This window comes from Streptomyces sp. NPDC048191 (assembly GCF_040652655.1).
Classification (GTDB): Bacteria; Actinomycetota; Actinomycetes; order Streptomycetales; family Streptomycetaceae; genus Streptomyces.
In genome coordinates this window covers 114,701-229,508 of record NZ_JBEZMO010000009.1, presented here as the reverse complement: position 1 = coordinate 229,508, position 114,808 = coordinate 114,701, and the positions used below count along the sequence as shown (strand labels likewise).

Annotated in this window: 96 protein-coding genes and 4 pseudogenes (2 of these 100 cut by a window edge); 48 read left to right on the top strand and 52 right to left on the bottom strand. The window is 72.6% G+C overall.

Annotation, left to right across the window (positions count from 1 at the left end; genetic code table 11):
* Together AB0D93_RS17945 and AB0D93_RS17940 are read left to right on the top strand one after the other, a co-directional pair.
* Positions 1-578: the 3' portion of an aminopeptidase P family protein gene (locus tag AB0D93_RS17945; RefSeq protein ID WP_362120258.1), read on the top strand. Its footprint begins 550 nt before the window's first position; the window shows 578 of its 1,128 coding nt (coding positions 551-1,128); the start codon falls outside the window, past its left edge; the stop codon is at positions 576-578.
* A 66-nt stretch (positions 579-644) separates the two neighbouring features.
* Positions 645-1,583: an aminoglycoside phosphotransferase family protein gene (locus AB0D93_RS17940; RefSeq protein WP_362120256.1), complete on the top strand. Its 939-nt coding sequence runs from the start codon at positions 645-647 to the stop codon at positions 1,581-1,583.
* Between the two features lie 562 nt (positions 1,584-2,145).
* On the opposite strand, the gene treZ is transcribed toward AB0D93_RS17940, so the two are convergent.
* Complete coding sequence (gene treZ, locus AB0D93_RS17935) at positions 2,146-3,891, bottom strand: malto-oligosyltrehalose trehalohydrolase (RefSeq protein WP_362120254.1); 1,746 nt, start codon at positions 3,889-3,891, stop codon at positions 2,146-2,148.
* 190 nt (positions 3,892-4,081) lie between these two features.
* Between treZ and AB0D93_RS17930 the strand changes: the two genes are divergently transcribed.
* Complete coding sequence (locus AB0D93_RS17930) at positions 4,082-4,633, top strand: DUF1707 and FHA domain-containing protein (RefSeq protein WP_362120252.1); 552 nt, start codon at positions 4,082-4,084, stop codon at positions 4,631-4,633.
* Positions 4,634-4,741: 108 nt separating this feature from the next.
* Positions 4,742-5,167, top strand: coding sequence for a subtilase-type protease inhibitor (locus tag AB0D93_RS17925; protein ID WP_362120250.1), 426 nt, complete (start codon positions 4,742-4,744; stop codon positions 5,165-5,167).
* 40 nt (positions 5,168-5,207) lie between these two features.
* Here AB0D93_RS17925 and AB0D93_RS17920 read toward each other — a convergent pair whose 3' ends face one another.
* Positions 5,208-6,458 carry a M14 family zinc carboxypeptidase gene (locus AB0D93_RS17920; RefSeq protein WP_362120248.1) on the bottom strand — a complete coding sequence of 417 codons (1,251 nt, stop codon included), beginning with the start codon at positions 6,456-6,458 and terminating at the stop codon, positions 5,208-5,210.
* 138 nt (positions 6,459-6,596) lie between these two features.
* Positions 6,597-8,087, bottom strand: a complete 1,491-nt coding sequence (gene lpdA / locus AB0D93_RS17915; RefSeq protein WP_362120246.1) for a dihydrolipoyl dehydrogenase — start codon at positions 8,085-8,087, stop codon at positions 6,597-6,599.
* A gap of 96 nt (positions 8,088-8,183) precedes the next feature.
* On the opposite strand from lpdA, the gene AB0D93_RS17910 reads away from it, so the two are divergent.
* Both AB0D93_RS17910 and AB0D93_RS17905 read left to right on the top strand, forming a co-directional pair.
* On the top strand, positions 8,184-9,068 hold the full coding sequence (locus tag AB0D93_RS17910; RefSeq protein ID WP_362120244.1) for a LysR family transcriptional regulator: 885 nt from the start codon (positions 8,184-8,186) through the stop codon (positions 9,066-9,068).
* A 173-nt stretch (positions 9,069-9,241) separates the two neighbouring features.
* Positions 9,242-9,400, top strand: a pseudogene (locus AB0D93_RS17905) (LysR family transcriptional regulator); the annotation flags it as partial.
* Positions 9,401-9,502: 102 nt separating this feature from the next.
* On the opposite strand, the gene treY reads toward AB0D93_RS17905, so the two are convergent.
* A complete protein-coding gene (gene treY / locus AB0D93_RS17900) occupies positions 9,503-11,872 on the bottom strand; it encodes a malto-oligosyltrehalose synthase (protein ID WP_362120242.1) in 2,370 nt (789 codons plus the stop codon).
* 81 nt (positions 11,873-11,953) lie between these two features.
* Here treY and AB0D93_RS17895 point away from each other — a divergent pair, with 81 nt between their 5' ends.
* On the top strand, positions 11,954-13,522 hold the full coding sequence (locus AB0D93_RS17895; RefSeq protein ID WP_362120240.1) for an MFS transporter: 1,569 nt from the start codon (positions 11,954-11,956) through the stop codon (positions 13,520-13,522).
* Here the strand turns inward: AB0D93_RS17895 and glgX are convergent.
* Positions 13,476-15,593, bottom strand: coding sequence for a glycogen debranching protein GlgX (gene glgX / locus AB0D93_RS17890; RefSeq protein WP_362120238.1), 2,118 nt, complete (start codon positions 15,591-15,593; stop codon positions 13,476-13,478). The two genes, AB0D93_RS17895 and glgX, sit on opposite strands and share 47 nt — an antisense overlap.
* 206 nt (positions 15,594-15,799) lie before the next feature.
* Between glgX and AB0D93_RS17885 the strand changes: the two genes are divergently transcribed.
* From AB0D93_RS17885 to AB0D93_RS17875, 3 genes are all read left to right on the top strand, one after another.
* Positions 15,800-16,021, top strand: a complete 222-nt coding sequence (locus AB0D93_RS17885) for a hypothetical protein (protein ID WP_362120236.1) — start codon at positions 15,800-15,802, stop codon at positions 16,019-16,021.
* A 395-nt stretch (positions 16,022-16,416) separates the two neighbouring features.
* A complete protein-coding gene (locus AB0D93_RS17880; RefSeq protein WP_362120234.1) occupies positions 16,417-17,655 on the top strand; it encodes an SAV2148 family HEPN domain-containing protein in 1,239 nt (412 codons plus the stop codon).
* Positions 17,656-17,757: 102 nt separating this feature from the next.
* The gene (locus AB0D93_RS17875; protein ID WP_362120232.1) at positions 17,758-18,483 is read left to right on the top strand and encodes a 3'-5' exonuclease; all 726 of its coding nucleotides are present in this window, start codon (positions 17,758-17,760) and stop codon (positions 18,481-18,483) included.
* A 28-nt stretch (positions 18,484-18,511) separates the two neighbouring features.
* Here the strand turns inward: AB0D93_RS17875 and AB0D93_RS17870 are convergent, their stop codons facing one another.
* Positions 18,512-19,375 (bottom strand): aminoglycoside phosphotransferase family protein, encoded by an 864-nt coding sequence (locus tag AB0D93_RS17870; RefSeq protein WP_362120229.1) that lies wholly within the window; start codon positions 19,373-19,375, stop codon positions 18,512-18,514.
* Positions 19,376-19,503: 128 nt separating this feature from the next.
* Here AB0D93_RS17870 and AB0D93_RS17865 point away from each other — a divergent pair.
* Both AB0D93_RS17865 and mgt read left to right on the top strand, forming a co-directional pair.
* Positions 19,504-19,858, top strand: a pseudogene (locus AB0D93_RS17865) (sugar ABC transporter substrate-binding protein); the annotation flags it as partial.
* Positions 19,835-21,134, top strand: a pseudogene (gene mgt / locus AB0D93_RS17860) (macrolide-inactivating glycosyltransferase). The pseudogenes AB0D93_RS17865 and mgt, both read left to right, overlap by 24 nt.
* An 86-nt stretch (positions 21,135-21,220) precedes the next feature.
* On the opposite strand, the gene AB0D93_RS17855 reads toward mgt, so the two are convergent.
* Entirely contained in the window at positions 21,221-23,473 is a 2,253-nt protein-coding gene (locus tag AB0D93_RS17855; RefSeq protein WP_362120227.1) for an MMPL family transporter, read from the bottom strand.
* A 397-nt stretch (positions 23,474-23,870) separates the two neighbouring features.
* On the opposite strand from AB0D93_RS17855, the gene AB0D93_RS17850 reads away from it, so the two are divergent.
* The gene (locus AB0D93_RS17850; protein ID WP_362120225.1) at positions 23,871-24,425 is read left to right on the top strand and encodes a DUF1697 domain-containing protein; all 555 of its coding nucleotides are present in this window, start codon (positions 23,871-23,873) and stop codon (positions 24,423-24,425) included.
* Here the strand turns inward: AB0D93_RS17850 and AB0D93_RS17845 are convergent.
* Positions 24,391-25,260 (bottom strand): transglutaminase-like domain-containing protein, encoded by an 870-nt coding sequence (locus AB0D93_RS17845; protein WP_362120223.1) that lies wholly within the window; start codon positions 25,258-25,260, stop codon positions 24,391-24,393. The genes AB0D93_RS17850 and AB0D93_RS17845 overlap by 35 nt on opposite strands.
* A 62-nt stretch (positions 25,261-25,322) precedes the next feature.
* Here AB0D93_RS17845 and AB0D93_RS17840 point away from each other — a divergent pair, with 62 nt between their 5' ends.
* From AB0D93_RS17840 to AB0D93_RS17825, 4 genes are all read left to right on the top strand, one after another.
* Entirely contained in the window at positions 25,323-26,339 is a 1,017-nt protein-coding gene (locus AB0D93_RS17840; protein ID WP_362120221.1) for a 2-dehydropantoate 2-reductase N-terminal domain-containing protein, read from the top strand.
* Between the two features lie 118 nt (positions 26,340-26,457).
* On the top strand, positions 26,458-27,402 hold the full coding sequence (locus AB0D93_RS17835; RefSeq protein WP_362120219.1) for a sigma-70 family RNA polymerase sigma factor: 945 nt from the start codon (positions 26,458-26,460) through the stop codon (positions 27,400-27,402).
* Positions 27,403-27,457: 55 nt separating this feature from the next.
* Entirely contained in the window at positions 27,458-28,093 is a 636-nt protein-coding gene (locus tag AB0D93_RS17830; RefSeq protein WP_362120217.1) for a DsbA family protein, read from the top strand.
* Between the two features lie 1,125 nt (positions 28,094-29,218).
* Positions 29,219-29,527 carry a hypothetical protein gene (locus AB0D93_RS17825; protein WP_362120215.1) on the top strand — a complete coding sequence of 103 codons (309 nt, stop codon included), beginning with the start codon at positions 29,219-29,221 and terminating at the stop codon, positions 29,525-29,527.
* Positions 29,528-29,573: 46 nt separating this feature from the next.
* Here AB0D93_RS17825 and AB0D93_RS17820 read toward each other — a convergent pair whose 3' ends face one another.
* The 15 genes from AB0D93_RS17820 to AB0D93_RS17750 form a co-directional block, all read right to left on the bottom strand.
* Positions 29,574-30,311 (bottom strand): sirohydrochlorin chelatase, encoded by a 738-nt coding sequence (locus AB0D93_RS17820; protein ID WP_362120213.1) that lies wholly within the window; start codon positions 30,309-30,311, stop codon positions 29,574-29,576.
* A 1-nt stretch (position 30,312) separates the two neighbouring features.
* Positions 30,313-31,197, bottom strand: coding sequence for an ABC transporter permease (locus tag AB0D93_RS17815; protein WP_362120211.1), 885 nt, complete (start codon positions 31,195-31,197; stop codon positions 30,313-30,315).
* Positions 31,184-31,987 (bottom strand): ABC transporter ATP-binding protein, encoded by an 804-nt coding sequence (locus tag AB0D93_RS17810; RefSeq protein ID WP_362120209.1) that lies wholly within the window; start codon positions 31,985-31,987, stop codon positions 31,184-31,186. The genes AB0D93_RS17815 and AB0D93_RS17810 overlap by 14 nt, the downstream gene beginning before the upstream one ends.
* A 12-nt stretch (positions 31,988-31,999) precedes the next feature.
* The gene (locus tag AB0D93_RS17805; RefSeq protein ID WP_362120207.1) at positions 32,000-33,103 is read right to left on the bottom strand and encodes an ABC transporter substrate-binding protein; all 1,104 of its coding nucleotides are present in this window, start codon (positions 33,101-33,103) and stop codon (positions 32,000-32,002) included.
* Between the two features lie 238 nt (positions 33,104-33,341).
* Entirely contained in the window at positions 33,342-34,676 is a 1,335-nt protein-coding gene (locus AB0D93_RS17800; protein ID WP_362120205.1) for a GTP-binding protein, read from the bottom strand.
* A gap of 2 nt (positions 34,677-34,678) precedes the next feature.
* On the bottom strand, positions 34,679-35,614 hold the full coding sequence (gene cysD / locus AB0D93_RS17795; RefSeq protein WP_362120203.1) for a sulfate adenylyltransferase subunit CysD: 936 nt from the start codon (positions 35,612-35,614) through the stop codon (positions 34,679-34,681).
* The gene (gene cysC, locus AB0D93_RS17790) at positions 35,611-36,174 is read right to left on the bottom strand and encodes an adenylyl-sulfate kinase (protein WP_362120201.1); all 564 of its coding nucleotides are present in this window, start codon (positions 36,172-36,174) and stop codon (positions 35,611-35,613) included. Before cysC ends, cysD begins: the two co-directional genes overlap by 4 nt.
* Before the next feature lie 59 nt (positions 36,175-36,233).
* Positions 36,234-36,944, bottom strand: a complete 711-nt coding sequence (locus AB0D93_RS17785; RefSeq protein WP_362120198.1) for a phosphoadenylyl-sulfate reductase — start codon at positions 36,942-36,944, stop codon at positions 36,234-36,236.
* A complete protein-coding gene (locus tag AB0D93_RS17780) occupies positions 36,941-37,123 on the bottom strand; it encodes a hypothetical protein (RefSeq protein WP_362120196.1) in 183 nt (60 codons plus the stop codon). Before AB0D93_RS17780 ends, AB0D93_RS17785 begins: the two co-directional genes overlap by 4 nt.
* Positions 37,120-38,817: a nitrite/sulfite reductase gene (locus AB0D93_RS17775; RefSeq protein WP_362120194.1), complete on the bottom strand. Its 1,698-nt coding sequence runs from the start codon at positions 38,815-38,817 to the stop codon at positions 37,120-37,122. Before AB0D93_RS17775 ends, AB0D93_RS17780 begins: the two co-directional genes overlap by 4 nt.
* Positions 38,818-38,944: 127 nt before the next feature.
* Positions 38,945-39,028: a putative leader peptide gene (locus tag AB0D93_RS17770; RefSeq protein ID WP_309486338.1), complete on the bottom strand. Its 84-nt coding sequence runs from the start codon at positions 39,026-39,028 to the stop codon at positions 38,945-38,947.
* 127 nt (positions 39,029-39,155) lie between these two features.
* Positions 39,156-39,728: a GNAT family N-acetyltransferase gene (locus AB0D93_RS17765; RefSeq protein WP_362120192.1), complete on the bottom strand. Its 573-nt coding sequence runs from the start codon at positions 39,726-39,728 to the stop codon at positions 39,156-39,158.
* A 151-nt stretch (positions 39,729-39,879) separates the two neighbouring features.
* A complete protein-coding gene (locus AB0D93_RS17760) occupies positions 39,880-41,211 on the bottom strand; it encodes a hypothetical protein (protein ID WP_362120190.1) in 1,332 nt (443 codons plus the stop codon).
* A 175-nt stretch (positions 41,212-41,386) separates the two neighbouring features.
* Positions 41,387-42,673 (bottom strand): GAF domain-containing protein, encoded by a 1,287-nt coding sequence (locus AB0D93_RS17755; protein ID WP_362120388.1) that lies wholly within the window; start codon positions 42,671-42,673, stop codon positions 41,387-41,389.
* Between the two features lie 402 nt (positions 42,674-43,075).
* Complete coding sequence (locus tag AB0D93_RS17750; RefSeq protein WP_362120188.1) at positions 43,076-44,713, bottom strand: acyl-CoA dehydrogenase family protein; 1,638 nt, start codon at positions 44,711-44,713, stop codon at positions 43,076-43,078.
* A 130-nt stretch (positions 44,714-44,843) separates the two neighbouring features.
* Between AB0D93_RS17750 and AB0D93_RS17745 the strand changes: the two genes are divergently transcribed.
* Positions 44,844-46,049: a YihY/virulence factor BrkB family protein gene (locus tag AB0D93_RS17745; RefSeq protein ID WP_362120186.1), complete on the top strand. Its 1,206-nt coding sequence runs from the start codon at positions 44,844-44,846 to the stop codon at positions 46,047-46,049.
* 51 nt (positions 46,050-46,100) lie between these two features.
* Here AB0D93_RS17745 and AB0D93_RS17740 read toward each other — a convergent pair whose 3' ends face one another.
* Positions 46,101-47,033 carry an NmrA family transcriptional regulator gene (locus AB0D93_RS17740; RefSeq protein ID WP_362120184.1) on the bottom strand — a complete coding sequence of 311 codons (933 nt, stop codon included), beginning with the start codon at positions 47,031-47,033 and terminating at the stop codon, positions 46,101-46,103.
* An 81-nt stretch (positions 47,034-47,114) separates the two neighbouring features.
* Between AB0D93_RS17740 and AB0D93_RS17735 the strand changes: the two genes are divergently transcribed.
* The 3 genes from AB0D93_RS17735 (at position 47,115) to AB0D93_RS17725 (ending at position 49,856) form a co-directional block, all read left to right on the top strand.
* A complete protein-coding gene (locus AB0D93_RS17735) occupies positions 47,115-48,098 on the top strand; it encodes an AraC family transcriptional regulator (RefSeq protein ID WP_362120182.1) in 984 nt (327 codons plus the stop codon).
* A 184-nt stretch (positions 48,099-48,282) separates the two neighbouring features.
* Positions 48,283-49,086, top strand: a complete 804-nt coding sequence (locus AB0D93_RS17730) for a VC0807 family protein (RefSeq protein ID WP_362120180.1) — start codon at positions 48,283-48,285, stop codon at positions 49,084-49,086.
* Positions 49,087-49,169: 83 nt separating this feature from the next.
* Positions 49,170-49,856: a helix-turn-helix transcriptional regulator gene (locus AB0D93_RS17725; RefSeq protein WP_362120178.1), complete on the top strand. Its 687-nt coding sequence runs from the start codon at positions 49,170-49,172 to the stop codon at positions 49,854-49,856.
* Here the strand turns inward: AB0D93_RS17725 and AB0D93_RS17720 are convergent.
* Positions 49,839-50,240, bottom strand: a complete 402-nt coding sequence (locus AB0D93_RS17720) for a VOC family protein (protein ID WP_362120176.1) — start codon at positions 50,238-50,240, stop codon at positions 49,839-49,841. The two genes, AB0D93_RS17725 and AB0D93_RS17720, sit on opposite strands and share 18 nt — an antisense overlap.
* 215 nt (positions 50,241-50,455) lie before the next feature.
* A complete protein-coding gene (locus AB0D93_RS17715; RefSeq protein ID WP_362120174.1) occupies positions 50,456-51,103 on the bottom strand; it encodes a VOC family protein in 648 nt (215 codons plus the stop codon).
* Positions 51,104-51,184: 81 nt separating this feature from the next.
* Here AB0D93_RS17715 and AB0D93_RS17710 point away from each other — a divergent pair, with 81 nt between their 5' ends.
* The 3 genes from AB0D93_RS17710 to AB0D93_RS17700 all read left to right on the top strand — a co-directional run bounded on the left by AB0D93_RS17710 (position 51,185) and on the right by AB0D93_RS17700 (position 53,114).
* The gene (locus AB0D93_RS17710; protein ID WP_362120172.1) at positions 51,185-51,841 is read left to right on the top strand and encodes a ThuA domain-containing protein; all 657 of its coding nucleotides are present in this window, start codon (positions 51,185-51,187) and stop codon (positions 51,839-51,841) included.
* A gap of 158 nt (positions 51,842-51,999) precedes the next feature.
* Positions 52,000-52,863, top strand: a complete 864-nt coding sequence (locus tag AB0D93_RS17705; RefSeq protein ID WP_362120170.1) for an isocitrate lyase/PEP mutase family protein — start codon at positions 52,000-52,002, stop codon at positions 52,861-52,863.
* The gene (locus AB0D93_RS17700; protein WP_362120168.1) at positions 52,860-53,114 is read left to right on the top strand and encodes a hypothetical protein; all 255 of its coding nucleotides are present in this window, start codon (positions 52,860-52,862) and stop codon (positions 53,112-53,114) included. The genes AB0D93_RS17705 and AB0D93_RS17700 overlap by 4 nt, the downstream gene beginning before the upstream one ends.
* 147 nt (positions 53,115-53,261) lie before the next feature.
* On the opposite strand, the gene AB0D93_RS17695 is transcribed toward AB0D93_RS17700, so the two are convergent.
* The 3 genes and pseudogenes from AB0D93_RS17695 to AB0D93_RS17685 all read right to left on the bottom strand — a co-directional run bounded on the left by AB0D93_RS17695 (position 53,262) and on the right by AB0D93_RS17685 (position 54,868).
* Entirely contained in the window at positions 53,262-53,465 is a 204-nt protein-coding gene (locus tag AB0D93_RS17695) for a hypothetical protein (RefSeq protein ID WP_362120166.1), read from the bottom strand.
* A gap of 166 nt (positions 53,466-53,631) precedes the next feature.
* Positions 53,632-53,769, bottom strand: a pseudogene (locus AB0D93_RS17690) (LacI family DNA-binding transcriptional regulator); the annotation flags it as partial.
* Between the two features lie 85 nt (positions 53,770-53,854).
* Entirely contained in the window at positions 53,855-54,868 is a 1,014-nt protein-coding gene (locus AB0D93_RS17685; protein ID WP_362120164.1) for a hydroxyacid dehydrogenase, read from the bottom strand.
* Between the two features lie 586 nt (positions 54,869-55,454).
* Here AB0D93_RS17685 and AB0D93_RS17680 point away from each other — a divergent pair.
* Positions 55,455-57,023: a carboxylesterase family protein gene (locus tag AB0D93_RS17680; RefSeq protein WP_362120162.1), complete on the top strand. Its 1,569-nt coding sequence runs from the start codon at positions 55,455-55,457 to the stop codon at positions 57,021-57,023.
* 102 nt (positions 57,024-57,125) lie between these two features.
* Here the strand turns inward: AB0D93_RS17680 and mmuM are convergent, their stop codons facing one another.
* The gene (mmuM, locus tag AB0D93_RS17675; RefSeq protein WP_362120160.1) at positions 57,126-58,046 is read right to left on the bottom strand and encodes a homocysteine S-methyltransferase; all 921 of its coding nucleotides are present in this window, start codon (positions 58,044-58,046) and stop codon (positions 57,126-57,128) included.
* 660 nt (positions 58,047-58,706) lie between these two features.
* Here mmuM and AB0D93_RS17670 point away from each other — a divergent pair.
* Positions 58,707-60,431, top strand: coding sequence for a DUF2264 domain-containing protein (locus AB0D93_RS17670; RefSeq protein WP_362120386.1), 1,725 nt, complete (start codon positions 58,707-58,709; stop codon positions 60,429-60,431).
* A gap of 155 nt (positions 60,432-60,586) precedes the next feature.
* The gene (locus AB0D93_RS17665) at positions 60,587-61,396 is read left to right on the top strand and encodes an isocitrate lyase/phosphoenolpyruvate mutase family protein (RefSeq protein ID WP_362120158.1); all 810 of its coding nucleotides are present in this window, start codon (positions 60,587-60,589) and stop codon (positions 61,394-61,396) included.
* On the opposite strand, the gene AB0D93_RS17660 is transcribed toward AB0D93_RS17665, so the two are convergent.
* From AB0D93_RS17660 to AB0D93_RS17650, 3 genes are all read right to left on the bottom strand, one after another.
* Positions 61,330-62,004 (bottom strand): alpha/beta hydrolase, encoded by a 675-nt coding sequence (locus AB0D93_RS17660; RefSeq protein ID WP_362120156.1) that lies wholly within the window; start codon positions 62,002-62,004, stop codon positions 61,330-61,332. The two genes, AB0D93_RS17665 and AB0D93_RS17660, sit on opposite strands and share 67 nt — an antisense overlap.
* 142 nt (positions 62,005-62,146) lie before the next feature.
* Positions 62,147-62,740 carry a WHG domain-containing protein gene (locus AB0D93_RS17655; RefSeq protein WP_362120154.1) on the bottom strand — a complete coding sequence of 198 codons (594 nt, stop codon included), beginning with the start codon at positions 62,738-62,740 and terminating at the stop codon, positions 62,147-62,149.
* Between the two features lie 130 nt (positions 62,741-62,870).
* Entirely contained in the window at positions 62,871-64,187 is a 1,317-nt protein-coding gene (locus tag AB0D93_RS17650; protein ID WP_362120152.1) for a jacalin-like lectin, read from the bottom strand.
* 70 nt (positions 64,188-64,257) lie between these two features.
* Here AB0D93_RS17650 and AB0D93_RS17645 point away from each other — a divergent pair, with 70 nt between their 5' ends.
* Together AB0D93_RS17645 and AB0D93_RS17640 are read left to right on the top strand one after the other, a co-directional pair.
* Positions 64,258-64,911: a hypothetical protein gene (locus tag AB0D93_RS17645; protein WP_362120150.1), complete on the top strand. Its 654-nt coding sequence runs from the start codon at positions 64,258-64,260 to the stop codon at positions 64,909-64,911.
* A gap of 277 nt (positions 64,912-65,188) precedes the next feature.
* Complete coding sequence (locus AB0D93_RS17640; RefSeq protein WP_362120148.1) at positions 65,189-65,632, top strand: universal stress protein; 444 nt, start codon at positions 65,189-65,191, stop codon at positions 65,630-65,632.
* A 309-nt stretch (positions 65,633-65,941) separates the two neighbouring features.
* Here AB0D93_RS17640 and AB0D93_RS17635 read toward each other — a convergent pair whose 3' ends face one another.
* Complete coding sequence (locus tag AB0D93_RS17635; RefSeq protein ID WP_362120146.1) at positions 65,942-66,649, bottom strand: response regulator transcription factor; 708 nt, start codon at positions 66,647-66,649, stop codon at positions 65,942-65,944.
* Positions 66,650-67,528: 879 nt separating this feature from the next.
* Between AB0D93_RS17635 and AB0D93_RS17630 the strand changes: the two genes are divergently transcribed.
* From AB0D93_RS17630 to AB0D93_RS17610, 5 genes are all read left to right on the top strand, one after another.
* Positions 67,529-68,599, top strand: a complete 1,071-nt coding sequence (locus AB0D93_RS17630) for a zinc-dependent alcohol dehydrogenase family protein (RefSeq protein ID WP_362120144.1) — start codon at positions 67,529-67,531, stop codon at positions 68,597-68,599.
* Positions 68,600-68,642: 43 nt separating this feature from the next.
* Positions 68,643-69,317, top strand: coding sequence for a pyridoxamine 5'-phosphate oxidase family protein (locus AB0D93_RS17625; RefSeq protein WP_362120142.1), 675 nt, complete (start codon positions 68,643-68,645; stop codon positions 69,315-69,317).
* A 485-nt stretch (positions 69,318-69,802) separates the two neighbouring features.
* Entirely contained in the window at positions 69,803-71,524 is a 1,722-nt protein-coding gene (locus AB0D93_RS17620) for a GAF domain-containing protein (protein ID WP_362120140.1), read from the top strand.
* A 144-nt stretch (positions 71,525-71,668) separates the two neighbouring features.
* Entirely contained in the window at positions 71,669-72,415 is a 747-nt protein-coding gene (locus tag AB0D93_RS17615) for a CBS domain-containing protein (protein ID WP_362120137.1), read from the top strand.
* A 35-nt stretch (positions 72,416-72,450) separates the two neighbouring features.
* Positions 72,451-73,053 (top strand): hypothetical protein, encoded by a 603-nt coding sequence (locus AB0D93_RS17610; protein ID WP_362120135.1) that lies wholly within the window; start codon positions 72,451-72,453, stop codon positions 73,051-73,053.
* Positions 73,054-73,192: 139 nt separating this feature from the next.
* On the opposite strand, the gene AB0D93_RS17605 is transcribed toward AB0D93_RS17610, so the two are convergent.
* From AB0D93_RS17605 to AB0D93_RS17570, 8 genes are all read right to left on the bottom strand, one after another.
* Complete coding sequence (locus AB0D93_RS17605) at positions 73,193-73,708, bottom strand: DUF2231 domain-containing protein (protein WP_362120132.1); 516 nt, start codon at positions 73,706-73,708, stop codon at positions 73,193-73,195.
* Between the two features lie 354 nt (positions 73,709-74,062).
* The gene (locus AB0D93_RS17600; RefSeq protein WP_362120130.1) at positions 74,063-76,978 is read right to left on the bottom strand and encodes a glycoside hydrolase family 2 TIM barrel-domain containing protein; all 2,916 of its coding nucleotides are present in this window, start codon (positions 76,976-76,978) and stop codon (positions 74,063-74,065) included.
* 12 nt (positions 76,979-76,990) lie between these two features.
* On the bottom strand, positions 76,991-77,833 hold the full coding sequence (locus tag AB0D93_RS17595) for a carbohydrate ABC transporter permease (protein WP_362120128.1): 843 nt from the start codon (positions 77,831-77,833) through the stop codon (positions 76,991-76,993).
* Positions 77,830-78,795 carry a sugar ABC transporter permease gene (locus AB0D93_RS17590; protein WP_362120126.1) on the bottom strand — a complete coding sequence of 322 codons (966 nt, stop codon included), beginning with the start codon at positions 78,793-78,795 and terminating at the stop codon, positions 77,830-77,832. The genes AB0D93_RS17595 and AB0D93_RS17590 overlap by 4 nt, the downstream gene beginning before the upstream one ends.
* Positions 78,796-78,815: 20 nt before the next feature.
* On the bottom strand, positions 78,816-80,081 hold the full coding sequence (locus AB0D93_RS17585) for a sugar ABC transporter substrate-binding protein (protein WP_362120124.1): 1,266 nt from the start codon (positions 80,079-80,081) through the stop codon (positions 78,816-78,818).
* Between the two features lie 249 nt (positions 80,082-80,330).
* Positions 80,331-82,193: a glycoside hydrolase gene (locus AB0D93_RS17580; protein WP_362120384.1), complete on the bottom strand. Its 1,863-nt coding sequence runs from the start codon at positions 82,191-82,193 to the stop codon at positions 80,331-80,333.
* Positions 82,194-82,204: 11 nt separating this feature from the next.
* Entirely contained in the window at positions 82,205-83,455 is a 1,251-nt protein-coding gene (locus AB0D93_RS17575) for an ROK family transcriptional regulator (RefSeq protein ID WP_362120122.1), read from the bottom strand.
* Positions 83,456-83,608: 153 nt separating this feature from the next.
* Complete coding sequence (locus tag AB0D93_RS17570) at positions 83,609-84,871, bottom strand: FAD-binding protein (protein ID WP_362120120.1); 1,263 nt, start codon at positions 84,869-84,871, stop codon at positions 83,609-83,611.
* 157 nt (positions 84,872-85,028) lie between these two features.
* Between AB0D93_RS17570 and AB0D93_RS17565 the strand changes: the two genes are divergently transcribed.
* The 4 genes from AB0D93_RS17565 to AB0D93_RS17550 all read left to right on the top strand — a co-directional run bounded on the left by AB0D93_RS17565 (position 85,029) and on the right by AB0D93_RS17550 (position 90,467).
* Positions 85,029-85,703, top strand: a complete 675-nt coding sequence (locus AB0D93_RS17565; protein WP_362120118.1) for a pyridoxamine 5'-phosphate oxidase family protein — start codon at positions 85,029-85,031, stop codon at positions 85,701-85,703.
* A gap of 58 nt (positions 85,704-85,761) precedes the next feature.
* Positions 85,762-87,099 (top strand): radical SAM protein, encoded by a 1,338-nt coding sequence (locus tag AB0D93_RS17560; RefSeq protein WP_362120116.1) that lies wholly within the window; start codon positions 85,762-85,764, stop codon positions 87,097-87,099.
* Between the two features lie 237 nt (positions 87,100-87,336).
* On the top strand, positions 87,337-88,833 hold the full coding sequence (locus AB0D93_RS17555; RefSeq protein ID WP_362120114.1) for a cellulose-binding domain-containing protein: 1,497 nt from the start codon (positions 87,337-87,339) through the stop codon (positions 88,831-88,833).
* 857 nt (positions 88,834-89,690) lie between these two features.
* Positions 89,691-90,467, top strand: a complete 777-nt coding sequence (locus AB0D93_RS17550) for a helix-turn-helix transcriptional regulator (protein ID WP_362120112.1) — start codon at positions 89,691-89,693, stop codon at positions 90,465-90,467.
* 83 nt (positions 90,468-90,550) lie between these two features.
* Here AB0D93_RS17550 and AB0D93_RS17545 read toward each other — a convergent pair whose 3' ends face one another.
* The 4 genes from AB0D93_RS17545 to AB0D93_RS17530 form a co-directional block, all read right to left on the bottom strand.
* Positions 90,551-91,498 (bottom strand): squalene/phytoene synthase family protein, encoded by a 948-nt coding sequence (locus AB0D93_RS17545; RefSeq protein WP_362120110.1) that lies wholly within the window; start codon positions 91,496-91,498, stop codon positions 90,551-90,553.
* A gap of 41 nt (positions 91,499-91,539) precedes the next feature.
* Positions 91,540-92,817, bottom strand: coding sequence for a hypothetical protein (locus AB0D93_RS17540; RefSeq protein WP_362120108.1), 1,278 nt, complete (start codon positions 92,815-92,817; stop codon positions 91,540-91,542).
* Between the two features lie 119 nt (positions 92,818-92,936).
* The gene (locus AB0D93_RS17535) at positions 92,937-94,289 is read right to left on the bottom strand and encodes a DUF6545 domain-containing protein (RefSeq protein ID WP_362120105.1); all 1,353 of its coding nucleotides are present in this window, start codon (positions 94,287-94,289) and stop codon (positions 92,937-92,939) included.
* On the bottom strand, positions 94,282-94,878 hold the full coding sequence (locus tag AB0D93_RS17530; RefSeq protein ID WP_362120103.1) for an ImmA/IrrE family metallo-endopeptidase: 597 nt from the start codon (positions 94,876-94,878) through the stop codon (positions 94,282-94,284). The genes AB0D93_RS17535 and AB0D93_RS17530 overlap by 8 nt, the downstream gene beginning before the upstream one ends.
* A 794-nt stretch (positions 94,879-95,672) precedes the next feature.
* On the opposite strand from AB0D93_RS17530, the gene AB0D93_RS17525 reads away from it, so the two are divergent.
* The 5 genes from AB0D93_RS17525 to AB0D93_RS17505 all read left to right on the top strand — a co-directional run bounded on the left by AB0D93_RS17525 (position 95,673) and on the right by AB0D93_RS17505 (position 101,682).
* On the top strand, positions 95,673-97,646 hold the full coding sequence (locus tag AB0D93_RS17525) for a nitrate- and nitrite sensing domain-containing protein (protein ID WP_362120101.1): 1,974 nt from the start codon (positions 95,673-95,675) through the stop codon (positions 97,644-97,646).
* Positions 97,643-98,062: a roadblock/LC7 domain-containing protein gene (locus tag AB0D93_RS17520; protein ID WP_362120099.1), complete on the top strand. Its 420-nt coding sequence runs from the start codon at positions 97,643-97,645 to the stop codon at positions 98,060-98,062. The genes AB0D93_RS17525 and AB0D93_RS17520 overlap by 4 nt, the downstream gene beginning before the upstream one ends.
* A gap of 539 nt (positions 98,063-98,601) precedes the next feature.
* Positions 98,602-99,711: a ribosome small subunit-dependent GTPase A gene (gene rsgA / locus AB0D93_RS17515; RefSeq protein WP_362120097.1), complete on the top strand. Its 1,110-nt coding sequence runs from the start codon at positions 98,602-98,604 to the stop codon at positions 99,709-99,711.
* A gap of 70 nt (positions 99,712-99,781) precedes the next feature.
* On the top strand, positions 99,782-101,194 hold the full coding sequence (locus AB0D93_RS17510; RefSeq protein WP_362120382.1) for an AlkA N-terminal domain-containing protein: 1,413 nt from the start codon (positions 99,782-99,784) through the stop codon (positions 101,192-101,194).
* Positions 101,191-101,682: a methylated-DNA--[protein]-cysteine S-methyltransferase gene (locus AB0D93_RS17505; RefSeq protein ID WP_362120095.1), complete on the top strand. Its 492-nt coding sequence runs from the start codon at positions 101,191-101,193 to the stop codon at positions 101,680-101,682. Before AB0D93_RS17510 ends, AB0D93_RS17505 begins: the two co-directional genes overlap by 4 nt.
* A 41-nt stretch (positions 101,683-101,723) precedes the next feature.
* Here the strand turns inward: AB0D93_RS17505 and AB0D93_RS17500 are convergent, their stop codons facing one another.
* A complete protein-coding gene (locus AB0D93_RS17500) occupies positions 101,724-102,095 on the bottom strand; it encodes a PPOX class F420-dependent oxidoreductase (protein WP_362120093.1) in 372 nt (123 codons plus the stop codon).
* A gap of 170 nt (positions 102,096-102,265) precedes the next feature.
* Between AB0D93_RS17500 and AB0D93_RS17495 the strand changes: the two genes are divergently transcribed.
* A complete protein-coding gene (locus AB0D93_RS17495) occupies positions 102,266-103,453 on the top strand; it encodes a GDSL-type esterase/lipase family protein (protein WP_362120091.1) in 1,188 nt (395 codons plus the stop codon).
* 565 nt (positions 103,454-104,018) lie between these two features.
* On the opposite strand, the gene AB0D93_RS17490 is transcribed toward AB0D93_RS17495, so the two are convergent.
* Entirely contained in the window at positions 104,019-104,501 is a 483-nt protein-coding gene (locus AB0D93_RS17490; RefSeq protein WP_362120088.1) for a DUF456 domain-containing protein, read from the bottom strand.
* Between the two features lie 60 nt (positions 104,502-104,561).
* The gene (locus tag AB0D93_RS17485) at positions 104,562-105,542 is read right to left on the bottom strand and encodes a helix-turn-helix domain-containing protein (RefSeq protein ID WP_362120086.1); all 981 of its coding nucleotides are present in this window, start codon (positions 105,540-105,542) and stop codon (positions 104,562-104,564) included.
* Between the two features lie 493 nt (positions 105,543-106,035).
* On the opposite strand from AB0D93_RS17485, the gene AB0D93_RS17480 reads away from it, so the two are divergent.
* The 3 genes from AB0D93_RS17480 (at position 106,036) to AB0D93_RS17470 (ending at position 110,688) form a co-directional block, all read left to right on the top strand.
* On the top strand, positions 106,036-108,093 hold the full coding sequence (locus AB0D93_RS17480; RefSeq protein WP_362120084.1) for a protein phosphatase 2C domain-containing protein: 2,058 nt from the start codon (positions 106,036-106,038) through the stop codon (positions 108,091-108,093).
* A gap of 75 nt (positions 108,094-108,168) precedes the next feature.
* Positions 108,169-109,911, top strand: coding sequence for a pyruvate dehydrogenase (locus tag AB0D93_RS17475; protein WP_362120082.1), 1,743 nt, complete (start codon positions 108,169-108,171; stop codon positions 109,909-109,911).
* 303 nt (positions 109,912-110,214) lie between these two features.
* On the top strand, positions 110,215-110,688 hold the full coding sequence (locus tag AB0D93_RS17470) for an ATP-binding protein (RefSeq protein WP_362120080.1): 474 nt from the start codon (positions 110,215-110,217) through the stop codon (positions 110,686-110,688).
* Between the two features lie 374 nt (positions 110,689-111,062).
* On the opposite strand, the gene AB0D93_RS17465 is transcribed toward AB0D93_RS17470, so the two are convergent.
* A complete protein-coding gene (locus AB0D93_RS17465) occupies positions 111,063-112,112 on the bottom strand; it encodes a DUF2637 domain-containing protein (protein ID WP_362120078.1) in 1,050 nt (349 codons plus the stop codon).
* 514 nt (positions 112,113-112,626) lie between these two features.
* Between AB0D93_RS17465 and AB0D93_RS17460 the strand changes: the two genes are divergently transcribed.
* Positions 112,627-113,427 carry a GntR family transcriptional regulator gene (locus AB0D93_RS17460; protein ID WP_362120076.1) on the top strand — a complete coding sequence of 267 codons (801 nt, stop codon included), beginning with the start codon at positions 112,627-112,629 and terminating at the stop codon, positions 113,425-113,427.
* Positions 113,428-113,615: 188 nt separating this feature from the next.
* On the opposite strand, the gene AB0D93_RS17455 is transcribed toward AB0D93_RS17460, so the two are convergent.
* On the bottom strand, positions 113,616-114,383 hold the full coding sequence (locus AB0D93_RS17455; protein ID WP_362120074.1) for a hypothetical protein: 768 nt from the start codon (positions 114,381-114,383) through the stop codon (positions 113,616-113,618).
* 167 nt (positions 114,384-114,550) lie between these two features.
* Positions 114,551-114,808 carry the final stretch of a PucR family transcriptional regulator ligand-binding domain-containing protein gene (locus tag AB0D93_RS17450; protein ID WP_362120072.1) on the bottom strand. It continues 1,416 nt past the right edge of the window, so only the last 258 of its 1,674 coding nucleotides appear in the window; its start codon lies off the right edge, out of view — the gene reads right to left on this strand; the stop codon is at positions 114,551-114,553.

Sequence of the window (114,808 nt, the reverse complement as noted above, 5' to 3'; positions counted from 1 at the left end):
ACGTCGGCCACGACCTCGCCGGCCTGCTGCGCCGCTTCGGCCACTCCCAGGTCGACTTCACCATCGTCGGGTCGGGTCCCAACGGCGCCAACCCGCACCACGAGATGGGCGACCGCGTCATCCGGCACGGCGACATGGTCGTCCTGGACTTCGGGGGCCTGAAGGACGGCTACGGCTCCGACACCACCCGCACGGTCCACGTGGGCGAACCCACCGAGGAGGAGCGCCGGGTGCACGAACTCGTCCGCGAGGCCCAGGAGGCGGGCTACCAGGCCGTACGGCCCGGCGTGGCCTGCCAGGAGGTGGACCGCGCCGCCCGCGCGGTGATCAGCGACGCCGGGTACGGGGCGTACTTCATCCACCGCACCGGGCACGGCATCGGCGTCACCACGCACGAGCCCCCGTACATGATCGAGGGCGAGGAACAGCCCCTCGTGCCCGGCATGTGCTTCTCCGTCGAGCCCGGCGTCTACCTGCCCGGCCGGTTCGGGGTGCGCATCGAGGACATCGTCACGGTCACCGGGGACGGCGGCCGTCGCCTCAACACCACCACGCGCGAGATGGTCATAGTGGACTGAGGGACCACGGGGAGACCCAGGAGACACCACCTTCGACGACGATCCCGGAACGGCGACGCGCGACCCATGACCCAGGCACCGACACCCACCGCGGACACCGTCCGCCGACTGGTCCGTTCGCTGCTCAAGGAGGGCGGCGACGACACCGCGGGGCCCGACGTGCGGCCCGTGACGGAGGGCGGCGGGCACTCCACCTGGTGGGTCGGCACCCGCCATGTGCTGCGGCTCGCCACCGACCGTGAGGGCACCCTGCGCCAGCGCCGCGAGCTGCGCCTGCGCGATGTGGTCAGACCGCACCTCCCCGTCGCCGTCCCGGCGGGCGTGGCGCACGGCGAGTGGGCGCCGGGCCTCGGGTACACGCTCGACACCGTGCTCCCCGGCGGCACCGCCGAGGAGCACGAGGTCTCGGCCGTCGGCGAGGCGGATCTCGCCGGGCTGCTCACCGGGCTGCGCGCGGTGCCCGTACGGCAGGCCGAGGCGCTCGGCGTGCCCCGCGCCGCCCCGCGCTCCCTGGAGGCCCTGCGCCGCATGGCGGTCCACGCGGCCGAACGGCTCGCCGCCGCCGACGAGTTCGACGCCGCCCGGCTGCACCAGCTGACCCCGCCCGGCGCGGCGCAGCTCACCGCCCAGCCCGGCACCGCCGTGCTGGTCCACCACGGCCTCGAGGGCGAGCATCTGGTGGTCGGCGCCGACGGCAGGGTGCGTGGCGTCCTCGGCTGGACCGAGGCCGCCCTGGGGGACCCCGCCGAGGACATCGCGGGGCTCGTCCTGGCGGTCGGCTCCGGCGCGGCGGTACGCGCGGCCACCCTGGCCGGCTACGGCGCCCGCCCCTGCCTGCGCGGCCTGTGGCTGGCCCGCTGCGACACCGTCGTCCGTCTCGCCGACCGCCTGGAGGGCCGCGACGACTGCCCCCTGCCCCTCCTGCGTACCCGACTGGCCCGCGCGTGGGAGCCGATCCTCCTGGAGCGCCTGACGGAATTCAAGGAGGACGAGCCGGGCCCATAGAACGCCGGTCAGGGGGTGTCGCAGGCACCGGACCGGGGCCGGCTTCGAGACCGGGAGATTCCGGGGAGACCCGTAAGAGACCCGAAACCCGGAATTCGCGCGCGGCTCGAAGGCGGCGCAGATCCGGAGGGTCCGGAAGAGGCGTCAGGGCCCTGGGCGTCCGGAGACCGAAGCCGCGCAGCACGGGAGCCCCACGGTCGAGGCGGTTCGGATCCCGCGCACGACCGGGACGCCCCGTACGGTCCCCGAGTCCCGCGAGGCCGGGAGACCCCTAGGCGGCGCAGGCCCGGGGCAGGGCCTCAGGCCGCGACCCCGGAGAGCCGCGGGCCCGGAGACCAGTGGCCCTGAGGGCCAGAGGGCCGCGACGCCAGGCACGCCGGTGGCCCCGGAGATTTGAGCGCCGCCTCAGGCCGAGAAGCCGGCGGCCCCGGGGGCCCGAAGACCGCCCGGGACGCGGAGGCCAGTGGCCGTCGAGGCCCGGGGGCTCGGGGGCGGACGTCGGCCCGGGAGGGCACCGTGGTCCGGAGGGGGCTGCCGGTGCGGTCCGCGTCGTTTCGGTTCGTCAGGGCTGGGTCAGGATCACGCAGGACTCGCCGGGGAGCCGGAGCAGGCCGTCCGGGCCCGGGGACCCGACCGGCTCCCAGGCCGCCAGGATGACCGCGGGCCGGGTGCCCAGGGGGATCGCGGCCGGCTCCTTGCCCAGGTTCACCGCCACCCGTACGTCACCGCGCGCGAAGGCCAGCCAGCGGGCGTCCTCGTCGTACGCCACCTTCGTGTCGGCCAGGTCCGGGTCGGTGAGGTCCGGCTGCTCGTGCCGGAGGGCGATCAGGCGCCGGTACCAGGCGAGCACGCGCGCGTGCGGCTCGCGTTCGGGCTCCGACCAGTCCAGCACGGAGCGGTTTCTCGTCCCCGGGTCCTGCGGGTCCGGTACGTCCTCCTCGGCCCAGCCGTGCGCCGCGAACTCCCGCCGCCGGCCCCGCCGTACCGCCTCGGCCAGCTCCGGATCGGTGTGGTCGGTGAAGAACTGCCAGGGCGTGCCCGCCGCCCACTCCTCGCCCATGAACAGCATCGGCGTGAACGGCGAGGTCAGCGTGAGCGTCGCCGCGCAGGCGAGCAGACCGGGGGAGAGGTGGGCGGCGAGCCGGTCGCCCTGGGCGCGGTTGCCGACCTGGTCGTGGGTCTGGCTGTAGCCGAGCAGCCGGTGTCCGGCCACCCGTGCCCGGTCCAGTGGCCGTCCGTGGTGCCGGCCCCGGAAGCCGGAGTACGTGCCGTCGTGGAAGTAACCGCCGGTGAGCGTCCTGGCGAGCGCGGCGAACGGGGCGCGCGCGAAGTCGGCGTAGTAGCCCTGCGACTCACCGGTCAGCGCGGAGTGCAGGGCGTGGTGGAAGTCGTCGTTCCACTGCGCGTGCAGCCCGAGGCCGTGCTCCGCGCGCGCGGTGATGAGCCGCGGGTCGTTCAGGTCCGACTCGGCGATCAGGAACAGCGGCCGGCCCAGCTCCCCGGAGAGGCCGTCCACGGCCGCCGACAGCTCCTCCAGGAAGTGGTACGCGCGCGTGTCGTGCAGCGCGTGCACCGCGTCCAGCCGCAGCCCGTCGATCCGGTAGTCCCGCAGCCACGCCAGCGCACTGCCGACGAGGAACGCGCGCACCTCGTCCGAGCCGGGCCCGTCCAGGTTCACCGCCGAACCCCACGGCGTGTGGTGCGCGTCGGTGAAGTACGGTCCGAAGAGCGGCAGATAGTTGCCCGACGGGCCCAAGTGGTTGTGCACGACGTCCAGGACGACCCCCAGACCGAGTTCGTGCGCCCGGTCCACGAACCGTTTCAGCGCGTCGGGGCCGCCGTACGGCTCGTGCACCGCCCACAGCGACACCCCCTCGTAGCCCCAGCCGTGCCGCCCCGGGAACGGACACAGCGGCATCAACTCCACGTGTGTGACGCCCAGTTCCACCAGGTGCTCCAGCCGTGCGGCGGCCGCGTCCAGGGTCCCCTCGGGGGTGTACGTGCCCACGTGCAGCTCGTAGAGCACCGCGCCCGGCAGCCCGCGCCCCGCCCACCGCGCGCGCCATGCGTGGCGCCCGTGGTCCACGACGGCGCTGAGCCCGTCCGGTCCGTCCGGCTGGCGGCGCGAGCGCGGGTCGGGCAGTACCGGACCGTCGTCGAGCGCGAACCCGTACCGCGCGCCGTCCCCGGCCTCCGCCTCCCCCGTCCACCAGCCCGCGCGCCCGGGATCACGCGCCAACGCGCGCGTGTCCCCCTTGCAATGGAGCGTCACTCGGTCCGCCTGCGGTGCCCACACCTCGAACTGCACGGACGGTTCCCCTTCGTCTGTGATGTCTCGCCTGCTCACCGTGATGTCCCGGGTCCCCATCGTGCCCGCCCGGACGATCAATCCGCTTTCGAATCCGCGCTTTCCCGGTGGGTGTCGTGGAAGTACCCGCAGATCGGCGCCGATTCCGGTTTTCTGGACACCCGGGGTCCACTGTCCGACAATCACCTGCGTGACGTCGTCCTTCGAGTTCTCCACGTACCCCGCGCGGCTGTCCGACGCGCAGCGGGACAAGGCGCTGCAGGTGCTGCGTGACGGCGTCGCCATGGGCCGGCTCTCGCACGACACGTTCGTGCGCCGCATGGAGCTGGCGCTGGCCGCCCGCCGTGCCGACGAACTGGCCGCCCTCGTCGCCGACCTGCCCCGCGAGAACCGTCTCTCCCGCGCGTTCTTCGGCTCCGTCGAGGCCGTCTCCGGGTTCACCGTACGGCTACGCCGGGCCTGGCAGGCCGAGCGGCTGCCCAAGCTGCTGCTCCCGCACCCGACGCACGCCCACCCGCTGCGCATCGGCCGCGACCCCGCCAACGGGCTGCGCCTGAACCACGAGACCGTCTCCCGCGTGCACGCCGAGCTCAGCCGCCAGGCGGACCTGTGGGTGCTCAGGGACCTCGGCTCCACCAACGGCACCACCGTCAACGGCCGCAGGGTGATCGGCTCGGTCGTCGTCCGCGAGGGCGACCAGGTCGCCTTCGGCAGGATGGCCTTCCGCCTCGCCGCGAGCTGAGAGGCGCCGGCCGGCCGTGTTCGAACCGGCTCACCCGCACGGGCGCGTGCCCAACCGATCGGGTGAGCCGGACTGTGGCAGGCGGCTCCGTGTGCCGATGCATCGGGCATGACGTACATCACCCGACTGACCACGGCCGCCGGCGCCCTGCTGGCCTGTGCCGGCCTCCTCGCCGCGGCCCCGGCCCAGGCGGCACCCCGCGCGACGCTCCCCCTCACGGACAACTGGCTCTACCTCACCGTCACCCCCGGCAAGACCGCCCCGGCCGGCAACAAGCACGGCACGCTGCTGCTGTGCGACCCGGTGCCCCTGGGATACGCGCGCGCGGGCGAGGCCTGCGCCGAACTCGCGGCCGTCGACGGCGACATCGCCCGCATCCCGCAGAGGAAGGTCTTCTGCCCGATGATCTTCGCCCCCGTGACCGTCCACGCGCACGGGCGGTGGAACGGGCGGCCGGTCGACTACCGGGAGACCTACTCCAACAAGTGCACCATGGAGGCGCGGACGGGAGCGGTGTTCGCCGTGGGCCGCTGAGCCCGGCCGCCGGGCGGCGCGACACGGCCGGAGCGGGGCCTCAGCCCACCCGCTCCCGAGCCTGCTGCGCCGCCACCAGCACCGTCCGCGACTGGTGCTCGACCTGGTGCTCCAGCGGCACCCAGCGGGCCCGGAAACGCACCGCGAAGGCGTCGCACCACGCCGCGACGAGCTGCTCCAGCCGCGGTGCCGCCCGGTCGTCCGTCGCCCGCAGCACCCGCAGCAGCATCGCCGCCGCGCGCAACGGCAGCCGTCGCCCGAACGCGTCCACACTGCCGACGTACGCCATCGTCGAGGCGGCCGGCGGGGTGTGGATCCAGTCCTCGGCCAGGCCCGGGATCAGCTCCAGCGCCCAGCGCGCCGCCCGCAGCAGCGGACCGTCCACGCCGTCGAGACGGGGCAGCGCGTCGGTGAGCACGCCCTCCACCTCCAGCGCGTCCCGCAGCAGCCGCCGCGCCAGCCGCCGCATCGCCGCCGCCGGAGCCGGGTGCGGCGCGGGATCGTCCACCAGGTCGCTGGCCCACATCGGCACCTCCACCACGGCCGTCAGACCGCCGTACCGGTGCGCGTGGTACCAGGTGCTGTGGCGTGCGTCGTCCGGCATGCTCGGGTACGCGGCTCCCGTCTCCGGGCCGGGCATGACATGCACCCCGGGACCGGAGGCCGGCCAGCCGGCGGCGTCCGAGGCGCCCGTCTCCACCGGGATGTGCAGCTGCGCCGCGGACTTGGCGAACGGCTCGGCCAGTCCCGGCACGTCCCGGGTCAGCTGCACCCAGCTGCCGCCCAGATCGGTGCCGTGCAGGGTCACCTGGAGGTAGGGCCGCAGCTCGTCGATCACCCCGGTCAGCGCCCGGGTCTCGGGCGGTAGCCGGTCCGGCGGCAGCACGGACGGTGACCACTCCGGCTGCTCGGCGCCCGTCGGCCGGTAGAAGCCGAGGTGGTAGTCGAGCAGGCTGCGCGGCGCCGGCGTCACGTGCAGGCTCGCGCCGTCCGGATCCGCGCACAGCAGGAAGTGCCAGGACGTGTCCGTCCGCAACTCACGCTCGGTGAGCACCCTTTCGGCGAGCACCCGCAGGGTGGAACCCCCGGTCGGCTCGTTGGCGTGGGCGCCGGCGACCACCAGCACCGCCCGCCGGGCGTGCCCCACCGACAGCAGGTGCAGGGGTCTTCCCGCGCGCGACACGCCCACCCGCCTGAGCGAGCACAGCCCCGGTTCCTGAGCGGCCAACGCCTGTGCGGAGGCAACCAGTTCGGGAACGCTGGGATAGCGCAGCTCCGGCAGAAGACTCACCCCCGACTTGTTCCGCCCGGCTTCGCCCTCCAAGTGCCGCACGGGAAGGGTGAACTGTCAAGCATCCGGTGGGGGAGGCGACCGGGGGCGCCCGGACTCAGCCGCGGGGGCGCGCCGCGTACGGTGCGTGCCATGCGTTCACTGCTGGTGCAGGCCGCGTCCCGCGAGCGTCAGGAACACCTCGCCCACCGCCTCCGACAGCGTGGGGTGCGCGTGCACGTGCCGGGCCACGTCCGAGGGCTCGGCGTCCCAGCCGACGATCAGCTGGCTCTCGGCGATCATCTCCGACACGTTCGGGCCGACCAGGTGCACGCCGAGCACCTGGCCGCCGCCGGCCTCCGTGACGACCTTCACCATGCCGCCCTGGCCGTGCACCATGCCCTTGGCCACGGCGGTCAGCGGCATCGTGTTGACCTCGGTCCCGCGCCCACGTGCGCGTGCCTCGGTCTCGGTCAGCCCCACCGAGGCGGTCTGCGGCGAGGAGTACGTCACCCGGGGCACGGCCGCGTAGTCCACCGGAGCCGACGGCAGCCCGGCCAGCGTCTCGGCGACCAGCAGCCCTTCCGCGAACGAGGCGTGGGCGAGGCCGGGCGAGGGCGGCGGCAGCAGATCCCCGACGACGTGGATGCCGGGCACGGCCGTCTCCAGCCGGCTCCAGTGCGCCGGTACGACGAAACCCCGCTCGTCCGTCGTCAGGCCGGCCGCCGCCAGGTCCAGCCCCGCGGTGACCGGCGCCCGGCCGACGGCCACCAGCAGTCGCTCCGCCTCCACGGTGCGCGTCTCGCCCCGCGCGGTCCGCACGCGCGCGCGTACGCCGTTCGCCGGCACCTCCGCGTCCAGCAGCCGGGCGCCCGCCTGCACATCGATCCCGCGCTTCTTCAGGCCACGCGTCAGATGCCGGCTCACATCGGCGTCCTCCAGCGGAACGATCCGGTCCGCGGCCTCGACGAGGGTGACCTCCGCGCCCATGGACCGGTGGAAGGAGGCGTACTCCACGCCGATCGCGCCCCCGCCCAGCACCAGGACGGACGCCGGCAGCCCCGGTGCGAACAGCGCGTCGTCACTGGTCACGACGCGCCGCCCGTCCGGTTCGAGCCCCGGGAGCGTACGCGGGCGCGAGCCGGTCGCGAGGACGATCCCACGGCGCGCGGTGAAGTCGTGCACGCCGGGCGCGGATCGCGGCTCCGCGCCCGGCGTGGGGACTGATGGCGCGCCGGGCGTGGAACCGGCGCGCACGTCCTCCACGCGCACCGTGCGCGGCCCCGTCAGTCGTGCGCTGCCCCGTACCACTCGCACACCGGCGTGCGCCAGATGCGCCTCGACCCCCTTGTGGTTGCGCGCCACGATGTCGTCCCGCGTGGCCACCAGCGCCGCCCAGTCGACCGAGTCCAGCGTGGCCTTCACGCCCCACCGCTCGCGCGCCTCGGCGATGCCGTCCACCAGTTCGGCCGCGTGCAGCATCGCCTTGCTCGGGATGCAGCCCCGGTGCAGACAGGTTCCGCCGACCTTGTCGCGTTCGACGAGGACGACGTCCAGCCCGAGCGCGGCGGCACGCAGGGCGGTGCCGTACCCGCCCGTGCCGCCGCCGATGACGATCACGTCCGCTGTGTTCGTGCCCTGTGTGCTCATGTCCCCACCCTCCGCCCGCCCCTTGCCATGAGTCCAAGGCAATGTTCTTGTGGGATCCATGCAGGATGTTCATGAGTCTTGGGGGAGGGCGCCGAGTTGAGCCTGCGGCAGATGGAGTACTTCGTGACGGTCGCCCACGAGGCGTCCTTCACCCGTGCGGCGGACGCCCTGCACGTCACGCAACCGGCGCTCTCGCACCAGATCAAGGCCCTGGAGAGGTCGGTCGGCGGCGCCCTGCTGGAGCGCATGGCCCGCGGCGTGCGCCTCACCCCCATGGGCCGCGCCTTCCTGCCGCACGCCGAACTCGCCGTCCGCAGCGCCGCGCAGGCCCGCCGCGCGGCCCGGGCCACCGCCGGCGCCGAGGGCGGCGAACTGCACGTCGCCACCCTGCACTCCCTCGCCGTGGGCGTCCTGCCCGACGTCTTCGCCCGCTGGCGCACGGCCCATCCCCAGGTGCTGCTGCGGCTGCACGAGTACGCCACCGCCGAGGCGCTGGAGGAAGCGGTGCAGCGCGGCACCGCCGACCTCGCCTTCGGCCCGGAGCCCACCGAGCCGCCCGGCACGGTCGTACCGGTCGGTGAGGAGGAACTGGTCCTGGTGGTCCCGTTCGACGACCGGCTCGCCGGCCGTACGACGGTACGGCTGCCCGAACTCGCCGACCGCGCCTGGGTCCGCTGCGCGCTGGAGCCCGTCGTCCACGGTGAGCGCTTCCTCGACTGGGCCTGCGGACGGGCCGGGTTCAGGCCAAGGACCGCCGTGTGGACAGAGCACACCTCGACGGCCGTGCGCATGGCCGCCGCCGGGGTCGGGGTGTGCGCAGCGGCGGCCGACGTCGTGCGTGGGGCCGTGGGTGAGGACTGTGTGATCCTGAGGCCCGATCCGGTCTGGCGGCGCCCGCTGGCGGTCTACGCGCGTGTGCCGCTGACCGGTGCCGCTGAGGCGTTCGCCGACCTCCTGCGCGCCACGTGGCCCGCCTCGTGAGCGGCGCCGCGCGGCCGGCCGCGGGGCGGTGGGCGAGGACTGCGTGATCCTGACGCCCGATCCGGCCTGGCGGCGCCCGCTGGCGGTCTACGCGCGTGTGCCGCTCACCGGTGCCGCTGAGGCGTTCGCCGACCTCCTGCGCGCCACCTGGCCCACCGCGTGATCGGCGCCGCCCGGCCGACGTCGTGCGCGGGGCCGTGGGTGAGGACTGCGTGATCCTGATGCCCGATCCGGTCTGGCGGCGCCCGCTGGCGGTCTACGCGCGTGTGCCGCTCACCGGTGCCGCTGAGGCGTTCGCCGACCTCCTGCGCGCCACTTGGCCCACCGCGTGATCGGCGCCGCCCGGCCGGCGTCCGTGCGCGAACGGCCGTACGAGGGCCACGACGGGAGCAGGCCCTGCGCGCCCCCTCCCGGAGGGACCGCCGGCCGCGTCCTCACCCCTCCGCGACGCGTTCCAGCAGCACCACCGGCAGCCGGTCGAAAAGGTCCGCCACGCGCGTGTCGCCGGTGAACTCCCGGCCCGGTGTGAGGGTGTCCGCCCACCGTCCGGGCGGCAGCGCCAGTCGCGTGTCCTGCCAGCCGCCCGCCTCCGCGAGCAGCAGCGACAGGCGGGTCACCGCCGTGACCGCCTCCCCGGAGCGCGCGAAGGCCAGACAGTGCCCGGCCGCCGGGCCCTCGGCGGTCAGCGGTTCGTAGGACGCGCCCTCGCCGAAGGCGTCGGGGCGCCGGGCGCGCAGCCGCAGCGCCGCCGCCGTCAGCGCGTCCTTCTCCCCGGGCACCTCGGGCGGGAACGCCACCGGGCGCCGGTTGTCCGGGTCCACCAGCGCCCGGTACTCGCCCTCCGTGCCCTGGTACACGTCCGGCACCCCCGGCATCGTCAGATGGACCAGGGCGGTGCCGAGCACGTTGGCCCGGACGTGCGGCTCCAGCGCCTTGCGGAACGCGGCCACCCGCTCACCGGGCGGCCCGCACGGCCCGGCGGCGACGAACGCGGCCACCGCGTCCTCGTACGGCGGCTCCTGCTCCGTCCAGCTGGTGTACATGCCCGCCTCACGCACGTGTTTCAGCAGCGCCTGCCGGACCCGCTCCTCCTCGGCGGGCCCGAGCCCGAACACGGTCTGCCAGGCCGCCCAGGCCAGCTGCCCGTCCGGAGCGCCCTCCTCGGGCAGGGTCACCTCGGCCAGCAACTCCGCCCACCGATCCGGGCATTCGGTGAGCACGGCCAGCGCGGCGCGGACATCGGCACTGCGCTTGGTGTCGTGCGTGGAGACCACCGTGCCGGTGACCGGCCAGTCGCGCTGCACGCGCGCGCAGTACGCGTGGAAGTCCTCCGGGGACACCCCCGGCCGGCCCGGGTCACCGCCCACCTCCGTCGCCGACAGCAGCGGTACGTAGCGGTAGAACGCCGTGTCCTCCACCGACTTGGCGCGCAGCGCCGACGCCGTCTGCGCGAACCGCGTGCGGAACTCCACCCGTTCGGCGTGGTCCGGCGCGCAGGGGTCACCGGGCGGCTCGACCAGCAGCCGGCGCACGATGCCGACGGCCTCCGCCTCCTCCGCCACCACGAAGGCGAGCCGGGCCTCCGCGGCGGCCTCCTCGGTGACGACGGCGGCCGCGTCACCGGAGGCGTACGGCCGGTACACCCGCATCCGGACCAGCAGTTCCTCCACGGCCGTGCGCAGCGCCCAGGGAGCCCGGTCGCGCAGGGTGAGGTCCGGCGAGGACGCGCACAGCCGGTCGGCCACGCGGGTGAGCCGGTCGGTCTCGGCGGCCAGCTCGTGCGTGAGCACCTTGTAGGCGGCCCGCCGCACGGTCGCTTCCCAGTTGCCGCCGCGGTCCGTCTGCGGTGCGGCGAAGGCCCGGTACCGGCCGAGCAGTTCGTACGCCCCCGTCTGGTCGGTGAACAGGCCGTCGACCTGCCGCAGGGCGTCGTAGCCGGTGGTGCCCGCGACCGGCCAGGACGCCGGCAGCCGTTCACCGTCGGCGAGGATCTTCTCCACCACCGTCCAGCGCCCGCCGGTCGCCTCGTGCAGCCGGGCGAGGTAGCCGTCCGGGTCGGCGAGGCCGTCGGGATGGTCGACGCGCAGTCCGTCGATCACACCGTCCTCGAGCAGCTGGAGGATCTTGGCGTGGGTGGCGTCGAACACCTCGGGATCCTCGACGCGCAACCCGATCAGTTCCGAGATGCTGAAGAACCGCCGGTAGTTCAGGTCGGTGCGGGCCAGCCGCCACCACACCGGGCGGTACCACTGGGCGTCCAGCAGCTCCGGCAGGGGCAGGTCCTGGGTGCCGGCCCGCAGCGGGAACGCGTGCTCGTGGTAGCGCAGTACGTCGCCGTCGACCACGAGGTGCTCCAGCTGCGAGCCGACGGGACCGCCGAGCACCGGGAGCAGCACCCGCCCGTCCTGGGCCTCCCAGTCGATGTCGAACCAGCGCGCGTACGGCGAGCCGGGCCCCTCGCGCAGCACCTCCCACAGGGCGTGGTTGTGCCGGGGCGCCATCGCCATGTGGTTGGGCACGATGTCGGCCACCACGCCGAGACCGTGCTCCCGCGCGGTCCGCGCCAGTGACCGCAGGCCGTCCTCGCCGCCGAGTTCCTCGCGCACGCGCGCGTGGTCCACCACGTCGTAGCCGTGCGTGGAGCCGGGCACGGCCTCCAGGACGGGGGACAGGTGCAGATGCGAGACGCCGAGCGACGCCAGGTACGGTACGGCCGCCGCGGCGGCGGCGAACGGGAACGCGGGCTGGAGCTGCAGCCGGTAGGTGGCCGTGGGCACCTCCGGTCCGGGGCGCGCAGAAGTCATGGAAACCTACGTACCCAGCCCGCCGTCTTTCGTGTCATCGGCGCCTGCACACACCCACGCACGCGTGCCTAGCTTCGAGCGATGGGGACAACGGGGAAGCCGGACCGACGCCGTGCGCAGGACACCTACCGTGAGGTGATCGGTCTGACCGGGCCGCTGCTGCCGTGCGTGTCGTTCCTGGGGCGGCTGCCGACGGCCACCGTCCAGTTCGGCAGCGTGCTGCTCGTCGCCCGGACGAGCGGCTCCTTGTCCGCCGCGGGGCTGACCGGCGGGGCCCTCGCGCTCGGCCAGGTGGCCTGCGGCCCGCTCGTGGGGCGGCTCGCCGACCGGCACGGGCAGCGGAGGGTCGTGCCCGCGTTGTCGCTCGCCAACGCGCTCGCCCTGGCCCTGCTGGTCGCCGGGGCGCTCGCGGGCCTGCCGGCGCCTGTCCTGGCCCTCCTTGGGGCGGCCGCGGGCGCCACCGTGCCGCTCATCGGCCCGCTGGCACGCACCCGCCTGGTCGCCCTGGCCCGCCGCGCCGGCGCCCCCGAGGCCACCGTCGGCGCCGCGCTCTCCTTCGAGAGCACCCTGGACGAGCTGTCGTTCGTCCTCGGACCGGCACTCGTCGGCGTGGCGTCGGTGCTCGCCCATCCGGCCTACGCGATGGGTGGTGCGGCGGCACTGGTGGCCACCTGCGGCAGCGCCTTCGCCCTGCACCCCACGGCCCGCCCGACCACCCCGAAGCCCAGCCCCTCGGCCCCACGCCCGCGCGAGGACCTCGCCTCCGCCCCCGCCCACCGAGGCGAGGCTCGCGCCGCAGTTCCTCACCCCGAGGACCGCGCCGTGGCACGTGACCCGGACGACCCCGCCGCCGAGCCCACCGGACAGGTGTCCGCCGCGGGCCTCATACGTGCTCCGGGGTGCGAGGTTCCCGGCGTCGGTCCCGTCTCTGCTGCCGAGTGCGCGGCTCCCCGCGGTGGTGGCGTGAACGCCGCGGACCTCGTCGCCCCCACCCGTGGAGCGGGCGGGCGGGCGCGTGGGGGTGCCGTGCGTCCTGGGCTGCCGCGGTGCGTTGCCGGCCTGCTCGGCGCCCTCGCGCTGCAGGGGGCGATGTTCGGGGCGTGCCAGGCCGGGATCACCGCGCTCACCGGGAGGCTCGGCCAGGAGGACCAGGCGGGGCTCGTGTACGCGGCCATGGGGGTGATGAGCGCCGTGGCCGGGTTCGGCACGGCCGCCGTACCGGAGCGGTTCGGTCCGCGGGCGCGGTGGCGGCTGGCGACCGGGGCCTGCTGCGCGCTGTCGCTGCCGCTGCTCGGCGTCACCGGACTGCCGGGCCTGTACGCCGTCGTCACGGTCCTCGGCGTCACCTACGCCCCGCACCTCATCACCGTGTTCGGCCTCCTGGAGCGCGCCGTCGCCCCGTCCCGGCTGGCCGAGGCGATGGGAACGGCCACGAGCGCACTGGTCGGCGGCCAGGCCCTGGCGGTCGCCGTCACCGGCCGCCTCGCCGACTCCCACGGCCCCTCGGCGGCGTTCGCGGCGGCGAGCACGGCGGCCGCGCTCGCCTTCGCCCTGGCCCTGACGACACGCCCGACGACGTACCGGCCGCTGCCGCGCACGCCCCTCACGCCGGCCGCTGGAGCACCGTCAGGCTGCGGTCGGGCAGGGTGAGCCGGTCACCCGCGGCGACCTTCGTCCCGGACCCCGGCGGCACGCCTTCCGGACGCCCCGTGTCGACGACCACCTGCCACTGCCGGCCGTGGTCGACGGGCACCAGGAACTCCAGCGGCCCCGGCGAGGCGTTGAACATCAGCAGGAACGAGTCGTCCGTGATGCGCTCCCCCCGCGCGCCGGGCTCGGAGATCGCGTTGCCGTTCAGGAACACCGTCAGCGCGGACGCCCGCCCCGAGTCCCAGTCCCGCTGGGTCATCTCGGAGCCCTCCGGCGTGAACCAGGCGATGTCGGACAGCTCGTCGTGAGTGCCCTCCACCGGCCGGCCGTGGAAGAACCGGCGCCGTCGCAGGACCGGGTGGTCCCGGCGCAGCCACACCATCGCGCGCGTGAACTCCAGCAGTTCCCGGCCGGCACCGTCGCCCTCCGGCCAGCGCACCCACGAGAGGTCGTTGTCCTGGCAGTAGGCGTTGTTGTTGCCGCGCTGGGTGCGGGCGAACTCGTCGCCGTGGCTGATCATCGGCACGCCCTGGGACAGCATCAGCGTGGCGACGAAGTTCCGCATCTGCCGGGCGCGCAGCGCGAGCACGTCGGGATCGCCGGTCTCGCCCTCGACCCCGCAGTTCCAGGACCGGTTGTGGCTCTCACCGTCCCGGTTGTCCTCGCCGTTGGCCGTGTTGTGCTTGTCGTTGTACGCCACGAGGTCGTGCAGGGTGAAGCCGTCGTGGCAGGTCACGAAGTTGATCGAGGCCAGCGGACGGCGGCCGTCGTCCTGGTAGAGGTCCGAGGAGCCGGTCAGCCGGGAGGCGAACTCCGCGAGCGCCCTCGGCTCGCCCCGCCACAGGTCCCGCACCGTGTCCCGGTACTTGCCGTTCCACTCCGTCCACAGCGGCGGGAAGTTGCCCACCTGGTAGCCGCCCTCGCCCACGTCCCACGGCTCGGCGATCAGCTTCACCTGCGAGACCACCGGGTCCTGCTGCACCAGGTCGAAGAACGACGACAGCCGGTCCACCTCGTGGAACTGCCGCGCCAGGGTCGCGGCGAGGTCGAAGCGGAATCCGTCGACGTGCATCTCGGTGACCCAGTAGCGCAGCGAGTCCATGATCAGCTGGAGCACGTGCGGGGAGCGCATGAGCAGCGAGTTGCCGGTGCCCGTGGTGTCCATGTAGTAGCGCGGGTCGTCCGTCAGCCGGTAGTACGACGCATTGTCGATGCCCTTGAAGGACAGCGTCGGGCCCAGATGGTTGCCCTCGGCGGTGTGGTTGTAGACGACGTCGAGGATGACCTCGATCCCGGCCTCGTGCAGCGCCCGGACCGCCGACTTGAACTCCAGCACCTGCTGCCCGCGGTCGCCCCAGGAGGCGTACGCGTTGTGCGGGGCGAAGAAGCCGATCGTGTTGTAGCCCCAGTAGTTGCCCAGGCCCATGTCGGCCAGCCGGTGGTCGTTGACGAACTGGTGAACGGGCATCAGCTCCAGGGCCGTCACCCCGAGCTCGGTCAGGTGCTCGATCAGCGCCGGATGCGCGAGCGCCGCGTACGTGCCGCGCAGTTCCTCCGGCAGGCCCGGATGGCGCATGGTCAGGCCCTTGACATGGGCCTCGTAGATCACCGTGTGGTGGTACTCGGTGCGCGGCGGCCGGTCGTCCGCCCAGTCGAAGTAGGGGTTGATCACCACCGAGGCCATGGTGTGCGGGGCGGAGTCCAGGTCGTTGCGGCTGTCCGGCGCGCCGAAGTGGTAGCCGTACACCTCCTCGCCCCACCGGACCGTGCCGCTCACCGCCTTCGCGTACGGGTCGAGCAGCAGCTTCGCGGAGTTGCAGCGCAGCCCGCGCCCGGGGTCGTACGGGCCGTGCACCCGGAACCCGTACCGCTGTCCCGGCATCACGCCCGGCACGTAGGCGTGCCGCACGAACGCGTCGCTCTCGCGGAGTTCCACCGCCGTCTCCGAGCCGTCGTCGTGCAGCAGACACAGCTCTACTCGGTCCGCGGCCTCCGTGAAGACCGCGAAGTTGGTTCCGGCGCCGTCATAGGTGGCGCCGAGCGGATACGCCTGTCCAGGCCAGACCTGCATGGCTACGACTCTCCCAGGTGTGCCGCCGTGCTGGGGCCGCGTTGGCCCCCGAGTCTCCACGAAAGTGATGGAACCTCCTTTGACTTGCGTCCCTCTTACCCACCGACCAGCGTGCACGGCGGCTCTCTTACCCGCAGTGCACCGAACCAGTGGGGCGACACTTACTCCCGGACGACCACGGGGAGCAGGGGGAGCAGGGGGACGATGTGCGTGAGACAGTGCACCGTCGCCTGGGCAAGTCGGTGGCAGGAGCGGCCCTCGCGACGGTGGAAGCCGCCGCGAGGGCCGCGATCACCCTGCCTTGTTCCGCGGGGGCGGAGGAACAGGCGCCCGCCGAGCACGGCAGGGGCACCGGCCGCGATCCGCTGACCGACGACGAGATCCGGCGGGCCGGGCGGACCGCCCCGATCGGACCCCGGCGCGCCTGACGGCGGACCACCAGGACGCCACCGGCGGGAAACCCCACTTCACCAACCTGTCGTTGCCGGACCGTCAAGGTCCCCGACCCCGTCGGCGGACAGCGGGCCCGAGCGTGAGGATCTGGACGAATGTCGGATTCCACCCCGTCGCACCGAACGAGGACCAGCAGCCCATGCCGGTGCACCGGCAGGGCCTCGCCGTCACCTCGTGGGACGTCACGCCTATGAATCCGCTCACTCCGCGTGACCTGACGTGGCGGAACGGCCTTTGCGAACAGCGTAGTTGAGCAAAACAGTTGAGAAACCGACCTGTCCATCCGGCTGCACCGCCGACCTCTCGCGGAGTACCCTTCCTTGATCGTTGAGACTGGGAGAGGCCCGGGGGAGCGGAAGGCGGTGCACGGGTGGGCTCGGGAGGCCTGGAGCTGCCCCCTGGTGACGAGGGTCACGAGGGGAACTCCACAGACGTCCCGCCCGGCGCGGTGTCCCTGGCCAGGCCGATGGACGCGGGGTCCATCGGGCCGGAGCTGGACTGGGACGCCGACGCCTGGCGCGAGGTGCGCACCCGCGCCCAGCGGGCCGGCCGGGCCTACATCTGGCTGAACCTCGTCGAACAGCGGCTGCGCGCCGTCGTCGCCGCAGTGCTGCGCCCCATCTACGAACCCGTCCACAGCGACGACTGGGTGGTCGCCGCCGCCGGCCCCGCCGGGCAGGAGTGGGTGCAGCGGGCGGTCGCCGTGCGCGAGGTCAGCCGCCGCAAGGGCTATCTGCTCGACCCGGCCGACGACAACGTGCTCAGCTTCCTCACCCTGCCGCAGCTGCGCGAGCTGATGGTGCAGCACTGGCCGTGCTTCGAACCGTACTTCGACGAACGGCGTGACCTCGAACTCGCCCTCGACGAGCTGGAGGTGACCCGCAACGTCGTCTCCCGCAACCGGGCGCTGTCCGAGGCGGTCCTCAGCCAGGCCGAGCGCGCCTCGGCCCGGCTCCTGGAGATGCTCGGCGCCGGTGGTGACGTGCCCTCCGCGCGCCGGCTGCCGGTGGACGCGGTCGAGGACCTCGTCGGCGACCGGTACGCGGACGTCGTCGCCGTGCACCCGGACCGGGTGCGGCTGCTGCGCCAGTTCCCGGCCGAGGACATCTTCGGTTCCGCCCGCCGCCTCGACGCCATCGGCATCGGCCTCAACCTGCTGGTGCAGAACTTCTCCGGCCGCCGCCTGGTCCGGCTCGCCGAGTCCGGCTGCCGGGTACGGCTGCTCTTCCTCAACCCGGCCTCCAGCTCGGTCAAGCGCCGCGAGCGTGAACTGGGGATGAAACGGGGCGAACTGAGCCGGTCGGTCGAGATGAACATCCTGCACATGCGCCGGGTCCGCTCCCGGCTGCGCGACCCGGGCGCCTTCGAGATCCAGGTCTACGACGAGACCCCGCGCTTCACCGCCTACCTGGTGGACGGCGACGGCGCCGACGGCATCGCCGTGGTGCAGTCCTATCTGCGCGGGGCCCGCGGGATGGAGTCACCGGTGCTGGTGCTGCGCAACGGCAGCAAGCTGGTCAGGTCCGGCGACACCGCGGAAGCCGGGCTCTTCCCGACATACCGTGAGGAGTTCGAGCTGACCTGGGCGGATTCGCGCCCCGTGTCCTGAAGTGTCCACCGGTGCAAGCGGAATGCGATCCTCCGACTGTCAGTGGCGCGTGCGAGGGTGGAGGCCACTGGGGGAAAGCACCACCAAGAAGGGGGGCCGCCCATGGGCTGGCACCAGGAGCTGCTGATCGGCTTCGACCTGGAGACGACCGGGACCGATCCGCGCGAGGCGCGCATCGTCACCGGCGCGGTGATCGAGGTCAGGGGCGGCGAGCCCATGGGGCGCAGGGAATGGCTGGCCGATCCGGGAGTGGAGATCCCGGCGGACGCGGTGGCGGTGCACGGCATCAGCAACGAGCGGGCGACGGCCGAGGGCCACCCGGCCGACCAGGTGGCCGACGCCATCGCCGACGTCCTCGTGGGGTACTGGAAGGCGGGCGTTCCGGTCGTGGCGTACAACGCCGCGTTCGACCTCACCCTGCTCTCCGCAGAACTGCGCCGCCACGCCCTGCCGTCCCTCGCCGACCGCCTGGGCGGCCCGGCCCCCGCCCCGGTCGTCGACCCCTACACCATCGACCGCTGGGTCGACCGCTACCGCCGTGGCAAGCGGAACCTGGAAGCGGTCTGCGCCGAGTACGGCATAGCGCTCGACGCGGCCCACACGGCCCCGGCCGACGCCCTCGCCGCGGCGCGCCTCGCCTCCGCGATAGCCGGCCGCCACCCGAAGATCGCCGCCCTGAGCCCGGCCGACCTCCACCAACGGCAGATCGAGTGGTACGCGGACTGGGCGGCGGACTTCCAGGCGTTCCTGCGGCGCAAGGGGGATCCGGCGGCGGTGGTGGACGGGGCCTGGCCGCTGCGCGAGCTGACGGAGGGCCAGCCGGCGTAGCCGGCGGGCAGCCGGTCCCGCCCAGCTGTCAGAACGGGTACCAGCGCACGGTCTCGTCCCCGTCCCGCAACGACCCCACCCGTCGCCGGAACTCGTCCAGCGCCTTCGGGTTGCTCGGCGCGTGCTGGGCCACCCAGGCGCAGCTGGCCGTCTCCCGGGCCCCGCGGAGCACACCGCACCCCTCCCACTCCCGCACATCCCACCCGTACGCCCCGGCAAAGGAGTCGTACGCCTCGGCGGGCAGGCCGTACCGGTCGCGGGAGAGGGCCATGACCACCAGGTCGTGCTCGCGCAGGTCGGCGGAGAAGGTCTCCAGGTCGACCAGGACCGGCCCGTCCGGCCCGATGTGCACATTGCGGGGCAGCGCGTCCCCGTGGATGGGCCCCGGCGGCAGATGCGGCGTCAGTGCGGCCGCGGCCGCCGCGAACCCGTCCCGGCGTGCCCGGAGATACGCCGCGTCCCCGGGGTCGATCGCATCGCCCGCGAGCCGCAGCCAGCGCTCCACACCGCCCAGCAGCTCGCGGGGCGGCAACGCGAAGGGAGGGGCGGGGAGTGCGTGCACCATCCGCAGCAACCGGGCCAGATCCCGCGGTTCGGCGGGCCGTACGGGATCCGGCAGCCGGTGCCACACCGTCACCGGGTGACCGTCCACCAGCCGTGGCTCCGGCTCGGCCGCCCGTACCGCCGGCACGCCCGCCTCGGCCAGCCAGCAGGCGATGTCCAGCTCGCGCCGGGCCCGCTGCAGCAGCTCGGCGTCGCGGCCCACCTTCACCACCACGTCACCGGCGGCGAACACCGCGTTCTCGCCGAGGGCGAGCAGAGCCGCGTCCCGGACCGGTCCCGGCAGCACTCCCGCCGTGGCCAGTACGTCCCGTGCCCGTGCCTCGTCCATCGTGCCTCCGTGCCGCGCTGTCGTCCCGTGCCGTACGCGAACCCGGCCGCCGCCGTGCGGGTGCCGGACAGTCCGGCCCGGTCGGGTCTCCGCGGCCAGTCTCGCATTCGTACAGGTCGGGCGGTGGCCGGCAGATCGTGCGGCAGGCGCCGAAGGGCTTCCGTGGGCAGGTGCTGCCCGCCCCCGCGGGAGCCGGCGGGCTCGCCCAGGGCGTCAGCCCGCAGACCCTTGCCGTCTCCGCCGACTGCCCGTACAAGGCCGACTGCCCGTACAAGAAGGAGGCCGTCGAGCGTTCGTCGACTTCCTGCTGCGCCCGAGGAGCATGGTCCGTCTCGCCCTGGGCGACTGGACGCCGCCCACCGGCACCCGGGCCCTGAAGGACCCCGCCCTGCACAGGAGTACTGCGGCGGCGCGATCGGCCTCCGCGAACTGCGCAGACGCCTGCAGAAGCACGGCAACCTGGTCCTCGCCCGCTGTCAGCGCCGTACCGCGCCGCAGGACGGAAAACGCTTCGACGAGACGTCTCGTCTCGTTTACGGTGGGTGCCATGACCGCTCCCGCCCATATCGCCATGTTCTCCATCGCCGCGCACGGCCATGTGAATCCCAGCCTGGAGGTGATCCGCGAACTCGTCGCCCGGGGACACCGGGTCACCTACGCCATCCCGCCGGTGTTCGCCGAGAAGGTGGCCGCCACCGGGGCCCGGCCGGTGCCGTACACCAGCACGCTGCCCGGACCCGACGCCGACCCGGAGGCCTGGGGGACCATGCTGCTGGACCACGTCGAGCTGTTCCTGGCGGACGCGGTCCAGGCGCTCCCGCAGCTCGCCCGGGCCTACGCGGGCGACGAGCCCGACCTCGTGCTGCACGACATCGCCTCCTATCCGGCCCGCGTCCTCGCCCGTCGCTGGGGCGTCCCGGCGATCTCCCTCTCCCCGAACCTCGTCGCCTGGGAGGGGTACGAGGAGGAGGTGTTCGAGCCGATGTGGGCCGAGCCGCGGAAGACCGCGCGCGGGCAGGCCTACGAGAGGCGGTTCGAGTCCTGGCTGGCCGAGAACGGGATCACCGGGCGATGGGACTCCTTCATCGGCCCCAAGCGCTCGATCGTGCTCATCCCCAGGGCCCTCCAGCCCCACGCGGACCGGGTCGACGAGCGCGTGTACACCTTCGTCGGCGCCTGTCAGGGCGACCGGGCCGACCAGGGCGACTGGCAGCGGCCCGCCGGTGCCGAGAAGGTCGTGCTGGTGTCGCTGGGTTCGGCCTTCACCAGACAGCCCGCGTTCTACCGCGCCTGCGTCCGCGCCTTCGCGGACCTGCCCGGCTGGCACCTGGTCCTCCAGGTCGGCAGGCACGTGTCCGCCGCCGAGCTGGGCGACGTACCGTCCGGCGTCGAAGTGCGCGACTGGGTGCCCCAGTTGGCGATCCTGCGGCAGGCCGACCTGTTCGTCACGCACGCGGGCGCCGGCGGCAGCCAGGAGGGGCTGGCCACCGCCACGCCGATGATCGCCGTCCCCCAGGCCGTCGACCAGTTCGGCAACGCCGACATGCTCCAGGCCCTCGGTGTCGCACGGCGCCTGGACACCGAGGAGGCCACCGCCGACCGCCTCCGCGAGGCCGCGCTGGCCCTGGTGGACGACCCGGGGGTGGCCCGCCGGCTGAAGGACGTCCAGGCCGAGATGGCCCAGGAGGGCGGCACCCGCAGGGCAGCGGACCTCATCGAGGCCGAACTGCCCGGACCGGGGGCGCGGGGCGGTGTGTGACGCGCGGCCGGCCGCGGGGGCGCGGCCCACCGCCACGCCCCCGTGCCCCCGCACGCTCCGGACCGCCCCGCAGGACGGGCGGCGCGTCAGACCGGCAGCCGCTCGCCCTCCTCGCGCACCGGCCGGGAGGCGACCGCCTCCGGTGCCTCGTCGTGGGTGAGGTCGGGCAGCCGGTGCAGCCACTTCGGCAGGTACCAGTTGCGCTCGCCGAGCAGTGCCATCACGGCCGGCAGCAGCACACCGCGGATGACCGTCGCGTCGATGAGGACCGCCGCGGCCAGACCCACGCCCATCTGCTTCATGGACTGCATCGACAGCGTGCCGAAGATCGCGAACACGGCGACCATGATGACCGCGGCGCTGGTGACGACACCGGCCGTGGTGACCACGCCGTGCCGGATCGCGTCCGTCGTACTGCGGCCGCGCAGCCGGGCCTCGCGGATCCGGGAGACGACGAACACGTGGTAGTCCATCGACAGACCGAACAGGATCACGAAGAGGAACAGCGGCAGCCAGGTCACGATCGCGCCGACCCCCTGAGCGCCCACCAGTGAGGCACCCCAGCCGTGCTGGAAGACGGCGACGAGGATGCCGTACGCGGCGCCCACCGACAGCAGGTTGAGCACGATCGACGTGATCGCCACGGTCAGCGAGCGGAACGACAGCAGCATCAGCAGGAAGGCGAAGACGACCACGAAGGCGAAGACCGGGACGACGGAGCCGAGCAACTGGTCGTTGAAGTCGTGGTTGCCGGCCACCTGCCCGGTGATCGGCGCCCGCACGCCGGCCACCTTACCGAGGGTGGCGGGCCGCACCTCGTCGCGCAGCTTGTCCAGGCTCTTGACCGCCCGGTCCATGTCGGAGCCGCCGACCAGCGGCACGGAGACCAGGGCGACGTTCTGCGCCGGGTGCAGCCGGATGTCGATCGGGCCGCGCGAGGCGCCCGAGGTGATCGCCCGCTGCTTGAAGTCGGCCAGCGCCTGCCGCACCTCGGGGGCGTTGATGTCCCTGGCCTCGACGACGACCTGGGCCGGCTCGCTGCCGCCCGGGAAGGCGTCGTTGACACGGTTGTACGTCTGCACGATCGGCAGCGACTTCCCGAACTCCTGGTCCAGGGTGAGCTGCTGGGTCTTCATGCCGAGCGCGGGCGCCGCGACCGCCAGCAGCGCGCCGGCCGCCACGACGACGGAGACCAGCGGCTTGGCCAGCACTCCGCGCAGGACCGCCGTCCAGAACCGGCTTCCCTCGCCCGTGGCCCGCCTGGGACGCCTGCGGCCGAGGAACGGGATCCGCCCCTTCTCCACCCGCTCGCCGAGCAGCGACAGCAGTGCCGGCAGCACCGTCACCGAGCCGACCATGGCGACCGCGACCACCATCAGCGAGGCCAGGCCCATCGCCTCGAACTCGGCGAGCCCGGTGAACAGCATGCCCGCCATCGCCACGCACACGGTGACCCCGGAGACGATCACCGCGCGGCCACTGGTGGCGGCGGCGATCCTGAGGGCGGTACCCGGGTCCCGCCCGGCCAGCCGTTCCTCTCGCTCGCGGCGCAGGTAGAACAGGCAGTAGTCGACGCCCACGGCCATACCGACCAGCAGCATCACGGAGTTGGCGGTGTCGCTCATCGGCTGCAGATGGCTGACGAGGCCCATCAGGCCCATCGTCGCCATGATCGCGGTGATCGCGAGGGCCACCGGCAGCAGCGCCGCCACCAGCGCGCCGAAGGCGATCAGCAGGATGCCCAGCGCCACCGGCACCGCGGAGTACTCGGCCTGCTGGAAGTCGTCCCCGAAGGCGTCCTTGTACTGCTTCTGCATGCTGGCGCCGCCGATCTCCTCGATCCGCAGGTCACCGTGCGCCTTCCGTACCCCGGCGACGGCGCTCAGCACCGGCTCGACGCGGTCGACGGCCGTCTTGGCGTCGCCCCGCATGTCGAACTGCACCAGCGCGCTGCGGCCGTCCCGGGAGATGGTGTGCGTGTCGTACGGCGAGGTCACGGAGGTGACCTCGCCCGTGCCCTCGACGGCCTTCACCACGTCGGCGACGGCGGCCCGGAACCCGGCCCCGGTCGCCGTGACGCCGGCCTCCCTGGACTGGATCAGGACGCTCTCGCCGGCCGGCTGCTTGATCCCCGCGTCGTCGATGATCTGTGCGGCGGTGTGCGTCTCGCCCTTGAGCTGGTCGCCCTCGTCCACGTCGACCCGGCCCGCCGCCGAGCCGAGCCCCATCGCCAGCACGACGAACAGCACCCATATGCCGACGGCAGCCCAGCGGTGCCGGGCGCTCCAGCCGCCGGCGCGGGCGGCCAGCCCCCGCACCCGCACGTCCCTGTTCCCCATCGCGGGTCTTCCCCCTCGTGTGCGGTGGCGGCCCCCAGCCGCCACGTCTGCGTTCGTTACGCATCGACCGTATGAGCCGGACGAACGCCTCTCGTCGTGCTGCCCGGTGAACTCGGCGACCCGCCCGTCACCACTGGGGAGGACAGCGGCCCCTTACATCCATCCGTACTTCTCGGGGACGCCGCTCGGGGTTCTCGCGCCGGCGCGGACATGGGTTGTCCGTTCTGCCGCCGGCGCGGCGGTTTGTGATTACGAAACCTTGTTGAACAAGTCACAGGTGCGTGTAGAGGTTGATCCGGCCCCCGCCGATCGGCGAGAGTTTCGCGCAGCCCGCCCCGCGCGGGCCCGGCCGTCGTGCCCGCCCCCACGGGGCACGACGGCCGCTTAGGCTGGCCCGATGACGACCTACGCGGCGCTGTTGCGCGGGATCAACGTCGGCGGCAGCAAGAAGATGCCCATGGCCGACCTCCGCACGCTGCTGACCGGCCTCGGCCACACCGGCGTACGGACCTATCTGCAGAGCGGCCAGGCCGTGTTCACCGCCGGCCATGGCGACGAGGAGTCGCTGGCGGCGGAGCTCACCGGGGCGATCGAGGAACACTTCGGCTTCGCGGTCGACGTGCTCGTGCGCGACCACGCCTATCTGACGGCGGTCGCCGAGGCCTGCCCGTTCCCGGCCGCCGACCTGGAGCCGAGGCAACTGCACGTCACGTACTTCTCCGCGCCCGTCACCCCGGACCGCTACGCGGGCATCGACCAGGCAGCCCACCTGCCCGAGGAGTTCCGGCTCGGTGACCGCTGCCTCTACCTGTACGCACCCGAGGGCGTCGGCCGCTCCAAGCTCGCCGAGGCACTGTCCCGCCCGCGTCTGACCCGGGGCGGCCTGATCGCCACGAGCCGGAACTGGAACACCGTGCTCAAACTGGCCGAGTTGACCGCTCCGGGAGCGTGACCGTCCGCCGCCCGAGGAAGGTCGTGTGCGCGACGACCTCGCGGGGCACGGCGAGTCTCGGGTCCGCGTGCAGACGGCGCAGCTCCTCGCCGGTCCCGGCGGCGGCCACCGCGTCCAGCAGTGCGAGGTCGCCCAGGGCGAGGGCCTGCTCGGAATCCCACGGCCCCCAGCAGTCCCAGGGGAGCGTCTCGGTGCCGGCCACACAGGCCAGGTCGAGCACCACACTGTGGGCCACCATCCGCAGTCCGCGCAGCTCCGGCACGCCCCAGACGCCGAAGGTGTCCGGGTCCGCCCGGCCGTCCCGGCAGGCCCGCCACGCCCGCGCGGCGACGACGAACCGGTCCCGGGGCACGTCCAGCGGGTCGAAGGGCACGCCGTAGCGGTCGTCGTGGACCTGTGCATCCGCCAACCGCCAGGAACCGTCGGGGAGTTGGTACTCGGTCACCCAGTGGTCGTCGTGGAAGCCCTCGACGAAGTAGGTGGCGTACCCGCCCCGGACGCGGGCCGGGGTGCCGGTGGCCCGCAGCAGGGAGCACAGCAGCAGCGCGTAGTCCCGGCAGGTGCCGACGAACCTCTGGTCGTACGGCCGCTCCTCGGTGAGCGGGCCGCTGCCGCGCTCGCGCAGGATGCGCAGGATCTCCGTCACGTACCGGGACTCGGCGTCGTGGTGCAGCCGTTCCCCGGGGATGGCGTATCCGAACCGCTCGCCCTCCAGCCGGTGCAGGATCAGCCCGCGCACCAGCCCGGCCAGCCGGCGCGGATCACGGGGCAGGGCGGCGACGTCCAGGTCACCCGGGTCGCTGTACGGCGTCTGCCGCAGGTGGAGGTCGTCCATGCCCGCACGCTTCGCCTTCCCCCAGGGGCAAGGCCAAGTACGCCTGTGCGAGGCTCTGGTTCATGCGTTACGTCATCATCGGGGCCGGAGCGGTCGGCGGGACCGTCGGCGGGCGGCTGGCCCAGGCCGGGCGCGAGGTCGTGCTCGTGGCGCGCGGCGAGCACCTGGCGGCACTGCACGAGCACGGGCTGCGACTGCGGGTGCCGGAAGGGGAGTCGAGGTACCGCCTGCCCGCCGTCGACGGACCCGGCCCGCTCGGCGAACTGCGCGTCGACGACGTGCTGGTCCTCGCCGTGAAGACGCAGGACACCGTGGCCGCCCTGGAGACCTGGGCGGAGGTGCCCGTCGCGGGCGGCGGCACGGCGGCCGGGCGGCTGCCGCTGGTCTGCCTGCAGAACGGCGTGGAGAGCGGACGGCTGGCCCTGCGCCGCTTCCGGCAGGTGTACGGCGTCTGCGTCTGGCTGCCCTCGACCCACGTGGAGCCCGGCGTCGTCTCCGCCGCCGGCAGCCCGCTCACCGGCATCCTGCACCTCGGCCGCCTGCCGCACGGCACCGACGACACCGCCCGCCGGATCGCCGCCGACCTGGAGGCCGCCCGCTTCGAGGCACCGGTCGTGCCCGACGTGGCCCGCTGGCAGTACGCCAAGCTGCTCTGGAACCTCGGCACCGCCTTCGAGGCGTTGTGCGGGCCCGCCGCCGACGAGGCCGCGCACACCCTGCTCACGCGGGTGCGGGCGGAGGGGGAGGCCGTGCTCGACGCGGCCGGCATCGCCCACACGAGCCCCGCGGAACAGCGCACGGCCCGCGACGGCAAGGTCACCCTGGTGCCGCTGGACGGGGCACCGCGCGGCGGCGGCTCCTCCTGGCAGTCGCTCGCCCGTAGGACCGGCACCATCGAGGCCGACCACCTCAACGGGGAGATCGTCCTCCTCGGCCGCCTGCACGGCGTCCCGACCCCGCTGAACGAACTCCTCCAGCGGCTCGCCAACCGGTTCGCGCGCGAGCGCCGGGCCGCCGGGTCGCTGCCGGTCGCGGAACTGGTGCGCCTGGCCGACGAGGCGGTGGCGGCCGCCGGCTGATCCCCGGCGACCCACCCCATGCGGTTGATCTTCCGGCCCGATGGGCGTTTCGTGGACCCGGACGCGCACGAGCCGCTCGTGCCGGGGCGCGGCGCAGGGGAAGGGGACGGGGGAGACGGTGGACGACTTCGAGGGGGTTCCCGGGCGGCCGCTCGCGGCGTGGTTCGAGGCGGACCGGGCGCACCTGGCGGCCGTGGCACACCGGTTGCTCGGCTCCGCGTCCGAGGCCGACGACGCTCTGCAGGAGGCCTGGCTGCGGGCCCGGCAGGCCGACCTCGACGCGGTGCGCAACCCCACCGGCTGGCTGACCACCGTGGTGACCCGGGTGTGCCTCAACATGCTGCGGTCCCGCCGCAACCGCCGCGAGGAACCCCTCGGCGCCCACGACGCGGCCGACGGCTCCCCGCCGCCGGCCGACACCGGCGACCCCGCCCGGGAGGCACTCCTGGCCGACCAGGTCGGGGTCGCGCTGCTGGTCGTCCTCGACACCCTCGGTCCGGCCGAGCGGGTCGCCTTCGTGCTGCACGACATGTTCGCCGTGCCCTTCGAGGAGATCGCCCCGCTGATCGAGAAGAGCCCGGCGGCCACCCGGCAGCTGGCCAGCCGGGCCCGCCGCCGTGTCCAGGGCCGGCCGCCCGCGCCCGGCGCCGACGCCGGACGCCGGCGCCGGGCCGTGGAGGCGTTCCTGGCCGCCACCCGGAGCGGCGACTTCGCGGCGCTGGTCGCCCTGCTCGACCCGGACGTGGTGCTGCACGCCGACGCGCTGGTCGTCCCCACGCCCGAACCGGTCACCGTACGCGGTGCCCGGCCCGTCGCGCAGGGTGCGATGGCGGCCATGGCCCGTGCCCGGTTCACCGGACTCGCCCTGCTGGACGGCGACTTCGGCCTGGTCATGGCGCCGTACGGGCGACCGCGCCTGGTCCTGGCCTTCGCCTTCGGCACAGGCGGCCGGATCACCCGGATCGACGTCGTGGCGGAACCCGGACGCCTGCGCGGGACGGAGATCGCGGTCGCCGGCCCCGGGCGGACGAGGGCCGCTGACCACGGGGCATTGGACCAGTGAAGCGGAGCCGGATTGGGCCGGGATACCGAGCCGGCGACCGGCTAGCGTCACCACCATGACGTACCGCGACACCGCCACCGAGTCCGCCCCGACCCGGGTCGACTTCTTCTTCGACCCGGCCTGCCCCTTCGCCTGGATCACCTCCCGCTGGATGCTGGAGGTGGAGCGCCTGCGCCCCCTCGACCTCCGGTTCCGGGTGATGAGCCTGTACCTGCACAACACGGGCAACGAACTCCCCGACTGGTACCGCGACCTGGTCGACCGCTCGATCGGCCCCGTGCGGGTCGCCGTCGCCGCCGCCGAACGGCACGGCGAGAAGGTGCTGCGCGACCTGTACACCGCCTTCGGCACCCGGATCCACGAACGCGAGATCAAGGACTTCGACCAGGTGATCACCGAGTCGCTGGCCGAACTCGGGCTGCCCGCCGACCTGTCGGCCGCCGCCCACGACCCGTCGTACGACGACGCGGTACGACGCAGCCATGCGGCCGGTGCCGAGCCGGAGACCGGCGCCTATGTCGGCACACCGACCCTGCACATCGACGGCACGGTGTGGTTCGGGCCCGTGCTGCGGGCGATTCCGCGCGGCGCCGAGGCGGCCGAACTCTTTGACAGCTTCCGGGTGCTGGCCCGCCACCCCGACCTCTTCGAACTCAAGCGCACCCGCACCGGCGCCCTCCGCTTCGACTGACCGGGAAGGGGAGTGGCCGATAAGCGTCCCTCGCGCGCGCCGCGTCCGCCGAGCGTGTGACACGGGGGCCGGGAGCGGCGCAGAACGAAGAAGCCGCCGCGGTCCGACGTCACAGGGGAGCGCCGGACCCGGCGGCCCTCTACCACGCCCCCGCCCCCCGGGGGAAGCGCTCGGCGAACCTCGCGACAAAGTCACCCGGCCGTCCCTAGGGTGAAGCGCGCAGACGGCCGGAGGGGGACGGATGAGCGTGACGGGCACGCCGGCAACGGTGCCGCGGCGGTGGCGCGGGGGAGCGGTGACCCGGCGGCCGAGCGCGCCCTGGCCTGGCTCCGGCGTCCCCCGCGCGGCTCCCGTCCGGCACGCGCGCGTGGCCACCCGCCACCGCACGTCCCTGCGCCGTGGGCCCCTGGGACGGCGGCCCGGCACGGCCCTGTCCCGTCGGCTCCTGGGCGCGCTACGGGATCGGGTCAACGGACGCCGATCACCCGGACGGGTGGCGATTTTCGGCCCATTCGGCGCCTTCGCGGCCGCCCGGGTCCCGCCCCGGCGTACGGAGGGCGGTGGCCGCGGCACGGCAGCGGTCCGCCTCGCGGGCGCGGCCGGCGAGCCATCGCACTCCGCACCGCCGGGCGCCGGGGCCGCGCCGAAAGAGCTCATGCACACCGGCGTCCCACTCCACGCCGACGGGGCCGCCCGCACCGAGCCGTTCGCCGGCAGCGGTGACTGCACCACCGAGGCGGCCCGGCGGCTCCCCGGCATCACCGGGCCCTTCGGCCGCCCAGGCCCCGGAAGGCTCCCCCGGCAGCCACGCGCGTCCCCGCGCCGAACGGCGTCGGACCGCCCGCGGCGGCCCCGGGACCGCCGCGTCGTCCCCGGTCAACTCGCCGTCAGAGAACGGTTTCTGCGGTACCGCGCCACCCTCACCGCCACCCCCGACAACGCCGTCCCCGCCATCGGCCGGCCCGTCCGCGACCTCGGTAACGTCAGTGCTCCCGGCGGCTTCGCCCGCCGGGACGCGACCGCCCCGGGCGTCACCGGGACCCGGGTGATCCGGGCCGCACGCGCCGGACGCGCAGCCACCCCATGCCCCCGAAGGCTCCTTCGGACCACAAGCAAGGACAGGACATGAGTACCTACAACTTCGGGAACCGCCCCGCCGACTTCGCCCCCATCGACCTCAGGAACGGCACCCCGGACCTCGACACCCTCATGACCGTCGCCGGCTGGCTCACCGACGCGCTGCGAGCCGAGTACCCGGGCCTCGTCGCGTGCGGGGAGAGCGTCCAGAGGGAACTGGCCCTCTCCGCCGAGGACGGCCTGCCGCCGAACCGGGGCCGGATCCGCACCGCGCTGGAGACCGTCGCCATCGGAGCCGGGGCCGGCACCGGCAGCCTCACCTTCACCCAGCAGCTGTTGCACGCACTCGGACTGTGACCGGCTGGGCCCTGCCGCCACAGGGCCCGGGCCGTCGGCCGCCTGCTCAGGCCCCCAGGGCCGCCAGTGCCGGCCGGCGCGCCTGGTCGTAGCGCTCCAGCAGCAGCTGCGCCACCTCCGGCGCCGCGCCCAGCACGTCCGCCAGTACGTCCGCCCCGGCCGCGCCGCGCGCGATGCGGTCCGGCAGGAAACCGGGGGCCAGGACGTACGGCGCGACGGCCACCCGCTCGCAGCCCAGGGCGCGCAGCTCGGCCACGGCGTCCTCGGTGCGGGGAAGGGATGCGGAGGCGAACGCGGGCCGCACGGCGCACCAACCGGTGTGCCACCACTCCCGCGCGATATCGGCGATCACCGCGATCGCCTCCGGGTCGGAGGACCCCGCCGAGGCCAGCACGACCCCGGTCGAGGACTTGTCGGCAGGGGTCAACCCCGCCTCGTACAGCCGCCGTTGAAGTGCCGACAGCAGCAGCGGCGACGGGCCGAGCACGTCCGCCTGCCGGATCCGCAGCCGTGTCGGCGCCTCCCGCAGCACGGCGGGGATGTCCGCCTTGGCGTGGAAGGCCCGGGTGAGCAGCAGCGGCAGGGCGACCACGTCCCGCACGCCCTGAGCCGCCAGCGACTCCAGTACCCCGTGCACGGACGGCACGTTGAAATCGAGGAAACCGGTCTCTACACGCAGTCCCGGCCGCAGCGACCGTACCCGCTCCACCAGGGCGTGCACGGTCGCGGCGTGCCGCGGATCGCGGCTGCCGTGGGCGATGACGACGAGGACCGGGGCGCGCATGTCAGCCCTTCACCAGCAGACCGCGGTTGCGCAGCACCCACCGCTCCAGCGGGCTGAAGATCAGCAGGTCGATGGCGATGCCGACGAACAGGATCAGGAAGATCGCCTCGAACACCATCGACATGGAACTGGCGTTGCGGCCGTTCTCCAGCAGCGCGCCCAGGCCGATGCCCAGGTCGGGGGAGGAGGCGATGATCTCCGCCGCCATCAGCGAGCGCCAGGAGAACGCCCAGCCCTGCTTGAGGCCGGCCAGATAGCCCGGCAGCGCGGCCGGCAGCACGATGTGCCAGGCACCCCTCAGCCCGGTCGCGCCCAGCGTGCGGCCCGCCCGCAGGAACAGCGGCGGCACCTGGTCGATGCCGGACACCAGACCGTTGGCGATGGACGGCACCGCGCCCAGCAGGATCACCGCGTACATCATCGAGTTGTTCAGGCCCAGCCAGATCACCGCGGGCGGCACCCAGGCCACCGACGGCAGCGACTGCAGCCCGGACAGCACCGGGCCGATGGCCGCGCGCACGAACTTCACCCGGGCCACGACCAGCCCCAGCGGGGTGCCGATGGCCAGCGCGAACAGGAAGCCCAGCAGACCGCGCGAGACGGAGGTCCAGATGTAGCCGAGCAGCGTGCCCTGCAGCCAGGCCGACTTGAACTCGTCCGCGACGGCGGCGGGCGACGGCAGCTTCGCCGGATTGTCGACGATCTTGAAGGAGATCAGCGCCTGCCACACCAGCAGCACCACCGCCGTGGCGACCAGCGGCGGCAGGATCTTGCCGGTGAAGGTCTGCCGGAAGGGGGTCCGGGTGGTGACGGAGGTCTCCAGGGCGTCCAGGCCCGCCTCGACGCTTCCCGCGTCCGTGGCCGTCTTCGTCTCAGTGCTGGCCATGGCGGCGGATCTCCCCACGCAGTACTTCGGTGATCTCGAGGGACAGTTCGGCGACCGGCGCGTCCTCGATGCGCCGGGGCTGCGGGATGTCCACCTGCCACTCGCGCGCCACCCGGCCCGGCCGCGACGACAGCAGCACGACCCGCTGCGCGAGGCGGACCGCCTCGCGCACGTTGTGCGTGACGAACAGCACCGACACGCCCGTCTCCGCCCAGATCCGGGTCAGTTCGTCGTGCAGCAGGTCACGGGTGATGGCGTCCAGCGCGGCGAACGGCTCGTCCATCAGCAGCAGTTGGCTGTCCTGCGCGAGCGCGCGGGCCAGGGCCACGCGCTGGCGCATACCGCCGGACAGTTCGTGCACCCGCTTGCCGTACGCGCCCTGCAGCCGGACCAGTTCGAGCAGCCGCTCGGCCCGCTCGCGCCGCTCGTTCTTCGCGACGCCCCGGAGCTTCAGGGCGAGTTCGATGTTCTTGCCCGCGGTCAGCCACGGGAACAGGGCGTGCTCCTGGAACATCAGAGCGGGCCGGCCGTGGGTCGTGATGCTGCCGGCGGAGGGCTTGTCCAGCCCCGCCACCAGGTTCAACAGGGTCGACTTGCCGCAGCCCGAGGCCCCCAGGAGGGTGACGAACTCACCCGGCGCGACATCGAGGCTGATGTCGTCCAGGACGAGCTGCTGCCCACCGGGATGCGCGAAGGACTTCGAGACGTGCTCGATGCGCGCCGCGTGCTCTACGGCTTCGGCGGCCTTGGCGAAGGTCGTGGCCATGGTCGTCACCTCCTGGGAACTCATCGGCTTTCGGGGCTACTTGACGCCGAGACCGGCGTCGCTGACGGCGGGCTCGCCCTGGGCCTTGAGGACCTTGTTCAGCAGGGTGAGGTCATAGATGCCGTCCAGCTTCGGGTTCTCCAGCAGACCCGCCTTGACCGCGTGCTGCGCCTCGGTGTTCAGGGTCGCGGCCAGCGGATCGTCGGTGAACCGGATCGACTTCCAGGCCGGGTCGAGGACGCCGGCCGGCAATGCCTTGCCGGAGTCCGCCGCCAGCTGCTTGTTCGCCGCGGCCTTCGCCGCGTCCGGGTTGGCGTTGATCCACTTGTTGGCCTCGACCGAGGCCTTCAGCACCGCCTCGACCGCCTTGGGGTGCTCCTTCAGGAAGGCCTGCCGCACGACGATGTTCGTGATCACGAACTTCTTGTCCGGCCACAGCGAAGCCTCGTCCAGCAGCACCTTGCCGCCCTCGGCGACCAGCTTCGACGCGGTCGGCTCCGGCACCCAGGCGCCGTCGATGGAGCCGGACGCGAACGCGTCCGGGGTCACCTTGTTGTCGGTGCGGACGACCGACACGTCGCCCTTGCCGCTCTGCGCGTCGACCTTCCAGCCCCGCTCGGCGACCCAGTTGAGGAACGCCACGTCCTGCGTGTTGCCCAGCTGAGGGGTGGCGATCTTCTTGCCCTTGACGTCCTGCAGCGACTTGATCTTCTTCGGGTTCACGACCAGCTTCACACCGCCCGACGCCGAACCGCCGATGATGCGCAGGTTCTTGCCGTCCGACTTGGTGTAACCGTTGATCGCGGGGGAGGGGCCGATCCAGCCGATGTCGATCGAGCCCGAGTTGAGGGCCTCGATCTCGGACGGGCCGGCGTTGAAGACCTGGTACGAGGGCCGGGTGGCGCCCAGCTCCTTCTGGAAGAAGCCCTTGTCGTTGCCGACCAGCGCGGTGGCGTGCGTCAGGTTGCCGAAGTAGCCGATCTTCACGGAGTCCAGTCCGTCGATCTTCTTGGCCCCGGCGGCGACCTTGGCGGTGTTCTCGTTCTTGGCGTCGGAACCGTAACCGCAGGCGGCGAGGGTGAGCAGAGGGAGGGCGGCGGACACCGCGAGGATGCGGCGGAAGGCGGTCGTTGCAGGCACGGGAGGTGTTCCTCTCGGAGGCCCGGCGGTCACGGTCTCTCAGGTCGTGGCCGGGAATTCGGCAAGGGGTCTTCGTCGTTTCCGGGACGGCGCCGGGTGGGGGGTGAGGGCGCGCAAGCGGTGCGCGTACGTCAGCGCACACATCGCGCCACTCCGCCCTGCCCGCTGCCGAGGGCGCCGCTGCCGATGCGGCCGCCCTCCTTGGCGAACGTCGAGTAGACGTCGGTCGGATTCATGCTCAGAAGTCCCAGCCGTCGTTCTCGGACTCGTCCTTGACCGGCTCGGGCGCGGCGAACGACTCGCCGACCATGCCCGCGGTCAGCGTCGTGCCGTCGCTCGGGTCGATCAGGATGAAGGAGCCGGTGCGCCGCGAGTCGGCGTAGGAGTCGACCGGCAGCGGCTCCGCGGTACGGATCTTCACCCGGCCGATGTCGTTGGCGACGAGCCGTCCCGGGTGCGGGTGCAGGGACAGGTCGTCCAGCGTCAGCCGGGACGGGATGTCCTTCACGATCGCCTTGACCGTGCGGGTGCCGTGCTTGAGCAGCACCCGGTGGCCGACGGTCAGCGGTTCGTCGGCCACATGGCAGACGGTGGCCTCCACGTCCTGGGTGGTGGCCGGCGCGTCCTTCGTCGGCACGATCAGGTCGCCGCGCGAGACGTCGATGTCGTCCTCGAGCAGGACCGTCACCGACTGCGTCGTCCAGGCCACGTCGACCGGCTCGCCCAGCAGGTCGATGCCCGCGATCCGCGTGGTCCGCCCGGACGGCAGCACCGTGACCTCCTCGCCCACCCGGAAGGTGCCGGCCGCGATCTGGCCCGCGTAGCCCCGGTAGTCCGGGTGCTCGGCGGTCTGCGGCCGGATCACGAACTGCACGGGCAGCCGGGCGTGGCAGTGCGCCAGATCGTGGCTCACGGGAACGGTTTCCAGGTGTTCCAGGACCGTGGGACCGCCGTACCAGTCCATGTTCGCGGACGGGTCCACCACGTTGTCGCCGGCCAGCGCCGAGATCGGGATCGCGGTGACCTCGGGCACGCCCAGCTCGGTCGCGTACGCCGTGAACTCCTCGGCGATCGCGGCGAACACCTTCTCCTCGTAGCCGACGAGGTCCATCTTGTTGACCGCGAGGACGACGTGCGGGACCCGCAGCAGGGCCGCGATCGCCGCGTGCCGCCGGGTCTGCTCGACCACGCCGTTGCGGGCGTCCACCAGGATCACCGTCAGCTCGGCGGTGGAGGCGCCGGTGACCATGTTCCGCGTGTACTGCACATGGCCCGGCGTGTCGGCCAGGATGAACCGGCGCCGGGGCGTGGCGAAGTAGCGGTAGGCCACGTCGATGGTGATGCCCTGCTCCCGTTCGGCACGCAGGCCGTCGGTGAGCAGCGCGAGGTCCGGGCCCTCCTGGCCGCGGCTCGCGGAGGCCCGCTCCACGGCCTCCAGCTGGTCGGTGAGGACCGACTTGGAGTCGTGCAGCAGCCGTCCGACGAGCGTGGACTTGCCGTCGTCGACGGAGCCGGCGGTGGCGAACCGCAGCAGCGTGGTGGCCGAGAGCGCCTCGGTCGTGGTCGTGCTCATGCTTAGAAGTACCCCTCGCGCTTGCGGTCTTCCATCGCGGCTTCGGACATCTTGTCGTCGGCGCGGGTCGCGCCCCGCTCGGTCAGCCGGGAGGCGGCGATCTCGGTGATCACGGCGTCCAGCGTGGTCGCGTCGGAGTCGACGGCGCCGGTGCAGGACATGTCACCGACGGTGCGGTAGCGGACCTGGCGCTTCTCGACCCGCTCGCCGTCCTTCGGGCCGCCCCACTCGCCCGCCGTCAGCCACATGCCGCCCCGCTGGAACACCTCGCGCTCGTGCGCGAAGTAGATCTGCGGCAGCTCGATGCCCTCACGGTCGATGTACTGCCACACGTCCAGCTCGGTCCAGTTGGACAGCGGGAACACCCGGACGTGCTCACCGGGGGCGTGCCGGCCGTTGTACAGGTTCCACAGCTCGGGACGCTGGCGGCGCGGGTCCCACTGGGAGAACTCGTCGCGCAGCGAGAACACCCGCTCCTTGGCGCGGGCCTTCTCCTCGTCCCGGCGGCCGCCGCCGAAGACCGCGTCGAACCTCTCGCTCTGGATCTTCTCCGTCAGCGGCAGCGTCTGCAGCGGGTTGCGGGTGCCGTCGGGACGCTCCTTGAGCACCCCGCGGTCGATGTAGTCCTGCACGGAGGCCACATGGAGGCGCAGGCCGTGCTTCTCGACCGTACGGTCCCGGTAGTCGAGGACCTCCGGGAAGTTGTGCCCGGTGTCCACGTGCAGCAGCGAGAACGGCACGCCCGCCGGCGCGAACGCCTTCAGCGCGAGGTGCAGCATGACGATGGAGTCCTTGCCCCCGGAGAACAGGATCACCGGGTTCTCGAACTCGCCCGCCACCTCCCGGAAGATGTGCACCGCCTCGGACTCCAGCGCGTCCAGGTGCGACAGGGCGTACGGGCTGGCCGTGCCGTCCTCTCGCTTGGCGACCGTGGTCATGCCAGTCCCCTCTCGCTCAGCAGGGCGTACACGCTCGCCGCGGACTCCTGCACGGTCTGGTGCTGCGACTCGATCCGCAGATCCGGGGCCTCGGGCTGCTCGTAGGGGTCGTCGACCCCGGTCAGCCCGGTCAGCTCGCCCGCGGCCTGCTTGGCGTACAGCCCCTTCACATCGCGCACGCTGCACACCTCGACGGGGGTCGCCACATGGATCTCCACGTACGACGTCCCGTTCTCCGCGTGCCGCTTCCGCACCGCCTCCCGGCTGTCCGCGTACGGCGCGATCACCGGCACCAGCGCCTTGACGCCGTTACGGGCGAGCAGCTCGGCGACGAAGCCGATGCGCTGCACGTTGGTGTGCCGGTCCTCGCGGGAAAAGCCGAGGCCCGCCGAGATGAACTCGCGGATCTCGTCGCCGTCGAGCACCTCGACGCGGTGGCCCTCGGCACGCAGCAGGCCGGCCAGCTCGTACGCGATGGTGGTCTTGCCGGCGCTCGGCAGACCCGTGAGCCAGACGGTGGCTCCGGTGGTCACGTGGTTCTCCTGGGTGGCAGTGGTCATGTCCGTCACAGCAGTGGCAACGTCAGCTGTGGACGAGGTGTGCGTCGCCGTGCGCGCGGTCATCCGTGCAGCCCGCACTCGGTCTTGGCGCGGCCCGCCCAGCGGCCGGCGCGCGCGTCCTCGCCCTCCAGTACCCGCCGGGTGCACGGGGCGCAGCCGATGGAGGGGTAACCGTCCATCAGCAACGGGTTGGTGAGGACGCCGTGTTCGGCGACGTACGCGTCCACGTCGTCCTGCGTCCAGCGGGCGATCGGGGAGATCTTGACCTTCTGCCGCTTTTCGTCCCAGCCGACCACCGGGGTGTTCGCCCGGGTCGGGGACTCGTCGCGGCGCAGGCCGGTCGCCCACGCCTGGTAGCCCTTCAGGCCCTCCTCGAGAGGCTTGACCTTGCGCAGGGCGCAGCACAGGTCGGGGTCGCGGTCGTGCAGCTTCGGGCCGTACTCCGCGTCCTGTTCGGCGACCGTCTGCTTCGGCGTGAGGGTGATGACGTTGACGTCCATCACGGCCTCGACGGCGTCGCGGGTGCCGATGGTCTCCGGGAAGTGGTAACCGGTGTCGAGGAAGACGACGTCCACGCCCTTCCTCGCGCGCGAGGCGAGATGGGCGACGACGGCGTCCTCCATGGAGGACGTGACGCAGAACTTCGTACCGAAGGTGTCGACCGCCCACTGGAGGATCTCCAGGGCGGAGGCGTCTTCGAGGTCGCGTCCCGCCTGCTCGGCGAGTGCCTTCAACTCCTCGGTGGTGCAGTCCTTCTGAGCGGTCGTCATATTCGCTCGTCCCCTCCGTTGTCGGCTCGCTGCAGCCCCCGGGCGAGCAGCCCGAGGAACTTCAGCTGGAATGCGCGGTTGCACGCCCCGCATTCCCAGGCGCCGTGGCCCTCTTCGCTCGGACGCAGGTCCTCGTCGCCGCAGTAGGGGCAGTGGAAAGGCGCGGCCCGCTCGCTCACGACAGCGCCTCCTCGGAAGCCCGCGCGGCCCAGGCGGCGAACCGCTCGCCGTTCTCGCGCTCGGCCTGGAACCGCTTCAGCACCCGCTCGATGTAGTCGGGCAGTTCGTCCGCGGTGACCTTCAGACCGCGCACCTTGCGGCCGAATCCCGCCTCCAGGCCGAGGGCGCCGCCGAGGTGCACCTGGTAGCCCTCGACCTGCTCGCCCTGGTCGTTGAGGACCAGCTGGCCCTTGAGACCGATGTCCGCGACCTGGATACGGGCGCAGGCGTTCGGGCAGCCGTTGAGGTTGATGGTGATCGGCTCGTCGAACTCCGGCAGCCGCCGCTCGAGCTCGTCGATCAGCGTCGCCCCGCGCTGCTTGGTCTCGACGATGGCGAGCTTGCAGAACTCGATGCCGGTGCAGGCCATGGTGCCGCGCCGGAAGGTGGACGGCCGGGCGGTGAGGTCCAGCGCCTCCAGGCCCTCGACCAGCGAGTCGACCTGGTCCTGTTCGACATCGAGGACGATCATCTTCTGTTCGACGGTGGTGCGCACCCGGCCCGAGCCGTGCGCCTCGGCGAGATCGGCGATCTTCGTCAGCGTGGCGCCGTCGACGCGGCCGACCCGCGGGGCGAAACCGATGTAGTAACGGCCGTCCTTCTGCCGGTGCACACCGATGTGGTCGCGCCACTGCTGGACGGGCTGCTCGGGGGCGGGCCCGTCGGTCAGCTCGCGCTTGAGGTACTCGTCCTGAAGCACCTGCCGGAACTTCTCCGCACCCCAGTCGGCGACGAGGAACTTCAGCCGGGCCCGGTTGCGCAGCCGGCGGTAACCGTAGTCACGGAAGATCGAGATGACGCCCTCGTAGACGTCCGGGACCTCGTCGAGCGACACCCAGGCGCCGAGCCGCACGCCCAGCTTGGGGTTGGTGGACAGGCCGCCGCCCACCCACACGTCGAAGCCCGGGCCGTGCTCGGGGTGCCGTACGCCGACGAACGCCACGTCGTTGATCTCGTGCACGACGTCCAGCAGCGGCGAGCCCGAGATGGCCGTCTTGAACTTGCGGGGGAGGTTCGAGTACGCCTTGTTGTTCAGCACGCGGCGCTTCATCTCCTCCAGCGCCGGCGTGCCGTCGATGATCTCGTCCTCGGCGATGCCCGCCACCGGGGAGCCGATCATCACACGCGGGGTGTCGCCGCAGGCGGTGACCGTGGACAGGCCCACGGCCTCCAGCCGCTCCCAGATCTCGGGCACGTCCTCGATCCGGATCCAGTGGTACTGGACGTTCTGCCGGTCGGTGATGTCGGCGGTGCCGCGCGCGAACTCCTGGGAGATCTCGCCGATCACCCGCAGCTGCTGGGTGGTCAGCGCGCCGCCGTCGATGCGCACCCGCAGCATGAAGTAGCGGTCGTCCAGCTCCTCCGGCTCCAGTACGGCGGTCTTGCCGCCGTCGATGCCGGGCTTGCGCTGGGTGTACAGCCCCCACCAGCGCATCCGGCCGCGCAGGTCGCTCGGGTCGATCGAGTCGAAGCCGCGCTTGGAGTAGATCGTCTCAATGCGTGTCCGCACATTGAGACCGTCGTCGTCCTTCTTGACCTGCTCGTTGCCGTTCAGCGGGGTGAAGTGGCCCACCGCCCACTGACCCTCACCACGGTGACGGCTCACCTTGCGGCGGGGCGCGGAGGCGGCGGGGTTCGGCGGAGTGGCGGCCATGGTTCTACGTCCTTCGGACCGGTGGGAATCGGCACTTGACCAGCGCGTACGCGCGCACGCGGACAGGCGTGCGCGTCCTTGCGCAGGGCGAAATCAGATACGGGGGGGCTCGGCGGTGCTGGGGCGGTCAGCTCGCCGGACAGATGGCGCTGGACATGCGGCCGAGGTCGACGTGCCGCCGACTCACCAAGGCAATTCCAGTTCCAGACATGACGGAAGCGTGTCACGGCGATCTGGACACAGTCCAGCTTTATCCATCATGCGGACACCCTTGTCCCGGATTGTGGGACAAGGGTGTCGTCGCTCACATGCGTCGCCGGGAGGCTTGTCCTGGCAGGTCAGGCCGGGTATGCGCCGGGCCACGGACCCGGAGTCGGCGCGTCCGTTTCCAGCTCGACCTTGGTGTCGAACAGCTTGAAGCCACGCCGCTGGTAGTTGTCCAAGGCGAACTCGCCGTCCTTGCTGCAGGTGTGCAGCCACACCCGCTTCGTCGGCGCGCGCCCCGGCCACCGCTCGGCCAGGTCCCAGGCGCGGGCCGTGCCGTACGACAGCAGATGGCCGCCGATGCGCCGGCCGCGGAAAGCCGGGACCAGACCGAAGTAGACGATCTCGACCGCACCCTCGTCCTGCGGCTCCAGTTCCACATAACCGGCCGGGGTGCCCCGGTCGTAGGTCACCCAGGTCTCCACGCCGGGCCGCTCCAGGTGCTCCTGCCACCGCGCGTACGTCCAGCCCAGCCGGTCGGTCCAGCGGATGTCGCCGCCGACCGAGGCGTACAGGAACCGGCTGAACTCGGGGGAGGGCACCTCGGCACGGACGATCCGGACGTCGCCCTCGGGAGCGGCGGCGGGCAGAAGATCGGCCGCCGAGGTCTGCTCCAGAGACCAGGTGGTGACAGGAACGCTGCTCATGCGGGCCAGGGAATCATCCCCCTGCCCGGTCTGTCGATCGACCGGGTCACTCGGGGCGGGGGCCGGGGGCGGGGGCTCCCGGAGTCCCGGCGGAGGTGTCCGGCGGGCTCCGTGCCCGGTGGATGTCCCGCTCAGCCGGCGAACGCGCCGCTCACCCCAGCGCCCGGACCAGTTCCTCCAGGGGCAGGGTGAAGAGCATGCGGTCCGACAGTGACCACACCTCGCCCGTCCTCGGCCAGTAGGACAGGGAACCGGCGGACTGTGCCCAGCAGCGGTGTGAGCCGTCCGCGCCGCAGTGCGCCGCCTTCGCGCCCCCCGCGTCCTGCCGCCACAGCGCACCGTGCCCGTCCCGTGAGCCGGGCAGTTGTCCCACATACCAGGACGCGTCCTCGGCCCCGGGCCGCCAGTAGGAGAGCACGCCCCGGATCCCGGCCGCCCGGGTCCGGTACGCCTCCTCCGCCTCCACCCGCCCCGTGGCATCCGTGGCGAGCAGCCCGCCGCGGGCGGGGCCCGTGCTGAACGCGTACCGCCACAGCCGGGCGTCCCGCTCGCCGTCCGGCGCGGACCACTCCGCGGCGACCAGACTGTCCGGCGCGGTCCCCCGGTCGACGGCGAGCGCGCCGGGGCAGGGCGGGCCGGAGCGCGCGCAACGGCCCGCGGTGAAGCGGTACGAGCCGACCGCGGGCATCACGTACCGGTAGCCGTCGGCGGACCAGCCGCCGGGCACGCGGCCGATCGCCGGCCCGTCGACGCTGGTGCGCTGGATCCGGTCGAGGTCGTAGACGTACAGCGCGTCGGCGCTCCCGGTCCTGGTCGTCACCAGCAGCTTGTCCTGGTACCAGACCATCCCGGAGATCGCGGAGGACAGGCCCCGGTAGTCGCGCCCGCCGTCGACCGGCACCACCAGCAGCACCCAGCGGTAGGCGAGGCGGGCGGAGTCGTCGGCGTTGACGAAGGCGACCCTGGCCAGGCCCCGCTCGGCGGCGCGGCCCGTGGTGGTGTCGTGGGTCCAGCCGGCGAGGACGACCCGGTGGGCGCCCCGGACGCCGTCGTCGGCGTCCCCGGGGGTGGTCACCGACGCCGGCCGCCAGCCCGTAGCGGCGGAGTCGGCCCTGTCCCAGCAGTAGGCGCGGGTGGCGGAGGGGGAGACGGGCAGGGACGCGCGGTCGGCGGAGGAGCAGTCGGCGGACTCGCGCATCCCGCGGTCGGCGCTCGCGAGGACGGCGTCCACGCCGACCGGGCGGCCCATCGCGGCGGAGAGCCGGTCCAGTGTGCGGGCCGGGACCAGCCGCTCCTGGAGCCGGAAGCGGCCGGTGTCCGCCGGGGAGGAGAGCGGCTTGAGCGCGCCGGGGCTGTCGGTGACGTCGGCCTGGGAGGCGCTGATCAGCGTGGCGGCCGCGGTGAGTGCCAGCGCGGTCCCGGTCAGGACCGCCCGTAGCGCAGCACCCCGCCTGCGCCTGCGGTGTCTGCCGCGATGCTTCATCTCGTCCCCTCTTCCAGGGCTCCTCCGCCGCCGGGGCGCGCCGGCCGTCGGCCGGCCAACTGCGCCTGGTGATCCGTACGTTGACGCGAGAAGCAGGTGAGGAGGCCCTCTAGGGATGCTACGGCAGCAACGGCTCGCGCAGGGCGAAGACCCCGCAAATATGCGGAAGACACGCTCACTGGGCGCGCGGCTCGCCGTCCTGCGCGGCCGTCCGTCTCCGCGTGATCGCCGGTGCCGTCGAGGAAGGCAGCAGGTCACGGGGGTCGTCGGGGAGAAGCACCTCGATCTCCGCGTCCTCGCAGAAACGATACGGCCGATGACACAGAAGTTCACCGAAGTACCGCCGGATCCGGGACATCTCAGCCCGTACCGTCACCGTGCGTGAGGGGTCCCCGAACAGATCCTCGGCCAGGGCCGCCGCACCGCGGCCCGAGCGGTGCACGGCCAGCAGATACAGCAACTCCGCATGCCGTGGACTGAGTTCACGCGACCAGGAACCCGCGGAACCGCTTACCGTCAGTGTACTGCGGCTCGCCCTGCCCAGGTCCAGCACGATCCGCGTGACCGTGCCGACCGGTTCCTCCACCGCCCGCAGCAACCAGCCCCCGGCCAGCGGTTCCACCGCGCACGACCCCAGCGACGGAACCCACCTCCGGCCCGGCGCCAGTGACTTGGGCAGCGTGACGCGCCGCACGTACGGCATCCCGGACACCGCCGCCGACCAGCCGTCCCGGTCCACCACCAGCGAACGCCCGTCCAGCCGCGCCAGCACCGGCGCCGCCACCGACCGCAGCCGCTCCAGGGACTCCAGATGCAGCTCCCGCAGCCGCGCCTCGGCCAGCTTGGCCACCGAGTCCACCCAGGCGAGCGTCGCCGGATGCACGGTCTCCAGCGGCCCGCTGACGTCCACGACACCGATCAGCCGGCCGTCCCGGGGATCGGTGATCGGCGCGCCCGTACAGGTCCAGGAGGCGTGCGAACGGACGAAGTGCTCGGCGGCGAAGACCTGCACGGGCCGCCGTACGACCGCCGGGGTGCCCACCCCGTTGGTGCCGACGACGTCTTCCCGCCAGTCCGCGCCGAGTTCAAAGCCCAGCCCGTCCGCCTTGCGCAGCACCGGCGGGGCACCCTCCCGCCAGAGCACCCGCCCCTCGGCGTCCGCGACGACCATGATGTGCTGGGTGACGTCGGCGACCGAAAGCAGCCCCTGCCGCAGCAACGGCAGGACATGTCTGAGCGGTGACTCCTCGCGCCGGCGCCGTACCTCGTCGTAGGGCAGCAGCCCGGATCTGAAATCGTGCTCCGGGTCGACGCCGCTGCGCAGCATCCTTCCCCAGGACTGCTCGATCACCGGCCGGGGCGCGATCCTCGCCCGCTGACCGGCGAGGGTGGCGTCGCGCACCTCGCTCAGCAGCCGCGCCGCCTGTGGCGCGTCCACGGCGGCCAGGCGCGCCACGTTCATCGGCGGGTTCACCACGGGGGTCCTCCCGGAAAGGGCGTCGTACACACTTGTCAAGCCGTCCGGGCGGCGGTTTCCGGTCCGGCTGTCCTTCTCATACTGCCGCTCCGGGCAGGCCGGAGGCACACACTCCGCGCACGTGCGCCAACAAGTTGCAACCCCCTGCAACCCTGGTGGACGGTCGGAGGGTGGCCGAGACTTGACCCCGACGCGCTATCGCGTCCAGGGGCTCAACGTGCCCATGAGGTGGGGGTGGTGCCGTGTCGGCGCAGCACCACCCCCACCGGGGGTCTGGCCGACTTCGCACCACGGGGCCCGCGGGTGGGGCGTCGGCGGGCGCGGCGGGCCCTTCGTGGTCGCTCGCGCGGTTCCCCGCCCCCCGAGTGAGCCCGGTCCGCCGGCGCTTCACGTGATCGGGCGAGCCCGTTCCACAACCGCTTCCAGATCCAGGCCCGTGGGCAAGGTACCGAACGACGCCCCGTGGTCGCCGCCCAGGCGCGAGGCGCAGAAAGCGTCTGCTACCTCCGGGGGTGCGTGCCGGACCAGGAGCGAGCCCTGGAGCGCCAGCGCCAGCCGTTCCACCAGTCGCCGGGCCCGCCCCTCGACGCCGTCCAGGTCCGCGAGTTCGGTGAAGAGGTCCTTCACCGCCCGGTCGAGGCGGTGGTCGGCGCCGTGGGCCCGGCCGATCTCGGTCAGACAGGCGTCCAGCGCGCCCGGTTCCCGTTGCAACGCCCGCAGCACGTCCAGCGCCTGGACGTTCCCGGCGCCCTCCCAGATGGAGTTCAGCGGCGACTCCCGTACCAGCCGGGGCAGTCCGGACTCCTCGACGTAACCGTTTCCGCCCAGGCACTCCGCCGCCTCGACCGCGACGGGCGCACAGCGCTTGGTGATCCAGTACTTGGCGGCCGGCACCGCCAGCCGCAGGAAGGCGCGCTCCTGTTCGCCGCCGTCGTCGTACGCGGCCGCCAGCCGCAGCGCGAGCGTGGTCGCCGCCTCGGACTCCAGCGCGAGATCGGCGAGGACATTGCGCATCAGCGGCTTGTCGATCAGCTTCCCGCCGAACGCCTCACGGTAGGTGCAGTGGTGGATCGCCTGCACCACCGCCTGCCGCATCAGCCCCGCCGAGCCGAGCGCGCAGTCCAGCCGGGTCGCCGCGACCATCCCGATGATCGCCCGCACGCCGCGCCCCTCCTCGCCGACCCGGCGCGCCCAGGTACCCGCGAACTCCACCTCGGCGGAGGCGTTGGAGCGGTTGCCCAGCTTGTCCTTCAGCCGCTGGATCAGGAACGCGTTGCGCGTGCCGTCGGGCAGCACACGCGGGACCAGGAAACAGGTCAGCCCCTGAGGGGCCTGGGCCAGCACGAGGAACGCGTCCGACATGGGCGCCGAACAGAACCACTTGTGCCCGGTCAGCGCGTAGGCGCCCGCCTCGGCCAGCGGCCGGGCCTCGGTGGTGTTCGCGCGGACGTCGCTGCCGCCCTGCTTCTCCGTCATCCCCATGCCGAACAGCGCACCCGGCTTGCGCGCGGCGGGCCGCAGCTCCCGGTCGTAGATCGTGGACGTCAGCCGCGGCTCCCACTCGGCGGCCAGCACGGGATCGGACCGCAGCGCGGGCACGGCCGCGTGCGTCATCGACAGCGGACAGCAGGTGCCCGCCTCGATCTGGGCCCAGACCAGGAAGCCCGCGGCCCGGCGGACGTGTCCCGACGGACGGATCCAGGCGCCGGTCAGCCCTGCCGAGACCCCCTTGCCGAGCAGCCGGTGCCAGGCCGGATGGAAGTCGACCTCGTCGATCCGGTGGCCGTACCGGTCATGGGTACGCAGCCGCGGCGGGTGCTCGTTCGCCTGCCACCCCCACTCCTGCAGCTGCGCCGAGCCTCCCGCCCTGCCCAGCGCGGACAGCTCCGCGCGCACCTCCTCGAGCGCGTCCGGACCGGTGTGCCGCTCGACGGCCGCGACCAGGGCCCGGTCGGCGGTGAACAGGTCGTAGCCGACCAGCGGAGGCGGCTGGTTCGTCACGGTGTGGGTGGAGGTGCCTGCCATGATTGCGAACCTACCCGGGACAGCGGCGGTGATGGCCTCCAGAGTGGCACAGCCGCGCCGCGCGGGCGGCGGATGCGGTCACCCGGCCCGGAAGGTGAGGCGGGTCCGCTGCTGCGGATACCTTTGGTTCGTGCAGCCAGCAAGTGAATCCCCCGAGCGGCCCGCCGGTCGCCTCCACCGGGCCAGAGCCCTCTACCGGAACGTCTCCAAGCGCAGGACCGCCTGGCTGCTGCTCAAGGACACCGTCAATTCCTGCATGGAGTACCGCATCCTGGGACTGGCCGCCGAGGCCGCGTTCTTCACCCTGCTGTCCGTGCCGCCCCTGCTGCTCTGCCTCATCGGGCTGCTCGCCTACGTCGACACCTGGACCGGCGCCCACACCATCCAGAGCCTGGAGACCAACATCCTGGAGGCCTCCCGGACGGTCCTGTCCGACAAGGGCGTGAAGGAGATCGCCGAGCCGATCCTGCACGACGTGCTGAAGACCCGGCCCGACGTCATCTCCATCGGGTTCGTCTTCGCCCTCTGGTCGGGATCACGCGCGGTCAACGTCTTCATCGACACCATCACCGTCATGTACGGCCTCGACGGCGTCCGGGGCATCGTCAAGACGCGGGTGATGTCGTTCGTGCTGTTCATCGTCGCGCTGCTGATCGGCTCGGTGGCACTGCCGCTGATGGTGGCCGGCCCGGACGCGGTGGTCGGGGTGGTGCCCTGGTCGGAGACGGTGGTGCAGGTCCTGTACTGGCCCGTCGTCATCGTCCTGTCCGTCGCCTTCCTGACGACCCTGTACCACGTCTCCGTGCCGGTCCGCTCCCCCTGGATCGAGGACGTACCCGGCGCCCTCGTCGCCCTCGCCATGTGGGTCCTGGGCAGCTTCCTGCTGCGGATCTACCTCGTGCACACCATCGAGGGCGCCACCATCTACGGCTCCCTCGCCGCCTCCGTGGCCGTACTCCTGTGGATCGGCGTGTCGGCCTTCGCCGTCCTCGTCGGCGCCGCGGTGAACGCCGCCATCGACCGGGTCTGGCCCGCCGCCGCCACCGCCGCCGCCCGCGCCGCGAACGAACGGATCCGCGAGGCCCAGGTCGCCGAGTACGTCGCCCGGGCCGCGGCCGGCCGCGAGGCCGACCCGGACGACCCCGACATGCCCTCCGAGTTCCCCGAGCGCTGGTCCCGCTTCCTGCCCCCCGAGGACGTCACCGCCCGCCTGCGCACCCACGCCAAGCACGCCCACCACCCGCACAAGACCAACGGCCGCGATCCGCACGAGGCCGACGGCCGGCATCCGCACGAGGCCAACGGGGACGGGGGGAGCGCCCGGCAGGACAAATGACCGGGCGCACGGTCGCGCAGGGGCGCGTGGTACGGGGCGTCCGCGCCGCCCTCAGACCTGCCACGCCCCGGCCGTGGCCGCCTCCCGGGCGAAGTTCCCGAAGTCCCGCGGCGCCCGGCCCAGTACCTGACGTACACCGTCCGACACGCGTTCGTTCCGCCCGTCGAGCAGCGCCGTGAACAACTCGACCAGGAACCCCACCTCCTCGGGCGGCACCCCGGACCCGGCCAGCCGCGCACCGTAGTCCCGCGGCGCCACCGCCCGGTAGACCAGCTCCCGTCCCGTCGCCGCCGCGACCTCCGCGACCGCCTCGCCGAAGGTCAGCAGCCGCGGCCCGGACACCTCCAGCGTCCGCCGCACATACCGGCCGCCGCCGGTCAGCGCGGCCACCACCACGTCCGCGACGTCCCGCACGTCGACGAACGGCTCCCGCACCGCCCCGCCGGGAAACACCAGCTCCCCGGCCACTCGCAGCTCCTCCAGCAACGGCCCCTCGCTGAAGTTCTGCGCGAACCACGCGGCCCGTACGACCGTCCACTCGGCCCCCGACTCCGCGACCGCCTCCTCCGTCGGCTGCGCCTGCTCCTCCCCACGGGCCGACAGCAGCACCAGCCGCCGCACCCCGAGCCCCACCGCCGTACGGGCGAGCCGGCCGACCGCCGCGGGCGCGTCCGGAGCACCCACGTCCGACGGGTACACCAGGTAGGCCGCGTCGGCACCGCGCAGCACCGGTTCCCAGGTCGTCCCGTCCCGCCAGTCGAAACCCCGCGCGCGGGAGGCGGCACGGACCGTCAGGCCCGCCGCGCGGGCAGCGGCCGCGACCCGGCTGCCCGTCCGACCGGACGCACCGGTCACGACGACCGTGGACACGGGCCCCTCCTGCCCGCCGCCGGTGTTCTCGGCCGGCTGAGGCGTCTGCGTCGTCTGCGTGCTGTGCGTGCTGTGCGCGTTGTGCGCCTGCGCGTTCCGCGTCTCCTGCGTCATGTCCGTCAGTCAACTGCCGTGCGGAACAAGCCGACATCGCCGAACCACTCGTCGCCATAAGCGCGCGTCTACGCTGCCCTCATGGACGCACTCGCAGGCCTGCTGGACGGTCCTCGCGCGCGTGGCGCCTTCCTGATCCGGGCGTGCTTCGACCCGCCGTGGGCCGTGCGGGTGGCGGACGAGGCGCCGCTGACCGTGATGGTCATGGCGCGCGGTACCGCCTGGATCACTCCGGACGACGGCGCGCCGGTGCGGCTGGGCGCCGGAGACCTGGCCATCGCCCGCGGACCGGACCCGTACACCTGCGGCGATGAGCCGGACACCGCCCCCCAGGCACTGATCCTGCCCGGTGGCGAGTGCCGCTACCCGGACGGCACCTCCCTGAACGGCTCCATGGACCTCGGGGTGCGCACCTGGGGCGATCGCTCCGACGCCGGCACGGTCATGCTGATCGGCACCTACCTGATGCGCGGCGAGATCAGCGGACGCCTCCTCGACGCCCTGCCGCCCCTGCTGACCCTGCCCGCCGACGTGTGGGCCTGCCCGCTCACCCCGCTGCTGGCCGAGGAGATCGTCCGTGACGCACCCGGTCAGGAGGTCGTCCTGGACCGCCTGCTGGACCTGCTGGTCATCAGCGCCCTGCGGGCCTGGTTCTCCCGCCCGGAGGCGGCGGCCCCCGCCTGGTACCGGGCCCTGGCCGACCCCGTCGTGGGCCGCGCGCTGCGCCTGCTGCAGGACGACCCGGCGCATCCGTGGACGGTGGCCGCGCTCGCCGCCAAGGCCGGGGTGTCCCGCGCGGCCCTGGCCCGCCGGTTCACCGACCTCGTAGGGGAACCCCCGATGTCCTACCTGACCGGCTGGCGACTCGCCCTCGCTGCCGACCGGCTGCGCGAGACGGACCTCACCCTCGACAGCATCTCCCGCCAGGTCGGCTACGGCAGCGCGTTCGCCCTCTCCACCGCGTTCAAGCGCGTGTACGGCGTGAGCCCGCAGGAACACCGGGCGGGCCGCGGTGGTGGCGTTCAGGGACCGGCCCCGGCGGCTGAGCCGCACGTCTCCCCCTGAGGGCTTCCACCCCGTTGTCTCCACCCGGTGAGTGACGCTGCTTTCCACCTGATCTCCACCCGCCGCTCCACCCGTGCTCCGATCCGCCCGGCACCGACCCGGACCTAGCGTTTTCGCGAGGGCCGACGCTCCGGAACCGTCCGGCGCGGCCCGGCCGCAGGCGTGGTCAAGGAGGCGGAGGACCGTGGTCGAGGAGGCGGGCGACATGGTGGACCCGGTGCGTACGGGTGGCACGGCACCGGTGGATGTGCTGCGCGCGGTCGACGAGGCGGCCGCCTCGGACCCGGCCGTTCGGGAACGGGGCTCGCGCACGTCGGCGAGGACGGGCCGCACGGCCTACGGCCCACTGCTCACGGTCGCCGTAGACATTCTCCTGCCGCTGCTCGTCTACTACGCGGCCCGCGCCCTCGGGGCCGGCCAGGGCCCGGCGTTGCTGCTCAGCGGCGCGCCCCCCGCCCTGCGGCTGGTGTCCGGTGCCGTGCGTCGGCGCCGGATCGACGGCGTGGACCTGTTCTTCACGGTGCTGCTGGCGGTCGCGGCACTGATCACCCTGACCGGTGGCGGCGCCCGCGTCCTGCTGTTCAAGGACGCCGCGCTCTCCCTCCTGGTCGGCGGCTGGATACTCGGCACCGGGTTCACCGGCAGGCCGCTGGCCTTCCAGCTGGGACAGCGCCTGCACCGGGGCCCGGCGGCCCGGGCGCGGGCCGTGATGTGGCGGGACTCCGCCGAGTTCCGCCACGGAATACGTGTCCTGACCCTGGTCTGGGGCGCCGAGCAGCTCCTCGACGGCGGCCTCGGCGCACTCGCCGCCGTCACCCTGCCCACCGACATGGTGCCGCTGCTCACCCGCGTCCTCTCGCTCCTCCTGCTGGTCCTGGCCGCCGCGGCCACCGCCGCCTACGCCCGCCGCTTCCGCACCCGCCACGGCCTGCGGCTGTTCGCCGCCCCCGACATCGCGGACGAGGCGGGCGGGCCCGCCGAGAGGTGACCAGGCGGCCGAGGCCGGCACGGGCACCGGGCAGGCGGGGACGGAGGGCCGCACAGGTGCCCCGGCGACGTAGGCTGACAGCCGTGTACACGGAACGGGCGTCCCGGCTGACCGGCGCGGTCGTGTGGACGAACACCCCGGACGGGACCGGTGCAGGGCCCGTGCTGCCCGACGGTTGCATGGACCTGCTGTGGAGCGAGGGCCGGCTGCTGGTGGCGGGCCCCGACACCCGCCCCTACGTCCCCGAGGGCCCGCCCCGCACCTGGGCAGGCGTCCGCTTCTTCCCCGGCACCGCGCCCGCGCTGCTCGGCGTACCCGCGCACGAACTGCGCGATCTGCGGGCCGACTTGGCGGACCTCTGGCCCGCAGCCAGGGTTCGACGGCTACGGGCGCGTGTCGAGGCGGCGGGTGACCCGGCGAGGGCACTGGAGGACATCGCCCTGGACCGGGCCGCGCGGACCACGGCCCCCGATCCGCTGCTCCACCGGCTCGTGGAGCGTCTGGACGAGGGCCGCACGGTCTCGGCCACGGCCGACGAACTGGGCCTCGGCACACGCACCTTGCACCGCCGCTGCCTGGACGCGTTCGGCTACGGCCCCAAGACCCTGGCCCGCATCCTCCGGCTGCAGCGGGCACTGACGCTGGCCCGCTCCGGGACGCCGTACGCCGAGACGGCTACCCGCGCGGGGTACGCGGACCAGTCCCACCTCGCCCGCGACGTACGGGAGTTCACGGGCCTGCCGCTCGGGCGGCTACTCGGCGGGGGGTAGCGGGGCGAACAGGTCGACTCCGTTGCCGTCGGGGTCGTGCACGCAGGCGTACCGCTGTCCCCAGAACGCGTCCCACGGCTTCAGCTCCCCGTGGTACCCGGCAGCGACCAGGTCCTCGTAGCGGGCGTCGACCTCGGCGGGGGAGTCGCACCGGAAGGCGAGCCCCACGCGGCTGCCGCCCTCGGGCGGCCGCCAGCCGGAGTGGAAGGAGCGGATGGTTTCCTCCGTGTCCAGCGCGAGCACCAGCCCACCGGGCAACTCGGCTTCGACATGCGGCTGTTCCTCGGCCCCGGCAGGGAAGACCAACCCGAGGCGACGGTAGAAGGCGAGCGAGGCGGCCAGATCGGAGACCACCACGCCGATCACGGCGAATCGTGCAGTCATGCGGTCACCGTAGGGGCGGCGCCGCCCGCCGGTCTTGAAGGAATCGGACACCCGGGGGGGTGGGCGCCGAGGGGGCTCGCGTGCGCAGGCGGCATGGACGAGGGCGGGCCCGCTCCGCACGTCGCCGCCTCGCCTCGGGGCCGACCGCACCGGGCCTGCCGTTTCAGCAACGCGGCCTCACAGCGCCCGTCGTGCGGTGTTCCGTGCCCCGCGCCTCAGCCGAACGTGACCGGTCCGTTGGGCGTGGCGACGGTGAAGGAGAGCGCGACCGGTCCCGCGGTGAGCGTCAGCTCGGTGCCCAGAGCCGCCAGCCGGCCGCGTACTTCAGCGGGGTCCGGAACCGTGGCGGTGATCTCCAGCAGCGGGGTGACCGGCAGGTCCGAATCCGTCGGGTGGCGGGAGTCGCCCCAGTCGATCAGGAACGGCACCAGGCCTGAGGGATGCGCGTGGCCGCCCTCGGTCAGCCGCCACCGCAGCAGCGTGCCGTCCGGTGTGCGGCGGCTCATCGGGCGCACGAGCCCGGGGTCGTGGCCCCGCGCCCGGGCCGCCGTGACCGCCGCGTCCAGGTCGGGCGGGCTGATCGCCCAGGTCAGGGTGCGCGGCCCGGTCAGCCGGCCGACCCCGAACGGCCGCGGACCGGCGGGCTCGGGCTGGTCCGGGTCGGGCTGGTCCGGGTCGGGACCGAGGATCTCCAGATAGCTACGGCCGCCCAGCCCCACCAGATGGTTGCGCGTGCCGCGGCCGACATGCACACCGCCGGGCGCGGGCGTCACCCCGGTCCGCCGGGCGAAGTCGGCGACCGTCGCCGCCAGATCGGGCGTGCCGAGCACGAGATGGTCCAGCAGCGGGGGAACGGCTGTCATGCCCGGCGAGGCTACGGCCACCGGGCCCGCCCATCAAGGGAGTTGGAGCGGACGCGAACACCCACGGCATAGGGTCGTCACATGGCCGCGCGACTGCTGCTCTACACCCGCACCACGGACTACCGTCACGATTCCATCCCGGACGCCGTCGCCGCCGTACGCGCGCTCGGCCGGTTCGCCGTCGAGCACACCGAGGACCCCGCGGACCTGGAACGGCCGCTGGAGGGGTACGCGGCCGTCGTCTTCCTCTCCACCAGCGGCGAAGTGCTGACCCCGGCCGGCCGAGAGCGGCTCGCGCGGTACGTGGACTCGGGCGGCGGTTTCGCCGGGGTGCACGCGGCGGCCTGCACCGAGTACGGCTGGCCGTACTACGGCGAACTGCTCGGCGCCCGTTTCGTACGGCACCCCGCCCTCCAGCCCGGCCGGGCCGTCGTCGAGGACCCGGGCCACCCCGCGACGCGCCGGCTCCCGCCCGTCTGGGACTTCACCGACGAGTGGTACGACTTCGACGCCAGCCCTCGCGGGCGGGTGCGGGTGCTGCTCAGCGCCGACGAGACGTCGTACGACGGCGGCGGAATGGGCGCGGACCATCCGCTCGCATGGTGCCGCGAGCAGGAAACGGGCGGTGGCCGCGTCTTCTACACAGCGCTCGGCCATGCGTCAGAGGCCTACCGCGACCCGGACTTCCTCGCCCACCTGGACGGCGGTCTCGGCTGGGCGGGTCGGCTCCACGCGTGACGTTTCTGCGGTGAACCGGTTCCTCCATTGGGGTGAGTAAAGCTCGCCTTTATGGAAGGTCACGTGAGTATCTATAGATGCTCTTGCTTTGGCAAAGGGCGTCGAGACGCGGTAGCCCATCCCGCCCCGCGTCACCCACCCACAGGAGGAGCCGGACCTTGACTTACGGTAAAAAGCTGCGCGAGCGCATCGCCGGGCCCGGGACCACACCGCTGATCGGCGTGTACGACATGTACTCGGCGTCGATCGCGGCCAAGCACTACGACGGGATGTTCGTTTCGGGATTCGGTTTCGCGGCCTCGTACTACGGGCTGCCGGACATCGGTTTCATCGCCTGGCCCGACATGGTGGCCTTCGTCCAGCGGCTGCGGGGCGCGTTCCCGCACCACCACCTGCTGGTCGACATCGACGACGGCTACGTCGACCCCGAGGTCGCCTGTCATGTCGTCGAGGGGCTCGAACGCATCGGTGCCTCCGGGGTGATCCTGGAGGACCAGAAGCGGCCCCGCCGCTGCGGCCACGCCGAGGGCAAGCAGGTGCTGCCGCTGGAGGAGTATCTGGAGAAGCTGCACAAGGTGCTCGAGACCCGCAAGGACCTGGTCGTCGTCGCCCGTACGGACGCCACCGACGAGCACGACATCCTGCACCGGGCCGAGCGTCTGGCCGCGACCGACGCCGACGTGGTGCTGGTCGACGGGGTGCGCAGCGTCGAGTGGATCAAGCGCATCCGTGAGGTCGCGGGAAACAAGCCGCTGCTGTTCAACCAGATCGCCGGCGGCAAGTCACCCCGCCTGTCCCTCGGCGAGCTGTCCGATCTCGGCGTCGACGTCGCGATCTACAGCACCCCGTGCCTGTTCGCCGCGCACGAGGCGATGGACTCCGCGCTCGCGGGCCTGAAGGCGGCCGACGGCCGGCTGCCGGAGGTGGACCCCGCGAGCGGTATCGGTGTGAAGGCCTCCACCAGCCTGCTGGAGCGCAACATCGCCCGTGAGCGGCTCACTCCCGAGGGCGTGGGCGTGTGACCGGTCGCGTGCCCCGGGTCGGGGTCGTCGTGGCGGCCGCCGCACTGCTCGGGGGCGGCGCCGCACCCGCTGTCGCGTCCGGAAGCCTGATCACCGTGGTCGACAACTCCCACGCCGACTCCTGGCTGGAGGTCGACCGCGCGGCCAATGTCCAGACCGGCAGTGGCACGGCCGGCAGCGACCACGACGGCAGCGCCGTGGACGTGGTCGAAGCCCTTGTGGGCGCCGCCGGTCGCCACGCCGAGGACTGACCGGCAACCGTTTACCCGAGGACAACCGCATACGCGCATGCGGCGACGGCCGGCACCCCGTGCGGGTGGTGCCCGGCCGTCGTCGTGTTTCCGTGCTCGTTTCAACCCTGCTTCGGGCCTGGCTCGGCCCTGGTTTCGACTCCTGCCTCAGTCCTCGTCGAGGTCGGGGATACCGTTTTCGTCGAGTTCGACGTCCTCCTTCGGGTCGTGCTCGTCGCCGGGTGCGGTCACGGTGGTCCGGTGCAGTCCCGGAGCGAGCGTCCGGGAGGTGGCGTGGGCCGTGCCGTAGGCGATGGCCAGGGCGACTGCGGCCACGGCGAGAGCCGCTGCGGTGCGCATGGTGAGGTTCATGCCCGGGAAACGCTCCCGCGCGGGCGCGGTCACCGCGCTGCGTCCGAACGGGCGCCGCCCGTCACGCAGTTGGCCGCTCCCCGGACGGCGCGGCCGTGCTCGCGCGCGGCACCAGCCGGGTCGACAGCTCGGTGCGCGTGCCCTCCGGTCGCTCCCCGTGCATCTAGTTGCCCGACAGCACGCGGGACACGCTGGCCACCGAGACCCCTGCCCGCTCCGCCACGTCGCGGATGGTCGCCTGCCCGGCGTCACCCGTCGTCTTGCGCCGGCTCACCGCCGGCTCCTTCACCGTAGTCCCCCGCACCGGGCGTGCCGGTGGCCGGTCCGCGTCGGCGCCGGAACCGTATCCCAAGGGCTCGTCGCCCCGATCGGCCTGTGGATAACTTCCGTCACGCGACCCGCGCCAGGTCCGCATGCCGCACCTCGAAGGCCAGCGGCCGGCCAGCGACCAGCCGTTCCAGCTCGTCGACGACCACCTTGCCCAGCCGCTCCAACTCGTTGCCGAGGGAGCCCGCGATGTGCGGGGTGAGGACGACGTTCGGCAACCGGTACAGCGGCGATCCGGCCGGCAGCGGTTCCGGCTCGGTGACGTCGAGGATCGCCTGGAGCCGGCCGGTCACCAGTTCCTCGGTGAGGGCGTCATGGTCCACCAGCGCACCCCGCGCGGTATTGATCAGTACCCCACCGTCCCGGATCAGGGCGAGCCGGGCGCGGTTGAGCATGTGGTGGGTCTCAGGGATGTCCGGCGCATGCAGGGTGACGATGTCGCTGCGCCGCAGCAGATCCTCCAGCGGTACGAGATCAGCTCCCAGGGCTGCGGCCTCGGAACCGCTTACGTACGGATCGTGTAGAAGCACCTCGTTGTCGAACGGCCGCAGCAGTTCCAGCAGTCGGCGGCCCACCCGGGAGGCGCCGACGACCCCGACCCGGCGGCCGACGTTGCCTGTGGCGGACGTCTCGGCGGGGGAGGGCGGGGTGTGCGAGGTGCGGTAGCGCTCGCGATGAGTGAAGACGTCCTTCCCCGCGAGCAGGATCATCGCGAGCGTGTACTCGGCGACGGGCACCGCGTTGGCGGTCGCTGCGCTGGACACCGCGATGTCACGCTCCCACAAGGCTTCTCCGATCAGCGAGCGTACCGATCCGGCGGCATGCAGCACCGTCCGCAGCCGAGGGACCGCGGTCAGGGCGCCCGAGTCCAGGACGGGGCAGCCCCAGCCGGTGATCAGCAGTTCGGCGCCGGCCAGCGACTCGGCGACGGCTGGGTCGGCGAAGTCTCGCACGACGAGCGCGCAATCGATCTCGGCCGTCCGCTGCAACCGCGCCATGAGGGCTGGAGGGAAGAGCAGGGGCAGGTGCACCGGATCCATGGCGAACACGGCCCTGGGCAGCTGGGCGCTGGGCATGACTCTCCTGAGGCGCGATGGGAAACGGTTTCTGAAAGCGCCTTCTACGGTAGATCCGGCGGTGAAGGGGAGGCAATCGGTGGGGCGGGTGACGGGGGTGGAGCAGTCTCGCCGGTGGGGGCCCAAAGCCCCATGGTGAGAGGTGAGTTGTGGACTTGGCTCGGGCTGCGGCGGTGGGTGGGAAAAGGCTCTTCTGTTGTGGTCGAGCGAGGCGGGGGTGAGGACCCTACAGATAGAGGGTTAGCGCTTGCTGCGGACCTGGGTAACGTGATTCGGGGCGGCCGACAAGGAATCAGTCTGCTGGCGGCGGCCCTTACGGAGGTTGCAGAAGATCAGTCGGAGTACATCTCCGCCATGTACCACTCGATCGCCCCCGAAGGCGGCTGAGACTACGGCTCCACCAACTGCGGCTACGACCCCCTCGGCTTCGGCACCCTGATGTACGCCGAGTAGCCGACGTACGCCGAACGGCCCAGCGCCGGGCTCGTGCACCGGAATACATGCGCGCGTTGTGATGCTCTGATGTGAACAGCGCACCAAGCGCGGCTGTGAAGGACGCACGAGCGCGGCGAAGGGCTGGTGGGCGATGACGGCAGACCGGACGGGCCCCGTGGTCAGAACGCCCCACGGGGCCGTACGCGGCCGGTACGAAAAGGGGGTGGCGGTGTTCCGGGGCATCCCGTACGCCGCCCCGCCCGTGGGCCCCCGGCGCTTCCGCCCGCCCGAGCCGCCCGAACCCTGGGACGGAGTACGCGACGCCGGCGCCTTCGGCCCGACCGCGCCGAAACCGCCGTACTCCGAGGCTTTCGCCCAGTACCTGTCCGACCCCGAGATTGCCGGCGACGACTGCCTCAACCTCAACGTGTGGACGCCCGAGCCCGCCCCCGGCGCGGGGCTCCCCGTCCTCGTGTGGCTCCATGGCGGCGCGCTGACCAGGGGATCCTCCGCCGTAGCCGTTTACGACGGCAGCACCTTCGCGCGGGACGGCGTCGTCTGCGTCTCGATCAACTACCGATTGGGAGTGGAGGGCTACGGTCTGTTTCCGGACGCTCCACCCAACCCCGGACTGCACGACCAGCTCGTCGCCCTGCGCTGGGTCCACGAGGCGATCGGCGCCTTCGGCGGCGACCCGGACCGGATCACCCTGTGCGGGCAGTCGGCCGGTGCCATCAGCACCGGAGCCCTGCTCGCCGCGCCCCAGACCAGCGGCCTGATCCGCCGTGCGGTGCTGCAGAGCGGCCCGCCCGAAGCCTCCGACCGCGACAAGGTACGGCGGATGGTGCGCCGTATGGCCTCCCGCCTGAAGATCCCCGCAACGGCCGAGGCCTTCGCCGCCGTCGACCGCGACGTGCTGCTGCGCACCCAGGCCGAGGTCGGCCGACTCAGCAGCCCGGTCCTCGGCGGCCCCGCCTTCGGTATCGTCGTCGACGGCCTCCTCGTCCCCCGGGACCCGCTGGAAGCGCTGATCGACGGGGACGCCGCGCCGGGCGTGGAGCTGCTGATGGGCTGGACCCGGGACGAGTACCGGCTGTGGCTGGTGCCCGGCGGACTCCTCGAACACGTCGACCGGCTGGGCCCCGTCGCCCTCGCCGGCGCCATGGCCCGCTGCCGCGCCGGCCACGAGGTGCCCCGTGGCTATCGCGCCCTGAATCCCGGTGCCGGCACCGCCGAGATCGTCGGGCAGATGGTCACCGACCACCTCCTGCGCGTCCCGCTGCAGCGCCTCGCCGACTCCCGCCCCGGCGCCGCCTACCTCTACGAGTTCGCCTGGCCGTCCGGCCTCCCGGCCCTCGGCGCCTGCCACGCCCTGGAACTGGGCTTCGTCTTCGACAGCGGTGAGATCCCCGAATCGAAGAAGCTGGCCGGCGAGGGCGCCCCGCAGGAGCTGTCCGACGCGATGCATGCGGCCTGGGTGCGATTCGCGGAGACCGGGGATCCCGGCTGGGAGGCCTGGGATCCCTCGCATCCCGTACGCGTTTTCGGCGAAGGCGACCCCTATACCGCTTACGGCCCGCGGGATGCGGAGTTCGCTCTCTGGTCGACCGCCACCACGGTCCCCGAACCCGCTCCCGCCGCCGACTTCCGCGCGCCCGGAGCGGAACTGGCGGCGGCGGTGCGCCGCCTACGGCGCTCGGTCGGGGCCCGACGTCGCTGACGGCGCGCCACTCGGGCGCGACCAGTCGGTGAAACACAACGCGGCCACGGACGAGCCGGACCCGACGCACAAGCACGGGCCCCTACGGCGGGCCGGCGGAGCTCAGAACCCGCCGGAAGCGATTGCGGCGATGCCCTCCGGTCCCACCCGGCAGCACCCGCCGATCAACCGCGCTCCCGCCTCCCGCCATGCCTCGACCTGCCCCGCACGGAACATCGTGCTCCCCGTCCAGGCGCGAGCCTCGGCGTCCCAGGTCTCCCCGCTGTTCGGATAGACCACGACCGGCTTGCCCGTGACCCGGGACGCGATCTCGACCGCTGACTCCACGTCCCGCGGCGCGCAGCAGTTCACGCCCACCGCGATCACCTCGTCCACGTCGGCGGCCGCGGCGAAGGCTTCCTCGAGGGGCTGTCCGGCACGCGTGTGCCGACCGTCGACCGTGTACGACAGCCACGCCGGCACCCCCAGCCCGCGCACCGCCCTGAGCAGCGCGGTGCCCTCGTCGGCGTCCGGCACCGTTTCCAGCGCGAGGACGTCCGGCGCTGCGGCGGCCAGCACCTCGATGCGCGGCCGGTGAAAGCGCTCCAGCTCGTTCACGCTCAGCCCGTACCGGCCCCGGTACTCGGAGCCGTCCGCGAGCATCGCGCCGTACGGCCCGACCGAGGCCGCCACCCACAGCGGCCGGCCGATGCCTGCGTCCCTGGCCTGCCGGGCGGCCTCACGTGCGAGGTCCACGCTCAGCGTGAGCAGGCGCGCGGCGTCGTCGTGGCCGATACCGCGTCGCGCGAAGCCCTCGAAAGTGGCCTGGTAGCTGGCGGTGATCGCCACGTCCGCGCCGGCTCGGAAGTAGGCGAGATGTGCCTCCGTGACCGCTTCCGGCCGCTCGGCGAGGAGCCGTGCCGACCACAGCTCGTCGCTCAGGTCGTACCCGGCCGACTCCAGCTGGTTGGACATGCCGCCGTCGAGCACGAGCGTCCCGGCAGCGAGAGCGTCCGCGAGACTGGGGGAGGTGTTGCTGGTCATGTCACGACGCTAGTCCAACCGGCGTCTCTGGAGCGCCGGGGGCCGGCCGGGCTCCGCTTCCCGGCGAGGGGACGCCCGCATCCCTTCCCGTGGCTCTCCCGCGGTCTCCTGCGCGGCTACACCGGCCGCGAAGACATTCTCGAAAGGGCTTTCGCGCCTTTGGCGTTGAGGAGCAAGCGAATCTCCGCCCCGAAGTCTAGAAAGCGCTTGCCCGGGAGCGGTACGGTCCAGCCGCCGGACGTTGCCGACCGCCCGAGGGGTGAACGAGTGAGACGTTTCCACGCCGCCCGCGGCGCCGTACTGGCAGCGGTCACCGTGTGCGCGACCCTGGCGTGGCTCCCGCCCAGGCTCACGACGGCCGGCCCGCCGGCACCGAGCACTGTTCCACAACCGCTTGCCGTTTCGATGTCCCACCGGGCACGTACGACGTGACGGTCCGGCCAGGCGGTCAGACGGCGTCCAGTGCCGGCATCACGGGAGAGACCCGGCGCGCCCTGCTCCCGTGCACGGTGCCACCGTCTTCGCGCGCCTGGTCCGTGACGCGCTTCTCGCCCTCCATCTGGTGCCCGAAGGCGCCGTGCGGGTGGGATGAACCCCTGGGGCGCCCCGACCGGAACCGGGGCGCCCCAGGCCCCGCCAGGAAGGACAGCCACCGTCGTGATCGAACTGCCCGCCCCCGACCGCGTGTCCAGCCCCTATACCGGTTACACCCGCCACCACTGGGAGACCGCCGCCGATGCCCTGCTGGCCGCCGTCGAGCCCTACGCCACTCCCGACCGCGCGCTTTACCACCTCCCCGGCGATCATGTGAGCCACGCGGGCCACCTCTCCGACGGCCTGGAGGGATACGCCCGCACGCTGCTGCTGGCCGCCTTCCGCCGCGACGAGACCGCCCTCGGCCGTTACGCCGACGGCCTCGCGGCCGGCCCCCGCGGGGTCTGGCCGCGCATCGAGGACCGCAGTCAGCCGCTCGTCGAGGCCGCGTCCGTCGCGCTCGCCCTGCGGCTGACCCGGCCGTTGCTGTGGGACCGGCTGGACGACAGCGTGCGGCAGCGCACCGCCGACTGGCTGGCGGACGCACTCACCGCCGAACCCTGGCCGTGCAACTGGGAGTTGTTCCCCGTCACCGTCGGCGGCTTCCTGAACGAGATCGGCCACCGGCCGGAGGCGGCACGCAAGGCGATCGACCGGGGACTGGAGCGGATCGAGGGCTGGTACCTGGGCGACGGCTGGTACACCGACGGCGACGGCCGGAAATTCGACTACTACAACGGCTGGGCGATGCACCTGTACACGGTCCTGCACGCCTGGCTCGCGGACGACGGGGACCTGCTCTCCCTGTACGGGCGACGGCTGGCACGTCATCTCGACGACTACGCCCGCCTGTTCGGGGGCGACGGCGCCCCCCTGCACCAGGGCCGCTCGCTCACCTACCGTTTCGCGACGGCCGCCCCGCTCTGGCTCGGTGCCCTGACCGGACAGACCCCCCTCAGCCCCGGGGAGACGCGGCGCCTGGCCTCCGGCGCGCTGCGGTACTTCCTGGACGGCGGCGCGGTCGACGAGCGCGGGCTGCTCCCGCTGGGCTGGCTCGGCCCCGACGACTCGCTCGTGCAGAGTTACTCCGGCCCGGCCTCCCCGTACTGGGCCAGTAAAGGCTTTCTCGGCCTGCTCCTGCCTCCGGAGCACGAGGTCTGGACGGCGACCGAGGAGTCGGCCCCTGCGGAGCGCGCGGACCGGGTGACCCCAGTCTCCATCCCCAACTGGCTGCTGCAGTCCACCCGTTCGGACGGGCTGGTCCGGTTGCACAACCACGGCAGCGAGGACGTGCGCTACGACCCCTACTACACCCGGCTCGCCTACTCGACCGCGACCGCGCCCACGGCGTCCTACGACAACAGTGTGATCGTCGGCGCCGATCCGAGCCGTACCCGGATCGAGCCGCTCGGTACCGGCGAGGGGTGGATCGCCTCACGGCACACCGTGCGCGGCGGGACCACCGTGACCAGCCTCGTGCTCGCCGAGGGCGCGGTGGAGGTGCGCGCCCATCTCGTGGCGGGGGCCCGGCCCGGAACAACGGTGCGGATCACGGGATGGCAGGCATCGGACGGGCTCCGGGCCGAACTCCTGCCGGTGTCCGGTCTGTCGGAGGAACTCGTGGGGCGCACCGGACCGGGCGAGGCCACGCTGTTCGTGGCGCTCGCCCGGCTGACCGGTGAGCAGGACCCCCAGCCGCTCGGGGAACTGGTGTCCGTGTGGACGGAGGATGATCACGAAGTGACCGTCCGCTGGGCGTCCGGCACGGAAAACGTCTTCGCTCTCACCGCTTCCGATGCGCGGGTATCACGGCTTCGTCCGGGCGATCCGCAGGCTCGTCGTGGTCGGTGACGTTCCCGTGGGAGCGGTGGCGTAGGACGGGAGGACCGGCGCGTGGCCGTACGGGGCGAGGCGCACGTCGACGTGCTCGGTGCCCTGACCGGCGGACAGGCGGAGGCCCTCATCGTTCGGCCACCGCCGAAACGTCCTCCTCCTAGCGTGGCCGTATGACCACAGAGCCCACCGTGACGACGTTCGCAGGACTCCACCACCGCCCCGGCTTGCCGCTGCTGCTGCCCAACGCCTGGGACCACGCCTCGGCGGCCGGGCTCGCCGCGCGAGGTTTCCAGGCGATCGGCACGACGAGCCTGGCCGTGGCGGCGGCCGCCGGCCTGCCCGACGGCGAGGGGGCGACCCGGGAGCACACCCTGGCGCTCGCGCTGACCCTCGGCTCGGGTCCCTTTCTCCTCTCCGTCGACGCCGAGGACGGGTTCAGCCAGGATCCAGGAGAAGTGGCGGAACTGGCCCGCGAGCTGTGGGCCGTGGGGGCGGCCGGGATCAACCTGGAGGACGGGCTGGGGCCGGTCGGCCGGCACGCCGCGAAGATCGCCGCCGTGAAGGCCGCCGTACCCGGCCTCTTCGTCAATGCCCGCATCGACACCCACTGGTCCGGCGACGGTGACGAACGGGAGACCCTGCGGCGGCTCGATGCCTACCAACAGGCGGGCGCCGACGGGGTGTTCGTGCCCGGGCTGAGCGACCCCGAGCGGATCACCGCCCTCGTCCGGCACCTCGAAGTCCCCCTCAACATCCTGTACTCGCCCGCCGGGCCCACCGTCGCCCACCTCGCCGACCTGGGCGTCCGCCGGGTCAGCCTCGGCTCGCTCCTCTACCGGCGGGCGCTCGGCGCGGCGCTGGACGCGGCGGCCGGCATCGCCGCCGGACACGCCCCGGCCGGAACCACCCCGACCTACGCCGAGGTCCGCGCGCTCGAGCGCAGCGTGTCCGTGAGCAGGTCCGCGAACGCCACCGGGTGATCCCTCGTGCCCAGGTGTCCGCCCGGGCACTCCAGGAACGCACCGCCCGTCCGCTCGGCGAGCAACTCGGCCGTTCGGTACAGCAGTTGCCCACGCGAGTCGGTGCCGGCGGCGAGCGTGAGGCCGGTCGGGGGAGCGGCGAACTCCGGTGCGTATGAGGTGAACGGACGCAGCACGCGCGCCAGGAAGACCCCGTACGGGGTGGCCGACGCGCCTTCCGCGGGCGGGCGTTCCGGGCCGTCCAGCTGCCCGATCAGCTCGGCGCGCCGCTCCTGCCCGTCCGGCAGCACGGTCACGCACGGCGGCTCGTGCGCGACCACGTGCGCCAGCCGCCCGGGGTGCCGGGCGAGCAGGTCCAGGGCGGCGATACCACCGGCGCTGGTCCCGAAGACGTACGCGGTGCCGCCCGCCGGGAGCACCGCCTCCAGCACCCGGTGGGCGCCCTCGCTCCAGTCGGACACCCGCTGCTCGGGAACCGGTAGACCGAGCCGGCCGTGGGCGAGTCCGAGCGGGTCGTAGGTCACCACGGTGAAGTGCGTGGCCAGCCGCTCGGTCAGCGGCCCGAGCCCCATCGGGTGCCCGGCCCCGCCCGGCAGGACAAGCAGCACGGGACCGCTTCCCGTGACGTCGTACGCGTGGACCTCACCGGAGTCGCGGCCTTGATCGAGGCCGGAAATGTGGTGGGAAGCGTCTTCGGGAGCGTCTTCGGAAGCGTTTTCGGGAGGGCGGTCGCCGGTCATCGTTCCTCGGTCATCGCTCGTCGGCCTCTGCTCGGTTCTCGCGGGGCCAGTGGGTGAGTGCCAGGTGCAGGGCGTCGATCGCCTTGTCCCAGGAGGCCCGTACGTCCCGCTCCGCGCCGAAGCCCCCGGTGGACTCCAGGGCGCAGTAGCCGTGGAAAGTGCTGCGCAGCAGGCGGACGGCGTCGGTCAGGTCGGGCTCGTCCAGTCCGTAGGCGCGCAGCATGCCGTAGGTGACCTCGGCGGTGCGGCGCATCGCCGGGGAACCGGCGATCAGGGACTGGTCGATGCGGATCTGAGTGGCCGCGTATCGGCCGGGGTGTTCCAGGGCGTAGGCGCGGTAGGCGCCGGCGAAGGCGGCCAGCGCGTCCTTGCCCGCCCGGCCGGCGACGGCGACCGCGATCCTGTCGATGAGCTCTCCGCCGGCGTACAGCGCGAGCCGGGTGCGCAGGTCCGTGAGGCCCCGCACGTGCGAGTACAGGCTCGCGTCCTTCACGCCGAAGCGGCGGGCCAGCGCGGACAGGGTGACGTTCTCGAAGCCCGCTTCGTCGGCGAGTTCGGCTGCGGCCGTGACGACACGGTCGACGGTGAGGCCCGCTCGGGCCATGGGAGCCTGCCTTTCCGGTTACCTAGGACCTCTAGGTTAGAGGCTAGGTATACCAGGAAACCGGCTTCGACTGAAGTTTCAGCCCCCGGTGGTGCGGAAGTCGTCCGCACCGCCGGTGGCGGCCGGCAGCTCAGTCGATGGGGGCGTACAGCACGCCCAGCTTGTCGATCTCGTCGCCCGCCCGGCCGGTGAAGCCGACGATCTGCCAGCCGGACGGCGCGGTGAAGGTGGCGGCGTCCGAGGTCGCCGTACCGGCCGACAGCGTCCGCCCCCGGTCGGTCGTGATCGCTGCCGAGAAGATCCGTGTCCTGCCGTCCTTCCGGCCCTCCGTCAGTGCGACCGAGGTGAGGTGTTCACCGGCGCCGAGGGTGAGCGAGGCGGCCGCACCGCCCGTGCCGCCGTGGGTGAGAGCCGTGCCGTCGTCGTGAATGAGGGACACCGCGTCCAGGCGGGCGCCGCCGCGCAGGGTGAGGGTGCGCGGGGAAGGGATGGCGGGAAGGGTGTTGGCGTCGTTGAACGCCGTACCGTGCGGGCCGCCGAAGAAGTCGCTCGCGCGCAGCTTCGGGCTGAGCGTGTAGGAGAAGCCGACGGTGTGCGGGAAGTGGTCGGAGAGGTTGCCGCCGCTCGCGTCCAGGAACTTCGCCCACTCGTCGGCGTAACGGGTCGCCGTCAGCGAGACCAGGTCACTACCGCGGTAAAGGATCTTGTCGACGACCTCGCAGTCGTTCGGCGGCGCGGAGGCCGGGCACAGCAGCGGGTCGGCGCCCTGCGTGGGGGCCGTACCGCCCCTGACCAACTGCACCCAGGCATCGGTCAGGCCGTTGTCGTCCACGAGAGTGCGGATGTTGTCACCGCTACGGGTGTAGCGAGTGTTGGTGTCCCCCATGACGATCACCGCGTTGCCGGCCGAGTTGGTCCGGATGAACTGCGAGAGCTGTGTGATGTTGGCGCGGCGGGCGGCGAGCGCGTCGTCGGTGTCGTCCGCGTTCGGGTGGAGGTTGTACAGGTCGAGGTAGACACCCTCGGCGAGGCGCACCCGGGCGAGCGTGAAGCCCTTGGGTGTCAGGCAGTTGGTGCCGGTGCAGTCGTTCCACTTGACTCGCTCGAAGTCCTCGAAGGGGAAGCGGGACAGGGTGTTGAGGCCGTCGCCGATGCCCGCGCCGCCGCTGGTCGCCGTGCGGTAGGGGTGGTCGTCGCCCGCGTACAGCGCCGCGTGGTAGTTGAAGTCCTCCTGGACGTTGACGATGTCGTAGCCCGCCAACCTCGGGGAGATCAAAGGGGTGTTGGTGGCCGGATGGCTGGAGCTGAGCCCCTCCGGAAGGCCCGCCACGTTGTACGTCAGCACGTTGAACGTGCCCGTGTCGGAGGCTTGGGCGGAGCCGGCGGACAGCGTGAGTCCGGCGAGGGTCAGCGCACCGGCCGCGAGGGCGCCAAGGAGTCGTCTCATGGGTCGCATGCGGACCATGCTCATGCCAACTCTGCTGTATTTGAAGGGTAGTTGAGAAAACTGTTCAACTTTGCCGACCGCGCCGGTCGCCGTCGCCGCCGACGCGCTGTCCTTCCTCGTCTCCGCCCTCCTCATCGGTCCGCTGCCCGCCTCCGGTCCGGCCACCGTCGGCTCCGCGCCGCCGCCCCGGCTGCTGCACAGCGCGCGCCAGGGCCTCGTCCAGGTGCTGCGGCATCCGGTGCTGCGGGCGGGGCTCGGCTGTGCCGCCACCGTCAACTTCTTACCCGCCGTCTCCCGGTTGATCGGCGTGGGCCGCGGCGTGGTGGTGGGTGCCGTCCTCTTCCCCCTGCCCCTGGCCCTCGTCTGGGCGGCCGACGGCCCCCTGTGGGTGCGTGCCGGGGTGCCGGCCGTCATGGAGTTCCTGTCCTCGGTCGGCGTGATGCTCTTCGACGTCAACCTCAACTCGCTGACCACGACGGTCACTTCGGACGAGTTGCGCAGCCGGGTCGCCGGTGCCTGGGCCACCGTCAACTACGGCGTGCGGCCCCTGGGCGCGCTGGCCGGAGGCGGCCTCGCCGGACTCGTCGGGCTGCGGGGCACGATCACCGTCTCGGCCGTGGGCGGGGCGCTGTGTGTGCTGTGGCTGCTGTGGTCCCCGATCCCGGCCATGCGCACCTTGCCCATGGAGGCTCCCGCACCGGCACGTCCGGCCGTGTCGCCGTAGGGCGGCGGGGCGCCGGGAGGCAGGGGCCGGACGGAGGCAGGGGCCGGACGCCGGGGGGCGGGCGGCCGGACAGGAGACGTACCCGGGAGAACGCAGGTCAGGGACGGTGATCACGCCGTTCACGGCAGGGGCCGAAGGTTCTCGGGAAAGACGGCGGTCCCGGGGCGGGGCGCAGCACCTTGGGCGCGTTGCCCTGGCGAGATCGCGGCACCGCGTGCAGCGTGGAGACGAAAGGGCTGATCGACGGGGTGGGAGAGCGGTAGGAGAGGTGGGACACATGGACAGGGATGCCTCCGAGCCCCGCGTGGTCGTCGGCGTCGACGGATCGCCGTACTCGTACGAGGCCCTGCGCTGGGCCGTGCGGTACGCGAGCCTCGTCGGCGCCACCGTGGAGGTGGTCGCGGTGTGGGAGCTGCCGGGGCTGTACGGGTGGTCGGCGCCCGCCGTGGACACGGACGTCGACGAGGAGGAGACCCGGCAGCAGGTGCGGAAGGAGCTGACCGAGGTGCTCGGCGCGGACGCGGCCGACGCGGTCCGCACCCACGTGGTGCACGGCAACCCGGCCGACGTGCTGTTGCGGGCCGCCGAAGGAGCCGAGGTCCTGGTCGTCGGCGGCCGGGGCAGGGGAGGGTTCGCCGCAGCACTGCTCGGCTCGGTCAGCCAGCATGTGTCGCAGCACGCCAGTTGCCCGGTCGTGATCGTGCGGTCCGGGAAGCGGTGAGCTGTTCGGGCGAGCGGTGAACCGAGGTCCGGAGAGGGGGAGGGGTTCCAGGTGCCGGAGCCCCAGGTGCCCGAGCCCCGGGTGCCGGCCCGTCGGCGCGGTGGAGCGCGCCGTTCTGTCGGCTGACCCGGTGTACGCGCCGCTGCACGAAGGCCGCAACGCCCCGCCCTGGTGACCGGTTGGCGCGGTCGGGGCGAGCTGCGGGGACAGCTGCTCGGCTCGGTGGCCCTCACCGTCGCCGAACGGATCGCCCCGGTCCGGTGATCGTGGTCCGGGGCGGGCCCGCGGGCGTCGCGGGCCCGCACGCCCTCACCTCTCGGCGGTCCTCTCGGCGGTCGCCGACTGCGGCTCCAGGTGGGACGCGAGGACGGCCGCCTGGACCCGGCGCTGGACGCCGAGCTTCGCCAGCAGCCGCGAGATGTGGTTCTTGACGGTCTTCTCCGACAGGTACAGCCTCTTGCCGATCTCGCGGTTGGTGAGACCGTCACCGATCAGGGCGAGGATGTCCCGCTCGCGCGGCGACAGGCTCTCCAGCTCGGGCGGCAGCGACGGGCTCTCGGCCGGGTCGGTGCGCAGGGAACGCATGAGCCGGGCCGTCGTCGCCGGGTCGAGCATCGACTGTCCCGAGGCGACGGTACGCACTGCGGAGACGAGGTCGGAGCCCTTGATCTGCTTCAGCACATATCCGGAGGCGCCGGCCATGATGGCGTCCAGCAGGGCGTCCTCGTCGTCGAACGAGGTCAGCATCAGACACGCCAGCTCCGGCATCCGGTCGCGCAGTTCCCGGCAGACCGAGATGCCGTCCCCGTCCGGGAGCCGCACGTCGAGGACGGCGACTTGCGGGCGCAGGGCGGGGCCCCGGGCCAGTGCGTGCTCGGCGGTGTCCGCGTCGCCGACCACGGAGATGTCCGGTTCGGCGTCGAGCAGGTCGGCCAGGCCGCGTCGTACGACCTCGTGATCGTCCAGCAGGAAGACCCGGATCGGGTTCCGCTCCGTGAAGGTGCGCGTCTCGGTCATGGCGACCTCTCGTTCCCCGGTACGGACAGACAGCGGGCCGACTGGCCAGGGGGATGATCGTCCCTCCGCCCCGTCGGACGGGCTAGGGCCGACCGGCCCCAGTCGCCCCGTGATCGTCACGCGCGAGGCCGAACCGCACGTCGGGCCCGCAGCGTGGCGGCTCCGTCGCCGTGGCCGCGGTGGCCTGGCCGAGGCGCTCCTCGCATTCGTCGGCCCGGCGGTCGGCGGGCACGCGCACTGCCCTGTTCGCGGATCACCGGATCAGCAGCCCTCCGGTCATCGAGCGGGACGGCACAGGCCCGTTACCTGCAGCATCCGCCAGAAGACCGCGCATTCCACGATCGGCGGCAGGTCCGGCACCGGGGCAGGACCGCGTGCTGTGCGCTGTGGTGCGGTGCTCCACCACCCCGGCGATGTCGTTCGCGCACATGGGGCGATGTCGTTCGCGCACATGGCACGAGAGAACCGGGGGACACGGGACCGGAGGAAGGACTGTCCGGGCCAGGCCCCAGGCCCGAGCCCCAAGTCCGAAATCCGAAATCCGAAATCCGAAGTCCCAGGCCCCAAGAACAGGCCCGGGCCCAGGCCCCAGATCCTGCGGGGCATCGCCCGGCCCCGCCGGAGTCACGGACGCCGACGCGCGCGCCGTCCGGCCGGGCGCGAGGGCCGGACGGCCCAAGCGGCACCACCGGCGGGCGGCGAAGCTGAAGGCGCGGCCGGTTCCGGCGTCCTGCCGAACCCCCGAAGCCGACGGCGCACCGAAAAGGAAGGACGGGGGACCGACGAGCGAAGCACACGGACCGACGGAAGGACGGGGACGGGGACGGGGACGGGACGAGGGAAGGACACGCACCCACGACGCAGGACAGGGAGCTGCCAATGAAGGGCTTCGTCTTCCACGGTCCGGGACAGGCGTCCTGGCAGGACGTCCCGGACCCCGCCGTCAAGGAACGCACCGACGCCGTCGTGCAGGTCGGCGCCGTCACCATCTGCGGGACGGACCTGCACATCCTCAAGGGCGACGTGCCCGAGGTCCGCCCCGGGACGGTGCTCGGCCACGAGGCAGTCGGCGAGATCGTGGAGGTCGGCGGCGACGTGCGCACCGTACGGCCGGGGGACCGGGTGCTGGTCTCCTGCATCACCTCCTGCGGCCGGTGCCGGTCCTGCCGGGACGGCTCCTACGGCCAGTGCCGGGGCGGTGGCGGCTGGATCCTCGGCCATGTCGTCGACGGCACTCAGGCCGAGTACGTCCGCGTCCCCCACGCCGACCTGTCCGTGCACCCGCTGCCCGCCACCCTGAGCAGCGAGGACGCCGTCCTGTTCGCGGACATCTTCCCGACCTCGTACGAGGTGGGCGTCCTCAACGGACGCGTACGTCCCGGCGACACGGTCGCCGTCGTCGGCGCCGGCCCCGTCGGCCTCGCGGCCGTCGCCACGGCACGCCTGTTCGCCCCGGAACGGATCATCTCCGTCGACCTGGCACCGGCCCGGCTGGAGGCCGCCCGGCGGCTCGGCGCCGACGCCGTGGCCGACGTCCGCGAGGAGCCCGGCCAGCTGGTCGCCGACCTGACCGACGGGCTCGGCGCGGACGTGGTCATGGAGGCGGTCGGCGCACCGGAGAGCTTCGAGCTGTGCACCCGCATGGTCCGCCCCTGCGGGCACGTGGCCAACATCGGCGTGCACGGCAGGCCCGCCACGCTGCACCTCGAAGACCTCTGGATCAAGAACGTGACCATCACGACCGGCCTGGTGGACACCTCCTCCACGCCCACCCTGCTGCGGATGGCCGCCGCGGGTCGGCTGCCCACACGTGATCTGGTCACCCACACCTTCCCGCTCGACCACATGGAGGAGGCCTACGACGTCTTTGCCAAGGCCGTCGAGACCGGCGCCCTGAAGGTCGTGCTCGGCGGGGAGCAGCACGCGGAAGTCGCCGTCCCCGCGGCCTGACGGCGAGGCACCCGCGGTCCGATCGAGAAGGAGCGTGACGGCCATGACCGAACAGACGAGTGCGCACGCGGCGGCGGAGGCACCGCTCGGCGATCTGGGGCGGCGCCTGGCCGCCCGGCGAGCCCAGCTCGGCCTGACCCGGAGACAGACCGCCGCCCGGGCCGACATGGCCGTCAGCTACCTCAAGTACCTGGAGGAGCATCCTGGTGCCGCCCCGGGCACCGGCCCCCTGATCAGGCTGGCCGAGGCGCTGGAGACGACGGTCACCGAGCTGACCGGCGGCGCCGTCGACCTGCCGCCCGGCCCCGGGCGTGCCGTACGCGAAGCCCGCTTCACCGAGCTGTCGTCCGGCGAGTGCCGGGCGCTGCTCGGCTCGCACGGAGTGGGACGGCTGGCCGTACCGACCGCCACCGGTCCGGTGATCGTGCCTGTCAACTACAGCGTCGTCGACGGGGCGATCGTCTTCCGGACCGCCCTCGGCGCGACACCCTCCCTCGCCGCCGGGCAGAACGTGGCGTTCGAGGTCGACCGCATCGACGACACCTTCAGCCAGGGCTGGAGCGTCCTGGTACGCGGTCACGCGCGGACGGTGACGGACCGGCAGGAGCAGCAACGGTTCACCGAGCGGGCGTACAGCGCCCCCTGGGCCGGTGGTGACCGCGACCAGTGGGTGCGCATCGAGCCCCACACGGTGACCGGGCGCCGGATCACGGCCTGAGAGCGGGGCCGCGGCGCAGGGTCCCGCTCCCGCTCCGGCACCGGGGCGCCACACGGCGCAACCTACCTCGGTCATGTGGACCTAGGCGCAACGTACCTCGGTCAAGTGGAGTTCGCCGCCTCGCCGTTCGGGCCGCCCGGCCGGGCCGGTGCGGGCCGGTCGCCGACGCCTCCGATGACGGCCGGCGGGGCTACCGGTCGGTCATCGGTTGGTCATCGGTCGGCGCCACCGTCGGTTCCGTCGGGGAGCTGCGGCCGGCCCCGCGCCCGCTCCTGCTCAGGCCGGCGGGAGCACCGTGATCTCCGCCTGCGGGAAGCCCCCGCCCGCCTGCGCTCCTGCCGATCTTGACCGGGCCGGCCGGCTCCGGCGGGCGGGGAGGTGGTGAGGAGGCCGGCCACCGGTCCGCGTACCGCCGCAGGTCGGGAGCGGATACGGTGGAGAGGTCCGCCGGTGCGGGGACCGTGCCGACGGGTCCTTGGAGGGACATGGTGCCAGGCCCCGAGCAGCCCCCCGTACGACTGCCGCAGCTGAAGCTCGACGAGCTGCTGGAGGAGCTGCAGGCCCGGATCAACGCGGCCCGTGGCACCCAGGACCGCGTGCAAGGACTGCTGGAGGCCGTCCTCTCCGTCGGCCGGGAACTGGAGCTGGAGCAGGTCCTGCACTCCCTCGTGGAGGCGGCCGCGATACTCGTGGACGCCGAGTACGCCGCCCTCGGCGTCATCGGGCCGGACGGCGCACGGCTGTCCGCCTTCCACACCGTGGGCGTCACCGACGAGCAGATCTCCGTGATCGGCCCCTTCCCGGAAGGCCACGGCATCCTCGGCGAACTGATCCACCACCCGCGGCCGCTCCGGCTCGCCAGGATCTGCGAGCACCCGTCCTCCTACGGCTTCCCGCCGGGCCACCCGCCGATGAGCAGCTTCCTCGGCGTCCCGATCCGCATCCGCGACCAGGTCTTCGGCAACCTGTACCTGACCGAGAAGCGCGGCGGACGGGAGTTCGACGAGGAGGACGAGTCGGTGCTCTCCACCCTGGCCGTCGCCGCCGGCGTGGCCATCGACAACGCGCGCCTGTACGAGGAGTCCCGGCTGCGCGAGCGCTGGCTGCGCGCGAACGCGGAGATCGGCCACAGCCTCATGTCCGGCACCGACCGCGCCGAGTCCCTGGGACTGATCGCCGAGCGCGCCCGGGAGATCTCGGGGTCCGCCCTGGCCGTGGTCGCCTTTCCCATGGAGGGCACGAAGTCGCTCACCGTGGAGATCGCGGTCGGCGTGGACGCCGAGGCGCATCGCGGACTGGTGCTGCCCATGAGAGCGAGCCTCATGGGTCTGGCGTACACCGCGACCGCCCCGGTCACCAGCGACGACGTCGTCCACGACGCGCGGATCAACCCCGAGCCGCCGCGCTTCGAGGGGCTCGGCCCCGCCGTCGCCGTCCCGATCGGCACGGGCGCGGGCGGCGTGCGGGGGGTGGTGCTGGTGGCCCGCGAGATCGGCCGGCCCGTCTTCCTGGAGAGGGAGACCGAGATGCTGCTGGGGTTCGCCGCACAGGCCGCGATCGCCATGGAACTGGCCGACCGCAGGCAGGACGCCCAGCAGATCGCGTTGCTGGAGGACCGCGACCGCATCGCCCGGGACCTGCACGACCTAGCCATCCAGCGGCTGTTCGCCACCGGGATGACGCTGCAGAGCGCGGGCCGCTTCATCGAGCATCCCGAGGCCGCCGAGCGGGTGCTGCGGGCGGTGGACGACCTCGACGAGACCATCAAGATCATCAGGTCGACGATCTTCGGGCTGCGGGCCCGCGTGGGCACCGCCGGGAGCGGCCTGCGGGCCAGGGTCGTCCGGGCGGTCGGCGACGCCACCCCCGTGCTGGGTTTCGCGCCCAGTGTGCGGATGGAAGGCCTGGTCGACACCGATGTGCCGCCAGAGACCGCCGAGCACATCGTGGCCGTACTGTCCGAGGCCCTGACCAACATAGCCCGGCACGCCCACGCCGCACGGGCCCAGGTGGCCCTGACGACCGACGGCCGCGAGGTGTGCCTGCAGGTCAAGGACAGCGGCGTGGGCATCCCGCCGGGCGGCCGGCGCAGCGGACTGCTCAACATGGCCGAGCGGGCGGCGAAGCTCGGCGGGCGGCTCGAGGTGACCAGCCCCCAGGAAGGCGGCGCCGTACTGGACTGGCGCGTCCCGCTGCCCGCCGAATGAGCCTCCTGGCCGGACCCCACGGCGCGAGAGGCCTGGGCCGACGGGGCACGGGAGCGGCCCACTCGGCCCATGTCGCCGACGGGTCCGCCGCCGCAGCCTGAAGGTGTCCGAAGACGGCCTCGGTCCCGGCTCCGGGAGGACGCCATGAACGGCACTCCGGCCCTCGTGCACGACGTGATGACCTCCCCGGTCGTCGCCCTGCGGGGCGGCGCCGCCTTCAAGGACATCGTGCGGGTCATGCGGGAGTGGCACGTCAGCGCCCTTCCGGTGCTGGACGACGCCGGACGTGTGGTCGGCGTCGTCTCCGAGGCCGATCTGCTGCCGGCGCGGGAGTACGGCGACGCGGGCATCGGCCGCCCCGGCCCGGCCCGGCACCCGCAGGAGACCGGCACGGCGGACGCCGCGACCGCGGCCGCGCTGATGACCGCCCCGGCCGTGACCGTGGCACCCGACGCCACGCTCGCCCAGGCCGCGCGCCTCATGGCCCGCAGCGGGGTCAAGCGGCTGCCGGTCGTCGGCCGTGACGGGACGCTGCGGGGCGTCGTCAGCCGCTCCGACCTGCTGAGGGTCTTCCTTCGGGAGGACGAGGACATCGCCGAGGAGATCCGGCGCGAGGTCGTCGTACGTCTCTTCGGCACACGCACCACCACCGTCCGGGTGGAGGTGCGCGACGGTGTCGTCACGTTGACCGGACGGGTCAGGGAGACGGCCCTGATCCCGCTCGCGGCGCGGCTCGCACGTGCCGTGGCGGGCGTGGTGGACGTGCACTGCGCACTGTCCGGACTGCCCCGCCGCCCGGACCCCGACCCCGACCTCCCCGACCCCGACCTCCCCGACTCCGGTCTTTCCGACTCCGGTCTTTCCGGCCCCGTCAGGGGGCGCACGCCCTGACGGACGACGCCGGTCCCCGACAGGAGGTGGCGACGATGCCGCGAACGCCTCCCCGGACGGTCACCCGGGTACGGTTCTGGCGCTGGCGCCGCAACCCGCTGAGGCGGCACAGCGATGTCGTCGAGGCCTGGATCGTGCTCGCCGTCTGGCTGCTCGCCCTGGTCTGCGGAGCGGCCGCGGGCACGGTGGCGGCACGTATCGCCGATTCGGGGCTCGCGGCGCGGGCGGCCCGGGTGCACGCCGTGTCCGCGGTCCTCACGGACAGGGCACCGCCGACCCCGGTCCCTTCGGCGGGAGGCGACGACGGCGGCGTATGGGCCGCCGTGCGCTGGACCGGACCGGACGGCTCCGTGCACACGGACCGGGCGAAGGTCCTCGCGGGAGCCGCGGCGGGCACCCCGGTGACCGTGTGGGCGGACCGCACGGGCCATCTGGTGCCCGCACCCCTCACCGGGGCGGTGGCGACGCTGGAGACGGCCGTGACCGGCGCCCTCGTCGCCGTTCCGGTCTGCGCGGCGGTCTGGGCCGGCGGACGGGTGGTCCGCGCCCGGCTCATCCGGCGGCGCATGGCCGAGTGGGACGAGGAGTGGAAGCAGATCGGGCCGCGGTGGGGGAACCTGAGCGGAGGCCGGGGTTGAACACAGCTGGAAGCAACTGAAAACAGCTGACCACAGCTGAAAACAGCTGACGTCCCGACGACCTCGGACACCACTCCGGCCACCCGGCGGCCCGGCCCGGAAGCAACCGACCCCGCCGACGGGCCAGGCGCCTGCCGGATCAGGAGCCGTCGTGCTCGGACCCGGTCGCCGTCTTCGAGTAGCCGTCGTGCCAGGCGGCCTTGGCCCCGGAGTCGCCGATCCGGTAGACGTCCACCACGGCTCCGACCGCGACGGCCAGCGAGAGCACACCGAGGAGGATCCGTACCGGAGGGGCGGACCAGCGCGGGCCGCGGCCCTGGCCGGGCTCCGCCGGAGCGCGCCGCCCCGCCCACCACACGACCGCCGCCAGCACGAACAGGCCCAGGGCCCAGGGCAGCAGTCCGTCACCCAGCTCGGTGTGCCGGCGCACCAGGGCGTCGTCCTGCACGTGCCGCTCCAGCCACTCACCGGCGTGCGTGGTCAACGGCACGCTGACCAGGGCCACGAAGGCGAGCGCCGGGAGCAGGACCCCCAGCCGCCGGGCGGCGCGCGGCCACAGCGCGGCCGCCACCAGGGCCAGCGCGGCCAGGGGTATCAACACGACGACCACATGGACGAACAGGACATGGGCGGGCAGACCGTTGACGAGATTCATCCAGGGCTCCTGAGGGGGGGGTGACGGGCGCCGCGAGCCTGGCACAGCCACCTCTCAGTTACCTCTGAGCCTTCGCGCCCCGGTCACCACGGTCCTTGCACGGGGTTGTCGCGTGCACCGGGACCGCCGGGATGCCGGTGGTCGGCGTCTGCTCCGGATGCGTGCTGCCGGCCCTGGGGCATGGGCGGGTCACTCGAGTCGCTCGGGTCGCGGGCCGTTTCTCCAGTTCAGCCGGATGAGTACGACCGTCGGGCAGCGGGGGACGCGACCGCGGCCGGCCGGGTGCGGAGGGTTCCGGGGAAACCCCGGAACCCTGGGCCGGCCGGCCGCGATGGGCGTCGTAAACGGTTGCCGTCAACCGGCCTCGGGGTCGGGGACGGTGGAGAACACGAAGGAGAACTCCGCGGGTTCCGCCCGCAGGTGGTAGCGGGGCAGCGGACCCGGCCCGCAGGACTGGGAACCGACGCCGTGCTGACCGTGGTCGAGGTTGACCCAGACCCCCGTGGCGGAGCCGCTGCCGGACGCGGCGCCGGCGGTGAGGTCGGTGAGGTGCGTGGCGGCGTCCAGTTGCTCGGTGGTCCAGCGGCGGGCGGTGAGGTAGAACGCCGGGTCGCCCTCGACGCGCAGACCGCCGAGCTCCGCCCAGCGGACGTCGGCGCGGGCGCCGTTCTCCTGGGGGCGGACGTAGGGCGTCTGCAGGTCGTCCACCGTCGACTGCCAACGCCCCGTCATCGACGCCGCCCTGGTGTCCGGATACGCCTCGCCGGGGCCGCCGCCGAACCACCGCACCCGGTCGGCCGCCGACAGCCCGAAGCGGATGCCGAGCCGGGGCAGCGGTACCGTCCAGTCGCCCTCCGGGACGGTGGACACGGTCAGCCGAAGACGGTTTCCGTCCGACGTCCAGCGGTAAACGGTGGCCAGCCCCAGCTCCCGTGCGGCCGGCGCCACGCGGGTACGGACCGTCAGGGTGTGCTCGCCGGTCTCCACCGCGTCCAGCCGGTGCCGCATCCGGTGCAGTCCGAGCTTGCGCCACAGCGGCCCGTGGCGCACATCGCTCTGCCAGGGGGCGCCGTCGTCGTTGTCGGTCGTGGCCCGCCACACGTCCAGGCGCAGCCCGGAGACCGGCACGTCACCGACGGCGGTGAGGGCGCCGGTGCGGGCGTCGAAGGTGCCGGGGCCGAGGGTGATCAGCCCGTCGCCGGGCACCGGCCCTGCCATCGCCGCGACCCTGGGCACCCGCCGCTCCGATACCGCGACCTGGCCCCAGGCCACGACGTGGTCCTTCGCCGCCCACGGGGTGCCGTCCGCGAGGGCCGCCCGGACCGTCCAGTGGGCCTCTCCGGCCGGTGCCCCGGCCGGCGGCGCGGGCAGCTTGACGTCGGCGGACTCGCCGGGCGCGAGCGCGGGCACCGACAGGGGCCCGGACTCCACCGTCTCCCCGTCGACCTCGTACGACCACGAGAACGCCAGCGCCGACAGGCCGGCGAAGTCCTGCTTGTTGGTGACCCGGACCGTGCCGTCGCCGGCCTCGCCGGTGATCCCGACCGGTTCGATCACCTTCTTGAACTCCACGAGACCGGGGGAGGGCCGCCGGTCCGGGAAGAGCAGACCGTCGCAGACGAAGTTGCCGTCGTGCAGCTCCTCACCGAAGTCGCCGCCGTAGGCGTAGCCCAGCTCCGGATGCGCGATGCCGTGGTCGATCCACTCCCAGACGAACCCGCCCTGCACCCGGTCGTACGACTCGAACAGCCGCTGGTAGTCGGCGAGTCCGCCGGGGCCGTTGCCCATGGCGTGCGCGTACTCGCACAGGATGAAGGGCAGTCGACGGCGCCGGAGGCTGCCGCCGTCAAGGCCGCGGCCGATCCGCTCGACCTCGGCGTGACTCGCGTACATCCGCGAGTACATGTCCGTGTCCCGGCAGGTGGGATCGCCCTCGTAGTGGAGCGGGCGGGAGGCGTCGCGGCCGCGGATCCACTCGGCCATCGCGGTCAGGCCGCGGCCGGTGCCGGCCTCGTTGCCGAGGGACCAGATGACGACCGACGGGTGGTTCTTGTCCCGTTCGACCATGCGGGACGCCCGGTCCAGCAGGGCCGGGGTCCAGCGGTCGTCGTCGACGGGGTTGTCCCGCCAGCCCTGCTCGGTGAAGCCGTGCGTCTCGAGGTCGCACTCGTCGATCACCCACAGGCCGTACTCGTCGCACAGGTCGAGGAAGGCCGGATGAGGCGGGTAGTGGGAGGTGCGGACCGCGTTGATGTTGTGCCGTTTCATCAGCAGCACGTCCTCGCGCATCGTGGCGAGGTCGAGTGCGCGTCCCTTTTCCGGATGCCATTCGTGCCGGTTGACGCCCTTGAGGAGCACCGCATGCCCGTTGACCTTGATCAGGCCGTCCGACAGCTCCACGGTACGGAAACCGATGCGCAGCGGCACCCGCTCGCCCTCGGTGGTGAGCGTGCCCTCGTACAGCCTCGGAGTTTCCGCCGACCACGGCTCGACCGGCACGGTCACGCTCTCACCGGTCGCGAGGTCGATGCCCAGCTCGGAAACGGTTACCCGGCCGTCCACGTCGGAGTCGACCCGCAGGGTGCCGGTACCGGCACGGTGGTCGTAGGAGGCGTGCACGAAGAAGTCGAGGGCGGCGCCCGCCGGGCGGTGCAGCAGGGTGACGTCACGGAAGATGCCCGGCAGCCACCACTGGTCCTGGTCCTCCAGATAGGAGCCGGCCGACCACTGGTGGACCCGGACCGCCAGGACGTTGCCCTCGGGGCGGAGCAGATGGCCGACCGCGAACTCGTGCGGCAGCCGCGATCCCTTGAACTCGCCGAGGTCCGTGCCGTTGAGCCACACCCGGGCGCAGGACTCCACCCCGTCGAAACGCAGTACCGCGCCGCCCTCGGCGAGGTCCGGCCAGTCTCCGGGCAGGTCGAAGACCCGCAGATGGTCGCCCGTCGGGTTCTCGGTCGGCACCCGCGGCGGGTCGACCGGGAACGGGTAGAGGTGGTTGGTGTAGATCGGGGAGCCGAAAGCGCCCCCGCCCTGCAGGACCCAGTGGCCGGGGACAGAGATCTCCGCCCAGTCACCGGCGTCGTATCCCTGCGCCGCGAAGGAGTCGTCCTCGGCGTCGGCCGTCCGCGACAGCCGGAAGCGCCAGCTGCCGTTCAGTGACAGGGAGGGGGCGTCGGAGGACGCGTACCAGGCGCGGGGCGGCAGTGCTCCGGAGCCCGGCGAGACGTCCTCGACGTAATCGGTGACGGTGTGGGTGCTCAACGACATCGGCCTCCTGGTTCAGCCCTTGATACCGGTCTGTGCGATCCCCTGCACCAGCCAGCGCTGGAGGAAGAGGAACACGAGCAGCAGCGGCAGGATGGAAATGGCCGTCGCCATGAAGATCTGGTGGAAGACGACGGTCTGGTTGGTGATGTACGAGGAGAGCGCGACCTGGACGGTCCACGAGTCCGGGTCCTGCCCGATGACCAGCGGCCACAGAAACGCGTTCCAGCCGTTGATGAACGTGATCGTCGCGATCGCCGCGAAGAAGTTCAGGGAGTTGGGGACGACGACCCGCCAGTACGCGCCCCAGTACCCGAGCCCGTCCACGCGCGCCGCCTCCTCCAGCTCCTTGGGGAACCCGAGGAAGTACTGCCGGAACAGAAAGCAGGTGAAACCGCTGAACAGGCCGGGAATGATCAGACCCCGGTAGGTGTCCACCCAGCCGAGGGACGACACCAGCACGAAGCTGGGCACGAAGGTCACCGAGGTCGGGACCATCAGGGTGCCCAGGACGACGTAGAAGATCTTGTTGGCGTGCCGGTACGGGATGCGGGCCAGGGCGTAGCCGGCGAGCGAGCACACCAGCAGGATGCCGGCGGTCATGCAGACGGCGACGACCATGGAGTTCACCAGCGACCGGGCGAACGGTACCGACGGGTCGTCGAACAGCTCGCCGATGTTGCCCCACCGCAGGTGGGTGGGGAACAACTCCCAGTGCTCCCCGGTGATGTGGGCGTCGGTGGAGAGGGCGTTGCGGAGCATCACGTAGAACGGGATCAGGAAGAGGAAGGCGGCGACACCGGTTGCCGCATGGAGACCGGCGTTGCCCGTCACCCCGCCCCTGCGCTTCGTGGTCACTTGGACTCCTCCCCGCGTCCGAAGCCCATGAGCTTGCCCTGGAACAGGGTGACGACGACGATCAGCGCGGTCAGGATGACGGCTCCCGCGCTGCCTGCGCCGTAGTCCTGTTCCGTGCCCAGGGCGGTGTAGTACAGCTCGACCAGCGGCGGCCGGCCCCATGTCGTCTTGTCGAGCAGGTTGTAGAACTCGTCGAAGGCCTGGTAGGCCGCGATGAGCAGCAGCAGGATCACCGCGGTCGAGGTGGCGCGCAACTGGGGCAGCGTGATGTGCCGGAAGGTCTGCCAGCCCGGCCTGGCGCCGTCGATGGCGGCCGCCTCGTACAGCTCGGTCGGGATGTTCTGCAGCGCGGCCAGGAAGAGGATCATGTAGAAACCGGACTGCAGCCAGAGTCGTGCCGTGACGATGACCAGCCAGTACCAGGGGGGACTCGGGCTCGCCAGCCAGGCGATGCCGTCGATCCCGAACCAGCCGAGGACGGTGTTCATCAGTCCGAAGCGCACGCCGCTGAACAGGGACATCTTCCAGATCAGCGAGGCGGCCACGTAACTGCACGCGGTCGGCAGGAAGAACACGGAGCGGAAGAACGCCCGCATGAACCTGAGCCGGTTCACCAGCAGGGCGAGACCCAGTGACACCGCCCAGGTGGTCGGCACGATGAACGCGGCGAACACCGTGAAGGTACCGAGCGAGTCGACGAACTTGGGGTCCGTCAGCATGTACGTGTAGTTGTCGAAACCGATGAACTTGCTCGGTGTGACGGTGAAGCGGGCGTCGAAGAAGCTGAGGTAGACACTCCAGCCGATCGGCACGTAGATGAAGATGATCAGCCCGGCGAGGAAGGGGCTGATGAAGAGCCAGAAGTTGAAGGTACGGCTGCCCAGCAGACCCCGCCGCGTCCGGGCCGGTGCGGCCTTCGCCGGGGCGGGGCCCGCGAGGTCGAGCTTGGTCGTCGTCGACATGTCGTGGTCCGTCCGCCGGCCTATCCGAAGAGCTTCTTCAGCTCGCGGTTGACGGTCCTGTCGCACTTGTCGAGCGCCGCCTCCGGGTCACCGTCCTTGCGTACGCAGTCGGCCATGACGTCCCAGGACGCGCTGATCATGGCCTGGGTCCAGGCGATGTTGTCGAAGTGCCCGTACTGGTTGAAGAGCTGGACTCCCTGGGCGGGCAGACCGGACTTGAGCTTGGTGGCCGACGCGGCGATCGAGGAGCGTGGCGGGATGTGGAAGCCGTACGAGGTCGCGAAGTCCTCCTGGTACTTCCTCTGCTCGATCCACAGCCACTTGACGTACTCCTTGGCCGCGTCGACGTCGCCGCCCTTGGCGTTGACGAACATCGACCAGCCGCCGTTGTAGACCGAGGGCTTGCCGGAGTCGGTGGTCTTCGGGAAGGGGAAGACGCCCAGGTCGTCGCCGAGCGCCTGCTGGAACTGCGGCATGGCCCACATGCCGCAGAACTGGACGGCACACAGCCCCTGGCTGAGCGAGGACGGATCCCAGTAGTCGGTCGGGGCGCCGAGGAGCAGATGGCCGCTGGCGAACAGCTTGCGCATCTTCTTCAGGCCCTCGATGACGCCGGGGGTGTGGTAAGCGATTTCGTTCTTGTCGTCGAGGGTGTCCGCGCCCGCGGACCAGATCAGCGGGTTGACGACGGCGTGCAGGTCGTTGCCGAGGTACAGGCCCTTGGTCTTGCCGGTGGTGAGCTTGGCCGCGGCCTCGATCAACTCGTCGAGCGTCTCGGGAACCTTGACGCCGGCCTTCTCGAAGAGCGAGGGCCGGTAGAAGAAGAACTGCGGATCGTCGATCATCCGCACGCCGTAGACCTTTCCGTCCACCGTGTGCGACTTGATGTCGGCGGGGTTGAAGTCGCTCTTGACCGGTTCGACGAGGTCGCTCAGGTCCGCCACCTGGCCGCTCTTGACCATCTGGATCTGCGGGTGGAACTCGAAGACGTCGGGCGCGCTCCTGGTGAGCAGGGTGGCGAACAGCTTGCTCTCGTAGTCGGCGCTGGTGATCCACTGTGTGGTCACGTGGGCACTCTTGTACGCGGCGGCGTAGCGCTTGATCGCCTGCTCCGTCCCGGCCTCGCCGTAGGCGTGGAACATCTGGGTGAGGTTCTTGCCCGAACCGCTCCCACCCCCACGTCCGTTGTTGCTGCCGCAGGCGGCGAGCGGGGCGGCGACGGCGAGACCGGCTGCGGCCCGGAGTATCGAACGGCGGTCCCAGGTGCTGTTGCTCGGTGCCGGCATGGTTGGCGTCCTTGTCTGTCGAAGTGCGGCTGCTGCGGCCCTGCGCGCCCGGCGGCCGAGTGGCCTGGGATCCCGGGTGCGGTGCGGGGACGCTAGCCTTCGGCTAATGCTTCGGCAAGGGGTTGGACGAAGTCTGTTCGAAGTGTTGTGTGTGGTTCGGAATCACGAACAGGGCTGCGGGACAAAGGAGTTGAGGGCCGCCGGGTCAGGGTTGTGGCCGGCGGCCCTCGGTCCACAGGGGAGCGGGCTCTACCGCCTGGTCCAGGCCTCGTTGGTGCCACCGTTGCAGCTGTAGAGGATCACCTTGCTGCCGTCGGCCGTCGCCTGCCCGCTGACGTCGAGGCACTTGCCCGACGCCTCGTTCACGATCTGCCCGTTCGCGTTCAACAGCCAGCGCCGGGTGGCGTCACCGGTGGCCGCGGCGGTGGCCGTCAGGCCCGAATCCCCCGCCGTCAGATAGCCGTTCGCGCTCTTCAGGGTGCCCCGCGCGTCGTACGACCACGACTGGTCCGCGGCGCCCGTGCACGAGGTGATCGCGGCTCCCGAGGCGTCCGCGGTGAGGCACTTGCCCGACTGCCGGCCCGCCAGAGCGCCGGTCACCGCCGAACTGCCGTGGCCCTTCTGGTCGAAGACGTACGTCGTGACCGAACGGGCGGCGAGGGTTGTGGAAGCGGTTCCGCCGCTGACGGACGGTTTCGCGATCCTCGCCCAGTTCTCGTCCGCCGAGGTCCGCACCGCCTGCGTCGCCCGCACCGGCACCTCGCTGTTGAAGTGCAGGTTCAGCGCGGTGTCGGTGGTGTTGTGGTTGTTCACCACGACCACCCACTGTCCGTCGCGGTCGTAGGACGACACCTCCACGCCGTCCGGGGCCCCGGTCACGTTGTGCGCGACCGCACCCGGCCGGACGAACCTGCTGTACTGGCCCAGCGCGTAATAGCGTTTGGTGAAGTACAGCTTCTGGTTGCCGTTGGCCGCGTAGTCGGGGTCGTAGTAGATCAGGCCGTCGTTCCAGCCCTGGTCGTTCCTGGTGGTCGGATCGGTGCCGTAACCGCTTGCGAGCGCCACCCACCACTGGAACGCCGAATCGTGCGAGGTCGCGAAGTCCTTGTAGATGATCCGCGACATCAGCAGCGCGTTGTCGATGGTCGGGTCGTACTCCTGGTTCCAGCCCGTGGTGCCCTTGCCGAAGCAGCAGATCTCGGTGGCCCAGGGCGTCTTCCCGACCGACTTCGACGTCTCGTAGACGCTTCCGAGCCGGCCGTCGTCGGGGTTGTCGTACGTGTGGTGGGCCAGCCTGGCGACGTAACCCGCGGTGCCCGGCTGGGAGATCCACTGCGGTACTTCGCTGGTGAACTGCGTGGTCCTGCTGGACTCGTCGGCGATGATGCCCGTTCTCTGGTGCCGGGCCCGCTGCTCGGCGCCGAGTGCGCGCACGATGTCGTCACGCTGGCCGACGGGCACCGGCATGCCCTCCTGGCCGCAGTCGGCGAAGCTGTTGTCCGGCTCGTTGAAGGGGCTGATGTAGTCGAACCGTGCGCCCTGCCGCGCGAAGTGATCGGTCACGTCGGCGACGTACTTCGCGAAATCGGCCTCGTTCGCCGCGTTCAGCTGACCGCCGCAGCTCTTGCCGTTGGTCGTCCACCGGGCCGGGGCGCTGTTGACGAAACCGATCAGGTCCTTCACGCCGTACTGCGCGGCGTACTTCAGGAAGGTGCGACCGCCGCCGTCCCTGCTCCAGTCGTAGGAACCGTCGGCTTTGAGGAAGTCCTCGGCCGCGCGGGCCGGGGTGGTGACCGCGACACCGCCGCCACCGATGTTGTACCGGTACGAACTCAGCGCCAACCCCTGCTGGGAGAACAGGAGCCCGGCGACCCGGGCCTGCACCGTCGGGTCGAAGTGCTGGAGGTCGTTGACCCACCAGGCACCGGACGCGCCGATGTCGTCGATGGTCTGCGCGGCGTGGGGGGAGACCTCGGCGGCGGCCGGGGCGGTGCCCGCGCTCGCGGGCGGGGAGGTGAGGAGGGCTCCGGTGACGGCCAGTGCGGCGGACGCCGTCAGCAGGGCCTGTCCACCGATGCGGAGTCGAGCGGTGCGGGGCTGTGACACGTGCATCCCTTCCGTCGTCATGAAGGCGGTGCGGTACGGCTCCTTGCGGGGATGGTGCGCTTGGTGCTGCCCTGCCTCTGCCCGACGGACTGCAGCGCCCCCTCCAGCGCGAACGTGGCCGCGCCGAGGGACACCGGGTCGGTGGGGATCGGGGAGAGGACGATCTCGGTGGCGGCCAGCGGCCGGCGCAGTGTGTGCCGGGCGACGGCCCGGCGGACCTCGCCCAGCAGCGGCTCGCCCAGCCGGGCGGCGACCCAGCTGCTGAGCACGACCACTTCGGGATTGAGGAGATTGATCAGGTCGGAGATGCCGGCGCCCAGGTAACGGGCGGTGTCCCGGACCACCTTGACGGCCACCGGGTCACCCGCGGCGACCGCGCGGGCCAGCGCGTCGACGGTGGCCGTCTGGTCCTCGGGATGCAACAGCGGGGACCGCGGGCTGAGTTCGCGCAGGTTCTGCATGATGCCGGGCGCTCCGACGTACGTCTCGACACAGCCGTGGTTGCCGCAGTGGCACAACCGCCCGTCCAGGACGAGCGTGGTGTGGCCCCACTCGCCGGCGCTGTTGCTCACGCCCCGGTGCAGCCCCCCGCCGAGGGCCAGACCGGCGCCGACCCCCGTGCCCAGGTTGACCACGACCGCGTCCCCGCGGCCCCGCGCGGCCCCGAACCACAGCTCGGCCACCGCGCAGGCGCGCAGCGGGTTGTCCAGGTACAGGGGGTAGGCGATGTGCTCGGCGAGCAGGTCGAGCAACGGTACGTCGTGCCAGTCCCAGTTGGGCGCGTACTCCGCGACACCGGTGTCGCGGTCCACCTGGCCCGGCACGCTCACCCCGACGCCGAGCACGCGGGCCGCCTCCACCCCGGCCTGCGCCACCACCGAGCCGACGGCCGCGGCGACATGGCCCACCACCTGCTCTGGGCGGCTCTCGCCGGGCCGCATGTCCTCGTCGGCGCGGGCGAGCACGTTCAGCGCGAGGTCGAACAGTTCGACATGGACGTAGGTCTCCGCGATGTCGACGCCGATCAAGGCGCCCCCCGGCGCGTGGACGGCCACCAGGCCCCGGGGCCGGCCGCCGGCCGAGTCCTCGAACCCCACCTCGGTGATCATGCGCAGGTCCAGCAGCTCGCCGACCAGCGTGGCCACCGTGGCGAGGCTCAGTCCGGTGGCCGCCGCGAGTTCCTGCCGGGAGGTGGGGGACTCGGCGATGATCTGGCGCAGCACCTCGTAGCGGTTCGCGGTGCGGATGTCACGCGATGTGCGCTTCACGCGGCTGCCCCTCCCATGCCGTCCGGACCGGGCCGGGGCGACGTCGGCACCGGCGCGGGCGTCAGGCTATGAGCTGGGAGGGACTTTCGACAAGGGCTTTGGAAAGGGGCTGGAGAAAGTGCCCGGCCACACCGCGAAGGAGAGGCGCTCCGGTCAGTCCTCCAGCAGGTCCCGGACGAAGGCGTTGGTGAACTTCCCCGCTGGATCAAGGGAGCGCGCCAGGGTGCGGAAGTCGGCGAGGCGGGCGTAGCGGCCGCGGACGACCGCCGGGGAGAACCCGTACACCTTCCCCCAGTGCGGCCGCGGATCGAAGGGAGCCAGCGCCTCCTCCAGCCGGCGCACCACTGGCACGACGGCCGCCTCGTCCCGGACCCAGGTGAAGTGCAGCGCCACCGAGTCCCGCCCGTGGGCCGGGCTGAGCCACTGCGCGTCGGCGGCGACCGTACGCACCTCGCAGACCTGCAGCGCGCCGGCGACCGTCGACCGGATGCCGTCGACCGCACGCAGCGCCTCCACCTCCGCCTCCCGCGGCAGCAGGTACTCCGACTGGATCTCCTCCCCGCTGCTCGGCGTGAACTCCGCCCGGAAGTGCGGCAGTCGCTCGTGCCACGGCCCCGGAGCGCCCAGCTGCTCGGTGCAGTTGCCCGCGGGCATACCCGGCACCGGGTGCATCGGCACCCGTGCGGGCGCCGCCCACGGGAAGTCCACCGCGGGCTGGTCGGTACGCCGCTTGACCCACACCTGCCTGAAGCCCGGCTCCCGCCAGTCGGTGAACAGGCTCACGCTGTACCCGCAGGCGGCCACCGCGGCGAAGTCCAGCCCGTCCAGCGGGAGTTCGGTGAACACGCGCTGCTCCACCCGGTACGCCGGCTCCAGGTCGAGGGTGAGCGCGGTGACGACCCCCAGTGCGCCGAGCGAGGTCACGGCACCGTCGAACCGGTCGTCACCCCGGCCGATCGTCACGGTCGAGCCGTCCCCGACGACGAGCTCCACCTCGCGGACGGACGAGGCCAGCGGGCCGTTGCCGACGCCCGAGCCATGGGTGCCGGTCGCCACCGAACCGGCCACCGAGATGTGCGGCAGCGACGCCATGTTGGGCAGGGCGAGACCGTGCGCGTGGACCGCGCGGGCCAGTTCGGCGTAGCGGACCCCGCCCGACACCCGGACCGTGCGCGCGGCCGTGTCGACCTCGATCACCGGCGGCAGCGCGGCCGTGGACAGCAGTACACCGTCCGGTCCGGGGTCGGCGATCCGGTTGAAGGAGTGCCCGCTGCCCAGGACCCGCACCCGTGCGTTTCCCGCCACGAGCGCCGCGAGCGCGTCGAGCGTGGGCGGCCGGTGGAACTCCCGCGCGGTGTACGTGATGGTGTGCGCCCAGTTGGTGACCGTCCCGGCGGTCTCGGCCGTCCCTGCCACTGTTGCGTCCCTCCAGGAGAGTGCCTGTGTGCCGAGCCTCTCATCCGCCGCGGCACAGGGTGGCGGCATTGTACGGATTCCGTTGCCGTAACCGCATTCTTCGACGCATTCGGAATTCCGCTCGCCTCGACAATGCGGTTTCGGTACCTTTCGCCGCATGGATCAGGAAACGCTTCCCGCCCGGCTGCCCGTCACCGACCGCACCCGCCATCGCCGCCTGCGCGAGCAGGGCAGCCTGGAGCGGGCCGAGCTGGAGGCGGTCCTCGACGCCGGTTTCGTCTGTCACCTCGGGGTGCTGGTCGACGGGCGGCCGGTCGTCGTGCCCACGGTGTACGGGCGGGACGAGCGGTGGCTGTACCTGCACGGGTCCGTCGCCAGCCGCAGCCTCGCCGGCGAGGTACCGGTGTGCGTGACCGTCACCCACGTGGACGGACTCGTGCTCGCCCGCTCCGTCTTCGAGCACGGTGTGAACTACCGCAGCGCCATGATCCACGGCACCGCCCGCAGGGTCACCGACCCCGAGGAGAAGCTGGAGGGCCTGCGCCTGCTCACCGAGCACTCCGCGCCGGGCCAGTGGTCGTACGCCCGCCGCCCCAGCCGCAAGGAACTGGCCGCCACCACCCTCCTCGCCCTCTCCCTCCAGGAGGCCTCCGTCAAGATCCGCACCGGCGCCCCGGACGACGGCGACGGACCCGACGCCGCCCTCGGTCTGTGGGCCGGTGTCCTGCCGCTCACCACGGTCTGGGGCACCCCGCAGCCAGACCCGGCGCTGCCGGCCCAGGCCGCCGTACCGGACCACATCGCGCGCCGTGCGGGGACCCGGCACGGCTGAGGCGCAGGCGGGGGCATACGGTGTAAGACGCACGCCTGAACCGGGAGGAGACAGACGGATGGGCAGTCGTACCGCGCTGGTCGAGGATCTGATGGAGCGGTTCCCGCACGTGCCACGGGAAGCCGTCTTCAAGGAGGACCTGCTCCGCGGCGGCGTCGCCTTCGACCCCTCCGCCCTCAGCGACAACGAGAGCGGCGAGGTCAAGCCGAAGTCGTACTTCATCTTCTCCTTCGACCACGGCACCCTGCCCGAGCTCGGCGAGGCGGCGCTCAGGCGCCCGCCGGAGGAGATCATCCTCACCGGCGGCCCGTACGACCTGCGCCGCACGGTCGTCTCCGTACGGGTGAATCCGGCCTCGCCGTACCGGGTGGCCGCCGACGAGGAGGGGCTGCTCGGGCTCTACCTCGACGGAAAGCGCATCGCCGACGTCGGCGTGCCGCCGATGCCGGAGTACTACCGGCACACCCTCTCCAACGGGAAGTCCGTGATGGAGGTGGCCCCCACCATCCAGTGGGGTTACCTGATCTATCTCACCGTTTTCCGGGTATGCCAGTACTTCGGCGCCAAGGAGGAGTGCCAGTACTGCGACATCAACCACAACTGGCGCCAGCACAAGGCGGCGGGGCGGCCGTACACCGGGGTCAAGGACGTCGAGGAGGTGCTGGAGGCCCTTGAGATCATCGACAGGTACGACACCCAGAAGGCCTCCACCGCGTACACGCTGACCGGCGGAGCCATTACGAAAACGGTTGCCGGACGTGACGAGGCCGACTTCTACGGCCACTACGCCAAGGCCATCGAGGAGCGCTTCCCTGGCCGCTGGATCGGCAAGGTCGTCGCCCAGGCGCTGCCCAAGGCCGACGTGCAGCGGTTCAAGGACTACGGCGTGCAGATCTACCACCCCAACTTCGAGGTGTGGGACCGCCGGCTGTTCGAGCTGTACTGCCCCGGCAAGGAGCGCTACGTCGGCCGCGACGAGTGGCACAGGCGGATCCTGGACTCCGCCGAGGTGTTCGGCGCGCGCAACGTGATCCCCAACTTCGTGGCGGGCGTGGAGATGGCGGAGCCGTTCGGCTTCACCACCGTCGACGAGGCCATCGCCTCCACCACCGAGGGCCTGCGCTTCTTCATGTCGCACGGCATCACGCCCCGCTTCACCACCTGGTGCCCCGAGCCCACCACCCCGCTCGGCAAGGCCAACCCGCAGGGCGCGCCGCTGGAGTACCACATCAGGCTGCTGCAGGCCTACCGTCAGACGATGGAGGACTTCGGACTCTCCTCCCCGCCCGGCTACGGCCCGCCCGGACCCGGCCGCGCGGTCTTCTCCGTCAGCTCCTTCATGGACAGCCTGCCCGCCGACGAACCCGCGCAGGCGGAGGCGCCGGCCGAGGCGTGATCCCGCGCACCGGGCCGGCCCGGCGGTGAGCAGGGCGGCGTCCGCATCCGTACAAGAGGCCGGAGTTGTGGGCTCGTCGCGGCGCGCATCCCCTCCGGCACGGTCGGTAACCGGATGTGAACAGGCCGCTTGTCAGTTATGGCGAGGGCGTGAAAGGCTCTGTGTTCTGCCGCGAGGTTCCTCGCAACTCCCTTCCCTCTATGGTGAGTTGACCTCGCTCGTGGATGCAGGAGTCCCATGCCCGACCTGCCGACGCCCAAGGACGCCACCGAGTCCGCGCTGTTCTCGGAGGGCTGGGACGCGGTGCTCAGTTACGCGGACCTGTGCACCTCCGGTTCCCTGACGGCCCATCAACTGGCGACCGAAGCCTTCACGCTCGGCATGCGCGCGGTCCGCGCCGCCGCGAGCACCCATGTGCGCGGGGCGGGCCGGCGCACGGCACGGCTGCCCGTGATCCCGGCGCTCCTCACCGCCGTACGCGACACCGCCGCCGCCTGGGAGGCCGAAGGGCAGGGGCACAAGCTCGACCCCGACCTCAGGCTGTGGCTGAACTCCGGCAAGGCCGCCCGCCATGCGGGACCGCCGCTGGAACGCCCGGTCGCCCTCCGCGGCCTCAGGGACATGCAGGAGGCGGACGCCGCCCTGCTGTGGCTGGCCGAGGTCGAGGCGCTGCCGCTGCCCACCGTGGCCCGCCGGCTCGGCCTGGATCCGGCCACCGTCGCCGGTGAACTCGACGAGGTCCGCACCCTGTTCCGGGACCGCTGTCACCGCGCCCATCTCGACACCCCGATGGACGCCCGGTGCCGTTCCTACGCCCGCCTGCTGGACGCGGTCACCCGCTCCGCGTCCGCCGACACCCCCGACGACCTCTCCCGGCACCTCGCGACCTGCGTGCGGTGCGCCGAGGCCGCGGCCTGTCTGCGCCTGCACGGCGGCGGGCTGCCCGCCGCACTGGCCGGCGGGGTCATCGGCTGGGGCGGCCTCGCCTATCTGGAGCGCCGCCGTCGCGCGGCCGAGGTCCGTCTCGGTGCCGGACGCCCCGGCGGCGCCGACCCGGCCGACGGTGATCCGGCGGAGGGTACGGGCCGCAGCCGTGTCCTGCGCGGCGGCCTGCTCGCCGCCGCCGTACTGCTCTCGGCGCTGGCCCTCGGCGTGTCGATGATGCCGTTCGGCGGCTCCGGCGACGACACCGCAGCCGCACGCGACGACCGGCAGCCGGTCGCCGACCCCAGCGTCTCCCGCACCACCGGGTCGACCGCACCACCGGCACCGCCCTCCACCCCCTCCGCGGCGCGGACGACGGCGGGATCCAGCGGCAGGAAGTCGGACCCCGAACCACAGGGCACTTCCTCCGCCGCGCACCGGCCCGACCCCGGCCGGGCCACCCACACCGCCACCCACGCCCCCACCGCCACCGCCGCAAGCTGCCGGGTCGCCTACGACCTCGTCGACCAGTGGACCGACGGCTTCCAGGCCCGCGTCACCGTCACCACCGACCGGCCCCTCACCGGCTGGAGCCTGTCCTGGGACTTCCGCGACGGCCAGCGGGTCGGCCAGATGTGGGACGCCACCGTGCACCAGAGCGGCTCCCGCGTCACCGCCACCGCCGCCGACTACGACAGGACCGTCGCCGCGCACGGCACGCTGTCCTTCGGGTTCATCGGCACCTGGCAGGGCAGAAACCGGTCACCGTACGGTTTCACACTCAACGGGGCGCCCTGCACGGCCGGCTGAGCGCGCCGTACGGGTCGAACTTCCTCCGGGTGCCCGGTCCTTCGTCACTGACCCCGGCCACTACGGCATCGCGGGCACCAGAGTCCGCGCTCATGTTCCGAACGACCCGACGGCCACACCGCTCCCCTGTGGCGGTGTGACCGTCGGAGCTTCAGGGGCCGACGCCGGGACTCGCCCCCGTGCGTGGCCGTCCAGTGGGGAGCGGTTCCGAGAGGTCGAGGGGTCGTTGCTCCGGCGCGGTGGGATCGTCCCGCAGGAGGCGCCGCCGCTGGTGCGGACGCCCGGGCAGGACTGCGCAGACGCGCTGCGGCGCCGCGGGCCTACCCGTGGCGGGCCGTGGACCGGTACGGCATGGTGCGGCGCGGAGGGCATCCGCCGACCGACGAGACGGTGCGGATGGGCGATGAAGGGCTTCCGCTCCACCGGCGGAGCACAGCGGTTCCTGTCCGCGTCCGGTGGCATCTCGCCCTGCTACCGGCCCCGACGCCATCTTGTGACCGCACATGACCACCGAGCCGGGACCACCGTCGGACTCGCCGCCCGGAGGCGGATCACCGGCACCTCCGGCCGGTCCACCGTGGCCGGACCCCGAGCCCGCCGCCCTGCCCTGGCGCACCGACGGAGATCGGAGCGGCTGATGGGGCGTCACTGCGCTTCCGATCGGTGAGCGGCGAAGACGGCGATGATGTAACGCTCATTCATGTCTCCTGCGGAGGCGGCAACTTCATCACGACCAGGGATCATGCTGCACCCGCTCACGGATGTCAATTGGCGCCTAGATCATCTGGCGAGACCCTGGATGGGTTACAAATGTGACCCCTTTGGTGCGGGGCGCGCCCTTCTGGCGCTACCCTTCAGTGCGCCGCCCACGCGGGTTTACCGACGATGAAGCAGGAGACCGCCTGTTTATGGAGAACACCACCGGGGTGGAGGACGTCGCGGCGGCCCTGGCATCGATCAAGGCGGAGCTCGAGGAACTGGGCCACACCATCGAGGTGATCAACTTCGACCGGCTCACCCACGAAACGGGCATCACCGAGGCGACGGTCCGCAAACTCTTCGCAGGGGAATCCGTTGCCCCCGGCGAGGTCGACCCGCCCTTCAAGGACCGCCTGCGGTTTCTCCTGGACACCAGGCTCAAGGAGAACGGGCGCAAGCACACGTTCCAGGAGGTCGCCGATGCCGTCGGTGTGGCCAAGTCGACGATCACCAACCTGCTGAACGGCTCGCGCAACCCGGGGTTCGACGTCAGCAAGGACCTGGCGGAGTTCTTCAACGCCCCGGGCTTCTTCACACTCGGACCCAAGACGGCACTCCTGACGGCCCTTGGGCCCGTCCTGGAACAGGCACGGCTGATCGCCGAACTCAAGGGCCGGCGGGTGGAGCGCGTGGCTCTGCGGGGAAGCGTGTCGGCCGGCAGCGACCAGTTGTCACGCCAGTTGCAGGCAGCGATCCACCAGGTGGTCGAAACGGCCCAGCGCGCGTCCCAGGCGCCGACGACTGCGGCCGGTGGCGACGAGGACCCTGAACTCCGCGAACTCGCTGCCACGATGCGCTCGCTGCCCGCCAATCACCGCAGGAGCGTGATGGGCATCCTCAGAAGCGCGGTAGGACTGGCCAAGCACGACGATTGAAGACTGCTTCTCGACGGGGTCCGCGCTCCGCGGTCCGCGTCCGGCGGTCCCGTGGCGCCCCGCCTGCCCGGGAAGACCGGCCGTCACCTCGATGGGCGGCGCACGCTTCTCGCGGCGCGATACTGCTGCGCAAGGATGCGGAGGGCGGCTGGGACCGACGGTCGCGCCCCGCCGCGCAAGAGGGAACCACCCTTGCGTCGTACGGCCTGGAGGTGGAGAACCTGAAGGGAGATCAGCGCTTTCAGAAACGGTCGGTAGGGCGCGTCGACCAGATCAGGCAGTCCCCGGCACGCGGTGAGCGCGGTCTCGGCGAGATCGGCCTGCGCGTCGACCAGCCGCCCCAGAGCGGGAACACATGCCTGCGACTTGTTTCGCAGGTCCTCGACGGTCAGCCCGTACCGGTCCAGTTCCTCGCGTGCGATGCCGATGCGGCCCTGCTCGGCGTCCTCGGCGAGATCGGCCAGGAAGTCGATGCGCTGCCACCCCTCGATCAGCGCCCGGCATCCGTGGAGGAACGACTCGTCCACACCTGCCTTCGGCGCCGGCGCGATCAGCGACATGGTCAGCATCAGGGCGGGTAGCGAGTAACTGTCGATGTACGCCTGGTAGTCGGCCTCGCCGTCAAAGCCGGTCCATTCGGCCTCGACGAGCGCCCCGTCCAGGAAGGCGTGCACGCGCCCAGCCGTGTGCGGGCATCGGCGTGAGGTGTCGGCGAGCGCCCGGAGCAGAGCGGACGCCGGAGCCCCCGGGCCGGGGACGGCATCGAGTGCCCCCCTGACCTCACGGTGCCATGAACTCAGTGCTTCCTTGCGGGCGCCGACCTCTCCGGCGTCGATTCGCTCGTCGGTTTCGTGCATGAAGGCCACCATGGCGACGACGGACGCGTGGAGCTGCGGGGGGAGCAGCAGCCGGGCGGCGAGGTACTGGTGGAGAGCGTACTTCCGTACCTGGTCGCGCAGCGCGTCGTAGGCTCGCCGCAGTGTCGGGTCAGTGATGCCGGCCTCGGTCAGGGCCGCGGGCCATCGGGGCACTGCACTCCTTAGGTTGGTGATTCCGGTACGGGCACGGACGGTCAGCGGTCCAGGAGGACGCGGGCCGTGCGCAGCAGGACACGGGCGCGAGTGAGGGTTCGCGGATGCTGTCGCATGTGGACGACGTCCATATAGGCGCGGTTGACCTCGGGATCCCGGACCGACGCTTGTGTGATCTTGTCGCCGACCCAGCGGATCAGGGGATAGCCGCGGGGGTAAGGACCGGCGACGTGAGGCTGGGCCAGGTCGGCGGTCGTCGACAGTTTCCACGCGGCGTCGATGAAGACGTCCGCGCGACGGAAGTAGTCCCAGGCGGGAGCATGCGGCGCGGCTCCGGAGCGCAGGTACGTGGCGAGCGCGCCGGCCTGCAGAGCCGCGAGGGTGAGCCCCTGCCCGTACACCGGGTTGACGGAGGCCATGGAATCGCCCGCCGCGACCAGCCCGCCCGGGAAGCGGCTTGTCGCGCGGAACAGGCGGCGTCGGCTCTCGCGGAACTGGAATGTGCCGACATCGCCCTGTAGCGCGCAGTGCTCGGCGACCTCCCGCAGCGGGGCGACGCAACGTCGCATTCTCGCGACGAACTCCCGCGGGTTCCTGGAAGGGCGGTGACCGGCGTAACCGGCCAGGACGACCGTCCACAGGCTGTTCTCGACAGCCGCGAGTGCTCCGGGTTCGCAGCGTGCGGGCTGGTAGCCGCTGTCGGGGCCAGGAGTGGAGTGCGCGATCACTGTCCCCGGGAGTTCGTTGCCCCGGTGGAACGTGGCCGTGGCGTAGCCGAGGTCGATCCGCATCCGCTCCACGGGTGGCACGGGCCACCCCTCCTGGTCGAGCCAGCCGCTCAGGCGACTCGACCGGCCCATGGCATCGACGACGAGGTCGGCGGCGAGTGTCGTCTGGTGCTCGTGCTCGTGCCCGGCCGGTGCATAGCGGACGCCGCACACGCGGTCGCCTCGTACCAGGAGTCCTTGGCCGCGGCCGACGAGGAAGCGCACATTGGGCAGCTCGTGCGTGCGCCGTCGTACGGCGTGCTCGATGAACGGGCGCGTGGCGCTGAGCATTTCGACGTCGTCCAGGGGCGGGCGTGGCCTGCCGTCGACGTAGAACTGGACCGCTCGGCCGCTGCCGACCACGGCACCTGCCGCGGTCATCTCCCTGGTGATGCCGGGAAACCAGCGCTCCAACTGCGCATGCCCCATCGCGAGCAGGGCGTGCAACTGGTGCCGGTGCGGTGCGCCCGAGCCGGTTGACCCACCGTCGAGGTGGTCCGGTTCCACGATGACGACCTCTTCGGCGAAGTCGCTCAGCACGCGGGCGGCCAACAGGCCTGCGTAGCTTCCACCAAGGACGACTGCCCGTTGCACGCGGCTCCCCTCCGAGCCGTGACGGCTCAGCTCCGTTCGAATGGGTGCGTCGCTGAGAAGAGCGACCGGACGGGACACTATCGTGCCGCTGCGCGAGTCCAGGACACTCCTTCGCCCTCCTGGGCGGAGCGGACCACCTGTAGTGAAGAATCCACCAGAGGGGAGCGGAGCGCCCGGGCCAGGCGCACCAGGCGGGTCCTCTCCTGGGCGGCGGGCGTGTTCTTTCCCGGGGCGAAGAGCGCGGGCCGGGCAGAAGCGACGGGTGACGTACCGTCAGGTCCTGCCGCCTGGAGGCGCTCGACCGCGTCACGCAGGACTGCGGCCGTGACAGCGGCTTCGAGTTCGTGGGAGGACAGGCCCTTCTTCCCCAGACCCAGCTCGCTTCGCAGGGCGTCGGTCTTCATGGCCTCGCTGTACAGGCCCGCGACCGCCTGCGCAGGCAAGTCGCTGATCCAGGCGCGCCGTTCCAGCTGCCGGATTCCGTCCAGGATCTCGATCACTCGTCGATGAAGTGTCCACCGGACATTGAAGATGCGATTCGGCTTGGATCGCCCCGGACCTGCGGAGGCCTGCGGGTCGCGGTGATCCGGCCGGCGGTGCCCCGAGCCCAGGGACAGCTCCTGGTCGACCCCCGCGACGACGAGGTCCCACAACGGCTGCAGAACCGCGATGTCCCGACGTTCGCCGAGCCACTTGCTCAACGCCGCTCCCGAGATTCCGTAGCACGTCATGATGGATCCCACGACCCCGAAGGCGGAGCCCAGCACCCCCACGTCGTCGAGTTGGTGGTGACCGAGGGCGGCGGCTGCGGCTGCCGGTGCCGAACACACCACGTACCCGGATGTCACGAGCATGCTGCGTCCGTACCAGCGGACGGAGTGCATGATTGCCTTGTCGTCGGCCCGTGCATGTCGCGTGCGACGCCATGTGTGCACCGTTCCGCAGGTGAGCATGGTCAGAAACACACTGAGGAAGACCTGCACCTGCGGATGGTTCACCTGGTCGGTGTTGAACTTGAGCGGATCGGCCGATCCGCCGAGATCCGTGGTCAGAAACGCGACGACCATGACCGCGAAGGAGATGCCGTAGGCGACCGCCCAGGCCGCGATCTGCCGCCGGACCCGCCACGGCTGATCCGACCGGGACGGGGTCCACAGGATCGTCAACAGGTGCTGGGTCCCGAAACACAGCAGGATGCCCAGGTAGATCGGCAGCGTGGGGAGCCACGGCTGTCCGGACACCGTACCGAGACTCCGGTATCCGAAAGGAGAGGCGACCACGTAGACGATGCCGCCCAGTCCATGGGTGGCAACCTGCAGGGCCAGCGAGAAAGAAGGGGAACGTACGAGGGCCGAGGCCTTCCAGATGGCGATCGTCAGATGGAGGCCGGCGATGACCAGGTAGACAGTGGTCGCGCTGCTCTCAGACACCGGTCCTCCGGTGGGTGAAGCTGAAGGCCAAGCCATGTGCGTCGGACTCTTGGAGCGCGATCTTGCGGTCCAGCGCCACAGTCGCGAAGGCCTCGACCTTTCGCTCGACCGGTGAGTCGTAGTGAGACCGTTGGAAGAAGGCGGTGACCGTGTCGGGGTTGAGCGCCGGAGTGAGCCGAACCGCCAGTTCCCTCGACAGCGGGCTGCCGTCACGCGCCCCGACGGGCACCCTGACGTCCTCCGCCTCGTCGAAGAGGAAATGACCCAATTCGTGGGCGATGGAGTTCACTTGAGTGAGTTCGCTGGCGTACTCGTCGACCGCGATGTAGTCCTGGTCCGGGGTGGCAAGAGAGAACGCGCTGACGGTGGGCGGCATGTCGATGTACAGTACAGTGATGGGGTTGCCGCGCCGTTCGGCGACGAGCTCCACCAGACCGTCGATGCTCTGGACGCTTGAGAGGCCCAAGTCTCTGCGGATCTGCCGGGCAGCCGCATGGGTTTCGCGGCGAATGGCGAGCTCTTCCCTGACGGTGCCGATCCAGCGTGGCCACTCCGGTCGCCGACGGCCCGTCCTCACGATCGGCTGCATACTCGTTCCCCTCCGCCTGGGACCGTGGCCACCGCGCGTCGCCTGAACCCATGTGGCCGGACCTGCGGACCGGCACGGAACCCCTCGTCGACGAGGGTGGCGGTCTGCGCAGCACGATGATCATGCTCGGTTGACGCGGTGTCGCAGGAGTGACGCGACTCCTTGCAAGCCGACCGATGCGCGGCGCCCGGTGTCAGGAGCCGTGCCAGGCGAGTGGTTCGAGGGCCCGCTTGTACGGCCCTGGTGTCCGCTCCTGTGGCAGATCGCGCGATCCACCCCGTCATCCGTTCTCCTCATCCTGCCCCGACAACACCCCGGAAACCGTGTTCAAGTCACCAGACCGAGACAGTGTTTCAAGGCGTGCTGACCAACGCGTCGTCAACTATAGGTCGGGAACGTCGAGGGTTGGGCAACGCGCCGTGACCCGCCGTCGTGGACGATGCGGCTCCTCGGCCGCAGCTTCTGGTCGAGTGGGCCATGGCGGCCCGGCGGCACGACCGCCTCCGGCGCGGGCCACCGGTCTGGCCATCCCCGGTCACAGTCTCCCGGCCCGTGGTGTGAGGGCGGCGCAACTGAAACTCCCACGCGGCCTAACAGGTCGGAAACCGCCCGGCACTGCGGCCGGGCTAGCTTCGTGACGTATGAAGGTGTGGGAGTCGGCACGGCCGCTGCTCGGCAGGCTGGGCGCGATCAGCAAGGCCTGTGTGGGCGGGGGAGGTTCGGTACGCCGCCACAGGGGCCGAACGGCTCCCGGCCGTCGGCCGATACCTGGCTGGCGCAGTGTCCGAGGCCGCGTGGCGGTGGTCATCGCGGTACCGATCTGCCTGTTGCTGTCCGTGGCCGGTCTCGCCGTACACAGCCGCGCAGAGGCCCTCGGCGATGCCCGGACGACCCGCGCCGAGGTCGGCCTCAGCCTGCGGGTTCAGGCCATGGTGCACCAGCTGCAACGCGAACGCGGCCTGACCAGCGGCCTGTTGGGCGGTGAGAAGGAGTTCCGTCCGCAGCTGGCCGCCACACGCAAGCGCGTGGACACGGCGCTGGCCGGCATGCGCGATGACGACGCCGTCGAGAAGGTCATCCGCCGGCGTCTGGGGCGTCTCGCCGGCATCCGTGCGGCCGTCGACAGGGACACCGCCGACAGGGCCGCGACCTTCACCTTCTACACCAGCGCCGTCGACGCCCTCAACGCCGTCGACCCGGTGACCGACACCGCAACGCGCGATGACCGCCAACTGGCCGACGGGCTCGCAGCGTTGGAGGAGCTGGCCGCCGCCAAGGAATCCGTCGCTCTCGAACGCGGGCTTCTCAACGGCGCGTTCGCCGAAGGCGCCTTCCACGGCCGCGAGTACCTCACCTTCACCGAGGTGCGCGCCACCCGGGTCGCCGCCCTGGCCCGCTTCCGGCAGGTCACCACGGCACCCCAGCGCGCGGCGCTGAATCACGCCTTCGCGACCGAGGACGCCAAACGCGCCACCGCCTACGAGAATCAGGCGGACGACGCCGCCGACGGCTCCGCACTGCGTGTCAGTGCCCGCACGTGGTGGGACGCGATGACCGTACTCGTCGATGATCTGTACGCCGTCCAGCAGTCGGTCGGTGACGATGTACGGGACCGGGCCGACCGGCTCAGCCACGACGCCGAGACGAGCCTCGCCGCCTACCTCGTCGCGGGAACGCTCGTGGCCGCCCTCCTCGCGGGTCTCGCCGCTTTCGCCTCCCGTTCCCTCACGCGCCCGCTCGCCGCGCTCGCCGAGGCCGCCCACGACGTGGCACGACACCGGCTGCCCCAGGCCGTCACCCGGATCCAGCAGTCCCCACCAGACGATGTGCAGCTCCTCCTGGCGGCAGCCGCCCCGGACGACCCCGACGCGCACCTGCGGGGCGGCGTGGCCGAGATCACCGAGGTCGCAGCGTCCCTGCACCAGGTGGAACACACCGCCCTCCACCTCGCCGCCCAGCAGGCCGGACTGCGCCGCAACACCACCGAATCGCTCGCCAATCTCGGCCGCCGCAACCAGAACCTCGTACGTCGTCAGCTCAGGCTCATCACCCGCCTGGAACGGCAGGAACTCGACCCGGACGCCCTCGCCGAGCTCTTCGAGCTCGACCACCTCGCCACCCGTATGCGGCGCAACGCCGAAAACCTGCTGGTGCTGGCCGGGCAGAATCCGCCGCGGCCCACGGCGGCACCGGCCGACGGTCTGGAAGTCGTCCAGGCGGCCGTGGCCGAGGTGGAGCAGTACCGGCGGGTGCTGATCGCGGCCGTGGAGCCGGTGCGGGTGCGCGGGCACGCCGTCGCCGATGTCGCTCACCTCCTCGCCGAACTCATCGAGAACGGGCTGGTCTTCTCGCCACCGACCGAACCGGTCGAGGTGCACGGCTGGTACGACACCGAGGACGACACGTACTGCTTCGCTGTCGTCGACCACGGTGTCGGCATGTCCGAACCCGACAAGGAACGTGCTCACGCCCGCTTCTCCGGCTCCGGCGAGGAGGCTCTCCTCGCCGCGCCCACGCGCTTCCTCGGCCACCTCGTCATCGGCCGACTCGCCCAGCGCCTTGGTGACGGCACCCACGTCCACCTCTTCGACACCCCCGGTGGCGGCCTGTCCGCGCTCCTCGCCCTGTCCGGGCGCCTGCTCGCCCGTGCGCAGGACCCCTCCGCTGCACTCCCGCCCGCCCGGCCCGCTGTCTCCTCCCTGCTCAACGGCTTCCGAGCGGGTGTCGCCCGGGCCGAAGCCCGACCCACTCAAGGAGCGTCATCGTGACCACCGCCGTCCAGAGCTTCGGCTGGCTCGTCTCGGAGTTCGTACGTACCGCCGACGGCGTCACCGGCGCCGTCGCCGTCTCCTCCGACGGCCTGCTCATGGCCGCGTCGGACAGCCTTGGCCGAGACCGCGCCGACCATCTCGCCGCCGTCGTCTCCGGCATCACCAGCCTCGCCCAGAACGCGGCAGTGTCACACGGCTTCCACGGCATGAAACTCGTCATGATCGAAATGCTCGGAGGCTTCCTCATGGTCGGTCGCATCCGCGACGGAAGCTGCCTCGGCGTCCTGGCCGCCGAGGGGTGCGACGTCGGTCTGATCGGCTATGAAATGGCCGTCCTCGCCGACCGCGCCGGCGAACTGCTCACCCCGCAGTTGGTCCACGAACTCCACTCCGCGCGCGTGGCCGCGCGATAGTCGCAGCGGGCGCGTCGGCCGCGGGGTCCTCGTCCTGACGCACTCCGAGAAGCAGGACACCGCCGCGACCTGGAAGAGGCCCTTCGGGCGAGTTCGTCGCCCGGCTCGCCCGGCGCGGGAGGTGACTGTCGTCCTCGGACGACGGTTGCGACACGAGATCGCGCTCACCGACGCGTCGATCATCGTCCGGTGTGAGGATCTGCAAGCCGTGTGGGGGATGCGAGCTGAGGAGTGGTCAAGCTGCCCGCCCCCCCCGAGCGACCACCGGCATCTTCCGGTTCAGGGCATGGACTGCTGCCGGAGCAATAAATCGGTGGCGCTCGGGTGCGTGCCGCCCTATGGTGAGGTCGACTTCGCACGGCGGCCGTTGACCGCCGTTGTCGACCAAGTGAGGAACGGGAGGTGTGACCGATGACTGTCTCTGTGATGGGCGCTGCCCGCGACCAGAAGTTCATCCACTCCACCTCCGTGGCTTCCGGCTGACCTTTCTCACAGCGCACACGTGCGCAGAGCCGGGGCCGCCCTGTGAAGGGTTCCCCTTGAATCTCTCTTCTCTTTCGGTTTCTTCCGCTTCGTCGCACCCTCTGGCCCCGTACGGCTGGGACGAGGGCTGGGAAGCCGAGTTCGCTCCGTACGCCGAGCAGGGCCTCCTGCCCGGCCGTGTCGTCCGGGTCGACCGCGGTCAGTGCGACGTCGTCACCGCGGGCGGCACCGTCCGTGCCGACACCGAGTTCGTCGTGCCCCGTGACCCGATGAAGGTCGTGTGCACGGGGGACTGGGTCGCCGTCGACCCCGACGGAGATCCGCGCTACGTCCGCGCGTATCTGCCACGCCGTACCGCCTTCGTGCGCTCCACCTCCTCCAAGCGGTCCGACGGGCAGATCCTCGCCGCGAACGTCGACCACGCCGTCGTCGCCGTGTCGCTCGCCGTCGAGCTCGACCTCGGCCGCGTCGAACGCTTCCTCGCCCTCGCCTGGGAGTCCGGCGCCCAGCCGGTCGTCGTCCTCACCAAGGCCGACCTGGTACCCGACCCCGTCACCCTCGCCCACCTGGTGCAGGACGTGGAGACGAGCGCGCCCGGCGTGCCCGTGCTCACCGTCAGCGCCCTGCACGGCGAGGGCCTCGACGTCCTCGTCGCGCTCGTCGGCTCCGGCACGTCCGTGCTGCTCGGCCAGTCCGGTGCGGGCAAGTCCACGCTGGCCAACGCCCTCGTCGGCGCGGACGTCATGGACGTACGTGCGGCGCGGGACATCGACGGCAAGGGCCGGCACACCACGACCACCCGCAACCTGCTCGCCCTGCCCTCCGGCGGCGTCCTCATCGACACGCCCGGGCTGCGGGGTGTCGGCCTGTACGACGCCGAAAGCGGTGTCGGCCAGGTGTTCGCCGAGATCGGGGAACTGGCCGAGCGGTGCCGTTTCCACGACTGTGCCCATGAGACCGAGCCGGACTGCGCGGTGCGCTCCGCCGTGGAGAACGGGCAGCTCCCGGCGCGGCGGCTGGAGAGCTACCGGAAGCTGGTGCGGGAGAACCAGTGGATCGTGGCCAAGACCGATGCGCGGGTCCGGGCGGAGCTGCGGCGGGACTGGAAGCGGAAGGGCGCCGAGGGCAGGGCGGCGATGGAGATCAAGCGGGGGCGCCGGGGGTAGGCACCGCCCATCGCGATGTCCGATTCCCGCTGGCCCCGTCCCCGTGCCCCGTTCCACACTGGAGCACGTGATGGACGAAGACACCAGGTACGAGGCGGTGCGCAGCCGGGACGGGCGGTTCGACGGAGTCTTCTTCTTCGCCGTCGAGACCACCGGCATCTACTGCCGGCCCAGCTGCCCGGCGGTGACGCCGAAGCGGCACAACGTACGGTTCTTCCCGACGGCTGCCGCCGCGCAGGGCTCCGGGTTCCGGGCCTGCCGGCGGTGCCGGCCGGACGCCGTGCCGGGGTCGGCGGAGTGGAACGTACGCGCCGACGTGGTCGGCCGGGCCATGCGGCTGATCGCCGACGGCGTCGTGGACCGGGAGGGCGTCGCTGGCCTCGCCGCACGGCTCGGCTACAGCGCGCGGCAGGTCCAGCGGCAGCTCACGGCCGAGCTCGGTGCCGGGCCCGTGGCGCTCGCCCGGGCCCAGCGGGCGCACACCGCGCGGGTGCTGCTGCAGACCACCGAGCTGCCGGTCACCGAGATCGCGTTCGCCTCCGGGTTCGCCAGCGTGCGCCAGTTCAACGACACCGTCCGGGAGGTGTACGACTCGACACCCACCGAACTGCGGGCCGCCGCCCCTCGGGGCCGGGGTGCCGCCCGGGGCCGGGGCGCCCGCCGAGCCGCTCCGGGAGCCGGGATCCCGCTGCGCCTCGCCCATCGCGGGCCGTACCAGGCCGCCGCCGTCTTCGACCAGCTCGCGGAAGAGGCCGTAACCGGTGTCGAGGAGGTTTCCGGCGCACCCGGCGGCCGTACCTACCGGCGCACGCTGCGGCTGCCGTACGGCACCGGAATCGTCGCCGTCGAGGAACGGACAAGGGCGGCGGTGACCAGCACCGGCACCCGTCCGGGAGGCTGGCTCGACGCGCGGCTGCACCTCACCGACCCCAGGGACCTCACCACCGCGGTGCAGCGACTGCGGCGCCTGTTCGACCTCGACGCCGACCCGTACGCCGTCGACGAGCGGCTCGGCGCCGACGCGCGGCTCGGTCCGCTGGTCGCGGCCCGGCCCGGACTGCGCTCGCCGGGTGCCGTGGACCCGCTCGAGCCCGCCGTCCGCGCCCTGACCGGCAGGGACGGCGCCCAGGAACTGGTGCACCGGTACGGCAAGGTGCTCGACGCGCCCTGCGGAGGCCTCACCCATCTCTTCCCGGAGCCCGCCGTCCTCGCCGAGGCGGAGCCGGACGGCCCGCTGGGTGCGCTCGCCGCCGCGCTCGCCGACGGCACGGTACGGCTGGACCCCGGCGCCGACCGGGACGACGCCCAGGAGGCGCTGCTCGCCCTGCCCGGCATGGACCCGGCCACCGTCGCCGCCGTACGGGTGCGCGCCCTCGGCGATCCGGACGTCGCCCCGCCCGGCGCGGAGGTGCCCGACGACTGGCGGCCCTGGCGCTCGTACGCCGTCCAGCATCTGCGCGTGGCAGGGGAGTGGAACCGATGACGACCGTGTACTGGACCCGACTGGACACCCCCGTGGGCAGTTTGCTGCTCACCGCCGACAGCGACGGGGCGCTCACCTCGCTGTCCGTGCCCGGGCAGAAGGGCGGGCGCGGCGTGCGGGACGGCTGGCGGCACGACACCGGACCGTTCCGTGCGGCCGCGGACCAGCTGGGTGCCTACTTCGCGGCTGAACTCAAGGAATTCCAGCTGCCGTTGAGGGCCGACGGCACCGCGTTCCGGGAGCGGGTGTGGGCCGCCCTGGACGAGGTGCCGTACGGCGCCACCGTCACCTACGGGCAGATCGCCGCACGCATCGGCGCACCCCGCGCGGCGGTTCGCGCCGTCGGCGGCGCGATCGGAGCCAACCCGCTGCTGATCGTGCGTCCGTGCCACCGGGTCATCGGCGCGGACGGGTCGATGACCGGTTACGCGGGAGGAGTCGAACGGAAGGTGTGGCTGCTCACGCTGGAGGGCACGCTCGCCGGCTAGGGGCACAACGGCCCGGGCGGAGTCGCGCTGCCGCCGGCCCCCTACTCCTCCTCCAGCCCCCAGCTGTGCACCCTGCGGGGATGCACACGGATCACCTCCTCACTGAAGTGCGGGCCCAAGTCATGCGGTCCGACGAGGAGTTCGGCCTCACCGCGGATCTCGACGCCGCGCACCCGCCAGGGCCGTACGCTCACCACGTCGTCCACGACGAGCGCGACCTTCGGGTTCTGCCGGAGATTGCGCCACTTCTTCGTCGTCCCCATCGCGTAGCCGCCGATCAGGACCGTGCCGTCGTCCTGGACGAAGAAGCCCACCGGGTTCGCCTGCGGCTGCCCGTGCGGGTCGACGGTGGCCATACGGCCCAGCCGCTGCGCCGCCAGATACGCGCGTTCCGCCTCGCTGAATTCGGTCATGACGGCAGCCAAGCACGCCCGTGGGCCCCGCACATCGGCTCCGCGCCCTAGGGCCGCCGCCCTACGTCCGGTTGCGCCGAGCGGGTGGACCGCCGTCGAAGGTGCCGTGACCCGGCCCGGCCGTGTGGCACGGTCTGCTCCGACGGGCAACGGGGAAGGGCGGTGCGGAGATGGCCGGGGTCGGACGGGTCCTCGCGGTGCTGCTGCTGGCGATGCTGCCGGGCACGACGACGCCGGCCGTCGCCTCGCCGGCGGCGCCGCACTGGACCGGCAGCTGGGAGACCGCGCCGTCGGGAACCGCTGCCGCACTGCCCGGCGCCGCCATCCGCAACGTCGTCCACCTCAGCGTCGGTGGCACGGCCGTGCGCATCCGGCTCAGCAACCGTTTCGGCACCGCGCCGCTGCGGCTCGGCGCGGTCACCGTCGCGCTGCGCCGGGCGGCCGGTCCCGACGCCGTGCCCAGCACCCTGCGCACCGCCACCTTCGACGGCATCCCGACCGTCACCGTGCCGCCCGGCCAGGACACGGTCACCGACCCGGTGCCGCTGCCCGTCCCGGCCGCCGCCGACCTCCTCGTCACCGTCTACACCCCCGGCGACAGCGGTCCGGCGACCTACCACCAGACCGCCCTGCAGACCAGCTACCTGGCCCCGGCCGGCGCGGGCCGGGCCGCCGACGAGGGCGGCGCCGCCTACGCGACCGTCATCAGCCGCTGGTACTACGTAACCGGTGTCGACGTCCTCGGCGGCGCCGCGGGCAGCATCGTCGCGTTCGGCGACTCCCTGACCGACGGAAACGGTTCCACGCCCGACACCAACCACCGCTGGCCCGACCGGCTCGCCGAGCAGGTGCGCGGGAACCGGCTCGGTGTCCTCAACGCCGGAATCTCCGGAAACCGTTTGCTGCACAACGGCAGCGGCCCGAGCGCCCTGTCCCGCCTGGACGCCGACGCCCTGGACCGGGCCGGGGTACGGGTCCTGGTCGTCCTGGAGGGCATCAACGACATCAAGGGCACCCCCACGGCCGACGACGTCACCGCTTACGCGGACGCCTACCGCGCACTCGTCGCACGCGCCCACGCCCGCGGCATCCGGGTCGTCGGGGTCACGCTCACCCCGTACCGGGGTTTCCCCGCCTACACGGACGCCCGGGAGGCGGTACGACAGCGGGTGAACGCCTTCATCCGCACCGGCGGCGCCTTCGACGCGGTCGCCGACGCCGACGCCGCCCTGCGCGACCCGGCCGCCCCGACCCGCCTCCTGCGCGCCTACGACCCCGGCGACCACCTGCACTTCAACGACGCGGGCACGGCGGTGGTCGCCGACGCGGTCCACCTGGCGCTCGCCGGGATGCGCTGACGGATCCGTCGCGGGGCCGGGCCGCGCCGACGGGCCCCTTGCGCGGCCGGGTCGGCGGGGCCGTGCCGGGACAGGGGAGCGGGGACGGCCCGACACAGGCAGGATCCGTCGGAATCCCGTGGCGAAAACGCTGCCGCCGGGTTCCCGCCGGGTGTGACGCGCCCGCAGGGTTCGCGCTCTTGCGGCGTGAGCGCCGGGTGCGGGCGCGGCCGGCCGGTCCGGGCCGCCCGGCCCCCACCTCGCCGCGCTGACAGCCGCTACCGGGGGGCCGTCGCGGTACGAGGGGGAAGCCGCCGTTGTTCAAGACGTCGCGGCCCAGGTACCGGTCCGCACCCGAACGCCCGCCCGGCCTTCGCGCGCCGGGCTGCCGCTACTCCGGGCTGTCGCCGCGCCGGGCTGCCGGTACTCCGGGCTGCCGGTTCTCCGGGCTGTCGCCGCGTCGGGTCGCCGGTACTCCGGGCTGTCGCTACTTCGGCTGTCGCCGCGTCGGGCCGCCGTCGCTCCGGGCTGTCGCTACTTCGGCTGTCGCCGCGCCGGGCCGCCGTCGCTCCGGGCCGCCACCGGCTCAGCCCCACAGCACCGCCCCCAGCCACGCCCCCGCGATCAGCAGGCAGGCGAACAGTTCCGTCAGGACGCTGGAGCCGCCCGAGCGCATCGTCGTACGCAGGGCGGCCATCGCCTCACCGTGCCGGCCCAGGCGGAACCGCTCGTGCAGATAGATGCCGGCCATGAAACCGGGCACGGCGCCCAGCACCGGCAACAGCACGAAACCGGCGAACGCGCCGGCGCCCGCGTACACCCCCATCCCCGGCGTGGCGCCGCTCTGGCGGAGCCGGCGCGGCGGCAGCGCGGCGCGGACGGCCAACGACAGCAGCAGCACCGTGGTCGCCCCCACCAGGACGGCCCAGGCCAGCGGCTGCGGGTCCGTCAGTGCCCACCACAGCACGGCGGCCCACACCAGCCACGACCCCGGCACGCCGGGCACCAGTACCCCGCACAGGCCGAGCACGACGACCACTCCGACCAGCAGGAGTTCCCACACTCCCATCTGCCCAGAGTGCCGGAGAAGCCGCGAAACGGCAGAGGTGAGCGCCGGGCGGGCCCGGGTCTACGGGCGGGTCACCCAGCCCCGCTCGTACGCGTGCCAGCCCAGCTGCAGCCGGGTCGTCACCGCCGCCAGCTCCATCAGCCGCCGCACCCGCCGCTGCACGGTGCGAAGGCCCAGGCCGAGCTGTTTGGCCACGCTCGCGTCGGTCAGACCGGCCAGCAGCAGCGAGAGCACCTCCAGATCCGTGGCGTCCGGCCCGTCCGGCTGCTCCTCGGTCACCCCCGCCGTGCCCAGGCGCAACGGCAGCGCCTCCCGCCACACCGACTCGAACAGCCCGGCCAGCAGCTCCAGCAGCCCGCTGGCGTGCACCACCAGCGCGGCCGGCTCCGCCGAGCGCGAGGTCAGCGGCACCATCGCGAGCGAGCGGTCGGCGATCACCAGTTTTGTCGGCACCCGGTCCACCACCCGCACCTGCTCGTCCCGGCCGAGTGCCGCCGTCAGCTCCGTCAGCCCGTGCGGCAGGTCCAGCACCGCCCGCTCCACCACCACCCGGTAGCGCACCCCGCGCCCCGCCGCCTGCTCCTCCGCCTCGTTCTCCACCCCGGACACGACCACCGGATTGCCGGTCACCAGCGCGCACACCTCCTCGGCCGCCCCCAGCTGCAGCTGCAGAAAACGCTGGGCGACCGCCGAGGAACCGGTTACCACCTCCACCAGGTCGTGCACGGCCGGCTCGCCCGCCGCTGCCCGGTACTCCTCCGCGAGCAGCGCCGCCGCCAGCTCCGCCTGTTCCAGTTCGTGCCGCTGCCGGGTGAGCAGCGCGCCGAGCGCCACCCCGGGCGGGGCCGCCACCCAGCGGCCGGGCCGGGCGGGGGACTGGGCGGCGAGCCCCTGCCGCTCCAGCCGGCGCAGCGCCCGCTCGGCGTCCGGCTCGGCCAGGGTGAGGCGCCGCGCCAGGTCGGTCACGTCGGCCGCGCCCACGGACACCAGCGCCCGGTACGCCGCCTCGTGCGTCTCGTCCAGTCCTATCGCTGCCAGCACCGGCCCACGCCCCTCCCTGGAACACGCCTGGACCCAGGCCCAGATCACGCCACCAACCCGCCGCCACGGCGGGGCCCGCCTGGCGGAAACCGGCCGCGGCGCAAACCCGCCGCGGAACATCATCGCCGTACCGCAGGTGACTCTGCCAAGGTGGCAGCACCATGGGACGTGCCCCCGCTGTCGATTCACAGCCGCGTCCCAGGAAACCAAGCCACAATCCGGCCATCCGACCGGCGTCTCACCACGGCCGGTCGCCCGGGGTGTGGTCCGGGCCCGGACGTGTGCGAGCCACGCGAAGGGGATCCGGGGCCGGGCCACTTGGAAACGTCGCCGGACGGTCCTCCCGTGGGGGGTGGGGCCGTCCGGCGGCCATCTCCCGCCCCTCGTACGGCTGTTCAGTCCCTCACTCGAACCGCCCTTCGACGCGGCAGGGTGCGCCGGAATTTCCCGATGACCCGTTTTCCCACGGCCCGTGCGGTGGACAATTAGGGGCATGAGCCAGCAGGGGGGAAGGCCCGCCCGTTCTGAGGACGACTGGTGGGGACAGCTGTACGACGACTCCACCGACGACACGGGGCCCACTGTCGCGCCCGATTCCCTGGACGACCGCTTCGCCTCCGCGAAGCGCACGGTGACGGACCGGCCGACGGCACGGTACGACGGGGAAGCGCCGGGCGAGGCCGGGCCGCCGCGCGACCCGGTGCCGGGCGGGCGGAGCGGCGACGGCGGTGAGCGGAGCGGCGACGGCGGCGTGGAACGCGGCGGCGTGGCGGGAGGAGCCGCAGGCGCGGGCGGAACGGAGCCCCGGGAGAGCGCGGTGCCGGCCCAACGTGCGGCCGACGCCTCCGCCGTCCCACCGCCCGTCCCCCCGACCTCACCTCCGCCCGCTCCCCGCACGGCGACCGACACGCCGCCCCGGCAGCGCCGGCCCTGGGAGCCTTCGCCGGCCACGCCCCCGGCCCCCTCGGCGTTCCCGCCGGCTCCGGCCTCGGCACGTCCGGAACCGGCCGACCGGCAGACGTCCACCGCCCCCGCCCGCCCGACGCCCAGCACCCCCGCCCCACCGGCACCGCCCGCGTCCGACCGCCCGGCACCGCCCGCGTCCGACCGCCCGGCACCGGCCCGGCCGGCACCCGCGCCGCTCCCCGGACCGCAGGCCCCGCGATCCCCCGGCGTGCCGCCGGACACCCAGGACCCGCAGTCCCCCGCCGTGCCGCCCGACGCCCAGGCCCCGTCGGTCGCCGAGTCGCCGACCGCCGCCTCCGCCGACGGCGCTGCGCAGGACCCGCGGTCCCCCGCCGCGCCTCCCGGGCCGCACGATCCGTCGGCCTTCCTGTCACCCTCCGTCCCCTCTGCTCCCTGTGCTTCCTCCACCCCCTCTGACCCCTCTGCTCCCTCCACCCCCTCCAACTCCGCTGCCCCCTCCACCCCGTCCGCCGACGGTGCGCCGCAGGACCCGGGGTCCTCCCTCGGCGCCCCTGATCCACAGGACCTGCCGGCCCTCCCGCTCCCCGAGCCCGCCCCGGACTCGGCCGCGCCGCCGCTTCTCGCCCCGCCCCCGCCCCCCTCCGCCATCGACTACGTCGGTTCCGGCCCGCCCACCTACGACCCGGAGCCCACCGCGCTGCCCGCCGCCGACCCGGACGGGTTGGGGGAACTGGTCGCGGACACCGTGCTGGACGGTGCCCGGTACGGGGCGTGCACGCTGCGGGCCGTGTCCCTGCGGGGGGACTCGGCGCGGTACCGGGGCGAGCCGCGCCGGGACTCCTTGCTCACCGCCCGGTTCGGGACGGGAGAGCAGGGGCTGGTCCTCGTCGCCCTGGCGACCGGCGTGCGGGGCGCGCCCGGCGCCCATCTGGCGGCGGCCGAGGCGTGCCGGTGGATCGGGCGGGCCGTGGGCCGCAGCCATCACCGGCTCGTGGAGGACCTCCGGGCGTCGCGGCGCGGCGATCTGAAGGCGGGGCTGCACCGGCTGACCGACCGCAGCCTCGGCAGGCTCCGCGCGAGCGCCGCCGAACAGGGCGTCGACCCGGACGAGTACACGGCGAGCCTGCGCTGTCTGCTGCTGCCCGCCGACCCCGACTGCCGTACCCGCGTGTTCTTCGGCGTCGGCGACGGGGGTCTGTTCCGGCTGCGGGACGGCGCGTGGCAGGACATCGAGCCGCAGGTGTCGACCGCCGACACCGTCGGCGGTGCCGTGGTCGGCTTCGGCTCCCCGCCCGCGAAAACGTTTGCCGAAACCCCCCAGGGCGACCGGCTCACCATGGACCTCGGCATCCCGACCCCGCCGAGCCCGTACGAGCCGGCGCCTGAGCCGCCCCGGGAACCGTTCCGGTTCCGCGCCTCGGTAGCCCGCCCGGGTGATGCGCTGGTGATGTGCTCGGCGGGCCTGGCCGACCCGCTGCGCGGCGAGGCCGCCCTGTGCGCCTACCTGGCCCGCCGCTGGTCCGGACGCACCGCGCCCGGCCTGGCCGCGTTCCTCGCCGACGCCCAGGTGCGGGTGAAGGGTTACGCCGACGACCGTACGGCCGCGGCGGTTTGGGAGGCGTAACCGCTCTCTGTGTGCCTGGATGGAACCGACGACCACGGCGGGATCCGGGACCACCGAAGAGGCGGACGAGAGAACATGGCCAGACAGAACGTTGCCGAGCAGTTCGTCGACATCCTCGTCCGCGCCGGTGTGCGCCGCCTCTACGGCGTGGTCGGGGACAGCCTCAACCCGGTGGTGGACGCCGTCCGCCGCAACGCCGCCATCGACTGGATCCACGTACGGCACGAGGAGACCGCCGCCTTCGCGGCCGGCGCCGAGGCGCAGATCACCGGGAAGCTGGCCGCCTGCGCGGGCTCCTGCGGCCCGGGTAACCTGCACCTGATCAACGGCCTGTACGACGCGCACCGGTCCATGGCGCCGGTGCTCGCGCTCGCCTCGCACATCCCGTCGAGCGAGATCGGCCTCGGCTACTTCCAGGAGACCCACCCCGACCGGCTCTTCCAGGAGTGCAGCCACTACAGCGAACTGATCTCCAGTCCCAAGCAGATGCCCCGGCTGCTGCAGACCGCCATCCAGCACGCGGTCGGGCAGAGCGGTGTCAGCGTGGTCGCGCTGCCCGGGGACATCGCCGCCCAACCGGCCCCGGAGAAGGCCGCGCAGAGCGCCCTCGTCACCTCCCGGCCCACCGTCCGGCCCGGCGACGCCGAGATCGACGCACTCGCGGAGATGATCGACGCGGCAGGGAGAGTAACCCTTTTCTGCGGCAGCGGCACGGCGGGAGCGCACGCGGAGGTCATGGAGTTCGCGGAGAAGATCAAGTCCCCGGTGGGGCATGCCCTGCGCGGCAAGGAGTTCATCCAGTACGACAACAAGTTCGACGTGGGCATGAGCGGACTGCTCGGCTACGGCGCCGCCTACGAGGCCACCCACGAGTGCGACCTGCTGATCCTGCTGGGCACCGATTTCCCGTACAACGCCTTCCTGCCCGACGACGTGAAGATCGCGCAGGTCGACGTGCGGCCGGAGGTGCTGGGCCGGCGTTCCCGGCTCGACCTGGCCGTGTGGGGCGACGTACGCGAGACGCTGCGCTGTCTCGTCCCGCGGGTGAAGGAGAAGACGAACCGGCGCTTCCTCGACCGGATGCTGAAGAAACACGCCGACGCGCTGGAGGGTGTGGTCAAGGCGTACACCCGCAAGGTCGACAGGCACGTGCCGGTCCATCCCGAGTACGTGGCCGCCCTCCTCGACGAAGTCGCCGACGACGACGCCGTGTTCACGGTCGACACCGGCATGTGCAACGTGTGGGCCGCGCGGTACCTCTCGCCCAACGGCCGCCGCAGGATCATCGGTTCGTTCTCGCACGGCTCGATGGCGAACGCGCTGCCCATGGCGATCGGCGCCCAGTTCACCGACAGACGCCGGCAGGTGGTCTCCATGTCCGGTGACGGCGGGTTCTCCATGCTGATGGGGGACTTCCTGACGCTCGTGCAGTACGACCTGCCCGTCAAGGTCGTGCTGTTCAACAACTCCTCCCTCGGCATGGTCGAACTGGAGATGATGGTGTCCGGGCTGCCTTCCTACGGCACCGCCAACACCAACCCCGACTTCGCCGCCGTCGCCCGGGCGTGCGGCGCCTACGGGGTGCGGGTGGAGAAACCCAAGCAACTGGCCGGCGCCCTCAAGGACGCCTTCAAGCACCGGGGGCCGGCCCTGGTGGACGTCGTCACCGACCCCAACGCCCTGTCGATCCCGCCGAAGATCAGCGCCGAGATGGTCACCGGTTTCGCCCTGTCCGCCTCCAAGATCGTGCTGGACGGCGGCGTCGGCCGGATGGTCCAGATGGCCCGCTCCAACCTGCGCAACGTGCCGCGCCCTTGAGGAAACACCGGCACGAGGGAGCGGATTTCGGCCAGTTTCACGGCGCGTGACGGTGTGCCGACGGCCGGTGCCGGGCGCATCTGCCCTGCCGTCCCGGGGCGTCCGTGGCGCCCAGCGCCGTGCGGGGTGCCGGCGGGACGGCCGCGGCGCCGCCCCGCGGCTGGCCCGGACGCCGTACGAGCGTGGCCGAACCGCCGGTCATCGGGCATGCGTGATGACTGCCTGTGTGCGCGCTGGGCAAGCATCCTCCGTGAACGTGTTCGACCAGGAGGGGCAGGGTCCAGCGGCGTGCGGGCGGGGGTCATGAAGAGTCAGGCACGAGGGGGCGGTCCCGCGGTCGTCGGGGGCTCCTCGGCGACGACGGGGGAAGAGGCCGGCACCATCGCGGAACACGCGCGCCGGCTCCGGCGCAGACTGGGGCGGGCGGATCTCAGGGCGGTGCCCGAGGCCCGCCGGGAAGTGCGCGAACTGCTGCGGCACTGGGGCAAACCGGGCCGCTCGGAGATCGCCGAACTGCTCACCAGCGAACTGGTCACCAACGCGCTCGTCCACACCGACGACGACGCGGTCCTCACGGCCGTCGTGGAGCCGGGCGGACTGCGCGTGGAGGTACGGGACTTCGTCGCCCGCAGACCGGAGACGAGAGGGCCGGACTCGGACGAGGACACCCACGGGCGGGGCCTGCTGCTGGTGCAGTCCCTCGCGGACTCCTGGGGGGTACGGCCGCACGGGGTGGGCAAGTCGGTGTGGTTCGAACTGGGCGCCGAGGCGGCGTGACGCTCCGCGGGTACGTCGGCTCACCGGGGCGGGTCCGCGGAGGCAGGTCTTCCGGCTCCCTGCGGCTCCTGCCGGGGTCCAGGCCCGCCGGCCTCCGGCGCCGGTCGCCGCGAGTGCCGGCCGAGGCGGCGTGACGCTCCGCGGGTACGTCGGCTCACCGGGGCGGGTCCGCTGAGCCGGTCTTCCGGCTCCCCGCGGCCCCTGCCGGGGCGCATGCCCGCCGGCCTCCGGCGCCGGTCGCCGCGAGCCCCGGCCGAGGCGGCGCGGCGCACGGAACGGGACAGGACGCGGTACGGGCGGTACGGGCGGGACGGGACACGGGCCGGGGGCGTGACCCGTGCGGTCACGCCCCCGGCCCGTCGGCACCGCTGGACCTAGCCGAACTGCTGCTCCAGGTCCTTCAGCTTGCGCTCCAGGGAGTCCAGCCGGGGCAGGGCCATGGTGTCGTCCTCCGCCGTGAGGTCGACGGTCACCTGCTCAGCGGACCCGCTGCGGACGGGCTGCAGGGAGGGGCGGGCGCGTACGGGCAGCTGTTCCGCGGTGGATATGGCAGGCTCCGCGGTCGCCTGGGCGGGGCCGCGCTCCACGGCCTGCACCTCGACCTCGACCTGCCGTCCGCCCCGGCTGACGAAGCCGCGGTGGCCCCGGCTGATGGCCTTCAGCTGGGCGCGTTCGATCCGCTGCTGGTCGCGCCGGCGCTGCCGCGTCTCGTCCTTCTGCCGCTTGTCCTCGCGGACCTCCTCGACGGCCTCGTCCAGGCTGCGCACGCCTTCCAGGAGCATCAGCGACCAGGCCCTGTAGGTCTCGCGGGGGGCGCGCAGCCAGCGCACGATGCGGATCTGCGGCAGCGGGCGCGGCACCAGCCCCTGCTCGCGGAGGGCGGCGCGGCGGGTCTGCTTCAGGGCCCGGTCGAACAGGACGGCCGCGGACAGTGACATACCGGAGAAGAACTGCGGGGCGCCCGCGTGGCCGGCGCCCCGCGGGGCGTGCACCCAGTTGAACCAGGCGGCCGCCGCGGCGAACAGCCACACGAGGATCCGGGAGCCGAGCGCCGCGTCGCCGTGGCTGGCCTCGCGCACCGCGAGGACGGAGCAGAACATCGCGGCGCCGTCCAGGCCGAACGGCACCAGGTACTGCCAGCCGTCGGTCAGCCCCAGGTTCTGCTCGCCGAAGCCGACGAGGCCGTGGAAGGACAGTGCGGCGGCGACCGCCGCACAGCAGAACAGCAGCACGTAGGAGGCGGTGCCGTAGATGGCCTCCTTGCGTCTGCGGCGCTCCTCGCTGCGCTCCCAGGAGTCGTCCGCGCTCGCGTTCTCCCCGGAGGAGCGCTTGCCGCGCGCGAGCACCGCCACCGCCGCCAGCATCCCCAGGAGCAGTACGGCGCCCGGAAGCAGCCAGTTCAGCGATATGTCGGTCAGTCTCATCAGGGGTCCCTTGCATTGGGATAGGGCGTAACGCCCGCCATAGTGGCCCACTCCCGACGGCCCTCAGGGGGTTTCGGGGCAAGAGGCCGCCAACGAAGTGCAAGGGGATGCCCAGGACGGCGTTCTGCTCGAACTGCCACTTGAGCGGCGGGAGTTGAGTTCGAATAAGACTACCCGCACGGGCGGTTCCCCGGAAAGTTCCTGCGGCACGTGAGGACGTTGTGAATCACCTGTCCGGGCCCGCGCGGGTACGGGGCGATCACGCCGGTGTTGATCTTGGTGGGCCGCGGAGGGATGGCGTACGGCCGTGCGGGCGGCGGCGCGGTCGTACGAGACGTGCGTCACGGGGACCGGGGCGGACCCTGACGCCGTGGGCCGATTTAATAGGTGAGCCTAACCTTAGTTACTGATTTGTGAATTTGAACTACCGCCTCGGGCGCCTATGGTGCTTGACGGACCAGTGACAACCCGTCGTTAAATGACCCAAGTGCCGACAAGCCGCCAGGAGGGACCCGTGAAGCAGGGCGTGCAGGGCCCCGCCGGGACGGGGACGCCGGAGCGCCGGGCGTCCGGCCGTGACCGGGTGCCTGAGCAGGCGCGCTCGGCGGACACCCTCGGCCGCTGCCGCGAGCGGGACACCGCCGAGTCCGCCGCGCGCGGTGAGCACACGCACAGTGAGCGGCCGATTCCGGGCCCGCGGCCGGCGGTGCAGCGTTCCTCGGTGCGCGGGCAGATCCTGGACGCGCTGCGCACGGCGCTGGTGACGAGCGAGCTGAAGCCGGGCGAGGTCTACTCGGCGCCGGTGCTCGGTGAACGGTTCGGGGTCTCGGCCACACCTGTGCGGGAGGCCATGCAGCAGCTCGCCCTGGAAGGCGCCGTCGAGGTCGTGCCCAACCGCGGCTTCCGGGTGGTCGAGCGGGGGGCGCGGGAGCTCGCCGAACTGGCCGAGGTGCGCGCGCTGATCGAGGTGCCGGTGATGCTGCGGCTCGCCCGCACCGTGCCGGGTGAGCGGTGGGCGCAGCTGCGGCCGCTGGCGGAGGAGACGGTCCGCGCGGCCGCCTCCGGCTGTCCGGCGACGTACGCGGAGTCCGACCGGGCCTTCCACGGCGCGCTGCTCGCCCTGTCGGGCAACGAGCAGCTGGTCGGTATCGCCTCGGACCTGCACCGCCGGTCGCAGTGGCCGCCGGTCCGGCAAGGGCGGCCGTACCTGGTCGCGGACGCGGCGGAGCACGTGACTCTGCTGGAGGCGTTGATCGCCGGGGACGTGGACGGCGTGCGGGGGCTGGTGACGGGACACTTCGCCGGGACGGGCTGAGCGGGCCGGTCGGGCGCCGGGCGTCTCCCGGATGCGGGCCCGACGTGGTCGCTCGCGCGGTTCCCCGTGCCCTTCCGGCTGCTGCGGCTGCGGTGCCCCGTGCCCTTCCGGCCGCAGATCCCCGGGAAGTGCGGGGAGCCGTGCCCCAGCCCCGCCCGCCCGACCCGGCGGTGCACCGGCACCCACCCCTACGCCGTGGCCACCCCCGGCGCAGGCGGTGCCAACTGCCGTGCCAGCCAGGTCGGTACACCCCCGAGCAGCCGGAACAGCCGCCCCGCCTCCTCCCGCAGCCGCGAGGCCTCCGGTTCGGACTCCGCGTCCGCCAGGGAGGCCAGCGCGGGCGCCGTACCCACCAGATAGCCCAACTCCTCGCGGATCCGCAGGGATTCGGCGAACCCGTGCCGCGCCTCCGTCAACTCGCCGTCCCGCAGGGCCAGTCCGGCGAGGTGCCGCCAGGTGAAGGACAGCAGCAGCGGGTCCGGCTGCGCCGTGGCTCCCGCGTGGGCCCGGCGGTACGCCGCCCGTGCCGCCTGCGGGGAGCGGGTCAGGTTCTCGGCGATCAGACCCCGGCGGAAGTCCAGCAGGGCCCGGCCGGGCACCCCCGGGGGGATCAGGGCCGCCGCCCGGCCCAGTGCGGCCCGCGCCTCGTCCGCCCGGTCCCGCACCCCGTGCAGCGTGGCCGTGTAGGCGAGTTGGCCGCGTTCGCAGGCCGCGGCCCCCCGTTCCTCGTCGCTGTGCGCGAGCGCCTCCGCCGTCCGCAGGGCGTCCTCCGCGTCCTCCCAGCCCCGTTCGGTGTACAGGCACCGTTCCACCAGCAGCGCGGCCCGCTGCAGGGCCGTGGCGGGGGTGTCCGGTGGCAGCAGGGCCGCCGCGTCCGCCCAGCAGGCCCGCGAGCGCAACCGCCATACCGCGGTCTGGAGTGGATCGTCACCGGCGGTCGTTCCGTTACCAGACATGGCGGTGTGCGCCACGTTGCCCTCCCCGAGCACGCCATCGAGCTGTTGAGTGGTGGCGGCATTCCAGCACCGATCGCCCGGCCGGGCCAAGGGGGCGGGTGAAAGATTTCACAAAGTCGTGGGGTGCGGGCGTGACCGGGTTTGGCCGACACGCGCCCCTGCTGACCTCAGCTCATGCGCAGGGCGAGGAAGAAGTCCAGCTTGTCCTCCAGGCGCGAGAGGTCCCGTCCCGTCAACTGCTCGATCCGGCCCACCCGGTAGCGCAGCGTGTTGACGTGCAGGTGGAGCCGGGTGGCGCAGCGGGTCCAGGAGCCGTCGCAGTCCAGGAAGGCCTCCAGGGTCGGGATCAGCTCGGCCCGGTGGCGGCGGTCGTAGTCCTTCAGCGGGTCCAGCAGGCGGGCGGTGAAGGCGCGGCGGACGTCGTC

Coding starts and splice junctions, on each gene's coding strand:
- AB0D93_RS17760 (WP_362120190.1), bottom strand. CDS start 41,211: ATGAAGCATCGCGGCAGACACCGCAGGCGCAGGCGGGGTGCTGCGCTA.
- AB0D93_RS17650 (WP_362120152.1), bottom strand. CDS start 64,187: ATGAGACGACTCCTTGGCGCCCTCGCGGCCGGTGCGCTGACCCTCGCC.
- treY (WP_362120242.1), bottom strand. CDS start 11,872: ATGACTTCTGCGCGCCCCGGACCGGAGGTGCCCACGGCCACCTACCGG.
- AB0D93_RS17775 (WP_362120194.1), bottom strand. CDS start 38,817: ATGGCCGCCACTCCGCCGAACCCCGCCGCCTCCGCGCCCCGCCGCAAG.
- AB0D93_RS17530 (WP_362120103.1), bottom strand. CDS start 94,878: ATGCAGCCGATCGTGAGGACGGGCCGTCGGCGACCGGAGTGGCCACGC.
- AB0D93_RS17490 (WP_362120088.1), bottom strand. CDS start 104,501: ATGGGAGTGTGGGAACTCCTGCTGGTCGGAGTGGTCGTCGTGCTCGGC.
- AB0D93_RS17735 (WP_362120182.1), top strand. CDS start 47,115: ATGGACGCACTCGCAGGCCTGCTGGACGGTCCTCGCGCGCGTGGCGCC.
- cysC (WP_362120201.1), bottom strand. CDS start 36,174: ATGACCACTGCCACCCAGGAGAACCACGTGACCACCGGAGCCACCGTC.
- AB0D93_RS17840 (WP_362120221.1), top strand. CDS start 25,323: ATGCGTTACGTCATCATCGGGGCCGGAGCGGTCGGCGGGACCGTCGGC.
- AB0D93_RS17765 (WP_362120192.1), bottom strand. CDS start 39,728: ATGAGCAGCGTTCCTGTCACCACCTGGTCTCTGGAGCAGACCTCGGCG.
- AB0D93_RS17850 (WP_362120225.1), top strand. CDS start 23,871: ATGACGACCTACGCGGCGCTGTTGCGCGGGATCAACGTCGGCGGCAGC.
- AB0D93_RS17715 (WP_362120174.1), bottom strand. CDS start 51,103: ATGACAGCCGTTCCCCCGCTGCTGGACCATCTCGTGCTCGGCACGCCC.
- AB0D93_RS17895 (WP_362120240.1), top strand. CDS start 11,954: ATGGGGACAACGGGGAAGCCGGACCGACGCCGTGCGCAGGACACCTAC.
- AB0D93_RS17800 (WP_362120205.1), bottom strand. CDS start 34,676: ATGAGCACGACCACGACCGAGGCGCTCTCGGCCACCACGCTGCTGCGG.
- AB0D93_RS17755 (WP_362120388.1), bottom strand. CDS start 42,673: ATGAACGTGGCGCGCCTGGCCGCCGTGGACGCGCCACAGGCGGCGCGG.
- AB0D93_RS17505 (WP_362120095.1), top strand. CDS start 101,191: ATGACGACCGTGTACTGGACCCGACTGGACACCCCCGTGGGCAGTTTG.
- AB0D93_RS17630 (WP_362120144.1), top strand. CDS start 67,529: ATGAAGGGCTTCGTCTTCCACGGTCCGGGACAGGCGTCCTGGCAGGAC.
- AB0D93_RS17465 (WP_362120078.1), bottom strand. CDS start 112,112: ATGAGACTGACCGACATATCGCTGAACTGGCTGCTTCCGGGCGCCGTA.
- AB0D93_RS17555 (WP_362120114.1), top strand. CDS start 87,337: ATGCCCGACCTGCCGACGCCCAAGGACGCCACCGAGTCCGCGCTGTTC.
- AB0D93_RS17710 (WP_362120172.1), top strand. CDS start 51,185: ATGGCCGCGCGACTGCTGCTCTACACCCGCACCACGGACTACCGTCAC.
- AB0D93_RS17470 (WP_362120080.1), top strand. CDS start 110,215: ATGAAGAGTCAGGCACGAGGGGGCGGTCCCGCGGTCGTCGGGGGCTCC.
- AB0D93_RS17830 (WP_362120217.1), top strand. CDS start 27,458: ATGACGTACCGCGACACCGCCACCGAGTCCGCCCCGACCCGGGTCGAC.
- AB0D93_RS17785 (WP_362120198.1), bottom strand. CDS start 36,944: ATGACGACCGCTCAGAAGGACTGCACCACCGAGGAGTTGAAGGCACTC.
- AB0D93_RS17680 (WP_362120162.1), top strand. CDS start 55,455: ATGACGGCAGACCGGACGGGCCCCGTGGTCAGAACGCCCCACGGGGCC.
- AB0D93_RS17605 (WP_362120132.1), bottom strand. CDS start 73,708: ATGAATCTCGTCAACGGTCTGCCCGCCCATGTCCTGTTCGTCCATGTG.
- AB0D93_RS17615 (WP_362120137.1), top strand. CDS start 71,669: ATGAACGGCACTCCGGCCCTCGTGCACGACGTGATGACCTCCCCGGTC.
- AB0D93_RS17510 (WP_362120382.1), top strand. CDS start 99,782: ATGGACGAAGACACCAGGTACGAGGCGGTGCGCAGCCGGGACGGGCGG.
- AB0D93_RS17925 (WP_362120250.1), top strand. CDS start 4,742: ATGACGTACATCACCCGACTGACCACGGCCGCCGGCGCCCTGCTGGCC.
- AB0D93_RS17455 (WP_362120074.1), bottom strand. CDS start 114,383: ATGTCTGGTAACGGAACGACCGCCGGTGACGATCCACTCCAGACCGCG.
- mmuM (WP_362120160.1), bottom strand. CDS start 58,046: ATGACCAGCAACACCTCCCCCAGTCTCGCGGACGCTCTCGCTGCCGGG.
- AB0D93_RS17740 (WP_362120184.1), bottom strand. CDS start 47,033: ATGACGCAGGAGACGCGGAACGCGCAGGCGCACAACGCGCACAGCACG.
- AB0D93_RS17845 (WP_362120223.1), bottom strand. CDS start 25,260: ATGGACGACCTCCACCTGCGGCAGACGCCGTACAGCGACCCGGGTGAC.
- AB0D93_RS17600 (WP_362120130.1), bottom strand. CDS start 76,978: ATGTCGTTGAGCACCCACACCGTCACCGATTACGTCGAGGACGTCTCG.
- AB0D93_RS17695 (WP_362120166.1), bottom strand. CDS start 53,465: ATGAACCTCACCATGCGCACCGCAGCGGCTCTCGCCGTGGCCGCAGTC.
- AB0D93_RS17480 (WP_362120084.1), top strand. CDS start 106,036: ATGAGCCAGCAGGGGGGAAGGCCCGCCCGTTCTGAGGACGACTGGTGG.
- AB0D93_RS17655 (WP_362120154.1), bottom strand. CDS start 62,740: ATGGCCCGAGCGGGCCTCACCGTCGACCGTGTCGTCACGGCCGCAGCC.
- AB0D93_RS17720 (WP_362120176.1), bottom strand. CDS start 50,240: ATGACTGCACGATTCGCCGTGATCGGCGTGGTGGTCTCCGATCTGGCC.
- AB0D93_RS17825 (WP_362120215.1), top strand. CDS start 29,219: ATGAGTACCTACAACTTCGGGAACCGCCCCGCCGACTTCGCCCCCATC.
- AB0D93_RS17640 (WP_362120148.1), top strand. CDS start 65,189: ATGGACAGGGATGCCTCCGAGCCCCGCGTGGTCGTCGGCGTCGACGGA.
- AB0D93_RS17495 (WP_362120091.1), top strand. CDS start 102,266: ATGGCCGGGGTCGGACGGGTCCTCGCGGTGCTGCTGCTGGCGATGCTG.
- AB0D93_RS17620 (WP_362120140.1), top strand. CDS start 69,803: ATGGTGCCAGGCCCCGAGCAGCCCCCCGTACGACTGCCGCAGCTGAAG.
- AB0D93_RS17565 (WP_362120118.1), top strand. CDS start 85,029: ATGGATCAGGAAACGCTTCCCGCCCGGCTGCCCGTCACCGACCGCACC.
- AB0D93_RS17820 (WP_362120213.1), bottom strand. CDS start 30,311: ATGCGCGCCCCGGTCCTCGTCGTCATCGCCCACGGCAGCCGCGATCCG.
- AB0D93_RS17940 (WP_362120256.1), top strand. CDS start 645: ATGACCCAGGCACCGACACCCACCGCGGACACCGTCCGCCGACTGGTC.
- AB0D93_RS17625 (WP_362120142.1), top strand. CDS start 68,643: ATGACCGAACAGACGAGTGCGCACGCGGCGGCGGAGGCACCGCTCGGC.
- AB0D93_RS17870 (WP_362120229.1), bottom strand. CDS start 19,375: ATGGACGAGGCACGGGCACGGGACGTACTGGCCACGGCGGGAGTGCTG.
- AB0D93_RS17815 (WP_362120211.1), bottom strand. CDS start 31,197: ATGGCCAGCACTGAGACGAAGACGGCCACGGACGCGGGAAGCGTCGAG.
- AB0D93_RS17585 (WP_362120124.1), bottom strand. CDS start 80,081: ATGCCGGCACCGAGCAACAGCACCTGGGACCGCCGTTCGATACTCCGG.
- AB0D93_RS17750 (WP_362120188.1), bottom strand. CDS start 44,713: ATGGCAGGCACCTCCACCCACACCGTGACGAACCAGCCGCCTCCGCTG.
- AB0D93_RS17685 (WP_362120164.1), bottom strand. CDS start 54,868: ATGCCCAGCGCCCAGCTGCCCAGGGCCGTGTTCGCCATGGATCCGGTG.
- AB0D93_RS17770 (WP_309486338.1), bottom strand. CDS start 39,028: ATGTCTGGAACTGGAATTGCCTTGGTGAGTCGGCGGCACGTCGACCTC.
- AB0D93_RS17875 (WP_362120232.1), top strand. CDS start 17,758: ATGGGCTGGCACCAGGAGCTGCTGATCGGCTTCGACCTGGAGACGACC.
- AB0D93_RS17810 (WP_362120209.1), bottom strand. CDS start 31,987: ATGAGTTCCCAGGAGGTGACGACCATGGCCACGACCTTCGCCAAGGCC.
- AB0D93_RS17500 (WP_362120093.1), bottom strand. CDS start 102,095: ATGACCGAATTCAGCGAGGCGGAACGCGCGTATCTGGCGGCGCAGCGG.
- cysD (WP_362120203.1), bottom strand. CDS start 35,614: ATGACCACGGTCGCCAAGCGAGAGGACGGCACGGCCAGCCCGTACGCC.
- AB0D93_RS17665 (WP_362120158.1), top strand. CDS start 60,587: ATGACCACAGAGCCCACCGTGACGACGTTCGCAGGACTCCACCACCGC.
- AB0D93_RS17590 (WP_362120126.1), bottom strand. CDS start 78,795: ATGTCGACGACGACCAAGCTCGACCTCGCGGGCCCCGCCCCGGCGAAG.
- AB0D93_RS17580 (WP_362120384.1), bottom strand. CDS start 82,193: ATGCACGTGTCACAGCCCCGCACCGCTCGACTCCGCATCGGTGGACAG.
- AB0D93_RS17560 (WP_362120116.1), top strand. CDS start 85,762: ATGGGCAGTCGTACCGCGCTGGTCGAGGATCTGATGGAGCGGTTCCCG.
- AB0D93_RS17475 (WP_362120082.1), top strand. CDS start 108,169: ATGGCCAGACAGAACGTTGCCGAGCAGTTCGTCGACATCCTCGTCCGC.
- lpdA (WP_362120246.1), bottom strand. CDS start 8,087: ATGAGCACACAGGGCACGAACACAGCGGACGTGATCGTCATCGGCGGC.
- AB0D93_RS17855 (WP_362120227.1), bottom strand. CDS start 23,473: ATGGGGAACAGGGACGTGCGGGTGCGGGGGCTGGCCGCCCGCGCCGGC.
- AB0D93_RS17635 (WP_362120146.1), bottom strand. CDS start 66,649: ATGACCGAGACGCGCACCTTCACGGAGCGGAACCCGATCCGGGTCTTC.
- glgX (WP_362120238.1), bottom strand. CDS start 15,593: ATGCAGGTCTGGCCTGGACAGGCGTATCCGCTCGGCGCCACCTATGAC.
- AB0D93_RS17610 (WP_362120135.1), top strand. CDS start 72,451: ATGCCGCGAACGCCTCCCCGGACGGTCACCCGGGTACGGTTCTGGCGC.